The following is a 113,443-nucleotide window of genomic DNA, read 5'->3' as shown; positions in this document are numbered from 1 at the left end:
GAATGAAGGCTTCGTCATAGTGCTTCAATGTCGGGTTGCGCGGCAGCCATTCTGGCGGCACGGCGAAGATATCGATGTCGAACTTGAACGAGTTCGCGGCGATCCAATAGATCGGAAAAAGCGTGAACACCAAAGCGACGAGGATCGCCAGATAGGCGGACAGGCGGATGAGCCATTCTCTGGTGCGGCTGCGTGTGGGGAGGGTCGTCGTCGCCATATCGTCAATCCGCCAGCCGCATGCGTTTCATGAACCAGGTGCTGAGAACGATCGTCACGAACAGGACGAACAGCGATATCGCCGCCGCGTAGCCGGGATCGGCGAAGCGGTAGGCGACCTGGTAGATATAGAGGCTCAGGACCTTGGTGCGATCGGCGGGACCTCCTCCCGTCAGGATGAAGACGAGATCGAAAAGGCGCAGCGCATCCATGACGCGCAGCAAAAGCGCAATGGCGATCACCGGTTTGAGGAACGGCAGTGTCAGATCCCAGAACTGCCGCCAGGACGAGGCGCCGTCGAGCGCGGCCGCCTCGTAGGGCTCGACCGGGAGACTTGCCATCCCCGCCAGCATCAGAAGGAAGATGAAAGGCGTCCATTGCCAGACATCGGCAACGATGATCGAAAACATCGCAAGGTTCACGTCGCCCGCCCAGGCCTGCAGTGGAAGGCCGAGACGGAACATGATTTCGTTCAGCACGCCAAACTGTGGCTCGTAGATGATCTTCCAGGTGATCGCGACGGCGATTGGCGGCAGCATCATCGGGATCATCAGCACGGTCTTCAAGAAGGTGAGCCGTCGAATGAACCGATCAAGAAGCAGCGCCAGGCCGAGACCGAGCACGAACTCCACTGCCACGGAAACGATGGTAAAGACCGCAGTGTTGCGCAGCGCGACGTGAAATTGTGCATCGGTCAAGAGCCGCGCGAAATTGCCTGGACCGACGAATTGCCAGGGCAGATCGGGATTGGGGCTAATCTTGTAGACCGCCGCATAGAACATGTAGAGGCTGGGGAAGATCGTCAGCGCCAGAAGGATGAGCATAGTCGGCGCCAGCATCAGGTAGCGCAGGTGCCGCTCGGTCCAATGTTCGAACGCGCCACCCAGTCGGCGCGACGCCGCCGGTGTGCCTTTGCCGGGCTTCAACATCGATTTCTCCTGCAGGCGCTGTCCATACAGACCTCAAGTGCGACCCCACCGGACCGATGCCGGTGCGGCCGCGAGAGTAGGGTCTGTGGCCCCGCCGATATATGCGTCCGCCTATTATTTAAGGCCGGTGATTTCTTCGACCGCTGCCTGTGAGTTCTTCAGCGCTTCCTCGGGCGTGATCGTGCCCGCGACCACCTTGGAAAGCTCGATGCCGAAGGCATTTTCGATCTCCGGCCACTTCGGATGGCGCGGCCGTGGCGTCGAGGCCTGGATCGCTTCCATCAGCACCGGGTAATGGCGGAATTTCTCCTGCTTGGTCAGTTCCGGGTCGGTGAAGACCGAGGTTCGCACAGGAGGATTGCCGCGCTCGGCGGAGATCTTGATCTGCTCGGGCGAGGTCGCCCACAGCATGAAGTCGAAGGCTTCCTGCTTGTTCTTGGACGCCGACATGATGCCCATGGTCCAATGGCCGATTTCCGAGCTGCCCGGTTTCGTGCCCGCCGGAATCGGGCTGTAGGAGATCTTGCCGACCATTTTCGATTGGCTTGGATCCTCGAAGGTCGCAACCCAGTTCGGCCAGTTGATAGACGAGGCGGCGGTGCCGGCGGCAAGCGCAGTGCCCACTTCGTTGGCGTTGTAGCTCTCGATCCCCTTTGGCGAAACGTCGCGGAGCGCCATGAAGGTCTTCATCGCGGCCGCGCCTTCCGGCGTGTCGATCGTCACCTTTGTGCGATCCTCGTTGAACATATCGGCGCCGTAGGACCAGAAGATCGGCATGAAGTCGGCCACGACCGGGTTACCCTGACCGCCGCGGAAGACATAACCGAAATAGCGGCCGCCGCCGTCCTTGGTCAGCGCCTGGCTCGCCTTCAAGACGTCATCCCAGGTCTTGGGAGCGTCGACGCCGGCTTCCTTGTACTTGGCGGCGTCATAGAAAAACATCTGGGCGTTTCCCACATAGGGCAGACAAACATAGGGGCCGGTATTGTAAGGGTTGCGGCAGATCGCCAGCGACTTCGACAGGAAGTCGGTGTCCGGCCCCTCCAGGCCCGCTTTCTTGAAGTATGGTGTCAAATCCTCGAGATGTCCGTTCTCGGCGAAAAACGGAATCCACGGGTCATCCATCAGGATGATGTCGAATACGCCGGATTTGGTTGCCCCTGCATTGGCGCCCTGTTCGAAGACGTTGGCATAGGGCGCCTGCACGATCTCCACCTTCGTGCCCTTCATCTTCGAGTAGTCGTCAGCAGCAGCCCTAAGGCCATCACCCTCGCTGCTCGATGGCACGAGGACCGTGAAATCGGCCCAAGCGGCTCCGTTGATCGCAAGCGCGGACGCCGCGGCAGCCAAGATGAGAAACACTTTGCGAACCATCATACACCTCCCAATCCGAGTTTCTGGTCAAAGGTCGACTTTGCGGACGGCCTGACCTGGTCCGGCATGGTGGAGACACTGCCTCGACATCCACGAACGACTGAACTGCGAGATGAAACGGAGGCCGACATCTCCTAAGCCGGCTGTTGCTCCCGCGATGAGTTTATCACATCGAAAGCCTTATTCAGAGAGGTTGTATTAGTATTTACTGTTATTTGAGATTGCGTGAGCGCCAATTTGACAAGGCGCTGATACGCCCATCCGTGGTGCCACGCCTGATGCGGTCCAGGAATCGCTGGTATCCGGGATGTTAGATAAGCAGCAGCCGGCCGAGGCCCGACAGGAAATCGACATCCTTCGCATCCAATGTCAGCCTGTTGTGGAGCGTCATGATCCGCCGTGCGAACGGCGGGTCGACGATATCGGTCAAGGCCAGCCGGACGACGTCGACATCGAGATCGCCGCAGTTCCGCTTCGCCCTCCCGTTACCGCAACGCCACCTCACGAACCTATCGCGCCAGGCCGGGCTCGACGACGGCTGTTCAAGGCACAAGCGCTTCCTGGCGCAGGCCGCGCACGAACTGCGTACGGCCGGTTGCCATCCTTGGCGCCCGCATCGCCTCGCTGCCACCGGGACCGGACAAGACGCGCCTCAACGAGGAACGGCAAGGGTGCGGGCCTCGGCCTCAACCTCGTGCAGAGCATCGTCCACCTGCACGGCGGTTACGTCGACGTTGCGCGCTCGGCTTCCGGCGGCGCCTGCATGCGCATCGTGCTGCCGCTAGCCCAAACCGCCCAGGTATAGCGAAAGGACAAGCCCCGGAACCAGGGTTCCGGGGCTCGATCGCAGCTTAGCCGGGAGAAAGAGCTAAGCCGCCTGGACCTTCTTCGACACGCGCGCCCATTCCGGGATCCAGTCGCGATGGGCGACCAGTAAATCGTCGACGAGCGACCAGATCTGGTCGAGGTCGAGTTCGGCCGCCGTGTGCGGATCCATCATAGCGGCGTGGTAAAGATGCTCGCGGTTTTCGCTCATGAGTGCCTGAACCGTCAGTTCCTGGACATTGATGTTGGTGCGGATCAACGCCGTCAGCTGCGGCGGCAGATCACCGATGAAGGTCGGCTGGATGCCCGATGCGTCGACCAGGCAGGGAACTTCCGCGGCGCAGTTTGCCGGCAGCGAGGTGATGCAGCCATTGTTCCTGAGGTTGCCGTAGATCACCGAGGGTTCACCGGTCCAGACCGAGTTCATGATCGAGGAGGCGTACTCGTGGCTTTCGGCCACTTCGATCGTCTCGGCCTCCTTGAAGGCGGCAGCCTGCCCCTTCCAGCGCTCGATCTGTTCGACGCAACGCTTCGGATATTCGTCGAGTGGAATGCCGAACTTCTCGATCAGATCCGGACGGCCGTCCTTGATGAAATAGGGCGTGTATTCGGCAAAGTGCTCCGAGCTTTCGGTGACAAAGTAACCGAGCCGCGTCAGCATCTCATAGCGAACCTTGTTAGGGCAGCGCGGGTTCCAGTGGCTGGGCTTCGGAAACCGTCCCTCGCGGTAGCCACGCACCAGATCCGGGTAGAGATTGCGGAAGCTGCCGTCGGCCTGCTTGTGTTCGAACGTCAAATAGAAGGCCATGTGGTTGATGCCTGCGGCGCGGTAGCGGATCTCCGAAACCGGGATATCGAGATCGCGCGCCAGTTCGAAGGCCGTGCCCTGGACGGAGTGGCAAAGGCCAACCTGGCGGATCGTCGGATACTTCTCAGAGATCGCCCAGGTGTTGATCGCCATCGGGTTGACGTATTGCAGCAGGATCGCGTTGGGGCAGACCTCGAGCATGTCCTCGCAGATTTTCCAGAGATGCGGCACGGTGCGCAAGCCCCGCATGATGCCGCCGACACCGAGCGTGTCGGCGATCGTCTGGCGCAAGCCATATTTCTTCGGCACCTCGAAGTCGGTAACCGTGCAGGGCTCATAGCCGCCGATCTGGAAGGCAACGACAACGAAATCCGCGCCTTCGAGCGCCTTGCGCTGGTTGGAATGGGTTTCGATCTTGGCCTTGACGCCGAGCGTGCGCACCAGCTTGCCGGCGACGATCTCGCTTTCACCAAGGCGCTGCGGGTTGACGTCCATCAGCGCGATCGTTGCGGCGGACAGGGACGGCCGCTGCAGCACGTCGCCGATGATGTTCTTCATGAAGACGGTGGATCCGGCGCCGATGAAGGTGATCTTGGGTTGTCTGGTCATGGATTGCCTCTGTTTTCTCGTGGTCATGCTGCCACATCGAAGGCGGCTCTAACGAGCCTTTCGGTGTAGGCGGTCTTGGGATTGGAAAGGATTTCGCTCACCGGCCCCTCCTCGACTATTCTGCCATGCTGCATCACCACCACCCGGTGGCAGAGCGCGCGCACGACCTTGAGGTCATGGGAGATGAAGAGATAGCTCAATCCCCGCTCGTCCTGCAGCTTGCGCAGGAGCTCGATGATCTGGGCCTGGACGGAGAGATCGAGCGCCGATGTCGGCTCGTCGAGCAGGATGAATTCCGGCTCGAGCGCGATTGCCCGGGCGATCGCGATGCGCTGGCGCTGGCCGCCGGAAAACTCATGCGGGAAGCGCGACAGGATGTTGCCCGGCATGCCGGCGGCAGTGAGCGCGTCCACCACCCGGTCGAGCCGGTCCTTGCGGTTCAGACCGATGCCGTTGACGACCAGGCCCTCCTCGATGATCTGACCGATCGACATGCGCGGATTGAGCGAGGCGAAGGGATCCTGAAACACGATCTGGATGCGCGAACGCAAGGGCCGCATCGCGGTCCGGTCCTTGTCGTGGATCGGGATACCGTCAAAGAAGACCTCGCCGCCATCGGCATTAATGAGACGGATCAGCGCCTGGCCGAAGGTCGTCTTGCCCGAGCCGGATTCGCCGACGAGCCCCAGTGTCTCATGCTTGCGCAGGTTCAGGCTCAGCCTGTCGACGGCGACGAGCTCGGAAAACTGCGGGCGGAACAGGCCGCCCTTCTTCAGCGTGAAAGAGACCTTCACGTCCCGCCCGTCAAGAATGATCGGCGCGTTGTCCGGCAGCGGCTTGGCAGCACCCGAAGGTTCCGAAGAGAGCAGCCGCTTCGTGTAACGATGGGATGGGTTGGCAAAGAGCGCCGCCGTGGTGTTGTGCTCCTTCACCTCGCCATACTGCATGACATAGACGTAGTCGGAGAACTGCCGCACGACCGTCAGGTCGTGGGTGATCAGGATCACCGCCATGCCGAGTTCGCGCTGCAGGTCACGGATCAGGTTGAGGATCTGCGCCTGCACGGTGACGTCGAGCGCCGTCGTCGGCTCGTCGGCGATCAGCACATCAGGATCGTTGGCAAGCGCCATCGCGATCATCACCCGCTGGCGCTGGCCGCCAGAAAGCTGGTGCGGATACTGATTGAGCCGCAGTTCCGGGTCCGGGATCCGCACGTGGCGCAACAGTTCGAGCGCCCGCTCCGTCGCGGCGCGGCGGCTGATCCTACGGTGCGCCCGGATCGCCTCGATGATCTGCGTGCCGACCGTATAGACAGGGTTCAGCGAGCTCATCGGCTCCTGGAAGATCATCGCCAGCCGGTTGCCGCGCAAGCCGCGTCGTTCGCGCGGCGAGAATTTCAGCACGTCCTTGCCGTCATAGTCGATGCGCGACTGCGGAGCGATGGTGGCGCGCTTGGAGAGAAGCCCCATGACGCTGCGCGCCGTCACCGATTTGCCAGAGCCGGATTCGCCGACGATGGCGATGGTTTCGCCGCGGTAGAGCTGGAAGGACACGTCCTTCACCGCCTCCACCATGCCGTGTTCGACCTTGAAACGAACAGCGACATTGCGGGCGTCGATGATCGGCCGGCCGTTTCGTTCGGCAAGGTCCTTGCGCTCAGGCGGAGCAGCTGAGAGGGCGTCGATTGTCTCTGACATGTTGCGTCCTCCTCAATAGGGATCGATGGCATCGCGCAGGCCATCGCCAAGAGCATTAAAGGCGAAGACTGTGACAAGCACGAAGGCGACGGGCGACAGTATCCAGGGATAGGACCCGATGACGGAATAGGTGGAGGTATCCTGCAGCATCAGCCCCCAGGAAATGAGCGGCGGCTTGACCGCAAACCCAAGGAACCCGAGGAAGGATTCGAGCAGCACCACCTGCGGGATCGACAGCGTGACGGCGACGATCACATGGCTCATCACGTTCGGCAGGATATGCTGGAAGATGATACGCCGGTCGCTGGCGCCGACGGCGATGGCCGCCCGCACATAGTCGATGCGGGCAAGCGCCAGCGTCTTGCCGCGCACCTCGCGTGACATCTGCGCCCAGCCGAGCGCCGACATGACGATGATGACGAAGGCGAGGAAGACATTGGTGGGTGCCGTCACCGGGATCAGCGAGGTCAGCGCCAGATAGAGCGGCAATTGCGGGAAGGCGAGCACCAGTTCGACGAAGCGCTGCGTCCAGACATCGAAGCGGCCGCCGAAGTAGCCCGACGCCATGCCGACGGTCGTGCCGACGATGGTGACGATCGAGACGACGATGAGGGCGATCATCAACGAGATGCGCGAGCCGACGAGAATGCGCGACAGCACGTCGCGGCCGAACTTGTCGGTTCCGAGCAGATGCACCGGCGAGCCATCGACCGCGCCAAAGAGATGACGCTCGGCCGGGATCAGGCCGAAGAGCCGGTAGGGCGCGCCCTTGACGAAGAAGCCGAGGATCTGCGGATTGTCGTAATCGGGGCCGATGATCGGCTGAAAGGTGATCGGGTCAAGCTCCGTGCCCTCGCTCAGCGGGTAGCTGCGCGGCGGGAAGACGAAGTTGCCGTCCTTGTCGGCAAAGCTGATCGCCTGCGGCGGCGCGAAGGCGACACCCGTTGCCTTCGGATCAACCGGCGACAGGAAGTCGGCAAAGAGCGCCATGAAGATCAGCAGGCCGACGAGGACCAGCCCGAGCATGCCCGTCCAGGAGCGTTTCAGCCGCCGCCAGACGAGCGCCTGGTAGCTTTCATTGTGCTGCTCGTGCTTGGGTTCGACAACGAGCGGAAGGGTCGTCTCAATCTCGGCGGTCATGCCGGGGCTCCTCCGAGACGCACGCGCGGATCAAGTGCTGCGAGCAGCATGTCGGCGATGATGTTGCCGAGGATGAGCGTTGCCGACAGCACCAGCATGAAGGTGGCGGTGACATAGACGTCGCCCACCCACATGGAGCCGACGATGGCGGGACCGACGGTCGGCAGCGCAAAGATGATCGCGGTCTCGATCTCGCCCGTCAGCATGTAGGGCAGCACCACGCCCTGATACATGATCAGCGGATGCAGTGCGTTCGGAACCGCGTGGCGCATGACCACGGCCCCTTCACTGAGGCCCTTCGCCCGGGCGGTTTCGACATATTGCGCGTTCAGCGTGTCGAGCAGATTGCCGCGCATCACCCGCATATTGTAGGCGAGGCCGCCGAAGGTGGCGATCGCCACGACCGGCCAGACATGTTTGACGAGGTCGACGAATTTATCCCAGGACCACGGCGCCCCGCCGTAGCGGGCCGAGTGGAAGCTGTTGATTTCGCTGACATTGAAGTGGAAGACGAGGATATAGACGATGATCAGCGCCATCAGGAAGCGCGGCACCGTCATGCCGAGGAAGGCGACCGTCGAAAGCAGGCTGTCGATCCAGGAATATTGCCGGGTCGCCGCGATGATGCCGAAGGAAATGCCGATCACCGACGCCAAGATGTGGCAGACGAGCGCCAGCGCCAGCGTGCGCGGCAGGCGCTCGCCGACGACGTCGGCAACCGGCTTGTTGTAATAGAGGCTGTGGCCGAAATCGCCACGCGTCAGGATGCCGGTCATCCAGTTGACGTATTGCACCGCCATCGGCTGATCGAGCCCATGCTCCTTGCGATAGGCCTGGGCCTGGGCTTCCGCTTCCTCGTAGGACGCGCCGCCCTGGTTGATCAGCTGCGAGCGGATGTAATCGCTATAGTCTCCGGGCGGGGCCTGGATGATAGCGAAGGTCGCAACGCTCAGCACCAAAAGCACCGGGATGGCAGAGGCAATGCGGACAAGCAGAAACCTGAACATGCCGTTTCCTTCTGTCGGTTGGGGTGATGGAGCGCTCCTCCGGCCTGCGACCGGAGGAGCAGCGTGGCATCAGTTGCTGAGGCCTTTCTCGCCGGGCTTGCCCGGAAGCTGTTCAGCAAAGAGCTCGAAGTCACCCTGCTTGTCCGCAGGCACGAAGAGGCGTTCGCGCATGATCGTGTCCTCCGCCCAGTTGAACATGAAGATCGGTGCGCCGGTCGGTACGTTGGCGAAGCGCTTGTTGATGATCAGCGCCCCCGGGTATTCGGTAAGCCCGATCGTATCGAGGTTCGTCGTCGCGATCTTCTGATATTGCTTCATCAGTGCGACACGCTCTGCATTGTCGTTGCTGGCGATGAACTTGTTGATGGTATCGACAAGCTCCTGCTCGAACGGCATCAGATCGACCTGTCCACCCTCCGGCGCGCGGTGGTGCCAGCTGGTGCGCGGACCCGTTGCGCCAAGCTGCGGCGTGTTCTGCACAACCGATGCGTATTCCGGCCCGTTTCGGTGAACCATCCAGTCGAAACGGCCGGCATAGTTCGTCGCATCGCGCTGTTTGCCGTCGAGCGAGTTCAGCACGACCCGAAGGCCGAGCTTTTCCATCTGCCCGATGATGCCTTCGGCCAGGTTGCGGTCGGTCGCGTAGCTGTTGTCGATCAGAAGCACGATCTCGACGTCTTGCCCACCGGCCTTGCCGGCCGGGAAGTTGACGAAGCCGTTGCCGTCGGTGTCCTTCAGCCCCGCCTTTTCGAGCAGCGCCCTGGCGCTATCGAGGTCAAAGGGATAATAGACGGTCGACTCCCGGTCATAGAAGCTGGTGCCGGAGGAAAGTCCCCCCGGATAGATCGCCGTGAACGGACCCTTGACCAGGGCTTCGCCCAGTTTCTTGCGATCGACCGCCATGGTCACGGCCTTGCGGAAATCCTCGTTGCGGTTGAGTTCGCGCACGGCCTGAGCCCGCTCGTCCGGCTCGCCCCAGCCATTGGCCGAGAAGTTCATGTGCAGATTGTAGCCGATGAGGCGCGGGCCGAAGGCAAGGCGCGCGGGTGCCGTATCCTGGGCGGCGCGCTTCAGCGACTCGACGAAGTTTTCCGGCTGCTCGAGGTTGGAGAGGTCGGCGGAACCGGCAATCGCCTGCACGTCGCGGTCGGCCCAGGTCGAGAGCTTGTAGTGCAGCTCGTTGATGTAAGGGAGCTGGTTGCCGGCTTCGTCTACCTTCCAGTAGTACGGGTTGCGGCGCAGCACGATGATATCGTCAGCACGGTAGGCGACCGGCACCCAGGCGCCCATGACGGGGATGTTCATGTATTCCGGCGGGAAGGCGTTCTTGTACTGGTCGTAGGTCGTGCCGGCATACTTCGGATGCTTGGCTTTGAGGATATGCGACGGGCCCGGGCAGAAGGTACCATAGGCCATGGCATAGAGGTGCTGGCGCGGGAAGGCCTCCTTGAAGGTCCATTCGACCGTGTACTGGTCGATCTTTTTCAGCGTCGTTCCGGCGCCGAAGGTCTCAGGCGTTGCGCCGTTCAGCGGAGATACATTCGGGTCGAGGACATTGTCGTCCCAGTAGAACATGACGTCGTCGGCGTCGAAGGGGTCGCCGTCCGACCATTTCGCACCCTCGACGAGATGCATTGTCAGCTTGTGGCCGTCGGCAGACCAGTCCCAGCTCCTGGCAAGGTTCGGCAGCGGCTCGACGTCGTTCGCTTCCACCTGGAAGAGCGGTGCGGTGCGGGTCAGGCATTCCGACATGCCGATGTCGATGCCACCCCAGCCCTGGCTCTGGCCGGCCGAGTAGTTCCAGCCTTCCGGCCGGCCGCCGATCACGTGACGCAGCGTGTCGCCATAGACGCCGACGCCATCGGGCATGTTGCCGGTCTTGAAGACCATCGGCTCCTTCGGCAGGCGCTCGGCAACCGGCGGCAGCTTGCCGGCCTTGACGTATTTTTCGGTGACCCAGGCCGGCTCTTTGTATTCCGGCAGTGCCTTGAATTCGGCGATCGAGTCGCGTGGCACATAGGTGATCTTGCCCTGGGCCGGGAATGGCGGCTGCTCGGGCACGACTGATGGATCGGAGGCCGCCGCCTGAAGGGCGAAGGTCGAGATGCCGACGAGCAGCAGGCTCGCCATTTTCGTCAGTCTGTGGCTGGTCATTGGCTCAGATTCTCCCTCATCTGTTCGCCGCCCGCAGGCGACCTCCTCCTCGAAAAGTCCAGGAATGTCCCGCAAGTGCGGGCAGTTGGCGGTAGCAGGCCACGTCTCCTCACGTGGCCGGCTCCGCAATCGGTCAGCCGGCGGCGCGGGCCGCCTGCCGCTCGGCACGCAGTTCGTCGAGCGAGCGCACCTGGCGTCGGGCGGCGCCGTTCCACTCGCGCGTTTTGACGGTGGCGCGGCTCAGGCGCTCCTTCGCGCCGTCGATGGCGTGGGCGTATTGCGGCAGCCACTGACCTTGAGCGACCACCATCTCGTCGACCATCTGCCAGACCTCCTCCGGCGTGCAGATCGCGCCGACGAGCGGATCGTGCAGCATTGCGAGCTTCAGAAGGTCTAGATCGCCGGTCACGGCCGCATGCACCGACATGCGCTGGACGTTGATCGATGCGAGGCAGGTGGCGGCGCAGGCTTCGGGAAGCGTGATGCCCGAGACCATGTTGATGCCGAAGCGATCCACAAAGCCGGGGGATTCGATGATCGCATCAGCCGGCAGGTTGGTAATGACGCCTGAATTCTTGACGTTGAAGTGGCCGCGATAGACACGCCCCGTCTCAAGCGCCTCCAGAATGTGGCTCGCATGCTCGTTCGAGCGTTTGCTGGGATCGAGCGGCTTTCCGGCAGCTTCCAGGAACTGCGGAAACTCGGTCTCGAACCAGTTGCGGGTTTCCGTCGAATATCTGAGGTAGCCGCCGGTTTCGCCGTGGATCCAGTCCGACATGTCGATCCATCGGCTGATCTCTTCCGGGCGCTTGCGGTACCAGGGCAGGTATTCGGAGAGATGGCCGTTGCTCTCGGTCGAATAGACGCCGAAGCGCTTCAAGACGTCGATGCGGAGCTTCTCCTGCTGCGAAAACACCGGATGTGCCTCGAAGGCGGCGATGAGCTCGTCCTTGCCTATTCTGCGGCCCTTGAGCCTGACATCGACGAACCAGGTCTGATGGTTGATGCCGGAGCAGATGTAGTCGAGTTCACCCTCGCCGGCGCCGAGGATCTCGGCAATCTGCTCGCCGCCGTGCTGGACGCCATGGCAGAGGCCGACCGTGTCGACCTTGCCGTATTCGATCGCCGCCCAGGTGTTCATCGCCATCGGGTTAGCATAGTTCAGGAACCTGGCACCCGGTTCTGCGACCGCGCGGATGTCCTTGCAGAAATCGAGAATGACGGGGATGTTGCGCTGGCCGTAGAGGATGCCGCCGGCGCAGATCGTATCGCCGACGCATTGATCGACGCCGTATTTCAGCGGAATGCGGATGTCGTCGGCATAGGCTTCCAGACCGCCGACGCGAACGCAGCTGATGATGTAGCGGGCGCCTTCCAGCGCCTTCAGCCGATCGGTCGTCGCCGTCACCTTCGTCGGCAGGCGGTTGACCTCGACGATCCGGTCAAGGATCGCCTTGATCATCTCCAGATTGCGGGCGCTGAGATCCGTCAGCGCCACCTCGATATCGCGCAGTTCCGGTACGGCGAGAATGTCGGTGAACAGTTTCTTGGTGAAGCCGATGCTGCCGGCGCCGATGATGGCGATCTTGAAACTTGCCATGCCCTTTTCACTCCTCCTGGACTGCGCGCTCTCAAGCGAAGGGTAAAATTAATTCAAAAATCCTGACCCGCCGCCTGTGCAACCTGACCGCGGATCCGTCTTTCCATTCGATTACAAGAGCCGACTGTTGCGCGATTGGCCGTCATTATGTGTATAATCGCCGACCCCGCCAGAGCGGTATTGTGCTTTCATGGGTAATTTTATGCTGCAAGATTTGATCAATAATGGCCCGATCATGCGAACGGTTTCGCTGCCGCGGGGGCGCCAGAGCCTGCACACGATGCCTACCAGCACCGGCTATGAAGTCCGCACCAATGCCACCTATGACTGGGACGGGCGGAAGCGCGGCAATACGCCGTTCACGGTGCTGCAGCACACGATCGCGGGTGCTGGAAACCTGCGCTACGAGAACCGGACCTATCGGGTGCGCGAGCGCGAGACGCTGCTTTTGCTCGTGCCGCACAATCATCGCTACTGGCTGGAAGACGGCGGGCGCTGGGAGTTCTTCTGGATCTCGATGAACGGCGACGAAGCCTTGCGCGTCCATCGCGCGATCCTCGCCGTCACCGGCCCGGTTTTGAAGCTGCAGCCGGAAACGATCGAGCATCTTGCCGATTGCAGCCTGCGGCTGATCCGCGGCGGCGAGACGCCCGGACGCGCTTCGGCGATCGCCTATGAGGCGGCGATGGCGCTTTATGACGACGTCTTCGGCTCGCACCCGGTGTTCAGCCACGAGCACCGAACGATGCACCGCGTCGTCGACTACATCATGAACAACCTGCAGAGCCCGCTCCCGGTGGAGGAACTGGCGCGCGTCTCGGGCTTGAGCCGCGCGCATTTCTCCCGCGTCTTTGCCGCCAGCGAAGGCATGGCGCCGGCCGAATACGTTTTGCAGAAGCGATTGCAGCGCGCCGTGAAGCTCTTGACAAAGACGGCGAGCCTGCCGGTCAAGGAGGTGGCGATCCTCTCAGGCTTCGAAGACCCCAACTACTTCGCCAAGGTCTTCCGCCGGTCCTTCGGCCTGAGCCCGACCGAGTTCCGCACGACGGGCATGTATGCCAGCGTCGCCGCCGGCTCCGTCGAAGAGCCATCCGAGAGCATTTACGATCGGGCGCCATCGAACTGACACCTCCTTGCATACGCGGCGGCACCGGGTTTCAGTGCCGGTACCGCCGCACAGAGAAGCAATCTTACGCCGTCAACACGTCCTCGATGTGGATCGGCAGCGAACGTACGCGCGTCCCCGTCGCATGGAACACCGCATTGGCGATGGCTGGCGCCGTTCCGACCAGGGCGATCTCGCCGAGGCCTTTCACGCCGAGGGCGTTGACGTGCGGGTCGACCTCGTCGACGAAATGCGCCTCGAGCTCGGGGATGTCGAGGTTCACCGGCATGAGGTAGTCGGCCATATGGGCATTGACCGGCCGGCCATCACGGCTATCCAGAACCGTGCGTTCCATCAGGGCCATGCCCATGCCGCCGATCATGCCGCCGGTGCACTGGCTACGGGCGAGCAACGGATTGACGACCCGACCGATGCCATAGGCGCCGACGATGCGGCGCACCCGGATGGTGCCGACATCCGGATCGACAGCGACCTCGGCAAAGACGGCACCGAAGGAATGCATCGAATAGCGTTCGGCAACCTCGGGATTGCGTTGGGCAAAGCCATCCACCTCGATCGGCGCGCCGGCTTTGGCGACGATCTCGCGATAGCTGATGCTCGTCGTTTCGCCGCGGCGCCGCAGCCGCCCTTCGCTCCACTCGAGCTCCCCGGCCACGACATTGTAGAGCGGCGACGCGGCATCGGCCGCCGCGAGACGCGCGACCTGCGCCTGCGCCTCGATGCAAGCCGCCTGAATGGCCGATCCGACCGAAGCCATGGTCCAGGAACCGCCATGCGATGGGGTCGGGGGGTAGCTTGACCGGCCGAGCCGGAAGCGGATGCGTTCCGGTGGCAGCCCAAGCGTCTCGGCGGCAACCTGGGTCATGGACGTATAGGTCCCCGGCCCCATGTCGCTGGCCGCCGCCTCGACCTCGACCGTGCCGTCGGCAAGCAGCCGCACCCGGGCGTTCGCCGCCGCGTGGAACGCCGGGTAGGTGGCGGTGGCCGCGCCCATGCCGATCAGCAGCCGCCCGTCACGCATCGAGCGCGGTTCGGGCGTGCGCCGGGCCCAGCCGAAACGCTCGGCACCGAGCGCGTAACATTGCATCAGCGAGCGGCTCGAGAACGGTTTGTTTTCCGCTTCGTCCTTCTCGGGCTCGTTGCGGCGCCGAAGCTCGATCGGGTCGATGCCGAGCTTGTAGGACAGCTCGTCCATCGCGCTTTCGAGCGCGAAGATGCCGCTCGCCTCTCCCGGCCCGCGCATGTGATTGGGTGTGCCGGTGTCGAGTTCGGTCAACCGGTACTGGGTGCGCACGTTCGGGCAGGAATAGAGGTAATCCGTGACCGCCGTCAGCGCTTCCATGAACTGTTCATAACGGCTCGTTTCCCCCGTGCCTTCGTGAACGACGCCGGTGAGCTTGCCGTCGTTGGTGGCGCCGAGCGCCACGCGCTGAAGCGTGCGCGGCCGGTGGCCGGTGGTGAAGAACATCTGCTTGCGGGTGAGCACCAGCTTCACCGGCCTGCCGACATGGCGCGCGGCCAGCGCCGCCAGCGTCACATGCGGCCATGTCCTGAGGCTCGTTCCAAAGGCACCGCCGATAAAGGGACAGATCACCTCGATGTTTTCGACCGGCATGCCGAAGACTGCGGCGATCTCCGCCTGCTCGTTGACGAGATATTGGCTCTTGCTCCACAGCGTCAGCCGATCGCCGCTCCAGGCGGCGATGGTTGCGTGCGGCTCCATCGGATTGTGGTTTTCCCGCGCCATTTCATAGGTGGCGTCGAGCGTGACAGGGGCTCCTGCCACCGCTTTGTCGGCGTCGCCGCGCGCCCGGTCGGGAGACACGCGCCCGCGTGTATCGGGGACAATGCTCTCCGCCTTCGGATCCGTCGGATCGACGAGCGGCGACCGCGCCTCATAGGTCACGCGGAGTGCTGCGGCGGCGCGCTCGGCGTGATCGAGCGTGTCGGCAACGGCGAGCGCAACCGGCTGGCCATAAAAGCGCACGGTATCGTCCTGCAACACGTGCAGCCGCTCGCCGGTGGCGGGGTCGATGCCGGCCTTGTGCGGGAGATAGGGCAGCTTCTCGGCGTTGCGGTGCGTGATGACGGCGACGACGCCGGGCATGCGCTCGACCTCGGCAGTCTGAAATCCCGTGACGCGGCCAAGGCCGATAGTTGAACTGACGATCACCGCGTAGAGTTGACCCGGCTGGTTGAAATCGGCGGCATAGCGCGCCCGACCCGTAACCTTGGCCCGGCCGTCGACACGGGTCATTGGTTTTCCGATGGTGTTGACGCTCATGCGACTTCTCCTGCCATTTCGAGTGCCCGGACGATCGTCCGCGGCAAGAGTTCGACCTTGAAGTGATTGTGCTGCAACGGCCGCGCGCCCTGTGTTGCCAGCTGTGCCGCCGCCTCGAATGCCTGCCGTTCCGGCCGCTTGCCGATCAATGCGGCCTCGCAATCGCGCAGGCGCCAGGGTCTCGTCCCGACGCCGCCGACGGCAAGGCGAGCCTCGCGGATCACCCCGTCTTCGACCGAAAGTGCAGCGGCAGCCGAAACGAGGGCAAATTCATAGGAGGCGCGGTCACGAACCTTGAGATAGCGCGCACGGCGACTGTACGGCCCTCCGGGCACACGCAGTTCGACGATCAACTCACCGGGCAGCAGCGTGTGCTCGAGATGCGGCGTATCTCCGGGTAGCCGGAAGAGTTCTTCGATCGGAAAGTTGCGTTCGCCCTCAGGTCCTCGCACTCGCATCGTCGCATCGAGCGCCACCAGAGCAACGGCGACGTCAGAGGGATGCGTCGCAACGCAGTGCTCGCTGGTGCCGAGGATCGCGTGACCGGCGTTCAATCCGTCGATGGCGGCGCAGCCGGAGCCGGGCGTGCGCTTGTTGCAGCCGGCGTCCAGCATGCGGAAATAGGGACAGCGCACCCGTTGCAGCATGTTGCCGCCCATCGACGCCATGTTGCGCAGTTGCGGCGAGGCGCCCTCAATCAAGCTTTCGGCGATCAATGGCTGCAGCCGTTGGACGTTGCGATCGGCCGCGACTTCGGACATGCGAGCCAGCGCGCCGATGACGAGGTCGTCGCCTTCGACGCGGATACCGCCAAGCGGTAGCGCGTTGATGTCGACGAGCCATTCCGGGCGCTCGACCTCTTCGCGCATCAGGTCGATGAGCGTGGTGCCGCCGGCAATATAGCGCGCGCCGCCGGCGGCCGCCGCAATCGCCGCTTCGGCACTCTCAGGTTTTTCCATCGTGAAAGGAAGCATGGTCAGCCCCTCCCCGCCGCGTCGGCAACAGCCGCGACGATGCCGGGATAGGCGCCGCAACGACAGATGTTGCCGCTCATCCAGAAGCGGATCTCGTCGGTCGAGCCCGCATGTCCTTCAGCGATACAGCCGACACCCGACATGATCTGCCCCGGCGTGCAGAAGCCGCACTGTAGGCCCTCATGCGCCACGAAGGCTTCCTGGAGCGGATGCAGCACGCCATCTTTCTCGAGCCCTTCGATCGTTTCGATCCGGGCGCCGTCATGCATGCATGCCAGTGTGAGACAGGAGACGATGCGCTTGCCGTCGACAAGCATCGTGCAGGCGCCGCAGGCGCCCTGGTTGCACCCTTTCTTGGTGCCGGTGAGATCGAGCGTCTCGCGCAGGACGTCCAGGATTGATTGCCTTGGGTCGATGGTCAGAACATGCAGTTCGCCGTTCACGGTCATGGTCAGGGTCATGGGGCTTACCTCCTTCGCCGGAGAACCTGTCGCTGCCGCCGACTGAGACGGCAGCGCTGCCAGCGCCACGGTTCCGGCACCTGCCAGAAGCGCTTCCCGGCGCGACAGCACCGGACCTTGCACATAGGATTCTGATCTATTTTCGACCATGTCGGAAAACACTCTCCTGCCTCAACAAACCGTGCAGAAGATAGGCGTCGAACGACGGCGTTACTGTTGCGATCTTTCGATCCTGCTTGAAAGTTGCGGCGGTCGAGGACGCCGGTGCACGGGAGCGCCGGCCCGGTCGCAGCCGAGGTCAAAGCCGACGGCGAAACTCGCTCGGGGTGAGGCCTGTCACTTTGCGAAAGCTCGAAGCGAAGGCCGATTGCGTTTCATAGCCGACGACAAGAGCGATATCGGTGATGCGCAGCGTCCGGTCCGCAAGCAGCGCCTTGGCGTGGGCGATGCGCTGCCGTGTCAGCCAGACATAGGGCGTGTGCCCGGTTGCCACACGAAAAGCGGTACAAAAATGAAAGCGGCTGAGATTCACGAGATCCGCCAGCTCCTGAAGCCGAATATCCTTGGTGAGATTGTCACGCATGTAGGTGGTGACACGCTTGATCTGCCAGGCCGAAAGGCCACGCCGTGGTCCGGGGGCGAGGGGCACGGACATTGCGGCGTGCCCGCGCAGAAGCTGGAGACAGACAAGATCGAGAAGCTGCTCGATGAACAGGTGCGATACCGCGTCACCGATACTGATCTCGTCGTTGATCAAGGACATGATCGTAAACAGTTTGGGATCGCTGAAATTCACGCGGTCGAGAAGCTCGGGCTCACGACCATTCCCAACCTGATCCGCGCAGGCAAGCAGGCGCTGGTGCCCCAGAAAGATATTCGACACTTCGACGGCACCATCCGCGCGCCAAAGTCCTTCGTGCCCCCTGGGCGCAAAAGTGATGGTGCCGGCTAGCGCCGGCGCGGTGATCGTCTGACGACCAACCTTCAACGAAGCAGTCCCGTCGCCTGCATACTTCGCCGCGAGAATATGATCCTTCAGTGGTGGCAGGTGGTACTCGAAGGGCTCGTTGCGCCAACGGCCGACCAAGCGCGTATCGCCGGAGAACACCTCCGGAATGACCGGCGGGGAAAACCCGCGCTGCAAGCGACGGATATGAACCTCCGTATCCGCAAGTCCCATTCCGCCCATTCGATCTTGTCTCTCGTGGATAGCCCGAAACGCGTTATCTCCCGGAGAACTAACATCCTTCGCCGCGCGCGAAAATATCGCCCGCGGGTCAAGTTTTCGACCTGCGGGCTGCAATCACGCCCAGGCTTGCCGGCGGTATTCGGCCACCCCCAGGAAAACGCCACCAAGATCGGCATGCATGGCGCGCGCGATCACGCGGAAATCATGTTCGCTGATGGCGAGATGACCGAAACGAAGTTTCTGATCCCAATTTCGATTGCCCTCGGCAAATTCCAGGCTATCGAGCCACGGACGGACGGGAGCCTCCATACTGTCGGCCCAATCGATATCGCCGCGATGCCGCGCGACTCCGCCCATCGCAAAGAAGTAGGGCGGACGCTCCTTGACCACACCGATGGCCGTAAAACAAGCGAGCCCCGCTCTGCCGCTGAAGGCGGCGTTGGGTGAATAACCGATAAAACCATCGCCCGCCTTCATGCGCGTCAACGGCTGCACGTTGCCGTAGCCGAAGCGCGAGAAGCCGCCTTCCGACGCATGATGCATATCATCACCGGAAACCGTGCCGATCCAGAACTTGCGCTCGCCCGGCCGGCTTTCTGCACCCACTTGAAACACATCCTGCGCCGACATCGGTCATCCCTCGATCTCTGATCATGGGGACACTCTACGCGCGACCCCTGCCAGATTCTGTCAGCATTGAAATCGCGAAACTGCGCGAGGATTGGAGTGAGCGGCCGCCGGTCATTCACAACGGTGCGCCACAAAGCAAAAGCGCCCGCAGGAGATGCAGGCGCTTGGGCAATCTAACAGTCTTGGTAGGTCGCCTTAGCGGGCGAAGGCCGTGCGTGCGACGCGGTCGATGTCGGCGCGTTCGATGCCGAGGTCACGGAGTTCCCGGTTCGACATGCGGCCCAGCTCGGTGACCGTCTGACGATACTTGCGCCAGTTGTTGATGGAGCGTGCGATGTTCATTTGATCCCCCTTTCAATGGGCTTTCGAAGCCTGGCAGCCAGTCCGTGGCGCCTCGTTTCGCTTCGATGAACACCTTATAACTCAGGCCCTTGGTAAGTTGCAGCGCTCAAAAGTCAGCGCTCCCATGTGGGAAATGCATGGGTCGTTTTGCGTGCGCAAGCTCGAGCGCAAGACCCGCGCGTTTGTGATCCTCCCTTGTTCGCGCCCTACCCAAATGCAACAGCTGCATGCATTCGAAATGTCAGCCTCGCACAATCGTTGCCACGGAATCTGTTGATCCCGACGGCAGAGACAAGTATTTCTTTTGTCGACAAAGGAATCCGAGATGACCGATATCGACACCGACAACAGCCCCATCCCCGAACGCAAGCGCGGTTCCGGCGTGAAGATGGTCTATGACCTCCTGCGCGACGAGATCCTCGACCTGGTGCTGCCGCCGGGCAGCCCGATCGACGAAGTGCAGCTTGCCGAGCGACTGAAGATGTCGCGCACGCCGATCCGCGAGGCGCTGGTCCGGCTTGCCGGTGAAGGGCTGATCGACACGCTGCCCAACCGCTCGACGATGGTAGCGAACATCGACTTCCTCAACTTGAACCCGTTCTTCGACGCGCTTGTCTTGATGTACCGCGTCACGACGCGGCTTGCGGCGCAGAACCACCGCCCGGAAGACCTGCCGGTCATTCGCGGCTTCCACGAGGACTATGCGGCTGCCGTCCAGGCGCGCGACGCGCTGACGATGATCGCCACCAATGCCGCTTTCCATGCGGCGATCGCCGAGGCCGGCCGCAATCCCTATTTCACCAGCCTGTTCCGCCGGCTGCTCGACGAGGGACGGCGCATCCTGCGTCTCTACTACCAGTCCTACGAGGAGCAGTTCCCGCAGCGCTTCGTCGACGAGCACGCGGCGATCATCGCTGCAATCGCAGCGCGCGACATCGAGACGGCGGACCATCTTGGCAAGGCGCATGCCGAGCAGATCGTCGAGCAGGTGCAGAAGCTTTTTGCCCGCAACAACAAGCTCGACATCGCCTTGTAGCAGTCTTTGTATTTTTCTTGTCGACAAATAAAATACAAACGGCTATTGTCTAGATCAAAGGCAAGGGCGCGCGTGCGCCGTTGCCTCGAAGACAAAGCCGAGAGGAGTTTCAGATGAAGGCTCAGATTTTCACCGGCGTCATCCCGGCGCTGATGACCCCCTGCAAGGAAGACCGCACCCCCGATTTCGACGCGCTGGTGCGCAAGGGCCAGGAGCTGGTCGCTCAGGGCATGTCGGCCGTCGTCTATTGCGGCTCGATGGGTGACTGGCCGCTCTTGACCGATGCGCAGCGCATGGAAGGCGTCGAGCGCCTGGTCAAGGCCGGCATTCCGGTTATCGTCGGCACCGGCGCCGTCAACACCGCGTCAGCCGTCGCCCATGCGGCGCACGCCGAGAAGGTTGGCGCCCAGGGCCTGATGGTCATCCCGCGCGTGCTGTCGCGTGGTTCGGTCGTCGCCGCCCAGAAGAACCACTTCAAGGCCATTCTTTCGGCCGCCCCGAGCCTGCCGGCCGTTATCTACAACAGCCCCTATTACGGCTTTGCCACCCGCGCCGACCTGTTCTTCGCGTTGCGCGCCGAACATCCGAACCTCGTCGGGTTCAAGGAATTCGGCGGCGCAGCCGACATGCGTTATGCGGCCGAAAACATCACCAGCCGTGACGATGGCGTCTCGCTGATGATCGGCGTCGACACGGCCGTGTTCCACGGCTTCGTCAACTGCGGCGCGACCGGCGCCATCACCGGCATCGGCTGCGTGCTGCCGAAGGAAGTCATCCACATGTGCAACCTGTCGCGTGCCGCCGCCGAAGGCGACGTCGACGCCCGCCAGCGCGCACTGGAACTGGAACAGGCGCTCGCCGTGCTCTCCTCCTTCGACGAAGGCCCGGACCTCGTTCTCTACTTCAAGCACATGATGGTGCTGAAGGGCGACAAGGAATACACGCTGCACTTCAACGAAAGCGACGTGCTTTCGGACAGCCAGCGCGGCTACGTCGAAGCCCAGTTCAAGCTGTTCAACAGCTGGTACGCCGAATGGAGCAAGCTCCCGGGCGCCGTCCAGAAGTGCAAGGCCTGATCACAAATATCGGCCGCAAATAGAAGAGGCCCTCCGCTTGGAGGGCCTTTTTCGTCGACCCTACAGGGTACCTCGGGATCGCAGGCACCGGCCAAGGTTTCCCTCATTCCTGTGCTTGTCACAAGAATCTAGCCAGCCCAAGTCCTTGGGCTGAAAGGTCTTTTGACCCGACGGACGTCGGGTCGCTGGATCCCCGCCACAGGGGCGAGGATGAGGGAGAATGGGGCGGCCCTCTCGTCAATCAAGCACTTTCAGTCCAGCAAAAAGGCCCCGGGGGCCTTTCCGTTTTATATGCTCCGGTTGTGAGCCGAAGAAGCCGCCATAAGGTTAGCCGTCGCTTACGCGACGGCATCCAAACCAAGGGCGAGCAGCCGGTCAAGCTGTTCCGTCTCGGCCTGATTGAGGACGACGCCTTCGGCCTCCGACTTGGCGCGCGCCGCGAAACGGCGCTGCGACGGCAGGCGGGCGCCCTGGCCAACGATTGCCTCGAAAAGCACTTCGGCGCGGGCAAACGGATTGCCGGGCCTTCCGGCCGCGAACTTCTCCGGCGAGAAGGCGACGATCAGTTCGCCATGGAAGGGCGCAAGCGTGGTAGTGCCGAGGTAGTCGAGCACTTCCGGGCTCGTCAGGTCGCCGATCATGATGCCAGCGAGAAGCTCGACCATCGTGCCGATCGCGGAGCCCTTATGGCCGCCGAAAGGCAGCATGGCGCCGGCAAGGGCGGCTTCCGGATCCGTCGTCGGGTTACCCTCGGCATCGATCGCCCAGCCCTCGGGCAGAGGCTTTCCGGCGCGGCGGTGCAGCTCGATCTCGCCGCGCGCGGCAACCGAGGTCGCGAAGTCGAAGACGTAGGGCGGATTGTTTTCGCGCGGCCAGCCGAAGGCGAAGGGGTTGGTGCCGAGCAGCGGCTTGTTGCCGCCGGTGGGCGCAACCGTCGCGTAGCTCGGGCACATGACGAGGCCGGCGAGGCCCTCGCCCGTCAATCCTTCGACCTCGGGCCAAAGGGCAGAGAAATGGGTGCAATCATTGATGACGAGCGCGGCGAGACCGAGCGAGCGGGCGCGTTCGGCGAGAACGGGCAGGCCGAGCTCGAAGGCCGGGTTGGCGAAACCGCCCTTGGCATTGACCTTGACGATGGCCGAGCCTTCCTGCGCGTCGAGCTCGGGCACGGCGTCTGCCTTCACCTTGCCGGCCTTGACCGTGCGCAGCGCCCCTTCAATGCGGTAAACGCCATGCGATTTACAGGCGTCACGCTCGCCGGCGACGATCACGCGGGCGAGTGCGCCTGCCTGAACGCCGTTTAGCCCAGCCTTCAGGAAGATCGCCTCGACGCGCTCGAAAAGTGCTGCGATCGTCAGGGTGTTGGTTTCGCTCATCTCTCTCCCTCTCAATTGCTGCGCCTGATCCGGATGAGACCATCAGGCGATTGATGTTATGCATACATATAGTATACAAAGATCCGACAAGTGCAATTCAGCCATGATCCCCTCTGCCACAAAAGGCAATCCGGGATCGAGAGAAAGGATCGCCAGATGGCCTTCACCCCCAAAGGAAAACACCTTGTCGCCGGCGAATGGCTCGACGGCGCGGGCACCTTCGCATCCGCACCCGCCCATGGTCCGGTCCATCAGTTTGCTACCGGCACCGTGGAGCTGGTCAACCGTGCGGCTGAAGCGGCGGAAGAAGCGTTCCTGAGCTACGGTTATTCGACCCGCGCCGAGCGCGCCGCGTTCCTCCGCGCCATCGCCGACGAGATCGAGGCGCGCGCCGAGGCGATCACCGAGATCGGCAGCCAGGAAACGGGCCTGCCGGAAGCCCGTCTGCAGGGCGAACGCGGCCGCACCACCGGCCAGCTCCGCCTTTTCGCGGACCACATCGAGAAGGGCGAGTATCTCGACCGCCGCTTCGACGCCGCACTGCCCGAGCGCCAGCCGGCGCCGCGTCCGGAGATCCGCCTCATCCAGCGGCCGATCGGCCCGGTCGCCGTTTTCGGCGCTTCGAACTTCCCGCTCGCCTTCTCGACCGCCGGCGGCGACACGGCCGCCGCACTTGCCGCCGGTTGCCCCGTGGTCGTCAAGGGCCACTCGGCCCATCCCGGCACCGGTGAGATCGTCGCTGAGGCTATTGAAGCCGCGATCCGCAAGACCGGCGTGCATCCGGGCGTATTCTCGCTCATCCAGGGCGGCAACCGACAGGTCGGTGAAGCGCTGGTGCAGCATCCGTTGATCAAGGCTGTCGGCTTCACCGGTTCGCTCGCCGGTGGCCGTGCGCTCTTCAATCTTTGCGCCGCGCGCCCCGAGCCGATCCCGTTCTTCGGCGAGCTCGGTTCGGTCAACCCGATGTTCCTGCTGCCGGAAGCGCTGAAGGCACGCGCCGAAACGCTCGGCCAGGGCTGGGCCGGCTCGCTGACCATGGGCGCTGGCCAGTTCTGCACCAATCCCGGGATCGCCGTGGTCGTTGAAGGCGCTGACGCCGATCGCTTCACCGCTGCCGCCGTCGAAGCACTCGGCAAGGTGGTACCCCAGACGATGCTGACCGACGGCATCGCCAAGGCCTATCACGATGGGCAGGCGCGCTTTGAAAGCCGCAACGCCGTGAAGCCGCTGCTCACCACCGAATCCCCCGGCCGCTCGGTCTCGCCGAACCTGTTCGAGACGACCGGCGACCAGTTCCTCGCCGACCATGCGCTCGGCGAAGAGGTCTTCGGTCCGCTCGGCCTCGTCGTCCGCGTCGGTTCGACCGGCGAGATGGAACAGCTCGCCCGTGGATTCCAGGGGCAACTGACCACGACGATCCACATGGATACGGCCGACCTCGAAACCGCCCGTCGTCTGCGCCCGATCCTCGAGCGCAAGGCCGGCCGCGTGCTCGTCAACGGCTTCCCGACCGGCGTCGAGGTGGTGGATTCCATGGTCCATGGCGGCCCCTACCCGGCCTCGACCAACTTCGGCGCGACCAGCGTCGGCACCCTGTCGATCCGCCGCTTCCTGCGGCCGGTCGCCTACCAGAACATGCCGGAGGCCCTGCTGCCCGAGGATTTCCAGGGCTAAAACGGAAGAGGAAAAGTGCGGGCGGCTTGCCGCTCGCAGTGCGCTCTCACGTATGAGACACGACAGATCGCTGCGCAGACATCCCATTTGGCGAAACAAATGGGATGTCTGCGCGCGTTCTGCGTTATCATGATATACTTTTTGTATACTAATTGTATTTTTCTATTGATTTACGCTCTCTAAAACGGAATAGTGCCCCAGCCGTCAAACGGCACTCATTTCAGGGAGAGAGATAATGAAGACTTCGGTGCTTGCGCTCGGCCTCGTTGCGGCCGCTGCTCTGACCAGCCAGGCCCATGCCGACAAGCTGGATGACGTCATCGGCTCGGGAACGCTGCGTTGCGCGGTCGTGCTCGACTTCCCGCCGATGGGTTCTCGCGACGAGAACAACAATCCGATCGGCTTTGACGTCGACTACTGCAACGACCTCGCCAAGGCCCTCGGCGTCACCGCCGAAATCGTCGAGACCCCGTTCCCGGAGCGCATTCCCGCTCTGATGTCGGGCCGTGTCGACGTCGGCGTTGCCTCGACCTCGGACACGCTTGAGCGCGCCAAAACCGTCGGCATGACGATCCCCTACTTCGCCTTCGAAATGGCCGTGACCGCCAATGAAAAGTCGGGCGTCAAGTCCTTCGAAGACATGAAGGGCAAGGTCGTCGGCGCCACCGCCGGTACCTTCGAAGCCATCGCGCTCGAAAAACAGGTCAAGGAATGGGGTGCTGGCGAGTTCCGTCCGTACCAGACCCAGGCCGACGTCTTCCTCGCTCTCAGCCAGGGCCAGATCGACGCCACGGTTTCGACCTCGACTGTTGCGCAGGCCAACGTGAAGACCGGCAAGTTCCCGGGCATCGCCGTTGTCGGCAAGGCGCCGTTCGACACCGACTACGTCGCGCTCTTCACCAACCGCGAAGAATACGGCTTCGTCAACTTCCTCAACCTCTTCATCAACCAGCAGGTCCGCACCGGCCGCTACGCAGAACTCTACGAAAAGTGGGTCGGCGGCGAGCTTCCGGACCTTACGGCAAAGGGCGTTTACCGCTAATCTGGCCGTCCATCTGGCGGCGCGGAGTGTAGCTTCGCGCCGCTATTCGTTTCCGAAGAGGCGAGACGAAACATGTTCAGTTACACCTTCCATTGGAACCAGGCGCTGAAAGCCCTGCCGCAGATGCTCGATGGAGCGCTGGTCACCTTGCAGGTGGCTCTGCTCTCGATGGTCATCGGCCTGGCACTGGCGCTGGCGCTGACGGCCTGCCGCCTGTCCGGCAATCGCATTCTCGGCGGTTTTGCGACCGCCTGGGTCGAAATCGCCCGCAACACGCCGGCACTGTTCCAAATCTACATGGCGCATTTCGGCCTTGGCAATTTCGGCATCCACCTGAGCCCCTATACGGCGCTGCTCGCCGGGATCGCCTTCAACAATGCCGGCTATCTCGCAGAGAATTTCCGCGGCGCGCTCAAGGCCATTCCCGACACCCAGACGCGCGCCGGCCGCTCGCTCGGCATGACGCCAGTGCAGGCCTTCCGCTATATCGTGCTGCCGCAGATGCTGCGCATCGCCTTCCTGCCCGTTACCAACCAGATGGTCTGGGCAATCCTGATGACCTCGCTCGGAGTTACCGTCGGCATGAACACCGACCTTGCCGGCATCACCCAGGAACTGAACGCCCGCTCGTTCCGCACCTTCGAATTCTTCGCGATCGCCGCAGTGATCTACTACCTGATCGCCAAGGCCGTGACGCTGGCAGCCCGTCTGCTCGCCGCGCGCATGTTCCGCTACTGAGAGGTGAGAGATGTTCAATACCGCCCTCACCCTCGCTGATCTCGGCTTCCTGCTGCAAGGCGCCCTGATGACGCTTGCGGTCACCGCCGTCTCGGTCACCGCCGGCACCGTGCTCGGCATCATCTTCGGCGTCGTGCGCAACCAGGTCGGCCCCTACTGGGCCGCACCGCTCACCTTCGTGCTCGACATCTTCCGCTCGGTGCCGCTCCTGATCCAGCTGGTGCTTGCCAATGCCTTCCAGGCAATTGCTAAGTTAGGCTGGGCGCCGTTCACGACGTCCTGCGTGGTGCTGTCGCTCTACACGGCCGCCTACTGCACCGAGATCGTGCGCGGCGGCATCTCCTCCGTACCGCCGACCACCCGTCGCGCTGCCCGCTCGCTCGGCATGACCTGGTGGCAGGACATGCGCTACATCGTGGCGCCGCTTGCGACCCGCGTTTCGTTGCCGTCCTGGATCGGCCTGACGCTCGGTGTCATGAAGGACTCCGCACTCGTTCTCTGGCTTGGCCTGATCGAGCTGCTACGCGCCTCGCAGGTGCTCGTCACCCGTCTGCAGGAGCCGCTGCTGATCCTTCTGATCTGCGGCGCCATCTACTTCCTCATCAGCTTCCCAATCGCCCGGCTCGGCGGTTACCTTGAAAAACGGTGGTCCAATGATTGAGATCCAAAACGTCCGCAAATCCTTCGGCTCGCTGGAGGTTCTCAAAGGCATCGACCTCACCGTCAACAAGGGTGAAGTCGTCACCGTCATCGGCGGCTCCGGCTCGGGCAAGTCGACCCTTCTCACCTGCATCAACGGCCTCGAGCCGATCGATGCCGGCCGCATCCTGGTCGACGGCACCGAGGTCCACGCAAAGTCCACCGACCTCAACAAGCTCCGGGCCAAGGTCGGCATCGTGTTCCAGCAGTGGAACGCCTTCCCGCACCTGACCGTGCTCGAAAACGTCATGCTGGCACCGCGCAAGGTGCTCGGCCTTTCGAAGGAGAAAGCCGAGGAAATCGCCGTCAAGCAGCTCACCCATGTCGGCCTCGGCGAAAAGCTCTCGGTCTACCCGACCCGCATGTCGGGCGGCCAACAGCAGCGCATGGCGATCGCCCGGGCGCTCGCCATGTCGCCGGAATACATGCTGTTTGACGAAGTGACCTCGGCACTCGACCCGCAGCTCGTCGGCGAAGTGCTCGACACGCTGCGCATGCTTGCGTCCGAAGGCATGACTATGATCTGCGTCACCCACGAAATGAAGTTCGCCCGCGAAGTCTCCGACCGCGTCGCTTTCTTCCACAAGGGCGTGATGGCGGAAATCGCAGCACCCGAGGCGCTCTTCGGCGCGCCGAAGGACCCGGAACTCCAGAAGTTCCTGGCAGCGACGCACTGAGACGATCATGAAGGATGCAGCTCAGCCTGACGTCATCGTCATCGGCGCCGGCGTCGTCGGCCTTTCCGCGGCGATCGCCGCCCAGGCACGGGGACTTTCCGTCACCGTGCTCGACCGGGAAGGTCCGGCCGCAGGTGCCTCGGCGGGCAATGCCGGGGCCTTCGCCTTTACCGACATCCTGCCGCTCGCCTCTCCCGGCATCCTCAAAAAGGCGCCGAAGTGGTTGCTCGACCCGCTTGGGCCCTTGAGCGTCCCGCCGGCCTACGCGGTGCAGATCGCGCCGTGGATGTTCCGCTTCTGGCGCGCCTGCTCGCCTAAGAAGGTGGCGCATTCGACGACGGCGCAGACGGCGATCATGGATCTTTCGAAGGCCGAGTTGGAACCGTTCCTGACGGCAACCGGCACGCTGCCGATGCTGCGCAAGGAAGGCAATCTCCAGGTCTATGAAAGCGAAGCCGAACTGAAGGCATCGCTTCCCGGCTGGAAGGCGCGGGCGGAGCACGGCATCGAATTCCGCCATATGGGTGCTGCCGAAATGGCCGAGATCCAGCCCGGTCTCGCGCCGCGCTTTACTCATGGCACCTTCACGCCCGGTTGGTACTCGATCGCCGATCCGAAGCTCTATACCCTCGCGCTCGCAGACCATTTCCGGGCGAAGGGCGGCATCATCGAACGCGCCGAGGTTACGGCATTGCGGCCGGTCGAGGGTGGCGTGGAACTGACGTCCAACGGCAAGACACGGCGTGCAGACCAGGTTGTGCTATCCGCCGGCGCCTTTTCGCATCAGATCGCCCGGACGCTTGGAGAGCGCATCCCTCTGGAAACCGAGCGCGGATACAACACCACGCTGCCGCAGGACGCCTTTGACCTGCGCACCCAGGTCACCTTCGGCGGCCACGGCTTTGTCGTCACGCGGCTTTCGACCGGCATCCGGGTTGGCGGCGCCGTCGAACTCGGCGGCCTGAAGCTGCCGCCGAATTTCCGCCGCTCGGAAGCGATGCTGAAGAAGGCGCAGACCTTCCTGCCCGGCTTCAAAAGCGAATGCGGCGTGCAGTGGATGGGCTTCCGCCCGTCACTGCCCGACAGCCTGCCGGCGATCGGCCGCGCCCGCGCCACGGGGCGCGTGATCTACGCCTTCGGCCACGGCCATCTCGGCCTGACGCAATCGGCCGGCACCGCGCGTCTCGTCGCCGAACTCCTGACCGGCCAACGGCCGGCAATCGACATCCAATCCTTCTCGCCGCAACGTTTCTGATAGGGCTTCGACCATGGCCAACCACACCTTCTCCTGCATCGACGGACACACCTGCGGCAACCCGGTCCGCCTCGTTTCCGGCGGCGGGCCACGGCTCGAAGGGGCCAACATGCTGGAGAAGCGGGCCCACTTTCTGCGCGAGTTCGACTGGATCCGCACCGGCCTGATGTTCGAGCCGCGCGGCCACGACATGATGTCGGGCTCGATCCTCTATCCGCCGACGCGGCCCGACTGTGACGTCGCGGTGCTTTTCATCGAGACCTCCGGCTGTCTGCCGATGTGCGGCCACGGCACGATCGGTACCATCACCATGGCGATCGAGAACGGGCTGATTACCCCGCGCGAGCCGGGCAAGCTCTCGATCGACGCGCCCGCCGGCAAGGTGGATATCACCTACCGTCAGGAGGGCCGCTTCGTCGAGGAAGTCCGCCTTACCAACGTTCCCGGCTTCCTCTATGCTGAAGGACTGACGGCGGAAGTCGAGGGCCTCGGCGAAATCGTGGTCGACGTTGCCTATGGCGGCAATTTCTACGCCATCGTCGAACCGCAGAAGAATTTCCGAGACATGGCCGACCATACCGCTGGCGAACTCGTCGGCTGGAGTCCGAAGTTGCGCGCAGCCCTCAACGCCAAGTACGAGTTCGTCCATCCGGAGCATCCGGAAATCCAGGGTCTGAGCCACATCCAGTGGACCGGCAAGCCGACGCAGGCCGAGGCGCAGGCGCGCAACGCCGTTTTCTACGGCGAAAAGGCGATCGACCGCTCGCCTTGCGGCACCGGCACCTCGGCGCGCATGGCGCAGCTTGCCGCCAAGGGCAAGCTCAAAGTCGGTGACGAGTTCGTACATGAATCGATCATCGGCTCGCTGTTCAAGGGCCGCGTCGAGGCGGCGACCAAGGTTGCCGACCGCGACGCCATCATCCCTTCGATCGCCGGCTGGGCCCGCATGACCGGCATCAACACGATCTTCATCGATGACCGCGACCCCTTCGCCCATGGATTTGTCGTAAAATGACCCAATCGATCTCCGCCCGCAGCATTCTCTCTGGCTCCGCCGATGGCCCCATCATCGCCACCGAGGAGGCGCTGAGCTTCTGGGGTGGGGTCGATCCGGCAACCGGCGTGGTGATCGATGTGCATCACCCGCTGCACGGGATCTGTCTCACCGGCGGCATCCTGATGATGCCGTCGAGCCGCGGTTCCTGTACCGGTTCGGGCGTTCTGCTCGACATGGCGCTGACGGGCCGTGCACCGGCAGCGCTGGTGTTCTCGGAGGCTGAGGACGTGTTGACGCTCGGCGCCCTGATTGCGGCTGAGATGTTTGGCAAATCCTTGCCGGTGCTCAGGCTTTCACGCGACGCCTTCAAGATGCTCTCGCAGGCAAAGTCAGCACGGATCGGCGCTGGCACGATCGAGACCGACGGCCTGACGATCCCGGTCGAGCCGCCGGCGACGGCGGCTCTCGACCTCACCGAAGACGACCGCGCCATGCTCGACGGCCGCGACGGCATCGCCGTGCAGCAAGCGATGCGGATCATTTCCGCGATGGCCGCACAGCAGGGGGCGGAAAAGCTCATCGACGTGGTCCAGGGCCATATCGACGGCTGCATCTATGCGAGCCCCGCCAACCTTACCTTCGCCGAAAAGATGGCGAACATGGGCGCCATGGTTCGCGTGCCGACAACGATGAACGCGATCTCGGTCGACCGCGCCAACTGGCGGGCGCAAGGCGTGCCGGAAAGCTTCGGCGACCCGGCGGCTAAGCTTGCCGATGCCTATGTGCGCATGGGCTGTCGCCCGACCTTCACCTGTTCGCCCTATCTGCTCGACAGCGCACCGAAATCAGGCGAATCCATTGCCTGGGCGGAATCCAATGCCGTGATCTTCGCCAACACCGTGCTTGGCGCTCGCACGGCAAAACACCCGGATTTTCTCGACCTCTGCATCGCGCTGACCGGCCGCGCGCCCCTCTCGGGCGTCTATCTCGATGCGCCGCGCAAGGCAAAACGCGTCATCGACGTGGACCTGCCTGGGAATATCGATGACGCGTTCTGGCCGCTGATCGGTTACCTCGCCGGCCGTGCAGCCCCCGATCGCATCCCGCTGTTGCGTGGACTTGCGTCCGCACGACCCTCGCGCGACGATCTGAAGGCGCTCTGCGCCGCCTTCGGCACCACGTCCGCAGCCCCCATGTTGCATGTGGAAGGTGTAACCCCGGAAGCGGAAGGTGCCACGGCTGAGGATGCCGACCAAACGGCCATCACACGTGCCGACATGGCCGAGGCCTGGGCGCATTTCAACGAGGGACCAGCCGAGGTTGAGCTCGTCGCCATCGGCAGCCCGCACGCCTCGCTCGAGGAATGCCGCGCTCTGGCCGACGCCTTCGACGGTCGCAAGCGGCATGGCGATGTCGCCCTAATCGTGACCGCCGGACGAGACGCGATCGCCGCAGCACGGGAAGAGGGTCTGCTGGCTCGACTGGAGGCAAGTGGTATCCAGGTGCTGCCGGATCTCTGCTGGTGCTCGATCTCGGAGCCGGTGTTCCCGACGAAGACGCAGGCGCTGATGACCAATTCCGGAAAGTACGCCCATTACGGCCCCGGCCTCTCCGGGCGCGCCGTTCGCTTCGGCAGCCTCGCCGATTGCGTTGAGGCGGCGCTCACGGGCCGCGTCCCGGCACGTCTGCCGACCTGGCTGTCGTAGCGACTTCGCCGCGGGCTTAGGCGCCGCGCGGCGGTGCCGTCGAGGCGCGCGGCACCAGGTGACAGGCAAGCTCCACCCGTCGCGGCGGCGCCGGGATACCGGAGAGCGTGTCGCGCAAGAGGTCGAGCGCGACGGAACCGATCTCGCGCATCGGGATGTGCATCGTCGTCAGCGGCGGATTGAGGAAGGCCGCCTGCGGCAGATCATCCATGCCCATGACCGAGACATCGCCTGGAACCGAAAAGCCCTTCTGCTGGATGCCGAGCATGGCCCCGACCGCGAGGCTGTCGCCGGCTGCGAGCACGGCGGTGAAATCCAGCCCCCGCTCCGAAATCCGCTGCGTCAGCGCCTGTATCGCAAGCTCCGGCAGCCAGTCCTCGACGGTGACGAGCAAGTCGTCGGTAGCGGGCAGGCCTTTCGCGAGCAGCCCGTCGCGCCAGCCCTCGTAGCGCCGCTCAATCGTACGGCGCCCCGGCCGCATCAGGAACAGGATGCGCTCGTGGCCCAGCTCGATCAGATGGTCGGTCGCAAGCCGCGCGCTCGATCGGTTGCAGGGCGTGACGCTCGATAGCCGCATATAAGGATCGTCGCTGTTCAAGAGCACAACCGGCTTGTCGAAGCCGCGGGTGGCGGCAATCATGCCCTCATCGTCGATGGTGAGAAACAAGAGACCGGCGACTTGCTCGTCCTCTTCGGCCTCGGCAAGAACGGCCAACTCTTCGTTTCGATCCGCGATTGGCCGGGTGACGATTTCGAGATCCAACGCGTGGGCCCGCTCCTTCAACCCCTCCAGCACATAGTGGGTAAACTGGTTGCGCACATAGTCGATCATGGCTGCACTCGACGCCGCCACGATGACCTTCTGACCGGCGACCGCCGTGGGGATCACGTAGTTGGCGTTCTTGGCCGCTTCCAGCACCTTCTGGCGGATTTCCGCGCGCACGCCCTTTTCGCCAGCAAGGGCGCGGGAGGCGGTGCTCAAGGAGACGCCGCAGGCTTCCGCGATGTCCTCCAGCCGAACGCGTTTGCTCTTCTTGCCGCGTTTGCCCGGCAGCGGTTTTGCGATCATGTGATCCTCCCTTGCCACAATATTGGGAAAAATTTTCATGTTGCGCAAGAAAAAACATCGTGCCTTTATCTTTCTCAAGAAAGCCGAGGGAAGAGCGGCTTAAGGAGGAGGAGTGCCATGGGCCTCAACGCCCACGATATTCGCACGGGTCTCGATCGTCTTGTCGGCGGTATGACCGGTCTCAAGCATGACGGCCGGTTCGATGAACCGAACCTCGACGGGACCGCAGGCGACTACATCAGCTTCGACAGCTGGGAATGGCCGCAGGGTGTTGGCCTCTATGGCCTGATCAAGCTCTGGCTGTTTACCGGCCGCGAGGACATCCGTCAGCTTATCGAAGGCTGGTATGAAGGACGCGTTGCTGCCGGGCTTCCGGAACTCAACGTCAACACGACCGCGCCGATGCTCGGCCTCTCGGTTCTCTGGGCCAAATCCAGGAATCCCCGCTGGAAGCCGCTGCTCGACGACTGGGCAAACCGGGTGATGAGCGAAATGGGCCGGACGCCGGAAGGCGGATTCGAGCACCATGTCTCCGACAAGGTGAATGACAACGAGCTCTGGGACGACACGCTCTATATGGTCGCCCTGTTCCTCGCCTCCTATGGCCAGGCGAGTGGCCGGCGCGAACTGGTCGACGAGGCCTCACGGCAGTTTCTCGTCCATGCCCGCTACCTTGCCGACACCCAGTCGGGCCTCTGGTTCCATGGCTGGACCTTCGACGGCCGGCACAATTTCGCCCGCGCCCGCTGGGCCCGCGGCAATGCCTGGATCACCGCCGGCATGCTCGATTTCTTCGACCTCGCGGAACTCGCCCCACCGGTCAAGGAATACCTGCGCGGCGTGCTCGTCACCCAGGTCGAGGCACTGCTGCCGCTGCAGGCCGCTTCCGGCGCCTGGCGCACGCTGCTCGACGACGCGACCTCCTATGAGGAAATTTCCGCGACGGCCGGCATCGGCTATGGCCTGCTCAAGGGCTATCGGCTCGGCTATGGAACGCCCGCCTGGAGAGCCGCCGGTCTGCGCGCGCTTGAAGTCGTGATGCGCAACATCGATGAAAGCGGCACCGTGCTCAACGTCTCCTACGGCACACGCATGGGCCACGACCTGCAATTCTACAAGGACATCCCAATTCAGCCGACCGGCTATGGCCAGGCACTGGCAATCCTGTGTCTCTCCGAAGCCCTGCAGCATGTCGGCGCGGAAGGACAGGCAGCATGACGATGAAGGTTCTCTACGGGGCCAACCCCGAGGATATCAAAGGCTACGACACCGCGCGGCTGCGCCGCGAGTTCCTGATCAGCGATCTCTTTGCGGAAGACGTGGTGAACTTCACCTATACCCATGTCGACCGCCTGATCCTCGGCGGTGCCATGCCGAAAACAAAGAGCGTCTCCTTCGGCTCCGGCGCCGATATCGGCACGCCTTATCTGCTTTCGGCGCGCGAGATGGGCATCGCCAATCTTGGCGGCACCGGGACGATCACCGTCGACGGTAAGAACTTCGTGCTCGAAAATCGCGACGTTCTCTATGTCGGGCGTGGCGCAAAGGAGATCGTCGTTGCAAGCGAGACCGCCGACCGCCCGGCGCGCTTCTACATGAACTCGGTTCCCGCCGGTGCCGATCTGCCACACCGGCTGATCAAGAGGGCGGAGGCAAAGGCGCTTGAGCTCGGCGACGTCAAGCGCTCGAACAAGCGGCGCCTCGTCATGTACATCCATCCGGAAGTCATGCCCTCCTGCCTGCTTCTGATGGGCATTACCGATCTGGCCGAAGGCAGCGCCTGGAACACCATGCCGCCGCATGTGCACGAGCGGCGCATGGAGGCCTATTGCTACTTCGACATGGCGCCGGAAGACCGCATCGTCCACGTGATGGGCGAGCCGGAGGAGACCCGGCACCTGATCGTCGCAAACGGCGACGCAGTGCTTTCGCCCGCCTGGTCGATCCATATGGGCGCCGGCACCGGCCCCTATGCCTTCGTCTGGGGCATGACCGGCGAGAACCAGGAATACAACGACGTCACCCCCGTAGCCTTGGCTGAGCTGAAATGAGCGATACGATTTTCCATCTGAAGAAGAACCTCGCCGCGGAGCAGGCCATTGGCTACTGGCAGCTCGGCGCAATCGCCGAGGAGCGCTTCGACGTGCCGGACCAGCCGATGAAGGGCGAAATGGACCCCTTCTTCTTTCTGACCAAGCACAAGAACTTCATTCCGCACGAGTACCCCTGCCGGACGATTTTTGCCGAAAAGTTTCGCGGCAAGCGGCCGCAGGTGCGCGGCACATTCGAGGCCAGCCGCTGGTGGCTGCCCTTCGGATCGCCGCGGCTCGACCTCTCCGGCTTCTGGTTCCGGCCGACACGGCTTGCAACCTGGGCCCGCACCTCGATCGAGGCCGACACGGCTGGCACCGCCAAGATTCGCCTGGGCACCTGCGGCGGTGCAGTGCTCTTCCTGAACGGCGCAGAGGTGGGCTGGATGGCGCCCTATAGCCGCAATCTCGAGGCCAAGGCCGAATTCGATCTTGAGCTCAAGGCCGGGCTCAACGAAGTCACGATCTTCTTCGACGACCTCGCCGAGCGCGACGCGCGTTATTTCTTCCAGTTCGACTATCTCTCGGGACCGCCGGCGCGCGTAGCGCTGCCCGTTCCCTGCCCGAGTGCGGCCGCCGCCGATATCGAGACCGCACTCGACGGCATGCATTTCGAACGGACCGCCTATTTCGAGGGCGACATCACCCTTCTCTTCGCCGCCGCCCTGCCGCTCGATGTCAAGGTCAATGTCGCGGTCGAAGGCGACTTCATGTCGACCGAGCGCTTCGACCACGACTTCGTGCTGAAGGCCGGCGACAAGAGGCTAGTTGTCGGACCATCGGAAGAGACACCGGCCGATTTCCGCCATTTCCGCATCACGCTTGATGCCGGCGGCTTCGTTGCGTCGCGCTCTCTTGGTGTCGAGATCTGCCACGCCGGCCGCCAGGGCAAACCGTCGGAGACGCTTGCGCGTCGCATTACCGAGACGCTCGACGAGATCTCGGGCTTTTCCGAACGTGACACGGTCCGCGCCTTCGCCCGGCTTGCCAGCGGTCGCGGCGATACCGACACCGACGCGATGATCGAGGAAATTCTGCCCTCAATCGAGGACTGCCACGACTGCGCCGACTTCTCGCTGGTGCCGTTGATCTGGTCGCGCACCACATGGGGCCAGGATATCGGCGAAAAGACGCGCGATCGCATCGATCAGGCGATCCTTGGCTTCCGCTACTGGATGGATGAACCCGGCAACGACGTGCAGTGGTATTTCTCCGAAAACCACGCGCTTCTGTTCCACACTTCGGCCTATCTCGCCGGCCATCTCTTCCCCGAGGCGACCTTCCGTCGCTCCGGCCGCAAGGGCAGCGAGCAAAGCACCGTCGGTGCTGCCCGCGTTCGCGCCTGGCTCGATCACTTCGAAGCCTGGGAAATGGCGGAGTTCAACTCCGCGCCTTATTTCCCGATCGACCTCAAAGGCCTGACGGCACTGGCGGCACTCTCGCCCGACGCCGACATCGCCGACCGCGCCAAGAAGGGCATCGTGCGCCTCTGCGAGATTATCGCCCGCTCGGCCCATCACGGCATGGTGACGGCAGCCCAGGGGCGCTCCTACGAGCACACGCTCTGCGCCGGCCGCTCGCTCGAACTCTCGGGCGTCGCGCGCCTGCTCTGGGGCAAGGGCTGGTACGGCCGCCGCGTGCATGCACTGCCGCAGCTTGCCGTCTGCCTGCGTGACCACGGCCTGGTGGTGCCGGAGGCGCTTGCCACCGTCGCCTGCCATGAGGACGATGCAGCCCATCAGGAGTGGCGCTTCGCCCAGGGCGAAAACCGCTTTGCGGCGCTCTACCATTACAAAGGCCGCCATTTCGCCATGGGCTCGGCGGCGCATTATCGCTGGAACGAATGGGGCTATCAGGAAACGGTGCTGCACCTGCGCCTTGGCCAACGCCCCGAAGCGGCGATCTGGATCAACCATCCGGGCGAGACCATTCAGTTCGGGTACGGCCGGCCATCCTATTGGGGTGGTTGCGGCACCCTCCCTCGTGCCCACCAGTACAGGGGGCTGGCCGTACTCGACTTTGCGACCGTCAGCGAACAGCCGGACTTCACCCATGCGTGGTTCCCGGTCGCCGAGTTCGACGAGAGCAGGGTCAAGGGCAAGCTGGCACTTGCGCGCAGCGGCCGTGGCGCCGTTGTCCTGATCGGCGCAACCGAACTGTTACCGGTGACCGATGGCCCGTCAGCGAATGCGGAGCTGCGTCAGGCCGGTCACAAGACGCGCTGGATCGTCCGGGTTTGCGAAACCGAAGAGCTTTCCGGGGTGGAAACGAAGTTTGCCGGGCTCTCCGTCGAGGAAACTGCCGACGGTGCTTTCGTCATCAACGATCCGGACTATGGTCGCGTCGTCTTCCGCAACGACGGTTCGACGGAAGCCGAAGGGCGCATTATCGCCGCCAAGGATTTCACCGTGGCAGGCGAGGCAACCATGCTCGCCGCCGGCTAGGCGGACGAAGAATTGCGCCGGCCGGGGAAGCCGGCGCCATCCCAAACGAGCGGGAGGAAGCTCGTGTATGGATAAGTGGAGGAGAAAGACAATGAAGAAGACCGGAACGACGCTCGCGGCGCTCGCCGTCGGGCTCCTGACGTCGACGGCGGCAATGGCCGGCGACGTGCGCATCATGTGGTACTCCGATGGCGTCGAAGGCGAGGTGTTGAAGGACCTGCTCGACCGCTTCATGAAGGAGAACCCCGGGATCAACGTGATCCTCGACAACGTGTCCTACAGCGTCGTCAAGGAGCAGCTGCCGGTGCAGCTCGAAGCCGGCAACGGCCCCGATATCGCCCGCGTCACCAACCTCAAGGCCCAGAGCCAGCACTGGCTCGACCTTAGGCCGCTGGTTGCCGATCCCACCTATTGGGACCAGAATTTCGGCGGGCAGGCAGACTGGATGCGCCCGGACGGATCGAACCAGATCTCCGGTTTCATGACCCAGATCACGATTGCCGGCGGCTTTGCCAACAAGACGCTGTTCGACCAGGCGGGCGTCGCGATCCCCGGCAAGGATGCGACCTGGGACGACTGGGCGAAGGCAGCCAAGCAGGTGGCCGAAAACCAGCAGGTTCCCTTCCCGATGGCGCTCGACCGTTCCGGTCACCGCCTCAGCGGCCCGAACCTTGCCTATGGCGGCAACTACATCGGCGCCGACGGCAAGCCGGCGCCGCTTGATGATGGCTCGAAGAACTTCCTGAAGACCTTCGTCGGCTGGGTTGCCGACGGCACGATGAGCAAGGACGTTTGGGTTTCGGCCGCCGGCTCCACCTATCGCGCCGCCGCCGACGACTTCATCAACGGACAGCTCGTCTACTACTATTCCGGTTCCTGGCAGGTTCCGAACTTCTCGACGAAGATCGGAACCAACTTCGACTGGGTGGCGACCGGCAGTCCCTGCGGCCCGGCGAACTGCACCGGCATGACCGGCGGCGCGGGTCTGGTGGCGGTCAAATACACCAAGAACCCGAAGGAAGTGGCCAAGGTGATGGACTATCTCGCGAGCGAACCGATCGTGAAGGAGTTCTCCGAGCGCACCCTGTTCCTGCCTGCGCATACGGGCGTGCTTGCCAAGGAGCTCGACTTCAAGACCGACGACCCCCAGGCAAAGGCGGCGCTCAACGGCTTCGTCGAGGCGAGCAAGTCGCTCTCCGACGAGGCGCGCAAGCTGCCCGGCTGGCTATGGTCCGACGCCGTCTACGGCGCGCTCGTCACCCGCGTCAGCCAGGCTGCTGCCGGCGAGATGACGGTCGACGAAGCGTTCACGCGCATCGATAGCGATATCGCCACCAAGGTGAAAGATAGCGGCAACTGATCCGGGCGATCGATACCCGGTTTCCGACGGCGTGACGTATCATGCCGTCGGATCAACCGCCGACACACCAGTAAGCATAAGCTTACATAATGCTGACATCCGGCAAGCAGCGCTTGCCCGCCTCTTGCGGGCAGCAGATCACAATCCGGCGACGATCGTTGCGCTACAAAGCGCGACCGGTGGCGAGGTAGCAAACGATGAAGGCAGATGTTCTAAGAGGAGGCGGCTCACGCCTTGGCGAGGCGGTCATGGTGCCCGTGCGCCTGCTGATGGGCGCCGTCGATGCGCCGCTCCGCTTCGTGCAGCGCCGGCTCGGCATCGGCGGCATGGCGACCTTCTTCCTGCTGCCGAACATGCTGATCTTCGGCATATTCGTGCTGCTGCCGTTCTTCATCAACTTCGCCTATTCCATGACCGGCGGAACAGCCCTCTTCCTCCCCGACCGAAGCTTCGTCGGCGGCGACCAATATGCGCGGCTCTTCGACTGCGCCAACTACACCAACCCGAACAGCTGCGCCGAAGACACGTTCTGGACCGCCGTCGGCAACACCGCCTGGTTCGTGGTGCTGCAGGTCACCCTGATGATCCTGTTCTCGCTAGTGACGGCGCTGATCCTCAACCGCGACCTGATGGCGCGCAGCTTCTGGCGGGCGGTGTTCTTCTTCCCCGTGCTGCTCTCGCCCGTCGTCGTCGGCCTGATCTGGAAATGGATTCTGCAGCGTCAGGGCCTGCTCAACTTCGGCCTCTACGGCCTTGGCTTCGATCCCTATACCTGGCTCAACGACCGCAACTGGTCCTTTGCGGCAACCGTCGGCGTTTCGATCTGGGCGCATATGGGTTTCTATACGCTGATCCTGCTTGCCGGCCTGCAGGCGATCCCGAAGGATCTCTATGAAGCGGCCGAGATGGACGGCACCCGTCCGGCGCGCGCCTTCTGGCGCATCACCTTGCCACTGCTGATGCCCAACCTGCTCGTCGTCATCGTGCTCGTCTTGATCCGCGCAGTGCAGATCTTCGACGAGATCTACGTGCTGACCGGCGGGGGTCCAGGCACCAGCACACTCTATATCACGCAATACATCTACGAGACCGGCTTCGCGACGCAGTTGCGCAATCCCGGCCTTGCCGCAGCCGCCTCGATCCTGATGGGCGCCGTGCTGGTTGTCCTCACCCTGGTCCAGCTCGGCCTTGGCCGCAAAGGCGAGAAGAAGGGAGCCCGAAAATGAGCCGCCTTGCCGAATTCATCTTTCGACGTCGCGGCCGCAATGGCTGGCACTGGACCGATATCGTCACCTGGGTCTGGCTCATCGGCGGTCTCTTCATCATGTTCGGTCCGGCCGTCTGGCTCGTCGGCTCCTCCTTCAAGTCTCCGGCGGCCCTTGCCGAATTTCCGCCGACGATCATGCCCTATGTAACGCAGAAGGCGACCGTCGAAGGTTACGACAAGCCGCTCGACCTCTACGAGGTGACGCTGCCGGATGGCAGCAAGAAGGTGCTCGCCGAGGTTCGCCGCATCGGCATCGTCAGCCAGATGGTCGCGCCGGAAAAGCCGACCGAGATCGTCAAGGTCAACATCGCCGAGCGCACGCCGGTGCGTACAATGTCCTTCGCCACGTCGAACTACAGCGAGCCCTTCACCCATTTCGATTTCGTCCGCTATCTCTGGAACTCCGTTTTCGTCACGGTGACGGCGACGGTGATCACGCTCATCGTCAATTCGATGGCCGCCTTTGCGCTCAGCAAATACGAGTTCCGCGGCCGCACCTTCGCGATGCTCTTGATCCTCGCCACCCTGATGGTGCCGCTGTCGGTGATCATGGTGCCGCTCTATTCGATCGTCTCGGCGCTTGGTCTGTTCAACAATCTCTGGGGCGTGATCCTGCCAACGGTCGCGACGCCGACCGGCGTCTTCATCCTGCGCCAATACATGCTGACCATCCCCGACGAGCTGATCGACGCCGCGCGCATGGACAAGGCATCGGAGTGGCAGATTTACTGGCGCATCATCCTGCCGCTGACGGCACCTGCGCTCGCCGTGCTTGCGATCTTCTCCGTCGTCTGGCGCTGGAACGACTTCCTCTGGCCGCTGATCGTGCTCTCCCGCAAGGAACTCTATACGCTGCAGGTCGGCTTAAGCATCTATTCAGGAGAGCTGAACGTGCAGTGGCATTTCATTCTCGCCATGACGGTCGTGACCATGATCCCGGTCGTCCTGGTCTTCATCTTCCTGCAACGCTTCATCACCACCGGCATTGCCGGCACCGGACTGAAATAAGGGGGCACCCATGGGCCACATCAAGCTTACCAATGTGACCAAGTCGTTCGGCGCCGTCGACGTGCTTCATGGCATCAACCTGGATATCAAGGACGGCGAGCTCGTCGTCTTCGTCGGCCCCTCCGGCTGCGGCAAGTCCACGCTTCTGCGCATGATCGCCGGGCTGGAAAAGCCGACAGGCGGAGAACTCGCGATCGATGGCAAGGTGGTCAACGACGTGCCGGCCGCCGACCGCGGCCTCGCCATGGTCTTCCAGTCCTACGCACTCTATCCGCATATGAGCGTGCGCCAGAACCTCGCCTTCGGCCTCGAAAACACCCGGATGCCGAAGACGGAGATCGCCGAGCGTATTGGGGAAGCGGCGCGCATGCTCGAGATCGAGCCCTATCTCGAGCGCCGCCCCGGGCAACTTTCGGGTGGCCAGCGCCAGCGCGTCGCGATCGGCCGCGCGATCGTGCGCCGCCCCGTTGCCTTCCTGCTCGACGAGCCGCTGTCGAACCTCGACGCTGAACTGCGCGGCTCCACCCGCGCCGAGCTTGCGGCCCTCCACGCCCGGCTGTCGGCAACGATGATCTATGTGACACACGACCAGGTAGAGGCGATGACGCTCGCCGACCGCATCGTCGTCCTGCGCGCCGGCCGCATCGAGCAGATCGGCACGCCGCTCGAACTCTATAACAAGCCGGCCAACCGCTTCGTCGCCGGTTTCATCGGCTCGCCGCACATGAATTTCCTTGAAGGTACGCTGGAAGCGGCCGGCGCCGGCACGGCGGTCGCGACGCTGAAGGGCGGGCATCGGCTGCAGGTTCCAATCACAGACAACGCGGCGGCAAGCGGTTCACCCATCACGCTTGGCGTCCGGCCGCAGCACATCACGCTTGATGCCGGTGAAAGCGGCATTCCCGCCAAGATCCGCCTCGTCGAGGCGCTCGGTTCCGAAACCGTGCTGCATGCCGATGTCGCCGGCCAGAAGATCCTGGTCGTCGCCCCCGGTCAGCATGACCTGGCACCGGGATCCGACATCAGGCTGTCGCTCGCGGCTGCCCCCATACACCTCTTCAACGACAAGGGGCTTCGCCTTGAACGCGCTGTTTGACCTCACAGGCAAGACCGCCCTCGTCACCGGCGCCCGCACCGGCCTCGGCCAGGGCATGGCCCTGGCACTCGCGCGGGCCGGCGCCGATATCGCCGCCCTCGGTTCGACGCCCATGCCGGAGACGGCAGCGCTGGTACGAGAGGCGGGTGTTCGCTTTCACGAACTGACCGTCGATCTCTCCAGGCCTTTCGACGCGGCGTCGGCGATCGGCGACGTCGTGGCCGCCCTCGGCGGCATCGACATCCTCGTCAACAATGCCGGCATCATTCGCCGCGCCGACCTGCTCGACTATTCCGAGGAAGACTGGGACAGTGTGCTCGACGTCAACTTGAAGGCGGCCTTTCTGCTGTCGCAGGCCGCAGCCAGACACATGGTCTCGACCGGACGCGCCGGCCGCATCGTCAATGTCGCCTCGATGCTGACCTTCCAGGGCGGCGTCCGCGTGCCGGCGTATGCCGCCTCGAAGCACGGCATCGCCGGCCTCACCAAGGCAATGGCCAACGAGCTGGCACCGCGCGGGATTACCGTCAATGCGATCGCGCCGGGCTACATGGCGACCGACAACACCGAGGCGCTGCGCAACGACCCCGATCGCAACGCCCAGATCTCCGCCCGCATTCCGATGGGGCGCTGGGGCACGCCCGACGATCTCGCGACCGCCGTGCTCTTCTTCGCAGCACCCGCCTCCGGCTATGTCACCGGAACGGTGCTGCCGGTCGATGGCGGCTGGCTCGTTCGCTAGGCGCCACCAATGTCCTTCTCCGCCGAGCGCCTGCGCACGCTTCTCGGTCTCGCTGATACGGAACTGTTCCTGGATGTCTGCGTGATGGAGGATCGTGGTTCTTACATCGTCGAGAGGCTGCGCTTTCGCACACCTCGCAACGGCGCTGAAATCCGCGGCTTTCTGACACGACCACCCGTCAACGACGGGCCTCGACCAGCGATCCTCTACGCCCACGCCCATGGCGGACGCTACGAGATCGGCGCGAACGAACTGCTTGGTGGCCGGCCGGCACTGCTCAGCCCGCCTGGGCCCGTTCTCGCGGAGCACGGCTTCGTTACCCTGTGCATCGACATGCCGACGTTCGGAGAGCGCTCGATCGTAAGAGAGAGCGCCGCGACGAAGGCTGCCCTCTGGTATGGCGGAACCGTTTTCGGCCAGATGCTTTCCGAACAGCAGGCAGCGCTCACTTGGCTTTCAATGCGTGACGACGTCGACCCCGCGCGCATCGGCATGACCGGGATCTCCATGGGCGCCACCCTTTCCTACTTCCTGGCTGCGCTCGACCCGCGGATCGCGGCAATCGCCCACCTCTGCTGCTATGCGGATTTCGCCACGCTCGTCGCAACCGGCGCTCACGATCTGCACGGCCATTATCTCACGATCCCCGGTCTGCTCATGGAGACCTCGACTGGCGAAATCGCCGGGCTCGTTGCACCGCGGCCACAATTGATCTGTGTGGGGCTCGACGATCCGCTGACGCCGCCGCAGGCGGTGGAGCAGGCCCATGCCGCAACGCGCGCCGCCTATCGGGCGGCTGGCGCCGAGCGCAACTTATCCTTGGTTGCAGAGCCCGGCATCGGCCACGTCGAAACTCCGACCATGCGGGAGGCGGTTCTGGCCTTCCTCTCCCACCACCTCGGCGCGCCAGTCAGCGACTGAGGAAACCAACTCGTCGTGCGCGGGCGGCCAGCATGGCTTTCAGGCTTCCCGAAGGTCGATCGTGCCGACCTTCTTGCCCCGTCACCACCGGTCCGATCAGGATTTCGTGATGTCGCAGTCACGATTTTTCATTCATCGAAACAACCCCTTCGAGAATCACCAGAAAGCGAGTACTCTGAGGGAACATTGCGCATGGGACGCCGTTTATTCGAATGAGCGAGCCGATAAGCAGCGATCCCCGTCTCAGCCAGCGGCCGCGGGAGAGCATGATGCAAAAGAGCGAATGCGACGTTTTTGATCTCTTCTCGGAGATCTATACCAGTGCAGCGCAAGAAGAAATCAGCCTTCAAGAATACCTCCTCGCATGTCGCGACGACAAAAGCATGTATGCCACCGCGCAAGAGCGGATGGTCACTGCCATCGGTAATCCAACCCTGATCGATACCAGCGCGGACGAACGCCTCGGCCGCATCTTTTCAAACCGTACCGTCAAGATCTATCCATCCTTCGCCGATTTCTACGGCATGGAAGACACGATCGAGCGGATCGTCGGTTACTTCCGCTACGCCGCCCAGGGGCTCGAGGAGCGCAAACAGATCCTCTACCTGCTCGGACCGGTCGGCGGCGGCAAATCGTCACTCGCCGAGCGGCTGAAGAAACTGATGGAGCAGCAGCCGATCTACACGCTGGCAGTCGGCGGCAAGGTCAGCCCCGTCTTCGAATCCCCCCTCGGCCTCTTTCACCCCGACCGCATGGCCGACTTGCTCGAAGACAAATACGGGATCGGCAGGCGCCGTCTGACCGGTCTGATTTCGCCCTGGGCGACGAAGCGGCTTGACGAAGTCGACGGCGATATCTCCAAGTTCAGTGTGGTCAAGCTGATGCCATCGCGGCTGCGCCAGGTGGCGATCGCGAAGACGGAACCCGGCGACGAGAACAACCAGGACGTTTCCTCGCTGGTCGGCAAGGTGGACATCCGCCAGCTTGAAAACTACAGCCAGGCTGACCCCGACGCCTATTCCTACAGCGGCGGCCTCAACCGGACGACGCAGGGCCTGCTCGAGTTTGTCGAAATGTTCAAGGCGCCGATCAAGGTCCTGCATCCCTTGCTGACGGCGACCCAGGAAGGCAATTACAACGGCACTGAAAGCTTCGGAGGGTTCCCCTATCAGGGCATCGTCGTTGCGCACTCCAATGAGTCCGAATGGCTGCAGTTCAAGAACAACAAGAACAACGAGGCCTTCCTCGACCGCATCCTGGTCGTCAAGGTTCCCTACTGCCTGCGCGTTACCGAGGAGCGGCAGATCTACGAGAAGCTGCTGCGCGAAAGCGAGCTCACCAAGAGCCCCTGCGCGCCGGAAGTGCTGGAAAGCCTCAGCCGCTTTACCGTCTCGACCCGGCTTGCCCGCCACGAGAACTCGCCGCTCTATACCAAGATGCGGGTCTATGACGGCGAGAACCTGAAGGACACCGATCCCAAGGCGAAGTCCGTTCAGGAATATCGCGACGCCGCCGGCGTCGACGAGGGCATGACCGGCATCAGCACACGCTTTGCCTTCAAGGTGTTGTCCGAGACCTTCAACTACGACACCAAGGAGGTCGCGGCCGATCCCGTGCACCTCATGTATATCCTGGAACAGGCGATCCGCCGCGAACAGTTCCCGAAGGAGACCGAGGCGAGCTATCTCGATTTCATCAAGTCCGAGCTTGCCTCGCGCTACGCCGAATTCATCGGCCACGAAATCCAGAAGGCCTATCTCGAATCCTACAGCGAATACGGTCAGAACCTCTTCGACCGTTACATCGCCTATGCCGACGCCTGGCTGGAAGACCAGGACTTCAAGGATCCCGACACGGGGCAGATCCTCAACCGGGAGATCCTCGACAGCGAGCTGTCGCAGATCGAAAAGCCGGCCGGCATTGCGAACCCCAAGGACTTCCGCAACGAGGTCGTAAAGTTCACCCTGCGCGCCCGCGCCAAGAACCATGGGCGCAACCCCTCCTGGACGAGCTACGAGAAGCTTCGCGACGTGATCGAGAAGCGCATGTTCGGCCAGGTCGAAGACCTGCTGCCGGTCATCAGCTTCGGCTCGAAGAAGGACAGCGCCTCCGAGAAGCAGCATGCCGAATTCGTCCAGCGCATGACCGAGCGCGGCTATACCGAGCGTCAGGTCCGACGGCTGGTCGATTGGTACATGCGGGTCAACAAGGCGGGCTGACGATGCCGAAGCAGGGGATTGGTATATGCCGAATTTCATCGACCGGCGGCTCAATCCGAAGGATAAGAGCCTCGGCAACCGACAGCGTTTTCTGAAACGGGCCCGCGAGGAACTCAAGCGGGTCATCAAGGAACAGGTCAAATCCGACAGGATCATCGACGTCGATGCCGCGCACGGCGTACCGATGCCGACCGACGGTGCCAGTGAGCCGACATTCCAGCCGGCCCGCGGCAGCGGCGAACGCAATTATGTGCTTCCCGGCAACAAGCAGTTTTCGGCCGGCGACCGCCTGCCGAAGCCGGAAGCGGGTGGGGGTGGAGGCGGCAAGGGCCGCCCCGGGACCGGAGAAAGCGAAGACGACTTCCAGTTCATCCTGTCGCGCGAAGAGGTGCTGGATCTCTTCTTTGAGGATCTGGAATTGCCCGACATGGTCAAGCTCAGCCTCAAGGAAACGGTGACGTTCAAACCGCGTCGCGCAGGCTTTGCCACCGCCGGCACGCCGACCAACATCAATGTCGGGCGGACGATGCGCAACAGCTTCGGCCGGCGCATGGCGCTGCATCGGCCCAAGGAAAAGGAACTGACCGTCCTTTCCGAGGAGATCGCGCGGCTGGAGGCGGCGCCGGAGATTTCGCCGAAGGACCGCCAGAGGCTCAGCGAGCTTCGCAGCGAACTGGAGAGGATCGAGCGCAAGCGGCGGCGCATTCCCTATGTCGACCCGGTCGACATCCGCTTCAACCGCTTCGAACAGCAGCCGCTGCCGAACGCTAATGCGGTGATGTTCTGCCTGATGGATGTCTCGGCCTCCATGGGCGAACGCGAAAAGGATCTCGCCAAGCGCTTCTTCGTGCTTCTGCACCTGTTCCTGAAACGGCGCTACGAACGGATCGACATCGTCTTCATCCGTCACACGGACGAGGCCCGCGAGGTCGACGAGGAGACGTTCTTCTACAGCACCCAGAGCGGCGGCACGATCGTCTCGACCGCGCTCGAGGAGATGATCAGGATCATCGAGGACCGCTACCCCTCGCAGATCTGGAATATCTATGCCGCGCAGGCCTCCGACGGCGACAACATCATCGGCGACAGCGAGCATTGCGCAGCGCTCCTCCGGGAGAAACTGACGAAGCTCTGCCAGTACTACGCCTATGTCGAGATCATCGACGAGCGAGAGACGGAGATCTTCGGATCGACGGACAACGGCACTGCGCTCTGGCGTGCCTATCGCACGGTGGATGGCGAGAAGTCGAATTTCCAGATGACGCGCATCGCCAAGCCCGCCGATATCTACCCGGTCTTCCGCAGGCTCTTTGCCCGGCAGCCGGCCACACGCACCCGGAAATGAGGGGACGACCGGATGGCTCGACGTGCGACTTCAGGCCTCCTGTTCCAGGGCTCGGACTGGAACTTCACGACCCTTTCGCGTGCCTATGACGCGATCGAGCAAGTCGCGCTTGAGGAAATGGGCCTCAGCGTCTACCCGAACCAGCTGGAGATCATCACCTCCGAGCAGATGCTCGACGCCTATTCCTCGGTCGGCATGCCGCTCATGTACCAGCACTGGTCCTTCGGCAAGCGCTTCGCCTATGAGGAGCACCACTATCGCAAGGGGCACCGCGGCCTCGCCTATGAGCTGGTGATCAATTCCAACCCCTGCATCACCTATCTCATGGAAGAAAACACGATGGCGATGCAGGCGCTGGTCACGGCGCATGCCGCGTTCGGCCACAATCATTTTTTCAAGAACAACTACCTCTTCCGCCAGTGGACCGATGCCGGTGCGATCCTGAGCTACATGGATTTCGCCAAGAAATACGTGACCAAATGCGAGGAGCGGCACGGCACCGCCGCCGTCGAGGCGATCCTCGATTCGGCCCATGCGCTGATGGACCAGGGCGTCTTCCGCTATCGCCGGCCGCCGCGGCTCTCCTCCGAAAAAGTTCGGGAACGGGCGCGGGAACGGCTGGAATATGAGGAACAGACCTATAGCGATCTCTGGCGAACGCTGCCGCAGACGGCCGAGAGCCATGACCCGGCCGAGGCCGAGCGGGACGCTTCCGAGCGCAAGAAGGTGCTGAACCTGCCGGAAGAGAACCTGCTCTATTTTCTCGAGAAACACAGCCTGATCCTGGAGCCGTGGCAGCGGGAATTGCTCCGGATCGTTCGGGTCATCGCGCAATATTTCTACCCGCAGCGGCAGACGAAGGTGATGAACGAGGGCTGCGCGACCTTCGTCCACTACACCATCATCAACCGGCTCTACGACCAGGGCCGGATTGGCGAGGGCCACATGCTGGAACTCTTGCAGAGCCACTCCAACGTCGTCTTCCAGCCGGATTTCGACGACCGGCGCTATCCCGGCATCAACCCCTATGCGCTCGGCTTTGCAATGATGCAGGACATCCAGCGGATCGCCACCGAGCCGACGGCCGAGGACCGCGACTGGTTTCCGTCCTTTGCCGGCAACGGCGACTGGATGGAGACGCTGCGCGATGCCTGGGCCAACCACCGCGACGAATCCTTCATCCTGCAGTATCTGAGCCCGGCCGTGATGCGCAAATTCCGGCTGTTCCATCTCGCGGACCGCGCTTCCGAGCGTTTTGTCGAGGTCGCGTCGATCCACAACGAACGCGGCTATTCGGCGGTTCGCTCGGCGCTTTCCAACAGCTACGACGTCGCCGCCAACCAGCCTGATATTCAGGTGATGGACGTCGATCTGCTGGGGGACCGGCACCTTCGATTGCAGCACAACATCAAGAGCGGCATCGTGCTCGAAGAGGGCAGCCGTAACGCGACGTTGCGTCATGTGCGCCACCTCTGGGGCTACGAGGTCAGCCTCGCCGGCGTCGACCCGCAAACCGGCCGCACAGTGTATGAGTATTCGACGGCAAAGGATGGCTGAGCAAGACGCGAGCGGGCTGCCTCTCCCCGTTAATGCCGACAAGGGCGGCGCCCTGGGTGGGCACAAACGGGCATCACAAGAATTCAGGGCAGACATTAGAATTATTTGGTCTTATGGCAGCCTCAAGCACGTGCGCGCTGCGCCGCGAGGCGCAACCCGGGTCTACGCCTCCAAGGAAAAGATTTTCCGTCTCAGCCGGCGAGCGCGTCTTGTGCCAGAGGTGGCGACAAGGCCGCTGCCTGCTGTGCTGCCGCAGCAGCCAGCCATTCGCTGAACGCCTGCATCGCCGGCGTGACCGGACGTGATTTCAGCCGCGTCAGCCAGTAGCTACCCATCGAGGTGTGGACGTCGAAAGGCTGTCGGATCGTGCCGTTCGACAGCAACCGCGAGAACATCAGTGGGGGCGCGAGTGCCACGCCAATCCCCTGGGCTGCAGCCTCCATCATCGCCAGCGAACTATCGAAGACGATGCCCTTCAGCAGCGGCGCCGGATAGGCAATGCCGGCCGCTTCGAACCAATTCACCCATTCGTCGGCCCGGTAGGACCTGAGCAGCGTTTCGTTCAGGAGATCGGCGGGCGTCTTCAGTCGATCGGCGATCTCGGGAATGCAGAGCACGGAAAGCGGCGCCTCGAAGAGCCGCGTCGCCTCGATATTATGCCAGGAGCCGCCGCCGAAGCGGATGGCGAAATCCAAACCTTCCGCGGCCATGTCGACCCGGTTGTTGTTGGTCGAAAGGCGGACATCGATGAACGGGTATTTGGCCTGGAAGTCGGCAAGCCGCGGCAACAGCCAGCCGACGGCAAAGGTGCCGACGGCGCCGATCATCAGCACTTCGCGAATGTGCCCGGCCTCGAAGCGCTCGAGCATGTCGGCCATCCGATCGAAGGAATCCCGCAGCACCGGCAGCAATGCCTCCCCCTCCGCCGTGATCATCAGTCCGCGCGGCAATCGCTTGAACAGGGTGACGTTCAGCCGGCTTTCGAGCAGCTTCACCTGGTGGCTCACCGCAGCCTGCGTCACGCAGAGTTCGATCGCCGCGCGGGTGAAGCTCAAATGCCGCGCCGATGCCTCGAAGGCGCGCAGCGCATTGAGCGGAAGATATGGCCTGACCATGTATGCCCTAACTCATCTAATGGGTCTCGCAAATAAACGTGGTTTGTTGCTCGGGCACAATCCCTTTACGGTGAACTCCATCGGCTGACGCGGCTGTAGCTCGGCAGCATCAGCTCAGGAAGGTGCCGCCGATTGCGCCGCTTACGGGGATCGATCCCATGCGCCGTTTCGCCTGGCCATAGCGCCCAAACGCATCGTCTCCGCAGCCGACATCACGCATGCCGGCGAAGCCAAATGCCGTTCCAAGACAGGCCGCGAGCCGCACGGACATCCGTGCCGGCCAGCCCGTCTATTGCCCCAAAGGTCCGTTCCGCCCTTATGAAGTTCATCGCAAACCTGCTTGGTACATCCCTCAATCTCGTAACCGTCGTCGCACTCGCGGCGGCCACGGTCGTCGCAGCGTTGACGCGACACCTGCCCGATCACCGCACGCTCGCGCACTGGGAACCGGCAGTCACCACCCGCCTCTATGCCGGCGACGGCACGATGGTCGGAGAACTCGCGCGTGAACGCCGGCTGTTTCTGCCGATCGGCGCGATCCCCGTTCGCATCCGCCAGGCATTCCTTTCGGCCGAGGACAAGAATTTCTACGCCCATCCCGGAATTGATGTTGCGAGCATCGGCACGGCGCTTCTGTCCAATCTCGCCAACTACGGTTCCGGCCGTCGCATGATCGGCGGCTCGACGATCACGCAGCAAATCGCCAAGAATTTCCTCCTGTCTTCCGACCGGACGGTGGAGCGGAAGCTGCGCGAAGCGATCCTTTCGCTGCGGATCGACCAGACCTATTCCAAGGACCGTATTCTCGAACTCTATCTCAACGACATCTATCTCGGGCGCGGCGCCTATGGCGTGGCACAGGCGGCGCTCACCTATTTCGGCAAGCCGGTGAGCGAGCTCTCGGTTTCTGAGGCCGCCTTCCTCGCCGCCCTGCCGAAGGCGCCCAACAATTACGATCCCGATCGCCAGGCGGAGCGCGCAATGGGCCGCCGCAACTGGGTCATCGACCAGATGCGCCGGAATGGCTTTATCGACGCAGCGACGGCTGCCCAGGCGGCGGCAGCTCCTCTCGGCGTCGATCGGCGCACGCCGTCGCCCGCGGTCGCCGCTGCCGACTACTTCACCGAAGAGGTCCGCCGCCAGCTCAACACCCAGTATGGCGAGGCTGAACTCTACACCGCCGGCTTTTCGGTGCGCACCACGCTCGATCCGTCGCTGCAGGAGGCGGCGATGAAAGCGTTGCGCAAGGGCCTCGTCGCCTATGACCAGGCGAAAGGCTACCGCGGCCCGGTCGCCAGACTATCCTCGATCAAGGACTGGCCTTCCGCGCTCGCCAAGCTCCGGCCACTTTCCGACGTGCCGGAATGGCGGCTGAGCGTGGTGCTCGCCGCCGGGAAGGCCGACGCGGAAATCGGCCTCCGCCCTCAGGGCACGCCACCGGACGGCGCGCCGGGCGAAACCGTACGCCTTGACCGCAAGGCCATCAGCTGGGCGCTTTGCCGTTCGATCAAGGGAAAGCGCAGCTGCGCCAAGGATGTCGACGGCGTTCTGACGCCCGGCGACGTCGTCTATGTGGAGAAGCAGGAGGACGGCTATGTCCTGCGGCAGCCGCCGCTCGTTCAGGGCGCGCTCGTTTCCATGGATCCAAACACCGGTCGCGTGCTCGCAGTCGCCGGCGGCTTTTCCTATGTACAGTCGGAATTCAACCGCGCGACGCAGGCCTATCGCCAGCCCGGCTCATCCTTCAAGCCCTTCGTCTATGCCGCCGCTCTCGACAACGGCTATGCGCCGACGACGCTGGTGATGGACGCGCCGATTGCCCTTGCCGACGGTGCCGGCAGGACATGGAAGCCGAAGAACTACGACGGGCGCTTCAGCGGTCCTTCCACCTTGCGCGTCGGGCTGGAAAACAGTCGCAACCTGATGACCGTGCGTCTTGCCCGACATCTCGGCATGGATCTCGTGGCAGATTACGGCAAGCGCTTCGGCATCTATGACGAGCTCAAACCCTATCTGCCGATGTCGCTCGGCGCCGGCGAGACGACGCTGTTGCGGCTGGTTTCGGCCTATGCGGTCATCGCCAATGGCGGCAAGGCGGTCACGCCCTCGATGGTCGACCGCATCCAGGACCGCTACGGCCGCACGATCTTTCATCACGACCAGCGCCGTTGCGACGATTGCAACGCCGCCGACTGGACCGGCCAGGAAGAACCTGTGCCGGTCGACGATCGCGACTATGTGCTCGATCCGATGACGGCCTATCAAGTCACCTCGATGCTGCGCGGCGTCGTCGAGCGCGGCACTGCCAGGAATGTCGGCTCGCTCGGTGTGCCGATCGCCGGCAAGACCGGAACCACCAACGACGAGAAGGACGTCTGGTTCGTCGGCTTCACCCCGAACATCGTCACCGGCGTTTTCCTTGGCTACGATACGCCGAAGCCGATGGGCTATGGTGAAACCGGCGGCGGTCTCGCTGCACCCATCTTCATCGACTTCATGAAGATAGCCCTTCAAGGGCGTCCGGCGGCCGATTTCCACGCGCCACCAGGCATGATGCTGGAGGCGATCGACAGGAAGAGCGGCCAACCTGTGCCCGAGGGCACCCCCGGGGCCATTGTCGAATCCTTCAAGCCAGGGACGGCCCCCTGCATGAGCGGGTGCGCCGTCATCGACGGTTTCGAAACGGCGAGCACGTCGGCCACCGCCGACCCAGACCTCTCCCCGGAACTGCGTGAAAAGCTGCTCACCAACGGCAACGGGCTCTATTGATATGGTACGTCAGGTTCAGTCCCGCCCGGATCATCGCGGCCGGCTCCTGTTTGTCATCGGTGCTTTCGCGCTCGTCTTCGGCCTCATGCTCGCGCGCCTCGTCCAGCTTGGCGTCGCGGACTATGAGCGGACCGGCTACATACCGCCTCCGCCGAGCCTCGGCCGTCCATCGATCCTCGACCGAAACGGCAATCTTCTGGCGATCGACGTGCCGAGTTCCGGGCTTTATGCCGAACCACGGCTGATCGTCGATGTCGACGAGGCCGTCGAGAAGCTGACCGCGATCTTTCCTGACATCGACGGGCGCGATCTCTACCGACGGCTGAAGAGCGGCGCAGCCTTTGCCTGGATCAAGCGTCAGGTAACGCCGGCGGAGGAACAGGCCATCTGGAACGCCGGCATTCCCGCTATCGGCTTCCAGCGCGAGAAGCAGCGCTTTTATCCCAACGGATCGCTCGCCGCCCATGTGCTCGGCACCGTCGACATCGACAATATCGGCATTGCCGGTATCGAGAGATGGATCGAGGGACAGGGGCTGGAGGTCCTGCGCCAAAACGGCATGGATCTCTCCCACCGCAATCTCGAGCCGGTCAGCGTAACGCTCGATATCCGCATCCAGCATGCGCTCGAGACCGAGCTTCGCAAGGCGATCACCAAGTTCAGCGCCAAGGCGGGCGCCGGGCTGGTGCTTGATGTCACCAATGGCGAGATCCTGGCGCTCGTTTCCTATCCCGATTTCGACCCGAATCTGCCTGTCGATGCGCTAAAGCCCGATCGCATCAACCGCATCGCCGCCGCCACCTTCGAGATGGGCTCGACCTTCAAGGCGCTGACGACGGCGATGGCGCTCGACTCGGGCCAGTTCACCCTTCGCTCCGTCATCGACGCGAGCAGGCCGCTCGCCTTCGGCCGTTTCCGCATCAACGACTATCGCGGCCAGTATCGGCCGCTGACGCTGCCCGAAGCCTTCATCTACTCCTCCAATATTTCGATGGCGAAGATGGCGATTGCCGTTGGTCCGGAAAATCTGCGGACGTTCCTGACGCGGTTCGGGCAGATGTCGCGGCTGACGATCGAACTGCCGGAAAGCGCCTATCCGCAATTGCCGCGGCATTGGGGCGAGATCGATACGGCAACCGCCTCCTACGGTCACGGTATCGCCGTCACGCCGCTGCAGGCGAGCATCGCGGTTGCGGCGCTCGTCAATGGCGGCCGTCTCATAAGGCCGACGCTCATCAAGGGCGCGCCGCTCGAAGATCGTCTGCTGGCCCGCGACCTGATCAAGCCGGAGACCGGCGAGGCGCTGCGTTACCTGCTGCGGCTCAACGCCAAGACCGGCTCGGCGAAACGGGCGGGGGTTAAAGGCTATTTCATCGGCGGCAAGACCGGCACGGCCGAGAAGGTCGTGGGCGGACGCTATTCGAAGGAACTCAACATCACGTCCTTCATGGGCATCGTCCCGGTGGATAACCCGCGTTATCTCCTGCTCACCTTGCTCGATGAGCCGAAGGGCCTGCCGGAAACCTATGGTTTCCGCACCTCGGGCTGGAACGCAACACCGCTCGGAGGTGCGGTCTTCGAGCGCATCCTGCCGATGCTTGCGCTGATGCCCGATTTCGAGATCGCCGATGTCAGCTTTCCAGACATCAGTAGCCAGGGGACCTTTGGCTCACAGCTCTTTCCGTCTTCGGCGAGCAAGGGCGAACGCAACAGCCGTCCCATCGACGGCGCGCTCTGACGCGCGCCTTGCCTGAACCTAGCAACGCCCCCGTGGCTTCCACGAGGGCGTGTGCATGCGCGAACAAAGGTTAGCTAATGCTTACCTTTCGATCATGCGGTTCCAGCGCTTGTTCCATTCCTGCCGGTTCTGGTTAATTGCATCCCAATCGAGAACCTTGGCGGTCTCCATGTTGCTCTTGAAGGTCGCAAGCTTCGCGTTCGCCGCATCCGTACCAGCCTTGGCATTGATGTTCGACGGGATGATGTTGCCGTTGTCGAGCGCCAGGCTCTGCGCCTCGGCCGAAAGCAGGTAGTGGGCGAGCTTCTGGCTGAGTTCCGGCTCGCTGTTGTTGGCGATCACGCACTCGGTGACGGCGAGCACGACCGAGCCTTCCTTGGGCTGGGCATATTCAACCGGAATACCCTTATCCTTCAGGTTGTTGACGGCCGTCGGCGTCAGCGGGAAGATCGCCGCCTCGCCGGTCTGCACCATCTCCGAGATCTTGGCCGAGCTCGGGATGAACTCGATGACGTTCTTGCCGATCGTATCGGAGAACTTCTCGAAACCGGGCTCGACATTGGTCTCGCTGCCGCCCTGGATGCGGTTGAACATCAGGAAGGCGTGCAGGCCGAAGCTCGATGCCGAAGCGGACTGGAACACGACGGCGTTTTCGAACTTCGGATCGGCCATGTCCATCCACGAGGTCGGCGCCGGCCAACCCTTCTCGTCGAAGAGCTTCTTATTGTAGGCAAGCCCGGTCATGCCCATGTCGACGCCGATCGCCATGTCGTCCTTGAGGCGCGCGGACGGCTGGATCTGGTCGAGCACCGGATCGGCGGCGATTTTCTGGCAGAGGCCGCCGCCGATCGCGCGCACCATCACGCCGTCGTCGAGCAGCATGACATGCATCTGCGGATTGTCCTTGGCGGCCGTCGCCTTGGCGAGGATATCGGCGGAGGTGCCGGGCACGACGACGACCTTGACGTCGTTCGCCTTCTCGAAGGGCGGCAGCACGTGTTCGGTATAGGCACGCTCGAAGTTGCCGCCGTTCATGCCTATATAGAGCGTCTTGGTTTCCGCCGACGCAGCGTTCTGCTGCAGGACAAAGGCCAGCAATGCGAGGGCCGTGGTTTTGGTAAGCCGTTGGTCGATCATGGTATTCCCCTTTCTGTTTACAACAAGGCTGCAGTTTCGACCGCCACCTTGCGGAAGCGGCCAATGGAAAAGGCGTCGATGGGCGTGGTGCTGCGGCCCTCGGTGACGAGCTCTGCGAGCACCTCGCCGACGGCGGGTGCTGTCTGGAAGCCCGCGCCGCAGAAGCCGAAGGCGTGGAAGAGGCCTGATGTCGTTTCGCTCGGGCCGATCACCGGGTTGCCGTCGGGCATCTCGGCCTCGGTTCCGGACCAGAAACGGATGACCTGGGCGTGCGCCAGATGCGGAAAGAGCGCGATCGCGCGCTGCATGACCGAGGAAGCAGCAGTCACCGACGGGCGCGAATAGTCCGGATCGCCAAGCGGCAGACCACGACCGCCGCCCATGACGTAGTTGCCACGGGCCACCTGCCGGCCATAGAAGCTGCCGCCCTGCTCGCCCATGCTGACAGGCAGACACAACGGCAGCGGCTCGGTGACGACCATCGAGGGGTAGATGCGTGTGAGTGGTACTGGCTCGCCGAAATGGGCGGCAAAGCGATCGGACCAGGCGCCCGCGCTGTTGACCAGTTGCCGGCAGCGGATCTCGATGCCGTCACCGGCAAGGATGACAAAGCCGTTGCCCGTCGTTGTGACCTCGCGCACCGGTGTCTGCTCAAGCACGGTGACACCGGCACGTTCGGCCGCCCCTGCAAAGGCGGGTGCCACCAGCCGCGGATTGGCATGGCCGTCATCGGGGCAGAGCGACGCGCCGACCGCCTTCGCCGAAAGCCAGGGAAACCGCTCAGTCAGCGCTGCTCCGGCGACGAGCTCAAGCCCGAGACCGTAATCCCTTGTTGTCTCGGCATAGGCCTCGAGCTTGGCGAAATCCTTCTCCGTGCGGGCAAGCTTCAGATGGCCGGAGCGGACATATTCGGCATCGATACCGATCATCGCCTTAAGCTGCGGCCAGATGCGGTGCGACCGCTGCGAAAGCGGCAATTGCTCCGGAGGGCGGCCCTGCCGGCGTACGCCGCCATAGTTCACCCCGCTCGCCTGGGCGCCGCAATGGCCTTTGTCGAGCAGCGTAACGGAGAGCCCGGCCTTGCGAATGGCAAGCGCTGCGGAGCTGCCGACCAGCCCGCCGCCGATGATCGCGACGTCGACGGAGATGCGCCGGCTCATGAGCGGGTCTCCGTTTCGACACCAGCGCCGAAACCGAGCGGGATCGGCTTGACCGGCGCCTGGGCACGTAGACGGCCGACCGCGCCGGCGGACGTACCGCACGCACCGCTCAGGAGTTCGGTCGCAGCAGCAGAGCACATCCGCCCCTGGCAACGGCCCATGCCAACGCGGCTCAACGCCTTCAGGCGGTTGATCTCGGTGACGGACCCATTCGCAATAGAGCGGCGCCCTTCGGCGATGGTGATCTCCTCGCAACGGCAGAGCATCGTCTCATCCGGTACGGTCTCGAACCAATCGTCCGGGAAGGGAAAGGCGCGTTCGAGGATGTCGCGCTGGCGCAGGATCGCGTCACGCGCGGCCACCAGGCGGGTCGTATCCGCCGACCTTTGACCCATGTCCTGAAGCAGGGCGGCAGCCGCGAGCTCGCCAGAGATTTCCGCTGCATCCGCACCGGCAATGCCGCTGCCGTCGCCGGCGACATAGACGTCCGGCCGGCTCGTGCGCCCCATGGTGTCGCGCTCCGGCAGCCAGACGCGGTCGCGCTCGTTGAAGCGGAAGCGGCAGCCGGCAAGATCGGCAAGCTGGGTTTCCGGCCGGAGCGCGAAGCCGTAGGCGAGCGCGTCGCAGGCAATCGTCTCGACGACATCGCCCTTGAGCGTCCGCCGGCGGAAACGCAGACCCTCGACTTGGCCCTTGCCGAGAACCGCCTCGGGCCGCACGCCACAACGGATCCTCACGCCGGCAAGCTGGAGCTGCAGCCCGTAGAAGAGACCGAGCGCGACGATGCGTGGCGCGTGCACGGCAAGCGACAGCAGGTGCCGCTTCGATGTGACGGGTGCGGTATCGAGAACGGCTTCGACGCGCGCGCCGGCCTTCATGTATTGCCAGGCAACGAGATAGAGCAGCGGCCCGGACCCCATGAAGACGACGCGGTCGCCGATCGTGCACCCTTGCGCTTTCAGCGCTGTCTGCGAGGCACCGAGCGTATAGACGCCGGGCGTCGTCCATCCCGGGAACGGCAACACGCGATCGGTCGCACCGGTGCAGAGGATCAGCTGCGAAAAGCCGACCTGCCTATGAACGCCTGATGAAAGAATATCGAGCTGATTGCCGCGCTTGGGGGCGGAGATATTCCAGACGAGCGTTTCGGGCTGGTAGTCAATTTCGGGCAGCAGCGCCTCGAAGGTCTCATGCAGCCTTTGTGCTTTGCCGGCTTCCGAACCATAGCGGCTCCGGTAGGATCGTCCGTCCTCGATCAGCGGGCGGCGATAGATCTGCCCGCCGGCGCGCTGGCCTTCGTCGAGCACGATCGGCCTGAGGCCGGCGCGGACGAGGCGCTCGGCAGCACGAATGCCAGCGGGGCCTGCACCGACGATAACCGGCTGCAACGGCTCACTCATGAGCGGCCCCCGCCATGGCGTCGAGATCGGTGATGAAGGCCATGCCCGGCAGCAGCGCCGTGCTGCAGGCCCTGACGCGGCTGCCATTCGCCAACATCACGTAGCAATCCTGGCAGGCGCCGATCAGACAGAAGCCGGCCCGGTCCTCGCCGGTGAATTCGCTCTGCCGCAGACGGCCGCTGACGGAGAGGATCGCCGTCAGCACCGTGTCGCCGCGCCGCCCGGTTTCGGGCACGCCGTTCAGCGTGAAGGGCACAGGTGTCTCGTCCAGGCGGTAGCGCCGCCGGAATTGTGCATGCATCGACATCGGATCTCAGCCCTTGCCCACCAGCAACCGGTCGAGACCGAACAGCCGATCGAGAATGATCATGGTGACGGTTGCGAGCGCGATCATCAGCGTCGAAACGGCCGCCATCATCGGGTCGATGGATTCGCTGGCATACATGTACATGCGCACCGGCAGCGTCACGGTCGACGGCGAGGTCACGAAGATCGACATGGTCAGCTCGTCGAAGCTGTTGATGAAGGCGAGCAGCCAGCCACCGCTGATGCCCGGCAGCATGAGCGGCATGGTGATCCGGCGAAACACCGTCCATTCGGCGGCACCCAGCGTGCGCGCCGCATTCTCGGCATTGCGGTCCATGCTGGTCAGCGACGCGAGGATCAGCCGCAGCGTATAGGGCGTGACGACGATCGCATGGGTAGCGACCAGCCAGGCGAAGGAGCCGCCCATGCCCATCAGCGAAAAGAGACGCAGGAAGGCAACGCCGAGAACCAGGTGCGGGATGATCAGCGGCGACAGGAACAGCGCATTCAACGCTTCGCGGCCGCGGAACTCGTAGCGGGTGATTGCCAGCGCCGCCGGCACCGCAAACACGGTGGAGATGGTCGCCGAAAGCAGTGCCAGCCGGACGCTGTTTCCGAAGGATGACATGAAGTCGGCGTGATGGAACACCGCCTCGAACCAGCGCAGCGAGAGGCCGTTCCAGGGCATCGTCAGCGTGTTCTCCGGCGTAAAGGCGACCAGGCAGACGACCACCATCGGCGCCAACATGAAGACGACGACGAGACTATGGAAGGCGAGAGCAATGGGACCGTTTCTCTGCATGGCTTCAACCCAGCTTGCGCTTCGCCTGCCGCTCGATGAGGCGGTTATAGGCAAGCATGATCACGAGATTGGCGACGAGGACGATGATCGCGATGGTCGCGCCGAGCGGCCAGTTGAGCTCGATCAGGAACTCGTCGTAGACGAGCGTCGCTGCCATTTTCAGCCGCCGGCCGCCAAGGAGGCCCGGAATGGCGAAGGAGCTGGCCGACAGCGCAAAGACGATCAGACTTCCGGAGAGGATGCCGAGGGCCGCCTGCGGGAAGACGATGCGGCGAAGGGCCGTGAAGCGCGAGGCGCCGAGGGTGAGCGCTGCCGCCTCGACCGTCGGATCGAGTTTCTGCAGAACCGTCCAGACCGGGATCACCATGAACGGCAGCATGATGTGCACGAGGCCGATGACGATCGCCGTCTCGGTGTAGAGAAGCTGGACCGGGTCGACGCCAACAATGGCAAGTGCGCTGTTCACGAAGCCGTTCTTGCCGAGCAGCATGCTCCAGCCGAAGGTGCGCACCACCACGGAAACGAGCAGCGGACCAATGATCACCAGGAGGAAGATCGACCGCCAGGGCTTGCGCATGTTCGAGAGAATATAGGCCTCCGGCACGCCGATCAGCACGGTGATGACCGTCGTTAGCAGCGCCAGACGCAGCGTGCGCCAGAAGGTCGAAAGATAGTATTCGTCTTGCAGCACCGTCAGGTAATTGGCGAAGGTGAAGTCGCTCTGGATGCCGGCCGTATAGTCGTAGCTGTTGAAGGAAAGAATGACCGTCAAGAGCAGCGGCAAGAGGACGAGGCCGACGAAGAACAGGGTCGTCGGCCCTGAGAGTGCCAGCGGCGCGAGCAGGCGCGGCTTGATGGCGGAAGGGGCGGCGCTCATCAGTTCGCCGCTCCGGCCAGCACACGACAATCGGCGTTCTGCCAGGCGAGCCCGACGGTTTCACCTTCCATCGGCGGCGGCGCGCCGAGATTGGGAACCGCAACGGCAAGAACGCCTGCGGGGGTCTCGGCGCTGACCAGCCATTGGCTGCCCATGAAATAGCGCGTCGTCACCTTGCCCTGGATCTGGCCTTCAGTCGGTTCCGTCAGCCGCAGCTTTTCCGGACGGATGAAGACCGAGACCTTGCCATCCGGCTCGCGACGATCGGTGTTGAAGCGGATCGGCGTGTTGTCGATGCTGATCGACGCGCCCTTGCCATTGAAAGCCGCGGTCGCGCGCAGAAAATTGGACTTGCCGACGAAGGACGAGATGAAGTCGTTGCGCGGATGCTCGTAGAGCTCATAGGGCGTATCGACCTGGGTGATGCGCCCCTTTTCCATGACCACAACGCGGTCGCTGATCGACAACGCTTCCGCCTGGTCATGGGTCACCATGATCGTGGTGATGCCGACGGTCTGCTGGATGCGGCGCAGCTCGAACTGCATCTCTTCGCGAAGCTGCGCATCGAGGTTCGACAGCGGCTCGTCGAGCAAGAGCACCGGCGGATTGATGACGAGCGCACGGGCGATCGCGACGCGCTGGCGCTGGCCGCCGGACATCTCGCGCGGATAGCGATCGGCAAGGGCCGAGAGGTGAACGAGCGCAAGGATCTCCTTGATGCGTTTGTCGCGGTCCGCCTTCGCGACCTTGCGCATCTCCAAACCGAAGGAGACGTTCTGGGCGACGGTCATATGCGGGAAAAGCGCGTAGCTCTGGAAAACGACGCCGAGTTCACGCTGCGGCGGTGGCAGGTGGGTGATGTCGCGCCCACCCATGGTGATCGCGCCGGCCGAGGGGCGCACGAGCCCGGTGATCATCTGCAGGGTCGTCGTCTTGCCGCAGCCGGAAGGGCCGAGCAGCGAGATGAACTCGCCCTTTTCGACCGCCAGATCGAAATCGTGAACGGCCGCAACCGATCCATAGAACTTGGAGACCTTCTCGAGGTTCAGGAAACTCATGCTCACTCTCCCGTGGGTCGCTGCCCCCAGGGATCGCCTGCCCCGTTTTTCTTGTCGGCGATCCCGGCGGCGACGACACGTCGTCAACCATCAAACCTCATCTCAGGCGATGCGATTTCCGCCGGACGCAACCGCGACGACAAAGGCGCGATTTCGCGATCGGGATAGCCTCCCGGCTATCCACGTTGTGGCGCATCCATCCCTCAAGAAAGGCTTGTGAATTAACTCCAGGAAATTGACGAAAAACACAAATGCAATTTTCTATTTTGGAATTTTTTGTTAGATAAATCCGATATACGGAATCTTGCCATGTGAATATTGAAAGATTTGCGCGTATGTCGGAATCAGAGAATGCAGGAAGCTCCAGCCTTTCCAAGGCGATCCACATCCTGAAAGATCTCGCGGAGAACGCGACGGAGGGTGTGCGGGTGATCGATCTCGCGCGCAGGCTGAATCTCACCCAGCCGTCGGCGCACCGGCTGCTGAAGAGCCTGATCGCCGAAGGGCTCGTCGAGCAGATGCCGGAAGGAAAATCCTATCGTCTGTCGTTGGAGTTCTTCTCGATCGCGTCGCAGGCGCGCAGGCGCGAAGGCATTCTCGACATCGCCCGCCCATCGCTTCTCAGGCTCTCGGCCACCTTCAACGACACCGTCTTCCTGCTGGTGCGCAGCAATTTCGACGCGATCTGCCTCGACCGGGTCGAGGGGCCCTTCCCGATCCGCTCCTTTACCGGCGACATCGGCGGCAAGGTGCCGCTCGGCATCGGCCAGGGCAGTATCGCCATTCTCGCCCACCTGCCGGAGGAGGAGCGGGAAGCGATCATCAAGTTCAACATGCCGCGCATCATGGACCGGGCTGCGATCGACGAGGTGGATCTGCGCATCAAGATCGAAGAGGTCAGGCGGATCGGTGCCGCGCAGATGAACTTTGAAATGATCGAGGGCATGGCCGGCCTCGGCGTGCCGGTGCTCGACCGCAACGGCATTGCAGTCGCCTCTTTAAGTATCGGCACGCTGGCATCGCGCCTGACGGAAACGCGAAGCGGCACCATCACCGATCTCCTGAAGGCCGAGGCGCAGGCAATCAGCAGCAAGCTCAACCCCTTCGACCCGACACTGCGCTATCCGGCCTCCGCCTTGCGTGCCGCGCAGAAGAGCTGAGAGACGCACACGTCGCAGCGCAGCGACAGCTCACGCCTCCAGGAAGGCGCGGGCGAAGCCCGGCTCGGTCACCTCGATCGAGCCATCCGGAAGCTTCAGGAAGCGCTCGATCGCGGTGCCGTAGGTTCGCATCCAGCCATCGAGCATCGCCGCGGCGCCATCGAGATCGCCAGCCTCGTAACGTTGCAGCGCCTTGTACATCACCTTGGCGACGCTCACGCGCAGTTGCAGCAGCATCAAGGCTGCTGCTTCCGGATCGGGCGCATCGAGCGTCCCCTCCTCATGCCCGCGCCGCAGCATCTCGGCGACCAGGGGTATGCTCACCGCCAGCAGGGCCTCGTCGATGCGGTGATAGAGAGCAACGTTTTCGGGCTTGAAAAGCGCGTTGAAGGTGTTCTTCAGCTGCGGCGCCATGTCGAGTTTCAGCCGCCTCGAGCCGGCGAAAAGTGCGTTCAGCTGCCCGACCGCATCAAGCGACGGGTCGTCGAAAAGCGGCTGCAACTCCTTCAGGTTCCGCTGCGCCAGGCGAGTGGCAACCGCCTCCAGCAACGCCTCCTTCGAAACGAAATAGTGGTAGAAGGCGCCCTTGGAGACATTGGCCTCACGGATGACGTCGTTGACCGTCGTATTCTCGTAGCCGTGTTGGAAGAACAGCCGCTCGGCACAATCGATCAGCTCGTTCGATCGGACTTCCGGCGATTTTTTCGTTCTGACCATAAGCACTCCAGAACAGCGGCTTAGCACGGGTTCACAGCGCGGTCCACGACGCTCCTGATGGCAAGGGTAACACGCATCCTTGAAACAAACCGACCGTCGGTCTATTTATACAGAACAGACTGGAAGCATTCAAGGAGCGTCTCGTGCAGCTGGCTCGTTTTGCAATCGGAGGGGCGGTTATCGTCGCCATCGGCGCGGCGGTTTCCTGGTATCTGTTTCGCCCGGTTCCCGTGTCCATCATTGCGCCAAAGCGCGGCGACGCGGCGGAGATCATCTATGCGGATGGCGTCGTGGAGCCGCGCACCTGGGCGAAAGTCACACCTACGGTCGCCGAACGGATCGTCGAACAATGCAATTGCGAAGGTGAACGTGTCGCCAAAGGCGATGTGCTCGCCCGCCTCGACGACACCGAGGCACGGGCAGCACTCGGCGAACTCCAGGCACGGCTGACGCTGGCGCAGGAGGAGTATCGGCGCAAATTGGCGCTCTCCGAACGCAGCACGATCAGCGAACAGGAAGTCGACCGGGCACGCAGCGAACTCGGCCAGCTCGAAGCCCTTGTCGCCGGCCGTCAGGCGCGGCTTGCGACCTATGTGCTGCGCGCGCCGAGCACGGGCCAGGTGCTCAGGCAGGACGGCGAGATCGGCGAAGTCGCGGATCTCGGCACGGTACTCTTCTGGGTCGGGGAACCGAAACCGCTGATCGTCACGGCCGACGTCAACGAAGAGGATATTCCGCGCGTCGAAGTCAGTCAGCGCGCGTTGTTGCGATCGGATGCCTTCCCCAACCAGAAACTCGAGGCGACGGTCGACAGCATCACCCCCAAGGGCGACCCGGTGACGAAGACCTATCGCGTCCGCTTCCGCCTGCCCGACGACACGCCGCTTCGGATCGGCATGTCGACCGACGTCAACATCGTCGTGCGGATATCGCATGGTGCCTTGATCCTCCCGACCGTAGCGCTGGAGGGGACAAAGGCTGCGGTGATCGACGGCAATCATACCAGGATACGGGAATTGAAAACGGGCATACGCGGCGCCGACGGCGTCGAGATTCTCTCCGGTCTGGAAGATGGCGCGCGCGTCGTCTCCCCCTTCCCGACCGGCCTTGCCGATGGCACGCGCGTCAAGGTCACGCCCGTCCCGGGAACATGAGCTCGCCATGCGCCTCATCCTCGACCTCGCACTGACCCACATCTCCGGCCGCGGCCGGCAGACGATCGTCGCGATGCTGGGCGTTGCGGTCGGCGTCGGGTTCTCCATCGCCATGGCAGCTCTGATGCAGGGCGGCCAGGACGATTTCGTCCGCCAGCTCGTCGACACGATGCCGCATGTCCAGGTGACCGACGAGCAGCGGACGGCGCGACGGCAACCGGCAGAAGACCTGTTCGATGCAGCGGCCATTTCCGGCCTCAGGCCACGCGACGATCGGCGCGGCATCATCAACCCCACCGCGGCACTCTCCTGGCTCGATGGCTGGATCCCGGGCCGCTTTGCCGCCACCCTCAAGGCGCAAGGCGTCATCCGCTATTCCGGCCAGGAGGTCGGTGCTGCCGTCATCGGCATCGATCCGCAGGCGGAACCCGGCGTCTCGCCGATTATCGGAGACTTCAAGGCCGGCAGCTTCGCCGCACTTGCCGCCGGCGGCAATAATGTGGTGGTCGGCGATACGATGGCCTCCCGGCTCGGCGCCAAGCTCGGCGATACGCTCACCGCCGTCTCTTCGGAAGGGCTCAGCCGCCGCTTCAAGATCGTCGGTCTCTTCCACACCGGCACGACGGCGCGCGACGAGGGCGAAGCCTATGTGTTGCAGAAGAACGCGCAGATCCTCTCGGCCCGGCCAAACGCGATCAACGAGATCAACATCAAGCTCGACGATCCGAACGCGGCGCCCACGGTGGCGCGGCGCATCGAGGCGGAACTCGGCTACAAGGCGGTTGCCTGGCAGGATGCGAACGAGTCGATCCTCGAGGCGCTCGTCGTGCGCAACGTCATCATGTACACGGTCGTTGCGGCGATCATGCTGGTCGCAGGCTTCGGTATCTTCAACATCATCTCGACGATCACGCACGAGAAGGCGCGCGACATCGCCATCATGAAGTCGCTCGGCTTCACCGAGGCCGACATGCGCATCCTGTTCGTGCTCGAAGGTGTGGCGATCGCGACAGCCGGCACGCTGCTCGGTTGGTCGCTCGGCTTCGCCATGGTCTATGCGCTCTCGCTCGTGCGCTTCGAGATATCCGCGACCGGCCAGGAAATGACCCGGCTACCGATCGCCTGGAGCATGCTGCACTATCTGATCGCCGCCGCCTTCGCGCTCGGATCGGCGGCCGTCGCCGGCTATTTGCCGGCAAGGCGGGCGGCCCGCGCCAATCCCGTCGACATCATCAGGGGCGCGACATGAGCACGCTGATCGAAACAAGGGATCTGACGCGCATCCTCAGGGAGACGGTGCCGGTTACCCTGGTGAAAGACATCTCTCTTGTTATCGGCGAGCAGGAGTTCGTCGCAGTCACCGGCCCGTCAGGCTCGGGCAAGTCGTCGCTCCTCTATCTGCTCGGCCTGCTCGACCGGCCGACCGGCGGCACGCTCGTGATCCGCGGCCGCAACACGGCCCGGATGGACGAGGACGAAAGGGCCGCCACGCGGCTTGCCAATATCGGCTTCGTCTTCCAGTTCCATTTCCTGCTGCCGGAATTCACTGCCCGCGAGAATGTCGAGATCCCCATGCGCAAGCTCGGTCGCCTTGGCCGGAACGAGATGCGCCAAAGGGCGAGCGATCTGCTTGCAGCACTCGGCCTTGCCGATCATTTCGACAAACGGCCAGACCAGCTTTCGGGCGGCCAGCGCCAGCGCGTGGCCGTGGCCCGCGCACTGGCCAACGATCCGCCGCTGATCCTTGCGGACGAGCCGACCGGCAGCCTCGACAGCCAGAGCTCCGAACAGGTCTTCAAGATCCTGGAAACGCTGGTGCGCGAGCGGGGAAAGACGGTGGTCGCAGTCACCCACGACCTCGACATGGCCTCGCGCATGGACCGGCGCCTTCATTTGATCGATGGGCGCCTGACCACGGAGGCGGACAGGGCCTCAGGCGAAGGCGTGTTGCCGGACACCTGACGCCCGGCGAAACCTCAGCCGAGGCCGAAGACGACATCGCTTTCCGTCAGAACCGAAAGCGAAACGTCCTCGATCAGAATGCCCTCGGCATCTGAACCGTTGAAGGCGACGAACACGCCGTCGGCCGTATCGTGCGCAGCAGCGAGAAAATCGGCATAGCTGTGAATGCCCGTGGCGTCCTGGGCGTCCTCGGAAAAGGCGATCCGATCGCCCAGCCTGCCGTTGAAATCAAGGATGCGATCGAGACCGGCTTCGCCGGAGGTTTCCGACGACCAGAGAAACGTGTCGGCGCCGCTGCCGCCCGTCAGCCGATCGGCGCCATTGCCGCCGCTCAAGAGGTCATTTTGCGAACCGCCGTCGAGGATATCCGCACCGTCACCGCCGAAGAGCTGGTCGTTTTCCGAGGCGCCGCTCAGCGTGTCGTTTCCGCCGCGCCCGTCGAGGATGTCGTTGCCGCTCGACGAATAGAAGGTGTCGTTGTCTTCGGCGCCGCGCAACACGTCGTCGTAGCGCCCGGACGTGACGTTGAAATATTCGACATTGGCGAAAGTCAGTCCGGTATGCGTTACGCCGCGTGCCGCATCGAAATCCGTCGCTTCAGGCAAGCCGCCATAGTTGAGGTTCAACAGATCCCGCCCTTCACCGCCATCGGCCTCCCCGAGGTAACGGGCATTGATCGTGTCGTTGCCCGCACCGCCGCGCAGGATCGACGCGACGCCAAGCGAACCGCTGCCGGGAAAGGTGTCCTGCAGCCAATCATCGCCAGCGCCGCCGTCGAGCACGTCGCTGCCACCGTCATTGGCGAGCGTATCCCGGCCATCCCCGCCAAAAGCGACGTCGTCGCCAGTGCCCGTCTCGATCATGTCGTCTCCGGCGCCCGCATCGATATAGTCGTCGCCCTCCTCGCCATCGAACCGGTCACGCCCGGCACCGCCTTCTATGTGATCGTCCCCGGCGCCGGCATCGACTATGAGATAGGTAAGATCACCCGCGCTGACCCGGTCGTTGCCGCTGCCGAGCGCGAGGCTCACTTCTTCAAATCCGCGCAGCACGGTACCGGTCGAAACCTTGCCAGCGGCGAAATCGATGGTGAGATCGCTCGTGCGCTGCATCTCGCTGATATAGAGCCAGTCCTGGCCCGCACCGCCGTCGATCTCGGCGGAGTAGAATGTGGAGATGATCTGGTCACTGCCGTCGCCGCCAAATAGACGGTTGGCACCGAGCCCGTCCGTGATCCTGTCGTCGCCCGCGCCAGCATCGACGACATCGTTGCCGCCGGCCGTCTCAATAACGTCGCCAAGCGCGCTTCCCGTAACACGGTCGCTCCCGCGTCCGGTCATCAGCACAACCCGCTCGACATCCTGATGCTGGACGAAGAGGTGCCGCTCCGTCTGCGTCCCGTCTCCGATAATGCCGTGACCATTCGCCAGGTTGAACACGACCGGAGCAGTCGATCCCGAAAGATCGACGACCAGGGTATCGTCTCCGGCACCACCAAAAACGGTGCTGCCCGTCCCGACGAGAACAAAGCGATCGTTTCCATCGCCGCCATCGAGACGATCGTGTCCGCCTGTATTGGTGATGATGTCGTTTCCCGCGCCCGCATTGACGACGTCGATGCCGGCTCCGGTCGAGATCCGGTCGCTCCCGGCGGTCCCCGTGATCCGGTCGTCGCCGCTGCCGGCAAGAAGGCGCAGCCACTCGATATCGTGGAAGAAGACATGCTGGCTGACAGCGCTCGGATCGCCAACATAGCCATGGCCGCCGGCACCGTTGAAGACCATCCGGTCGGCGCTTTGCGAGAAGTCGACGACGAGACCGTCGAAACCCCTGCCTCCGGTAATGGCCCCGCCGGTCCCGGTGAGAACGATCTGGTCACTGCCGTCGCCGCCGTCGATCCGGTCGTAGCCGCTCGAGCTCGTCAACATGTCGTCATGCGCCCCGCCGTCGACAAAATCGTCGCCGCCGCCGCCATCGATCGTGTCGAAGCCGACGAGGCCCCAGATGCGGTCGCTTTCCTCGGTGCCCTTCAAAACGTCGCCCGCAGACGAGCCTACGATCTTCGCCATATCGCTATCCTCTTCGATCGACTTAAGAATATGCTCAAAGACTCGAATATACATCCCGATTATTGAATGTATTACAGGGATAACACAAAGCAATATCGAATAAACTTTCCGAATATAGGCAATTTAATTTGAAATATATATTAGATATCCCGAGACATTCGCCGAGTTTGCCGAGATCCGGAAAAAGAGGCGGTCGGCAATTGTGCTGAGGGGCTTTTAAACTATACCCGGAAGACGAAGCCGGGCAAACGGATGCACCCGGACGTCATCGCGTGCAGGAGGGATTTGAGGTTCAGGGAACCGGCGGCCTAGTCGACCTCCCCGCACCAGCGTCTGACGCTTTCGACCGAACCGTCAAACCGGGCCTCGAAGCTTGCTGCCGCAAGGATGGCTTGAAGCTGGAGCGTCTCGCTACCGATATTGGTGAAGCCATGGCGGCGGAGCGGCGGCACGATAAGAGACTGGCCGGGCAAGACGATGATGCGTTCCTCTTCGATCCACATCTCGGCCTTGCCGGCGAGCACCGTCAGGATCTCCTCAACGGGATGATGATGCGTCGGAGCGCCCGCGCCGGGCGCCACCCTTTGCTCGAACAGGCACAATTGCGAGGCGCCGTTCACCGCGGAGATCACCATCCGCGTTTCGACGCCGGGGCGCCATAGCTCAACGGGCCAGTTCTCATGCACGATCACTGCCAAGCCGGGCTCCCCTCGTCGATCATGGCGTTTGTCGCTGCGAGTTTAGCAGCACTGCTGCATCGGTACGATGGTGCGGTGTTGCGGATCATAGATCCATCCGCTTTCAGTGAAGCGAGCGCGGCTGCGACGAAGCCGGCGAAAACAGCAAAAGGGGCGGCGCTTGAACGCCGCCGCTTAAGGCGAGACTATTGAGCCCCGCGTCAGTTGATGACCCGGACCACCGTTCTCGACTGCGGTTCCACGATCACCCGCTGGTCGTTGACGACCGCATAGGCGTAACGCGGGTTTTGCGGAATCGGCGTCAGGACGATAGCCGACGGGATGGGCTTACCGACCACGATCCGTTCCTGAATGACGACAGACGGTGGAGCCGGCTGCTGCTCGACATAGGTGACCACTTCCGGCGGCGGAGGCGTCAGCGCTGCACCGAGCGCGCCACCCACAACGGCGCCGACGCCGGCACCGATCGGGCCGCCGACGACAGCACCCGCTGCCGCACCACCGGCCATGCCTGCAGCCGTACCGGCTTGCTTGTTGGCGTCCTGAGCAAAGGCGGAGCCTGCCAGTAGACCAGCAACAGCCGCCGTGATTACAAGCTTCTTCATGATCTCATCCTTTCGTTCGATCACAAACTCAACGAAAAGGGATAATAAATTGTTCCAACATTACCTTCTTGCTTTCGGATCACGCTTGATAACTTCCGTTAACAGTCGCCTACACAATCAAAACAAGCACGGGCGATGCCTTACATATTCCGACAAAGAGCGATTAGATACTTTATATTCGCGACCATATTCTAGAGAAATGCCCGGTTCGCATGGTTCCATTTTGAAAGCGCCGACTGACCCGCGAGCAGCGGGTTTCTGCCACGCGGCACACGATCTGCCCCGCTAGTCGCGGGGCAACTTGCCAAGGAGCAGTTTGTTCCCCTCCCTGTTTCCGCAGCGCGAGCATTTGAGTGTTCGGCCGATGGAATTGAGGTGGATGCCCCATCCGTAGGTGCTGGCTATCACCCGACGGTCAATTCGCCCTTGATGCCGGCACTTCCCGCACTTCGCCACGAGCACATACCATTCCGGTAGCAGCTCCAGGGTCGAGCCGTAGTCGGCAGCATTTTCGCGCGACATCAGGTCGATGCTTCGACGATGCCTCATGGTCAGTCCTCTCGAAGCTTCGTCTCGATCCGCCCATCACCGCAGGCGGGCATCGGCGGCTTTCGGGCGGATTGCCCCCGTTGGAGCTGCGCCAGGCGCCCTGGTATCGGCCCACCGGTCCCGCGTAGTCGTTATTTCTATTACCGTGCCGAACCATCGAGCCGCAGCGAAAGCTGCACGCCGCCGCGCTTCAGCCGCGGCAGGGGCGGCGTCATGTCGATGCGTCCGAAGGTCCGCTTCCGCCACTCGGCTTCGCGTTCCCGCTTCTTCCGGGCGGCTGCAACGGCAGCCATGGCGCGTTCGATCACTTCTTCCGTATGGGTCATGGTTTCTGTCCGGCTCATGGGAAACCTCCATTTGTTCACGTTATGTTCTTATTTTAGCACTCCAATGTCAACTCCCTTCGCGAGGTCGGGCGAATCGCATGCAAAGGGATCGATGAATCACCCTCTCGTCAGCGGGCGGCAGACGGTCAAATCCGCCATCGCCAAGGCAATAATGGCCAAAAGATTGGTTTGTTACGACGACCAATTTACCTTGTTTTTCAGTGCCGGAAGGCCCGCCGCGGGACCCGCCTCATTAACCTTCGCACTGCTGAATTAACCATTTGTTAACCATTTTCTCGATACACCGAGGCAACGGAAAATTTACCAAGATGAACGATGTGTTAACCGAATCCCGGCCGATCCGCCTCAAGGGGCGCTCCTTCCTTGCGCTAGCGCTGACCCCCGAGCTGCCCCTCGAGGATTGGCTCACCCGGCTCGACGATCTGGCTTCCCGCTCCGCCGGTTTCTTCCTCCGGCGGCCCGTCGTGCTCGACGTCGATGGCCTCGAAATCGATCGCTCGCAACTGCGCGAGCTCGTCGATCAGCTCGGCAAACGCAATGTCCGAATCATGGGCATCGAAGGCGCGCGACAGTCGCTGCTCGGCGCCGATCTGCCGCCTGCGATGAACGACGGGCGCCCGGCAGCCGACTACGAAGCGAAGATGGCGGAGCAGGCAGAAAAGGCCGAGGTGCCAGGAGCAGAAACGGAAGCCGTCATCACGGCCGAGCCGCTTGCCGCCAAGGCAACACCCTCGATCGTCGTGACCCAGCCGGTGCGCTCCGGACAGTCGCTGTTCTTCCCGGAAGGCGACGTGACGATCATCGGCTCGGTCGCTTCTGGCGCCGAGGTCGTCGCCGGCGGATCGATCCACATCTACGGCGCGCTGCGCGGCCGGGCGATGGCCGGCACCACCGGCAATGTTTCGGCACGGATTTTCTGCCGCAAGCTCGAAGCGGAACTGATTGCGATCGACGGCTTTTACAAGACCGCCGACGACATGGAGCAGCATCTGCGCGGCAAGTCCGTTCAGATCTGGCTCGACGGCGAAGCGCTCAAGGCGGGAACGCTCGGCTAGAGCGGGATGGGATGGCCGGGCGGACACCGCCCGCATCTCGCTTGTGGTTCTGGGTCGATCCAGAACCATCGTGACGTAAGGCGAAGGCGTAGTTTAAATACTTGGAGAGATGAATGGGCAAGGTAGTCGTAGTTACATCGGGCAAAGGCGGCGTCGGCAAGACGACGTCCAGCGCCGCATTGGGTGCTGCGCTTGCGCAGAACGGCGACAAGGTCGTGGTCGTCGACTTCGATGTCGGTCTGCGCAATCTCGATCTCGTCATGGGCGCAGAACGGCGTGTCGTTTATGACCTGGTCAATGTGATCCAGGGCGAGGCCAAGCTGTCGCAGGCGCTGATCCGCGACAAGCGGGTCGAAACGCTTTACCTCCTGCCGGCCTCACAGACCCGCGACAAGGACAATCTGACGCCGGAAGGGGTCGAGAAGGTCATCGCCGCCCTGCAGAACGCCTTCGACTGGGTGATCTGCGACAGCCCTGCCGGCATCGAACGCGGCGCGACGCTCGCCATGCGCCACGCCGATATCGCCATCGTCGTGACCAATCCGGAAGTCTCCTCGGTGCGCGATTCCGACCGCATCATCGGCCTGCTCGATTCCAAGACGTTGAAGGCCGAAAACGGCGAGCGCATGGAAAAGCACCTGCTGCTCACCCGCTACGACCCGCTTCGCGCCGAGCGCGGCGACATGCTGAAGGTCGACGACGTGCTCGAAATCCTGTCGATCCCGCTGATGGGCATCATCCCGGAGAGCGCAGACGTGCTTCGTGCATCCAATGTCGGCTCGCCGGTCACGCTGGCAGACAACCGCTCAGCGCCGGCGCTGGCCTATTTCGACGCAGCGCGCCGGCTGAAGGGCGAAACCCTGCCAATCACCATTCCCGGTGAAAAGCGCAGCTTCCTCGGCAAGATTTTCGGAAGGAAGGCGGCATGAATCTGTTCGGTTTCTTCTCCCGCTCCCAGTCAGCACCGGCCGCCCGCGAACGGCTGCAGGTCCTGCTGGCGCATGAGCGCGCATCCGCAGGCGATTCGGATCTCGTCACCAAGCTGCGCGACGAAATTCTGAAGGCGATCTCCAAGCACATGCAGATCGACGACGAAAAGGTCAAGGTGACGATGGAACGCGGCGCGCAGGTTTCGACGCTCGCCGTCGATATCGAGATCCCCTTTGACGCGAAGAAGGCGGCCTGACGGTCGCCCATTCGTTCCAGATGACGTCAAAGCGTCTCCGGATACCTTTAGCCGGACAATATCGACAGATGTTGTCCGGCTTTTTCGTGGAAGGTCAGAAGTCCGGCGCCACGCCGAAAACGAACTCCGCCTTGTCTCCCGACATGTTGTAGTACTGGTGATCGAAGCCCGCCGGAATGTAGAAGCCGTCGCGCGGATTGAGCTCGAACCAGACCAGGCCTTCCGCTTCCGGCACATGGATGTTCAATGTGCCCGAGACGACGTAGAGGCATCTGATAGCACTGGCAAAGCCGGACCTCGTCGCTTTCGGCAGCGCCCGTTCGATCGCGCTCGCCTGTTCCGTTTCGCCAACGACGGTCGCTCGCTTTGCGACCGTCCTCGGCTTCAACGACTTCCGCGACCTGAAGATGTTCTTTCAAAAGCACCTGCGAAATACGCGGGTGGCATAGACCTCACAATGGAGTGCCGGCGCTCAGGCCGCCTGCTGCGGCAGCGGCCCGACATAGAGCGAACGCGGCCGGATAAGGCGGCCTTCCAACGCCTGTTCGCGTGCGTGGGCGATCCAGCCGACGGTTCGGCCGATCGCGAACACGCCGGTGAAGGCTTCTCGCGGGAACTTCAAAGCGTCGAGCAGAAGCGCCGTGTAGAACTCCACATTGACATCGAGCGGACGGTCCGGTTTGCGCACCTTCAGGATGGCAAGCGCCGATTGCTCGACCGCTTCGGCCAGTTGAATCCGATCGCGGTTTGCCGGGTCGGCGGCGCTCAGCTGCTTCAGTGCGCCTTTCAGCGCGTCGGCGCGGGGATCGCGGACGCGATAGACGCGATGGCCAAAACCCATCAGCCGTTCGCCGTGGTCGAGCGCCTCCGAGAGCCAGACTCGCGCGTTCTCCGGCGTCCCGATCGCATCCAGCATGTCGAGCACCGGTCCCGGCGCACCGCCATGAAGCGGCCCCTTGAGCGCGCTGATCGCAGCAAGAACCGAAGATGTGAGGCCGGCTTTGGTGGACGCGACCACACGCGACGCGAAGGTCGAAGCGTTGAGACCGTGATCCGAAATCGTCACCAGATAGGCATCGAGCGCCGCCTCTTCTTCCTTGCTCGGCACGCTTGCACCGAGCATTGCCAGAATATCGGCAGAATGGGAAAGCGCCGGTGTCGGCGCGACCGGGGTTTCACCCTTCTTCAGGCGCAGTGCCGCAGGCAGGAAGACGGCCGGGGCGGCCAGCAAGCGCAGTGCCGTATCGATATCGTCTCCATCCGGAAGCCGGGCGATCAGCGCACGCATGATGTCGACCGGCGGCAGTTCCAGCAACGCATCGTCGATAGCGGGGACGTGAGCGAAGACCTCCACCCGCTTTTGCCCGAGGCGCTTCGCAAGCTCGGCCCGATCCGGCGTGGGCCCCAGCAGTCCGCCGAACAACAGGGCGACGACATCTTCATAGCGCGCGTGGCCGACCAGGTGATCGAGCGAGACGCCGCGGATGATCAATTCGCCGGCCTCACCGTTGACATGGGAGAGCTGCGTTTCGGCGGCGACGACGTCTTCAAGTCCGTTCTTCATCATCAAGTTTCTCCTTTACGCAGAGAATGATCCGACCTAGATCTATTGACGTCAATCTTGATGCAATCGATCAACATGAAGACACTCTGGATCACCGCCGAAGAGGCGCTCGCCCGGCTCGGCAGCAAGCGGCAGACGCTCTATGCCAATGTCAGTCGTGGACGCATTCGCGCCAAGCCCGACCCAGCCGACCCGCGCCGCAGCCTGTATCAGTCCGACGATGTGCATCGGCTGGCCGAACGCCATGCCGGGCGACGGCAGGCGGCGGTCGTGGCGGCCGAAGCGATCCGCTGGGGTGAGCCGGTTCTGAAGACGACGATCTCCAGTATCGCCGGCGGGCGGCTATTCTATCGCGGCCGCGATGCGGTCGAACTCTCCAGCGACGCGACGCTGGAGCAGGTCGCGGCGCTGCTTTGGCAATCATCCGAGCCAGTGACCGTTCCCGCCGGCGAACACGGCGGCAGCCAATCGCGCCTGGCCGCAACGTTCGCGCGCCTGGCTGCACGGATCGAAAGCGACCTGCCGGCGCTCGGCCGCCGCCCGGCGATATTGAAGGCTGAAGCCGCCGACGTGCTTGCAAGCGTCGCGACGGAGATGGCGCCATCGCCAGAGCAAATGCCGCTGCACCGGCGGCTGGCGCTGGGCTGGGGACGGCCGGAGGCGGCGGAGCCGATCCGCAAATGCCTGGTGCTGACCGCCGAGCACGAGCTCAACGTTTCGGCCTTCGCGGCCCGGGTCACAGCTTCGTCCGGCGCGGCGCTTTCCGCCGCCACGCTTTCAGGACTTGCCACGCTGACCGGACCTAGACATGGCGGCGCCTGGCTCAGCGTCACGCGGCTGGCCGAACAGGCGGCGGCGTGCGGCGTGCGCGAAGCGATTCGGGGAATGCTCTCCTCCGAGGGCGTGGTCAGAGCCTTTGGCCACCGGCTCTATCCCGATGGCGATCCGCGCGCCAAGGCGATCATGGCAAGCTTCGAGGTGCCGGCACTCTACACCACCTTGGCCGAAGCCGGCGAGGAGTTGCTCGGCGAACCCGCCAATCTCGACTTTTCACTGGCCGCCCTCGCAGCGGCCTATACTCTCCCTGACGATGCGCCGCTCGTCATTTTCGCGCTTGCGCGCACCGTCGGCTGGCTCGCTCATGCGATGGAGCAGGTCGAGAGCGGCGAGTTGATCCGCCCTCGCGCACATTACGCAGGCACCTAGCTATTTCTTCGACGCTCACTCAAACACAGGCCCCGCGCACCCCTTTGCGAGGCATGGGCGAGAAGAATAGTTTCCAGGAGAAAACGAGAACAGCGTTTATTACATAAAATTAATTATTTGAACCTCCAAGAAAAGACAAATAAATATTACATTATATTAACATGACTAACGCGCATCAAAGTATTACCTTCGAACCGAGGCTGAATATTGCCGGCGACCGCTTCGGCCGCGACGCGACAATAGGAGACGGCCTCGCAGGGAAGCTCCTCCCGCTTCCCGCGTTGAAGGAGATGCAGATATGCGCTCGCCCCTCAAGACCACCACCATCGCAACCCTCGCCCTCGTCGTTTTCGCCGGCGGTGCCTTTGCGGCCGATCACCACGACTTCGGTCGCGACAGTGACAAGGGCGCCTATACGGGCGATTACTACCAGGGCATTTTCACCCAGGACGACATGACGGCCCCGGCGATGCAGGTCTACCGCGCACCGGTTCACATGGCATCGTCGCGCCTAGACCGCGTCCTGCATGAACTGAGGGTCGACAACCACCGGATCAATGCCGACCGCGAACAGGGCAAGCTGACTGCGGCAAACTACAGGAAGCTTGAACGCGAGGACGGTGCAGTGCGCGCCCAGGCGGTCAAGACCGCCGCCGCCCACAACGGCATGCTGCCCACGCAATCCTATGCGCGGTTGCAGAACGAAGTTCGCCACCTCGACCGGGATATCGCCCGGATGGCGTGATCGACAGGCAGATGCGGCCCACCCGCCTTCCGGGTGGGCGCCACCGACGGCGCCGGGCTCGCTCCCTGAGCCCGATCCCTCGGCAACCAACACAAGCCCTTACACGAAGCCGACCGAAACAATGAGCCGTGTTCGCCTCCGACCGGGGCGCACGCCTGAGATCTCTCGGCGACCTGGCAGCGAAAGGAACAAGATCATGTCAAACATTCTCATGAGGCACCGTGCTGCCGCGCTCCTCGGCGCAGCCGTCATCGTCGCGCCTTTGTCCATGGCAGTCTTTGCTGGCCATGACGCGGCTGCGGCCGCCGGAACCGGCCCAGCCGTTGCGGTGCCGCTTGCGTCCGGCGCCTCCTTCGCTCCGATCGTGTCGGCGGACAAGCCGGCGATCGTCACGATTACCACCGTAATCAAGGCCGACAACGCTGGTAACGACGAAACCTCGCAACTCAGCGAAAACTCGCCCTTCGACGAGCAGTTCCGCCAGTTCTTCCGCGACCGGGGCATTCCGCTGCCGGACCGGGCCCCGCAACAGCGCCCCGCGCAACGGGCCGAAGCGCTCGGCTCCGGCTTCGTCGTGGCCGCGGATGGCTACATCGTCACCAACAACCACGTCATCGACAAGGCGTCGAGCATCACGGTGACCCTTGACGACGGCACGCAAGTGCCCGCCAAGCTTGTCGGTGCCGACCCGAAGAACGATCTCGCCGTACTGAAGATCAAGCCCGCAAAGCCGCTTGCCACCGTTGCCTGGGGCGATTCCGACACCTTGCGGGTCGGCGACCAGGTGCTTGCGATCGGCAACCCGTTCGGCATCGGCACGACCGTGACCGCCGGCATCGTCTCGGCACGTGGACGCGATCTGCACAGCGGTCCCTATGACGACTTCATCCAGATCGACGCGCCGATCAATCGCGGCAATTCCGGCGGACCGCTGGTCGATGCTGCGGGTCGGGTGGTCGGCATCAACACCGCCATCTATTCGCCGAACGGCGGCAGTGTCGGCGTCGCTTTCGCCATTCCCTCGGATCAGGCGCAGAAAGTCGTCGTCGAGTTGATGAAGGACGGCTCGATCCAGCACGGCTTCATCGGCGTCGAAATTCAACCGGTGACCGCTGACATCGCCGATGCGATCGGCCTCCGTCAGGCAGAAGGCGCGCTCATCGCCGGCGTCAATGATGGAACACCCGCCGCCAGGGCAGGCCTCAAGGCTGGCGACATAGTCACCGCCCTCGGCGGCAGCCCGATCAAGTCGCCACGCGATCTCTCGCGCATGGTCGCCGACCTCTCGCCCGGCACCTCGAAGAGCTTGAGCGTCTGGCGGACCGGCAAGACCAGGGATCTCTCGATCACCGTCGGCCGCAACACGGGGGATCAACAGTAGCTATCGGCCGCCGCGAGGCGTACCTGTCCGGCCGCACGGCGGCCGGGCACAATTGTCAGCGATAGCCTCTGGCGTTGATCGCCCCGCCCTCTTGGCCAGGCTTTTCTTCCCGGTTTTGCTCCCTCCAGGATCCGGGACTGAACGATGTTACCCGCCGGAATTCGCGATTGAAATTCGACTTCGTCTGAAAACCGGATTCGAACATCGCCGAGGTCACCGACATGTCGGTCTCACGCAGCAGACGGCAGGCTTCGGCAATTCGAAAATCGTTTATGTACTGCGAGACGTTCTTGCCGGCCAGCCGATTGACGGCGGTCGATATCTGCCGGGCTGGAAGGCCCGCGCGCCGTGCCAGGCGCGACAGCGTCAAGTTTTCGTCGCGGGCCAGTTTCTGGCTGACCAGTAGTTGATCGACCCGGTCCAGGATCTCCCGGTCCTGCGGCACTGAAACTGGATCTTCATCGATGACCGTGCTGGCTACCGGAAGCGCGCGCGCACGGTCCGCGACCATGGCGGTCAGCCCGATGAAGAGCAATCCCAGCATATTCCCGTTGCTGACGATGAGGCCGATATTCGCCCCCTTTGTCCATTCAAAGTCCAGAATGATCGCAAGATCGAAGAGGGCCGACACACAGAGCGAGACCGCGGCAATGACCAAAGCGCGGTGCGCTGCAACGGCGCCTTCAAAACGTGCTTCGTCCAATGCATCCGTGCCGGTGCGGGCAAGGTTCAAAAGCGCCAGCGCATATCCGACATATTCGACGATCAGGGCGAAGTCGATGTATCTCGGCGCGAGCAGCACGAGCATGAGGACGCCGATGGTCGGCGTCGCGTGAATCCACCCGGCGCCGGGAACGCTTCGCTCCTCGCTGCGGATCAGGCTGTGGAAACTCGCGAGCACCAGTGGCGGTACGCCGCTTGCGAGCACCGGCAGAGCAAATCGCAATGCCGCGACGTCGTAACCCCACCGCAGGCCGACGACCACCGACTGGAGGGCACAGAGCGCCACCAAGACGAGAAACGCCCGATTGCGCTTCGCGGGCTCGTCGCCGCGTAGCATGACAACCAGCAGGATCAGCAACAGCAAGGCGACGACGAACGGCAACGGCAGGAAGATCAAGAGCGAGTCCTTTGGCGGGCAGATAACCTGGGAAGTCATGGCTCAGATCGCGATTCGGGACGACCTGAATCGCGATCAAGGACGCGGCGAGGCGCAACGCCGGCGACGATCGTGCGTCTTTTTCAACCCAGCGAGATGCCCATGCCCCTCTTCCAGTTCTTGCCCGCCGCCGTCTTCATCCTGGCCGTTGCCACCCCCTCGCATGCCCATGATGTCGGCGTGCGCGAGATCAGCGTTTCGGCTCCCGAACGGGGACGAGATCTCTCTGTCACCATCTGGTATCCCGCCGCGACCGGCGGCGAAACCGCCCTTGTCGGCGACAACCAGATCTTTAAGGGAACAGAGGCCGCAAGGGACGCCCCCTTCCTCCTGGGGCCGTTCCCCCTGGTCGTCGTTTCGCACGGCTCCGGAGGCCGCGTTCAAGCGATGAGCTGGCTGGCGACCGCACTCGCAGAGGCCGGTTTCATAGTCGCCGGCCCCAACCATCCCGGCACGACCAGCGGCGATTCGACGCCCGTCAACACGCCGAAGCTCTGGGAGCGCACGGCCGATCTTTCCACCGTCATCGACAAGCTCACCGGCACCGGCGAATGGAACAAGGTAATCGACGCCGACCGGATCGCCGTCCTCGGCTTTTCTCTCGGAGGCTCGACTGCCATGGAGATGTCCGGCGCTGAGGCAAGCCTCGATGCCTATGCCCGCTATTGCGACAGCTACAGGAAGTGGGATTGCGCCTGGTTTGCCGGCGGCAAAGGCTACGTCAACGACATGCCGGTCGAGGTCGGCAAGCTCGATCTTCGCACGATCGACAAAGCCCGCTTCGAACAATCGAACCTTGACCGGCGCATCAAAGCGGCAGTGCTGGTCGATCCGGGTCTCGCCCAGGCCTATAGGGAAGAAAGCCTGAAGAAGATCGAGATCCCGATGCATTTCATCAATCTCGGCAGCGCAGAGACCATCCCCCTGGCCGTCGCCTCCAAGCCTTTGGCGGCACTGACGCCAAAGGGCTCCTATGCCGCAATCGCCGGGGCCGACCACTTCAGTTTCCTGCCGGAATGCAAGGACGGCGCCGCCGAAGCGCTGAAATCCTTCGGCGAAGTCGACCCCATCTGCGAGCCGACGGAGCGTCCCCGCGCCGACATCCATGCCGATATCATCAGCCTGGCGCGCGAAGCCTTGCAGCAGAGCCTTGGCGAATAGCGATTGGCGAGAGCGCGAGGCTGGCGGCGATGCGCACCCAGGATCGCCGCCCAGCCAGGCAGGACCGCGCTTTGCCGTCCCTTCTTCGAGAAACGATACCTCGACACCGCAAGTGGATTCATCGGTACCAACCGCGAAATACATTGGCTTACAAAAAGCGCGCCCGGCCGACACACCGCCAATACACACCTCCGTTGAAATCAGGATGCTTCCAACGACGCCCACTCGATCAACGCTATGACGGAGAACCCCATGAAAACGACCCGCCTCATTGCCGCCGCCCTGCTGATCGCCGGCAGCGTGACGACGCTTCGCATGGCTGAGGCTCAGCAGATGCAGGGCATTCAGCGCACGGACCTGATCAAGAACGAGATCAGCGTGCCCGGACACGAGGCTGTGCAGGTCCGCGTCGATATCGACCCGGGCACCGCCTCGATCAAGCATTCCCATCCGGGCGAAGAAATCGCCTATGTGCTTGAGGGTTCGCTGGAATACCAACTCGAGGGCCGGGCACCGGTGACGCTTCAGGCAGGCCAGGCGCTGTTCATTCCGGCTGGCGTTGCCCATGTGGCCAAGAACGTCGGCACCGCCAAGGCGTCGGAACTCGCGACCTACATCGTCACCAAGGACGCGCCGCTCGTGGTTCCAGTCGAGGCACGTTGATGGGCTGCGCGGTTCTGCTAGTGAATCCGCCTTCAAGCGTGAAGGAATTCGAGCAGCGCCGCGTTGAATGCCGGCGCGGACTCGATGTTGACGATATGCCGGCCGGGCAATGACAGATGCCGCCCCTGCTGCACGCGGGCGGCGATGTTTTCGAGGTCGGATGGCGGACAAACCGGATCCCCGTCGCCGGAAATGGCGAGCACGGGATTGGCGATCTTGACGATTTCTTCTCGCAAATCCGCACCCGCCAGCGCTGTGCAGCCGCCGATATAGCCATCGGTCGCGGTGGTGCCGAAGCTCTCGAGGACGCGACCGACGGCTTCACGATGGCTGGCTGCGAATTCCGGGCTGAACCAGCGTTCGGCTGTGGAAGCGGTCAAAGCCGCAAGGCCGCCCGCCCTGACGCTGTCGATGCGCGCGGCCCAGCCCTCGGGCGTGCCGATGCGCGCCGCCGTCGCGCAGAGCACGATCCTGTCCAGGCGCTTGCCGGCGTGCACGCCGAGCCATTGCCCGGTCAGGCCGCCGATCGACAGGCCGCAGAAATGCGTCCGTTCGATCTCCAGCGCATCCAGAAGAGCCAGCACGTCATGGCCGAGATCAGCGAGCGTATAGGGCGGTGGCGGCGCCGAGGAACGACCATGGCCCTTGCGATCGTAGCGCAGCACGCGGAAATGCGGCGAAAGCTCCCCGATCTGGGCATCCCACATGGTGAGATCGGTGCCGAGAGAATTGCAGAAGAGCAGCCAGGGTGCGTTGCCGCTTAGGTCGCCGTCGATGCGGTAATGAAGCCGATGGCTGGGTAGGTCGAGATAGGCCATGAAACGGGCACTCCAATCAGGGAAGCCGCCAGCGAAGGCGGCTTCATGGTTGTTGGCGCGACGCTGCGCCTCATAGGCATGCGCGCTGCGGCACGAGTCTCGCACGCGCAAAGGGATGGCGGCCGGATGCCTTCATGGTCCGGCCGCCATCGCCGTTCGTTAAGCCGTCGCCAGTTGCACGACCTCGTCGCGGCGGGCGTTGCTGATCGCAAAGACCAGCATGGCGAGCGCCGAGATCGCAGCCGGGATGGCGAAGATCGCGAAGTTCTGCTGCAGCGGAAACTCCTGCGCCAGGAGCACGCCGCCAAGCGTCGGCCCGACGATGGCGCCGATGCGACCGACGCCCGAGGCCCAGCCCAATCCGGTAGAGCGGACCGAGAGGTTATAGAGCTGCGCCACGCTGGCATAGAGCAGGATCTGCGTGCCGATCGTGGTGGCGCCGGCGACGAACACCATGAGGAACAGGAGGGCCGCCGGCGGATTGAAGCCGATCAGCGCGATCGACAGGGCTGCCGCGACGAAGAATCCGACCACCACCTTCGGCAGGCCGAACCGGTCGCCGAGCCAGCCGCCGGCAATGGCGCCGACCATACCACCGAAATTCAGCGAGAAGAGGCTGAGCAGGCTTGCCTTCTCCGCATAGCCGGCTTCCTGCAGCACCTTCGGCAGCCAGGACGACAGCAGGTAGACGAGCAGCAGGCAGCAGAAGAACGCGACCCACAGCATGATCGTGCGCAAGGTGCGCTGATGGCGGAAGAGTTCCAGGACCGACGCCGAGGCGCCCTTCGTTTCGGCGAAGACCAGCCTGTCGGCCGCACCGATACGCACGCCGGGATCGATCTTCTGATAGATCCGCTTCGCTTCGTCCTGCTTGCCCTGACGGATGAGGAAACCGAGCGATTCCGGCAGCTTCCAGAGGATCACCGGCAACAGAAGCAACGGCACCGCGGCGATAAAGAACATCGGCTTCCAGCCATAGGATGGGATGAGGCCGATGCCGAGGCCGGCCGCCACCATGCCGCCGACCGAATAGCCGGAGAACATCAGCGCCACCAGGGTGCCGCGCAGACGCTTCGGCGCGTATTCGTTCATCAGTGCCACGGCATTCGGCATCAAGCCGCCGCAGCCGAGACCGGCGAAAAACCGGAAGATCTTGAACTGTTCGGGCGAACCGGCAAGCCCCGTCAGCAAGGTCGAGACCGTGAACAGCACGAAGCTGATGGCGATGCCCTTCTTACGGCCGATCCGGTCGGCGAGCGGGCCGAAGATCAGCGCCCCGAACATCATGCCGAACAGTGCCCAGGCCTGCAGCGCGCCGGCCTGCGGCTTGCTCAGTCCCCATTCGGCGATCAGCGTCGGCAGCACGGTGCCGGCGACGAAGACGTCATAACCGTCGACAATCAGCAGCAGCGCTGAGAGCGCAACCACCATCCACTGGAAGCCCCCAAGGGGGCTCCCGTCTATTGCCTCATTCACATCGATAGAGCGCATCATCTCCTCCCCAGGTCGTTGCGCGTTTCAGATAGAGAGCCGTCAGCCGAGATCGCCGCCGGCGACCGGCAGCACGCTGCCGGTGATGTAGGAGGCCTCGTCGGAGGCCAGGAACAGAATGGGTGCCGCCTGCTCTTCGATGCTGCCGTAGCGCTTCATGAAGCTCGACTGCTTTACCTGGGCGACGACGTCGCCCATCCAGGCCTTCTCGGCGTCGCTGTCGCCCGCGGCATTGCGCGGGACACGGCGTGGCGGCGCCTCCGTCCCACCCGGCGCGGTCGCGACGACGCGGATGTTGCGCTCGGCAAGTTCCATAGCCAGCGATTGGGTGATGGCGTTGACGCCGCCCTTCGCCGCCGAATAGGGCACGCGATGAATTCCGCGCGTGGCATTCGAGGAAATGTTGACTATCGTGCCGCCACCGCGGGCAAACAGATGCGGCAGCACCGCATGACAACAGTAGAGCGTCGGCATCAGCGAGCGGCGCATCTCCGCATCGATCTGCAACGGTTCGAACTCGGCGAAGGGCCGCATGCGGATCGCCCCGCCGACATTGTTGATCAGGATGTCGATGCCGCCGAAGCGTTCGGCGGCAAAGCGCATCGCCGCAGCGGCGCCCTCGTGGGTCTCGAGATCGGTGTTGTAGGCTGCCGCCCGATCGCCCCCGGCCTCCGCCGCCACCTCTGTGACGAAGTCGGCGCGGTCGACGAACACCACCTTGCCGCCTTCAGCCGCAGCACGCAGCGCCACAGCGCGGCCGATGCCCTGAGCCGCACCTGTGACCACGAGCACCTTGCCGGCAAAGCGCCCTTCAAAACGGGCCGCGCTCATGCCGCCTCCTTCGCCAAGACGTTCGGCGTGAACTTCTCGTAGTGGAAACTGTTGGGCACGATACCGGTGTCGTCGAGGTGCTTGCGCACCGCATCGACCATCGGCGGCGGGCCGCAGAGATAGACGTCGACATCGCCGCCGTTGAAGAGCTCTTCCGGCATGTGCTGGGTGACCCAGCCCTTGCGCGGATGGCTGGAGGCAGCGTCTGCCACGACTGTGCTGTAGGTGAAATTGGCAAGCCGGTTGGTGTAGGGCTCGATCTCATCGACAAGCACGAGATCCAGGTCTCGGGTGACGCCGTAGATCAGGTGGATCTTCTGCTGCGCGTTGGCCTGGGCCAGCACTTCGAGCATTGACAGGAATGGCGCAAGACCGGTGCCGCCGGCTAGCAGCAGCAGGGGGCGTTGGACTTCTCTCAGATAGAAGCTGCCGAGCGGCCCTGTCAGTTCGAGTTTCGTGCCGACTTCGGCACGCTCCAGCCAGCTGCTCATCAGACCGCCGGGGATCTTCTTGATCAGGAAGCCGATGCGCGCTTCGCCCGGCGCCGAAGAGAAGGAGTAGGAGCGGCTCTGGCAGCTGCCCGGCACATCGATATTGACGTACTGGCCGGGCAGAAACACGGGTGCTGCAGTAGGGTCCACGTCCAGTTCGAGCACGATCGCCGCATCATTGTGCGGGGTGACCCGCGCAACCGTTGCCGCGAACTTCTGCTGCCCGGTCTTGCAGGCGGCCGAGGTCGTCGGCACCGCGATGACGCAATCGCTCGACGGCTTCATTTGACAGGTCAGCACCAGCCCGCCTGCGGCCTCGTCCGCCGTCAGCGCATCGTCGATGAAGTCGTCGCCGAGGTCATAGGCACCGCTTTCGGCGCGGCACTTGCAGGTACCGCAGACGCCGTCGGAACAGTCCATCGGCAGGTTGATCTTGTTGCGGAAGGCGGCGTCGAGCACCTTCTCGTCGTCCCTGCATTCGACGAAGCGGGTGACGCCATCCTCGAAATTCAAAGCGATCCTGTAGCTGGCCATGGTTGCTCCTCCCAATCCCTTGTCGTCAGGCGGCGGTCATCAGATGTGGTAGACGTCGATGACCTGGCGGATGTAGTCGTTCTTCAGCACGATCTTCTTTTGTGAAATCACGAGCTCTTCGCCGCTTTTGCGCAGCGTCACAAACATGGTGCCGAAGAAGTGGTCGGTGACCTTGTAGCGGTGGTTGAGCGTGTGGAAGTTGTAGCGGACATCCACTTCCTCGCCACGGTCGGCCAGCAACTCGACATTGGTGACGTTGTGGCTGGTGCGCGGCTCTGGCGTGGAGGCGCCCGAGCGTTCGGTCTTGATGCGGAAGACGCGATCCTCCAGGCCGTCGCGGCTCGGATAGAAGATCAGCGAGATCTCAGACTGCGGATCTTCGGTCAGCTGATCGTCATCGTCCCAGGCCGGCATCCAGTAGGTGACGTCGGGCGCATAGCAGGTCAGCCATTCGTCCCATTCGCGGTCGTCGAGCAGGCGCGCTTCGCGGTAGAGGAAGGCGCAGGCGGTGTCGTAGGAGATGCTCATGCGACCGCTCCCTTCGTCTCGGAGGCAAATGCTGCGCGCATCACCTTCGCCCAATATTCGTGCTGGCGGACGAACAGGCCTTCGTCTTCGCTGCGCTCGCCCGAGAGCAACGGTTCGAGGCCCATGCGCTTGGCATTTTCGTCCGGACCGTCAATCCAGAGCGGCGCCCCGCGTGACAGGTCGTTCCAGAGCGCGGTGATGCCGGCATAGCCCTGCTGGCAGGCGCGGAATTCTTCTAGATCGTCGGCCGTGCCCATGCCCGAGACGTTGAAGAAATCCTCGTATTGGCGGATGCGCAGAGTCCGGTCTTCAGCACTTTCGCCCTTCGGCGCGAAGCAGAAAATGCTGATCTCGGTCTTGTCGACGCTGATCGGGCGAGTGACGCGGATCTGCGTGCTGAACTGGTCCATCAGGAACACGTTCGGGTAAAGGCAGAGGTTACGCGTCTGGTTGACGATGAAATCCGCCTTCACTTCGCCGACGCGCGCCTTGATCTCCTCACGGGCGTGGAAGACCGGCCGGACCTCGGGGTTCATGGTGTTGGTCCAGAGCAGAATATGGCCGTTGTCGAAGCCGTAGACGCCGGCAATCGAGCGGCTCCAGCTGCTGGCGTCGACCGCCTTGGTGCCCTCCTCGTGGCGGCGGCCCATGGTCGCGGCATAGTTCCAGTGCACGGAGCTGACGTGATAGCCGTCGCAACCGTTTTCCATCTGCAGCTTCCAGTTCCCATCGTAGATGTAGGAGGAATTGCCGCGCAGCACTTCGAGCCCGTCGGGCGCCTGGTCGACAATCTGGTCGATGATGACCTTGGTCTCGCCGAGATAATCCTCGAGCGACGAGACATCAGGATTCAGGCTGCCGAAGAGGAAGCCGCGATAGCTCTCGAAACGAGCGACGCGCTTCAGGTCGTGCGAGCCATCTTTCGCAAATTGCGGCGGATATTGCGTGGTCTTCTCGTCCTTCACCTTCAGGAGTTTGCCGGTGTTGGAGAAGGTCCAGCCATGGAAGGGACAGGTGAAGCTGCCCTTGTTGCCGTGCTTGCGTCGGCAGAGCATCGCGCCGCGGTGGGCGCAGGCATTGACGACCGCGTGCAGTTCGCCGGTCTTGTCGCGGGTGACGACGACAGGCTGGCGGCCGATATAGGTCGTATAGTAGTCGTTGTTCTCCGGGATCTGGCTTTCGTGCGCGAGGTAGACCCAGTTGCTCTCGAAGATATGCTTCATCTCCAGCTCGAAGAGATCTTCGTTGGTGAAGATGTCGCGACGGCACCTGAACATGCCGGTCTCATGATCGTCCTCGACTGCCGTGGCGAGCAGATCGTCGAGGGCCTGGGTTTTGTCGATAACTGCAGACATGGTTCTTCTCCCGCAAACGGCTGATCCGTGCTCGGTTCGGCTATTGCAACAATGTCGGTGTGGGGGCGGCGGCTCAGTCGGCCGCCGCAACAATGATCAGGCGGCGGCGCGCCTGCGCTGCTCGTTGATCTGGTTGTCGACGCCATTCACCAATGAGGTGAGATGAATGTCGAATTCGATCTCGGCGAAGGGGCCGGAGAGACCGTTCGCCTTGATGCTTGCCTCGTCGGTCCGCTCGGTAACATCGGGCACCAGGCCGTCGCGGGTCGCATAGGCGAAGTCGTCGTTGACCAGCGGATCGCCGGCAATGTTGATCTGGGTCGTCAGCTTGCGATGACCGTCAGCGCTGATGAAGAAGTGAATATGCGCCGGGCGCTGGCCGTGACGCCCGAGAGCCGAAAGCAGCTGTTCGGTCGGGCTGCCCGGGGGCACGCCGTAGCCGTGCGGCACAATGCTCTGAAACTTGTAACGGCCCTTGGCGTCGGTCACGATCGTGCGACGCATATTGAACGGTGCCTGCACCCCGGTCGGGTCGAAGTGCGAATAGAAGCCGCGGGTATCACAGTGCCAGACTTCGACCGTCGCACCTTTCAGCGGTTGGCCGGCGGAATCATAGACGGTGCCGTGCATGATCAGCGGGTGACCGTTGGTGTCGCGGCCGTCATCGAGACGGGCGAAGCCTTCCGATGCCGGTGCGCCGGCGACATAAAGCGGCCCTTCGATGGTGCGCGGTGTCGGATTCTTGATGCCGAGCTCCTCGTCGATAGCGTCGAGACGTTCGTCGAGGAAGTGGTCGAGGCCGAGGCCGGGCGAGATCAGGCCGGCCTGGCCGGCAGCACCGATTTCGTTTAGCCAGGCAATGCCGGTCCAGTATTCGTCCGGGGTGATGTCGAGATCGTCGATCGCCTTGAACAGGTCCGACATCAGCCGGTGCACGATCTCTTTGACGCGCGGGCTGCCGCCGTCCTTGTCGAGGCCGCTCAGAACCTTCAGGAAATCTTGCGTCTCCGGCTTGTCGAAAATCTTCACGCTCATGATAAATCCTCCACTTGGATAGTTTGAAAGCGGGTGCCGCCTGCCAACCTCCCGGCGGCGGCCGAACGAAATCTCAGGTGTCATCCTCCCGGACCGACGACGGATGCCGAAGCAGCGGCGTCACCTCGATGTCCATGAATTTGAACAGCGGCAGACCCGAGAGGATCTCGTGCAGCTCGGCATTGTCTGTGACGTCAAAGACGCTGTAGTTGGCGTACTGGCCGGCGATCCGCCAGATATGCCGCCACTTGCCGCTCTGCTGCAGCGCCTGTGAATAGGCCTTCTCTCGCGCGAGAATCTGGGCCGCCTCTTCAGCGGGCAGGTCATGGGGAATGCGAACATCCATTCTGACGTGAAACAGCATCAGCCGATCCTCACTTCGCAACACTAATGGTCTTGCGCAGCCCTTCGCGCGCAAAGAACTTCAGGCGGTCTTCGTCGAGCTCGATCCCAAGCCCCGGTCCATCCGGCACCGTCAACTCGAAGTCGCTGTAGTCGAGCGGCGTCGCCAGAATTTCCTCGGTCAGCAGCAGCGGCCCGAAAAGTTCCGTACCCCACTGCAGATTGGCGAAGGTGGAAAACACATGGGCTGACGCCACCGTGCCGACGCCACCTTCCAGCATCGTGCCGCCATAGAGCTCGATGCCGGCGGCATCGGCGATCGCCGCCACGTGCTGCGCGTTGAAGAGCCCACCGCTCTGCTCGATCTTGACCGCAAAGACGTCTGCGCCCTTGGTCTTGGCAATCTCGAAGGCCGATTCAGGCCCGGTAAGGGACTCGTCCGCCATCAGCGCCACCGGAAAACGACGGACCAGTCGGTTGAGCGCTGCCGTCGACGCGACAGGCTGTTCTACCAGTTCGCAACCGGCATCGGCGAGCGCCGCCATGCCGTAGGACGCCTCGAATTCGCTCCAGGCCATGTTGACGTCGACGCGCACCGCACCGCGGTCGCCCAGCGCCTGCTTGATCGCCGCCACATGGGCGATATCGTCCTTCAACGGCTTCGCGCCGATCTTCAGCTTGAAGATCCGGTGACGGCGAAGGTCGAGCATCTTTTCGGCCTCGGCAATGTCCATGGCGGTGTCACCGGAAGCGAGCGTCCAGGCGACCGGCAGCCGCTTGCGTAGCGCTCCGCCCAGGAGTTCGCCGACCGACAGGCCGAGACGCTTGCCGTGGGCGTCGAGCAGCGCCGTTTCGACCGCGCTCTTGGCGAAACGGTTTTCCTTCACCGCTTTGCCGATGCGCGCCATTAGCGCCTTCACGCGGGTCACGTCCTCGCCGATCATGACAGGCGCGAAATAGGTATCGATCGCCAGCTTCATGCTTTCGGGGCTCTCGCCACCATAGGCGAGACCGCCGATCGTCGTGCCTTCGCCGATCCCGACGGTGCCGTCGCTGCAATGGACCTTCACCAGCATCAGCGTTTGGCCGGTCATGGTCGCGACTGAGAGCTTGTGCGGCCGGATCGTCGGCAGATCGACCAGTATCGTTTCGACCCGTTCGACGACGGAGACGAAGGCTGCAGTCGGAGAGATGGGTGCAGGGGTCGTGTTCATGGCGTGACTGTGCGCCGCGCACTGGGTGGCGTCCAACACCAAATAGGTTCTCTATGATACCTTCATGGTATAGTGTGATAGAGATTTCGCAGATTCATGCGGTTACCGCACTGCAACATACCGCAATGGTAGGAAAATGAGGGCCTGAATATGGATCTGCGCCAGCTTCGCTACTTCGTCGCCGTCGCCCGTGAGCGCAACTTCACCCGCGCCGCCGAGCAGCTGCATATCGCCCAGCCGCCCTTGAGCCGGCAGATCCAGCTTCTGGAGGAAGAGCTGGGCGTGCCGCTGATCATCCGCGCGAGCCGTCCGGTCCGGCTGACGGAGGCGGGCCGGTTGTTCTACGAGCAGTCGCTGCAGATTTTGGGGAGAGTCGAGCAGATGGTTGAGGCCACGCGCCGCGTCGGTCTCAACCAGAACCGCGTCCTGTCCATCGGCTTCGTCGCCTCCACGCTCTATGGCGGGCTGCCGACACTCGTGCGCAAGCTGAGGCAGAATGCGCCGGAACTCGATATCCGGCTATTGGAGATGGTGTCGGTGCAGCAGATCGCCGCGCTCAAAGAGGGCCGAATCGATGTCGGCTTCGGCCGGCTTCACCACAGCGATCCCAATGTCGTCGGCATCCTCATGCGCGAAGAGCGCCTCGCCGTGGCGATACCCCAGGGCACGCCGCTAGCCGAAGACACGTCGCCCTTGCCCTTGAATGCGCTCGCCGACCAGAAGCTGATCGTCTATCCGAAGGAGCCGCGGCCGAGCTATGCCGACCATGTGCTGAGCCTGCTTCATGCCCACGATGTGCGCCCTGCCGAGGTGCATGAAGTGCGGGAGATCCAGAGTGCCCTTGGCCTCGTCGCCTCGGAAGCCGGTCTGTGCATCGTCCCCTCCTCGGCGCGTCAGGTGCGGTCAGACGTCCACTACCGCATGATCGAGGGGGAACGCGCGACCTCTCCTGTCATCCTCAATCACCGGGTCGGCGACAATTCACGCCACATTGAGCTGATCAAGCAGTTGATCGAAGAGATGTATGCGGAAAACCCGCCTTGGCTTGGCCTCGAGCACAATCTGCCATTCCGGCCCTCCTTCGTTAAATGACGGGGTCCGGCACGCACGCGCCATGCGTTCGGTTGCCCGAAGGGTCTGCGCTCTCAGCCCACACATCCAGAACCAACTGCCGAAGCAAAAGCGCCTCCGCCCACCGGTCCGTCGTGTCGTGGCCGTCCCTGTCGGTGATCGCATAGGGTCTGGGGCCGAGCTCGCAGGTCATGACCAACGCGGCATCGTCGGCGGCACGGGATCGCCAGTGGCGAAAGCCGTAGCCCCACCACTCGCGGAAGAGATCGACCCAGGGGCGATGCTGCGGAAAGGACATCTCGATCTGGATCTGCTGGCACGAGCCGACGCGGCCGTGGAAGGCCTGGGCGTTGTGGAGGATGCGCCGGACCTGGGCGTGGCTTTCCTCTTCGACCGGAAAGGCAAACTCGCGGCCGACCAGATAGTGCGAGAGATCGGCGAGCAGCGGCAAATCGGGGCGCCGGTCCAGCAGGTCCAGCGTGAACAAGAGGTCGCTGGTGATCCGGTGGCGATGGGTTTCGACATAGACGGGGACACCCGCCCTTTCCGCGAGCCGCATCCATCCGTCCAGAAGCGGCAGGCAATCTTCCACCCGGCGCGGGCGGACGTCCGCCTGCAGGTCGATGTGGCTGACAGGAAATTCGCTCGCCAGTTCCAGGGTCGGGCGCAGGTCCTCGACGCTCCGGGGAAAACAGACTCCCTCGATCTTCAATCCGGTGCCGCGGATCACTTCGTTGAGGCGGACGACGTCATCACGGTTGGTGTAATGCGCGCTGATGCCGTCGAACCCGGCCTCGACGATAACAGCGATGTTTTCCTCGAGACCGCGTTCGCAGCCGTCCGCATGCCGGCGCTCCATCGCCCAGAGCGACTGAAAGACAAGCAACTTCTGCATCAGGCCGCCCGCGCGTTCTTCAGAAGCGCCTTCAGGTTCACGCCGGGATCAGCAAGCGCTGCGGGGTCTGGATTGATACCGGCGGCAATCAGCATCTCGGCGAGCTTGATGTCCCTGGCGACGCTATTGCAGGAACCGAGGCCCGCCGCGGCAAGGAGGCGCCCATCGTCCAGGTAGAACTCCAGCTCGCCGCCGTCGAGTTGGCGGATCACGCTCTGATGCTCCGGCTGCGGCAGGCCCGCGACCTGCAGACCGAGATCGTACTGGTCGGTCCAGAACCAGGGGATTGCGCCAAAAGCTTCCTTTCCGCCGACCATGTTGCGGGCCGCGGTCTCCGCCTGGCTGCGCGCATTGCGCCAGCTCTCGAAGCGAATGTACCCGCCGCCCGGCTGCGCCACCGCGGCGCAGTCACCGGCCGCAAAGATGTTCGGGTCACTGGTGCGAAGATAATCGTCCGTCAGGACGCCGTTTCCGGTGGCAAGGCCCGCCGCCTCGGCGAGCGCCACATCTGGCAGAACGCCGATCGCCGCGACGACGATATCGGCAGGCACCGCGCTGCCATCGGCGAGGAGAACGGCATCGTCGGTGATCGCGGCCATCCCCTGACCGAGATGAAACGCAACGCCTTCATCCTGATGCCGCGCATGGAGCTTGGCGGCAAAGCGCGGTGGAACCGCGCGTCCGAGCGGCTTAGCCGCCATCTCGATAACGCTGACGGTTATGCCTTTGCCGCGCAGAACGGCCGCGAGCTCCATGCCGATCAGACCACCACCGATGATGGCGATACTTTTTCCCGGGTCGGCGCTGGAGAAGATTGTCGCCGCATCCGCATAGGTGCGAAAGTCGAGCGCGCGCTCAGCCCCAGGGCATGTCAACCGCCTCGGGCGAGCACCGGTCGCAAGCAGCAGCTTGTCATAGGCGAGCACTCGTCCGCCGCTCAAGGCGACAGACCGGGCATCCGGATCGAAGCTCAGGGCCGATACGCCCTGAAGATAGTCGATACCGGCGGCCTGAAGCGCCTCGGCGCCACAGATCGGCTTCATCTGCACCGCGCCGTTGAGCGGCTTCGACAGCGGCGGGCGCTCATATGGCAGATGCGGTTCCGTGCCGGTGAGCGTGACGCTGCCGGTAAAGCCCGATTCACGCAGCGCAAAGGCCGCGCGGGTGCCGGATTCCCCGGCGCCGATGATGACGATGCCATTCATGGCTTGCTCCAAAGATCATAAGTTGGAGCGGGATGCGGGCGGAAAACCGCACGCACTGTTCCTCATCCCGCTCAGGAAAGGTGGCCGGCGCAGGCAGGAGAAATGCGCCGGCCGGGAGGATCAGTTGCCAGTCGCGTAGTCGGCCATGTGACGAGCTCGAAGCGAACCATCACTTCGCGTTCGACGGCCTTGCCGCGCGCCAGCGCGACGGCAGCATCGAGCTCGCCGACTGACCCTTGGCATTCTGGAACACCGTCGCATCGAGATCGCCCGCGGCCATAGCGGCGAGACCATCCTGCGTCGCATCGATGCCGACGTCGATCGGGCGCCCGGCCGTGATCCAGTTGGTCGTGAGGTCCATCGCGTTGGTGCGCGTCCAGGCCGCGGACTGTTCGTCGGCGATGGTCGCGCCCTTGCGGCCGCCGGCAGCCAGCGTCTCCTTGAACGACGAGGTGCGGTCCCGCGAGGCCTGGTGGGCGAGATCGCCCATCAGGATATAGACCTGCGCGTCACCGGCCTTGCCCTTTTCCTTGAGCAGCGAACAGGCGGCCTCGGCGCCCAGCTTGCCGGAGTCCGTCTCCCGGCTTCCGACATAGGCCTGCTTTACCGGCAACTGGGCGACATTGTCCGGCTGGAGGTTGAGATAGACGAGCGGAATGCCCGCCTTCTCCGCCGCTTCGCTGATGCCGGGGGCTGCCGAGGTATCGGCGAGCGTCGTGATGATCGCGTCGACGCCCGACGCGATGAAGTTGTTCACCTGATTGAGCTGCTTGGAGATGTCGGTCTGGGCGTCCTCAATCTGGACATTGACGCCTCCGGTTTCCGATGCTCTGGCGCTGATGCCTTCACGCAGCAGCGTCTGGAAGTTGTTGTCGAAGCTCTGCATCGAGACACCGATCGTCTCTGCCGAGGCAGCGCTTCCCATCAAGGCGGCCAGGGCAGCCGCCAGGTACATGGATTTCATGGTATCCTCCCAATAGGTGCCGGATCACCCGAGCGCATTCCTGAGACCCCGCGGCCTGATCAATGCTGCGTGGGTGCTCTAGCCGAGCGCCACGCGAACCTCGCCGTCAACGATTTCGGCGAGGTAGGTCTTCAGGTTTTCACAGGCCGGAAGCCGAATGGCTTCGCCGGTGCGATAGTCGAAGGCGCCGGAATGCTTGGGACATTCCACCTCGTAGTCCATGACCAGCCCATCGGCGAGATGGATGGCCTCGTGGGTGCAGAGGCCGGCGGTGCAATAGACGCTGTCATCCGGGCCGCGATAGATCGCATAGGTGCGGCCGGCGTGGTCGAAGCGGATTGCCCCTTCCTGTTCGATATCGTCCAGCTTGCAAGCGGGTACCCAGGTGATCACGTTGCTCATTCTGCAGCCTCCCCGATCGTGTTGCGCGCCTTGCGGGCTGCGAGTTTTTCCTTGCGCTTGCGGTAGCGTTCCTGCATCCGCGCCTCACCTTCCTTGGAGCCGTCGTGCCAGGTGCCGAACCAGCGATCGAGCGGGATCAGGGCGTCGCCGTAATTCACCTCGAAATACTTGTGGTGTAGGTAATGAGCATAGGCGTGGCTATCGATGACGGTATCCTCTCCGACCTCGACCTTGTCGAAGCCGACATGGCCGGGAATGGCGCCGAAGCCCGCATAGTGAAGCTGGTAGAGCATCAGGATCGGGTTCGACGGCAGGATCAGGTGGTAGAAGGCCGTTCCGAAATAAAGCAGATGCTCGACCGGATGCATCGACAGCGACGACCATGGCGACGGGTTCACCGAATTGTGGTGGACCGAATGCACCCACTTGTAGAGCAGCGGCATGTGGATGAGCCGGTGGATGCAGAAGAAATGGAACTCGTGGATCACAGGCACGATGAGCGCGACGAAAGCGAGCGTCCAGGGATTTTCCGCGAAGCTTAGCCACGGCGCATAGCCATTGGCATAGGCCCAGAGCATGGCGACCTCGACGGCGGTCCAGATCGTCACGCCTGAGAGAAAGGTGCGCAGGATGTTGTCGAGGTTCTGGCTCTCGAACCAGAAGGCCTTGCTCTTCTGCTCGGCCGGGAATTTGCCATTGTACTTGAAGCGGTTTTCCTGCCGTTTCAGCACGTAGAGGTGCAGTTCGAAGGCGCCATAGAAGAGGAAGACGCAGACCGCGTTCACCACGTAGAGCCATGCGATCCAGCCGATGCCCAAAGTCTGCATCGTCTCGATCGGCGGGATTGCCCAGGCCCAGTAGGCGACGGCCGAAGCGGCGAAGATCGCATTCCACGGAAAGAAATAGTGCGGCAGCCACTTCAGGAGCGCCAGCAGTTTGGGCGGAAAGGCAAACAGCGGCGCCGTTTCGATCGGCTCATTCGGCGCCCAGTCGCCGCGCTTGTTGCGCGTTCCATACTTCAAGTCGTCCATAACGCTCTCCTCCCGGCGGATCGCGGGCGTTCCGCACAAATTCCGGTGAAGGAGAGCGCCTTCCGGTTCACTCGGGACCGCGCTCTCCTTCTTGATAAAAATCTAGCAGGAGGCGTTCTGAACGGCGAAGGCTTGTTTGATCAAATTAGATCAAATGCTCTCGGCCGTGACGGTGATGAACCGAATAGGCGCCTTGTCCGGTTCCAGCTCTGAAAGACCGATCCGGCGCAGCACAAGGTCAAGGGCGCGGCGGGCCTGCGCCTCGGGCGCCTGGTCGAGCACGACGTCCATGATGCCGTCGCTAAGCGCCTTGCGCGTATAATCGGTCAACTCATGGCCGACGAAGAAAATCTCCCTGCCGCGCGGATGCCGGCGAAGAACATCGATCAAGGCGGCGTTCGCGCCACCGGCATTGTAGAGCCCGGCCATATCCGGATATATCTCGAGCGCCGATCGCAGCGCTTCGGCGCCGTAGTGCTCCTCGTCGCGGGTGAAGCCCAGCCAGTCGAACCGGCGCTCGCCCGGATGCTCCTGGAAATAGTCCGAAAAGCCGCTGAGGCGATCGCGATGGACCTGATAGATCGGGTGGCAGAGGGCAACGACAGGGCCGATTTCGCGCGCCATGCGGGCGATGAAGAGTGCTGCCGTTCGTCCGGCCGCGTAGTTGTCGATGCCGACGAATTCGCCCTGCTTCTCGGACGCCCGGGTGACGACATGGATCACCGGCACCCCGCGCGCAACGACCGTCTCGACCGCGGCGCTGATCAGCGGACTATTGGGCACGGCAAGGATCAGGCCAGCACGCGGAATCTCGGTCGCAAGAATCCGCCTGGCAATCTCGTCCGGCTTCATCTCCTCGGTGAAGCTGCGTTGCACCACGACAAGCGGATCGAGCGTCTCCGCGATCCTTTCGAAAGCTTTGGAGAGCCGGCGATAGAAGGTCGTTTCGGGGCGGACCATCAGCACGTCGATGCGCAAAAGACCGCGATGGGTGTCGGGCAGCGTGCGCGGATAATTTAGCGTGCGCGCGGCAACGACCACCTTCTCGACCAGGTCCGGGCGCACGCCGCCACGTCCGTTGAGAACACGTTCGACCGTCGCGGTTCCGACGCCTGCAAGTTCGGCAATGTCGCGATAATTCGGTTTGCTCACCTAGGCTTTCCCCTGGCACCAGCCCCCGTTGCTTCTCCACACCGCCATAGCATGCGTCGCGGCCTGTTCGACAGAGCGCGCCTTGCAATTGCTGCCTTGCCCTCGCCCTAAACCGCCGATGGCCTATATCAACCGGGTATCCGAGATCGGCAGAGGGCTTCCATGACCTATGAGTTGTACTACTGGGACGGCATTCAGGGCCGCGGCGAATTCGTGCGTCTTGCGCTTGAGGATGCCGGTGCCGACTATATCGACGTCACCCGCGAACCGGGCCGCGGCACCGGCGAGATGATCAAGCTGATGGAGAGCGCCACCGAAGCACACATCCCCTTCGCGCCGCCGTTCCTGAGGGATGGCGACCAGATCATTTCGCATGTGGCCAACATCCTTTTTTACCTCGGCCCGAGGCTCGGGCTCGCACCCAAGGAGGAGGCACTGCGCTGGTTCGTTAACGGCCTGCAACTCACCGTCACCGACTTCATTGCTGAGGTGCACGACACCCACCACCCGATCGCAACCTCGAAATACTACGAGGAGCAGAAGGCGGAGGCGAAGGGCCGGGCTTTCGAATTCGTCACCAACCGCATCCCGAAGTTTCTCGGCTATTTCGAGCGGGTGCTTGAACAAAACCCCGATGGCAGCGGCCACGCCTCCGGCGACGTCGCCACCTATATCGATCTCTCGCTCTTCCAGGTGATCGAAGGGCTTCGCTATGCCTTCCCGAAGGCGATGCGCCATTACGAGCGGCAATACTCCGAGCTTTTGAAGCTGCACGCTTCGGTGAAAGCCAGGCCGAACATCGCGGCCTATCTCGCGTCGCCGCGACGCTTGGCTTTCAACGAGAACGGTATCTTCCGTCGCTACCCGGAGCTCGATATCGAGCCCTGAAGGACAAACCCGCGTGCTCCTTACGCGGCGGCAGACTGTTGCTCGTGAAGAAACCCGGACAGGCGCTGCAGACCCTCGCGAAGAATACTTTCGCTGTTGGCGTAGCCGATCCTGAGATAGCCCTCCATATCCATCGCGCTGCCAGGCGTCAGCATCACGCCGGTGCGCTCTAACAATCCGAGGCAAAATGCTTCGGAGGTCATCGGCAGATCGTATTTCAGTAGTGCCGTGGTGCCCGACTTGGGCTTGACCCAGGAGATCCGCGGTTCGCTGTCGACCCAGTCCGACAGCACCGCGAGGTTGGTGCGGGTAATGCTCCGGCTGCGCGCCAAGATCTTGTCGCGGTTTTCCAGCGCCATTGCCGCGAAGTGATCATCCAGCATTCCGACGCTGATCGTGTTGTAATCGCGGTGAATCGAAACGGCATGGATCAGTTCGGGGGGCGCGACGATCCAGCCGAGCCGCAGGCCGGCGAGCGAAAACGTCTTCGACATGCTGCCGGTGCTGACGCCCTTTTCGTAGAGGTCTGCGATCGATGCCGTCAAACCGTCGCCCTCTTGATCCGTGCCGCGATAAACCTCGTCGCAGAGGATCCATGCGCCGCAGCCGCGCGCGATACCGACGATCTTTTCGAGGTAGCCGCAATCCATCAGCGCGCCGGTCGGGTTGTTCGGATTGTTGATGGCGATCAGCTTCGTGCCGGGGATAGCGAGCCGCTGCAACTGCTCGAGATCAGGCAGGAAACCGGTCTCCTCCGTCAGTTTCAGGATCTGCGTATCGGCGCCATAGCTTTCCGGGATCGAATAGTGCTGCTGGTAGGTCGGCAGCACCGAAATCACCCGGTCGCCCGGTTCGACGAGAGTCTCATGCACCAGTGCATTGGCACCGATCGCACCATGCGTGGTGACGACGTTTTCGATCGCCTGTTTCGCATAGAGGCTTGCGATCTGCCCGCGCAGCCGTTCGGAACCCTCGATGGCGCCATAGGTCAGCTTCAACGGCAGCAGTTCGGCAAGGATCGTGTCCGTCTTGCCCGCCATTTCCAGCAATTCCGCCACGGTCAGCGATTCAACGCAGGTCTCGGCGAGATTCCATTCGCAATGGTTCTCGTAGCGGTTCATCCAGATTTCGACGCCGAAGTCGCGGATTTTCATGTCAGTGACCTTTCGAATGTTGGGCTATGGCTGCGAGTAAGCCGGACCTGTCGGCGACGTTGAGAATTGTCGCTTGCTGTGACATGAAGCCCTTCCTGTTGGCACAGCTGCGCATGTGGCCTCCGTCGCGGTCGGAGGCACCAGAAATGGCTGGCCGTTGATGGTCGATCCGTATAGAAGAACGATATGAGCAATATATTGCACAGTCAAGATCGATCCGACGTGCTGACCCATGTCGCGGACAATCTCCGGCGCATCCGCATGGCGGCGGGACTGAGCCAGACGACACTGGCCAAAGCCTCCGGCATCAGCCGCCGCATGATCGTCGCGGTCGAAGGCGGCGACGCCAACATCAGCCTCTCCAGCCTCGACAAGCTGGCGGCTGCCATGAACGTCGGCTTCGTCGATCTCGTCAGGGACCCGTCTCGCCAATCCCGCGACAACATCGACGCTGTGACCTGGCGCGGCCAACAGGCAGAGAGCGAAGCGCGGCTGCTCGCTTCTGCCCCTGCTACGTCCGAAGCCCAGATGTGGCTCTGGTCGCTCGCCCCAGGCGAGCGCTATGACGCCGAGCCCGACCCGCAAGGGTGGCACGAAATGCTGTTCGTCACGGAAGGAACCTTGACGCTTGAGGTCGCTGGCGTGCGCAAGCGATACGCCAGCGGTACCTTCGCGGTCTATAGCTCCGCCCAGGCCTATGCCTACATCAATGAAGGTGGCGAAGTCGTGCGGTTCGTCCGCAACGTCATTTCCTAACTCACCGGTAGCCGCCTAAAAGACACAGCCCGGCGGGCAAGAGCCGGAGGGGACGCCGCTCCACACGACAACGTGAAGGCACCGGCTCACCAATCGCGGAAGCTCGGTCCGGCGCGATTGATTCGAGCAGACCCGAATGGAAGGATGCCCGGCACTCGGCGCGTGAGGGACGGGGATCTGCATGCTTCTGAAAATCGAGCCATCGGATGGCTGGATGCGCCAGGACGGCCATGCCGAGCGTGAGGCCGAACGCTTCGCCTCGAATGCGCGGCTCGCCTTCTCGCTGGCGATCGCCGCCTTGATGCTGGCGCTCTCGATCATCGTCGGGCGCTGGAGTCGGCCAGCGGCTGCAGGCCGAATCCCGCCACCTCGGCGCATCGATCGTCGTTTCGGCGGAAGCCTTCGCGGCAGGAAAGATCGACGAAGCCGGATCAGACAGGTGGGTGCGCCACAACGGCGTGCGTCTGCGCGGGCGCAGAGAAACCATCGACGCCTACGCCTACAAGTGATCCGGCTTCGAAACCCTCGCTATTCGACGTAGTTCCAGGGGATGAAGCGATAGAGCGTCTCGTCCCGGGCCACGTGGCCGATACCGGGGAACGGCAGGTGAGCGCCGGCGACGAGGTAGCGGCCATCGGCTGCATCTGCCAGTGCCACCGCACGGGTCGCGGCCGCCGCCGTTCCATCGACGTCGAAGCTGACGAAGACGTCGGGAGCGTCGAACTGGACGTGGTCGCCATGGATCACGTCACCCCAGAAGACCAGACGCTGGCCGTCATCGGCTTGGAGCACGATCGAGGAATGTCCGGGCGTATGCCCGGCTCGCAGGATCGATCCGAGGTTCGGCAACACGTCCGCATTGTCGGCGAAACGCTTTACTTTTCCGGCGGCGATATAGGGAGCCAGAGCGTCCTCGGCGCGCTGGAAGTCGGTCTTCTGCGCCTCCGTCATCGTCGTCACGCCCTCGCGCTCGATCCAGTAACGATACTCGCGGTCGGCGAGATGGATTTCGGCATTCGGAAACTGGGGCTTGCCGTCGACGGTAAGGCCGCCGGAGTGATCGGCATGCACGTGGGTCAAAACAACGGCGTCAACCTGGTCGGGCCGGTAGCCGGAGGCCGTGAGATGGCGGATGAGCTTGCCGGCGGCGGCGCCGAGCAAGGCGCCGGACCCCGCATCGATCAGCAATAGGCGCTTGCCGTCGTTTACCAGATAGGCGTTAATCGACAAATGCGGCTCCTTGCCGAGGAAGGCCTCGTCGAGCCTGCGCTGCAGTTCGCCCTCGGGCTCTTTCTGATAGATCTTCGCCATGGGCAGTGCCAGCGTGCCGTCCGAAAGCGCCGTAACCTCAAACTTTCCGAAGCGGAAGTGGTAGTAACCGGCATTGGCGACGGTCGAGAACGGCGCAGCGGAAAAGGCAAACCGCGGTGCGAGCGGCAACAGGGCCGTGGCGGCGAGAAGGCCCAAAGCTTGTCTGCGAGTGGTCATGATCGGCTCCTTCGATTGGATGCGACGAAGCTATCAATTCAACTCTCCGTCGATTATCCTGCGATCATGGAAGTGATTGTTCCGGAAACGCATGAAATCCCCCCAGTCTCCCGATCTCAATAACCTCAGGATCTTCCTCGAGGTCGCCCGCACCGAGAGTTTCTCAGCCGCAGCACTTCGCCTGCACCTTCCGCCAAGCACGGTTAGCCGGCGCTTGGCTGAGCTTGAAACCGCGCTTGGCGTCGCGCTGCTGCTGCGCTCCACGCGCCGGGTCTCCCTGACCGAGGCGGGCAAGCACCTGCTCGAGTCGATCGGCGGGGCCGTAGAGCTCATCGATCGCGGCATTGCGGGTTTCCGGCCCGCCGATGGCGCCGCCCGCGGGCGACTGCGGGTCGCCACATCCGTCGCCTTTGCCCGCACCTTCCTACCGCCGATCCTGAAGCGCTATGCGGAGCTTTGCCCGGCGGTTCAGGTCGATCTGCAGACGGCACACAACAATGTCGATCTGATCGGAGAAAGCGTCGATGTGGCGCTGAGAATGGGCGAGCCGGTCGACAGCGAGATGATCTACCGAAAGATCGGAACGATCGAACAGCGGCTCTACGCCGCGCCGGCCTACTGCGACGGGTTATCGCTCTCGTCACCCGAGGACCTGATGCATGTCGCGCTTGTGGCGCACCGGACCCGGATGCGGCGGGAACTGGCCCACTGGGTGCTCTCCGACGGCAACCGGCATTTCACGCTTGAGCGCCCACCCTCGATCGTCGTCGACGATCCGGCGATCGGAGAGCGCCTGATCGCCGAGGGTCTCGGCATCGGTATGCTGAGCGACGCGCTCGCCGCCGATGGTGTCACCACCGGGCGGCTCGTTCCGGTCCTTGCCGAATGGTCCGGACCAGCCACACACCTCTACTATCTCTACCATCAGCAGCTGGGTGATCTGCCGAAAGTGGCAGAATTCCTGAGGGCGGTGCGCGAAACGTTCCGGGTCCGGAGCGAGTGACCTCGCGGCCAAAGCCTGTCGCGCAAAAGTGCGCTGCGATTTTGCGACAACGACATGCGAAATATCAAGAACTTAAAGCGCAAGGAGCGAATCTGAAAGATCGCGACGCGCTTTAGGGCCGGATCTCTTCAATCGAATCCACCCTGTCCGGATAGAATGCCAACCGATCTTTGATGGCGGCCACCGCCGCATGCGGGCTTTCATAGGTCCAGACTGCGTTCCTCGACCGCTCTCCGCCGGATGGGATGCTGAAAATCCCCGCCTGAAGACCTGCCGTCGGCTGGATGAAAAGCGCACTGCTCATGGCGACGATGACGATGAGATTGGCCGAACCGAAAAACGAGGCCGAGTTGATCGTGTGACCGAGGATGGCGGCATCGCCGATGAAATTGGTATCCCGTGTCAGGACCTCGCGCATCCAGGCCCGCCTGATACGCACCATGTCGAGCATCAGGCTGTCTGTCCGGCGCGGCCAGCCAAGCGCCATCATCGGCTCCAATCCCACCCAGGTTACGAGGAACAGGATAATCGCAATCCAATCCAGTATCTGCACGGCCAGCCTCCCACCATACCCGCTGCTAATTGAAACAGGTAGGACGGGCACGTCAACGCGCTCGCGAGCGGTGGCGCGATCGAACCATCCGCCACGCCGTTCATGGAAGGTGCCAAGGGTCGAAAGCGCCAGATATTCGGCAATCTGTGGGACTGCGGAATAGGTCGGAACCTCGACGCGATAGAGCGGCACGACTTCGACTACGGTCGGCACTCCGCCAATGTCCACGGTCACGATTTCAGGCTCGACCGGCGTCGCGTCCTCCGAAGGTGGCGCAACGCCGGGGCCAGGCGCAACTTCGTGATGCATCGCCTCTCCTTTGGCTGAATAACGCTCCAGTGGAACGTCAGTGGCCGCCTTCTATCCGCAGACGGGAGCCGCAAACCGACAACCGTCAAATTTTGGGGTCAGGTCGAAACATGAGCCGGCAAACGGTCACCTCGTCTTGCGATCGCTTTGACGGCTAGGACCCGGCCGGCGGCCAGTCGGGCGTGCGGGAGAGCGGGAGAGCGGAAGTACTTGCACAAAGCGGAACTCGCGCAGGCCGCCGATTGACATCTTCTGTATCCTGGATACAATTTACCTCGATCTTGGGAGGGATCGATGAACCAATCCTTCGAATGGCGAAGCCAATCGCGCCTTCTTGACGAAGTAGCTCAGGCACTTCGCGAACGCATCTATGCCGGCGTCTATGCGCCGGGCGCGACGCTGCGCCAGGAGCGGATCGCCGCCGAATTCGGAATCAGCCGTACGCCGCTGCGCGAAGCGTTGCGGGTGCTCGAGCGCGACGGGCTGGTGGTCAACAAGCCGGGCAGCGGTGTCAGGGTCGCAACCGCCGACCTGCCGAAGCTTCTCGACGCCTACGCGGTGCGCGAAGCGATGGACGGCGTGGCTGCCCGCAACGCCGCCGAGCGTGCCACCACCGCCGAGATCAAGGATCTGGCAAAGCAGGTGGAGCGCCAGCGCAAGACTGTCGAGAACTGGGATCCCGCCGCCTACACCCAGTCCAACGTGATCTTTCACGAGGCGATCGTCGCCGCCTCGCGCAACACATCGCTCGCACCGCTCGGACCGCTTCTGCGTATGACCTCGCAGGTCTTTGCGCCCGCCTTTTCGCTGTCCAGCGAACGCGCGAGCACCGCGGTCGCCGAGCACGGGCTGATCGTCGAGGCGATCGCGGCACGAAACCTCGACGAGGCCGAGAAGCTGGCACGCGCCCATATCAACGCGACGGCAACGAGATTGAAAGCGCTCCTTGAGGCGCGCGAGACTGACAAAGAGGCATGACGTGAAGACCTACGGCAATTTCATCGCGAACAACTGGCAGGACGCAGCGGGCGGCGAATTCATCACTGTCCGGGATCCCTCAAACGGCCAGGAGTTCGCGCGCATCGCCCGGGGGACCCGGGACGACATCGACCTCGCAGTGCGCTCCGCGCGCGCGGCTCTCTCCGGTGACTGGGGTCGGATGACGCCGACCGAGCGCGGCCGGGTATTGACCCGGATATCGGCTGCAGTGCTGCGCAACATCGATCTTCTGACCGAGCTCGAGGCGCGCGATGTCGGCAAACCCGTGACGCAGGCGCGCGCCGACGTCGTGGCGCTTGCCCGTTACCTTGAATTCTACGGCGGCGCCGCCGACAAGGTGCACGGCGATACCATCCCGTATCAGAACGGTTTCACCGTTCTGACGGTCTATGAGCCGCATGGGGTGACGGGCCACATCATTCCCTGGAACTACCCGATGCAGATCCTCGGCCGCAGCCTCGGTGCAGCACTTGCCATGGGCAACGCGGCCGTGGTCAAGCCGGCCGAAGAGGCGTGCCTGACGATCCTCGAATTTGCCCGCATCGCCGAAGAAGAAGGCTTGCCATCGGGCGCGCTCAACATCGTCACCGGTTTCGGCTCGGAGGCAGGCGCCGCGCTTTCCGAACATCCTGACGTCAACCACATCTCCTTTACCGGTTCGGTCCGGACAGGCGAAATGGTGCAGGCGGCAGCCGCGAAGAACGCGGTGCCGGTGACGCTGGAACTCGGCGGCAAGTCGGCCCAGATCGTCTTCGCCGATGCGGACCTCGATCGCGCCGTTCCCTTCCTGGTGAACGCCGGCATCCAGAATGCCGGCCAGACCTGCTCGGCCTCCTCGCGCATCCTCGTGGAACGAGCCGTCTACGAGGAGGTTGTCGCGCGCATGAGCGAACGGTACCGCGCGCTGAAGGTCGGCCCGGCGGGCGCCGATCTCTCCGTCGGCCCGGTCGTCTCGCAGCGGCAAAAGGCCATCATCGAAGGCTTCCTCGCCGATGCCGCAAAGGATGGCCTGAAAGTGGCGGCGCGCGGCGAGATCGTTGCCGATGCGCCCACCGAGGGCGCGTATGTCGCGCCGACGCTTTTGCGCGACGTGCCGCACGACCATCGCACGGTACAGGAAGAAATCTTCGGCCCGGTGCAGGTGATCATGCCGTTCGACGGCGAGGACGAAGCCATCCGGCTCGCCAACGGCACCGCCTATGGCCTCGTCTGCGGCGTCTGGACCAATGACGGCGGTAGGCAGTTGCGGATGGCGCGTGCCGTTCACGCCGGCCAGGTCTTCATCAACAATTACGGCGCCGGTGGTGGCGTCGAGCTGCCTTTCGGCGGCGTCAAGAAATCCGGCCATGGCCGCGAGAAGGGCTTTGAGGCCCTCTACGGCTTTGCCAGCATGAAAACCATTTCTGTCTACCACGGCTAGAGCCGGATGAGGAAAGTGTGCGCGGTTTTCCGCCCGCATCCCGCTCTAACCCTTGATCTAAGTCCCCTCGGGAGGAACAACAAAATGTCACTGGAAGGTAAAGTCGCTCTTATCACCGGCGCGGGCTCCGGCTTCGGTGAGGGCATTGCGAAGCGCTTCATCGAAGGCGGCGCCAAGGTCATCGTCGTCGATCGCGATGCCAAGGGCGCCGAGCGCGTGGCGAACGAACTCGGCGGCAATGCCTTTGCCGTGGTCGCTGATATTGCCAAACAAGCGGATGTCGAGGCAGCCGTTGCTGCAGGCCTCGAGAAATTCGGACGCGTCGATATCCTGATCAACAATGCCGGCATCGGCCACAAGCCGCAGAACGCCGAACTGGTCGAGCCGGATGAGTTCGACCGGATCCTCGGCGTCAACGTGCGCGGCGTCTACCTGATGACGCGGGCGCTGCTGCCGCACATGAAGGAAAACAAGTCGGGCGTGATCGTCAACATCGCGTCGACCGGCGCCAACCGGCCGCGGCCGAACCTTGCCTGGTACAATGCGACCAAGGGCTGGGTGGTCTCCGCCACCAAGGCGCTGGCGATCGAGCTCGCGCCGTTCAACATCCGCGTCGTCGCGCTCAATCCGGTCGCCGGCGAAACGCCGCTGCTTTCGACCTTCATGGGCGAGGACACCGAGGAAGTCCGCAAGAAGTTCCGCGACTCCATTCCGCTCGGGCGCCTGTTGAAGCCCGAGGATCTCGCCGAAGCCGCCGCCTTCGTCGCCTCGCCACAGGCATCGATGATCACTGGCGTCGCGCTCGACGTCGACGGCGGCCGATCGATCTGATTGCTTCGATCTGACTACTGGGACCATAAACAACGAAACCGCAAAGCGGGGGAACCATGCTGAATTTGACGAAATGGGCACTTGCCTCATGCTTCATCGCCGCGTCGCTGACGACGGCGATGGCCAAGGATACGATCACCGTCGGCCAGGTGCTGGAGCCGCCGGGCCTCGACCCGACCGCCGGTGCCGCCGCACCGATCCGCTACATCACCTACGGCAACCTTTTCGAAGGTCTCGTGCGTGTTGTCGAGGATGGCAGCGTCAAGCCGCTGCTCGCCGAGAGCTGGACGGTCTCCGACGACCAGAAGACCTACAGCTTCAAGCTTCGCCAGGGCGTCAAGTTCCACGACGGCACGCCGTTCGACTGCTCGGTCGTCAAGTTCTCCTATGAACGCGCGGTCGGGGCCGATTCGACCAACGCGCAGAAAGGCCTGTTCGAGCCGATCGAAAAGACCGAATGCCCGGACCCGGCGACGGCGGTCGTGACGCTGAAGCGCCCGGCCTCCAATTTCCTCTTCAACATGGCCTGGGGCGATGCGGTCATGATCGCGCCGTCGGCGGCGGCGGACAACAAGACCAAGCCTGTCGGCACCGGCCCGTTCAAATTCAAGGAGTGGGCGAAGGGCGACAAGGTGGTGCTCGAAAAGAACGCCGACTATTGGGGTGAGCCGGCCAAGCTCAGCGAAGTGACCTTCAAGTTCATCAGCGATCCCTCGGCTGCCGCTGCCGCCGTTCTCGCCGGCAATGTCGATGCCTTCCCGATGTTCCAGGCCGCAGAACTCGTCAGCCAGTTCCAGAGCGATCCGAACCTGCAGGTCGAGGTCGGCAGCACCTCGGGCAAGGTGGTGCTCGCGCTCAACAATGCCCGCAAGCCGTTCGACGACGTGCGGGTTCGCCAGGCGCTCGCCTATGCGATCGACCGCAAGGCGCTAGTCGAAGGCACCTATTCCGGCTTCGGAACGACGATCGGCTCGCATTATTCGCCGGTCGAGCCCGGCTATGTCGACCTGAACGAGACCTACCCCTATGATCCGGGCAAGGCGCAGCAGCTGTTGCAAGAAGCGGGAGTCCAAGGCCTTGAGATCACCATCATGCTGCCGCCGCCGGCCTATGCCCGGCGTGGCGGCGAGATCATCGCGGCGATGCTCAGCGAAGTCGGCGTCAAGGTGAACCTCGTGCCGATCGAATTCGCGCAATGGCTCGACCAGGTGTTCAAGAATTCGGATTTCGACGCGACGATCATCGCCCATGCCGAGGCCCGCGACCTCGATATCTATGCCCGCGACAAGTACTACTTCAACTACCAGAACTCCGACTACAAGGCGCTCTACAAGTCCTTCACGCTCGCTTCGACCGAAGCCGAGCAGCTGGACCTCGCAGGCCAGCTCCAGCGCAAGCTGGCGGCCGACGAGCCGAACGTCTTCCTCTACGCGTTGCCGAAGATCGGCGTCTGGAACAAGAAGGTGAAGGGTCTCTGGAAGAACATGCCGGTTCCGGCCGACGACCAGACCCAGACCTATTGGGAAAACTGAGGATTGGCATCCGCCCCTTTGACGAGGGGCGGAGGCAGATCACGCGTTGACCGGCACACCCGGCGCCGGTCAACGCTCGCTCTTTCCGGGAGGTTGATGTGATTTCCTTTATCGGCGGTCGCCTCGTGTCGCTCATTCTGACGACGCTTGCCGCTTCAGTCATCGTCTTTCTGCTGATGCAGGTGCTGCCCGGCGACCCCGCCGTGCTGATGCTCGGCATGAATGCCGACGCCGACGCGATCGCGGCGCTGCACCGGCAGCTCGGCCTCGATCAGCCGATCTGGATCCGCTACCTCCACTGGATCGGCGGCTTCGTCGTCGGCGATTTCGGCACGAGCCTCACCTATTCGGTGCCGATCCGCGAACTGCTCGGGCCCCGCATCCTCGTGACGCTGCCGCTGGCCCTGCTCTCCATGGCGATCTCCGTCGTCGTCGCCATCGCCATCGGCGTCTATGCCGCCGCCAATCGCGGCAAGACCGGCGACACCGTCGTCATGGGCATCGCCCAGGTCGGCGTCGCGATCCCGAACTTCTGGCTGGCGCTGCTCTTCATCCTGCTCTTCGCGCTGAAGCTCGCCTGGTTCCCGGCTTCAGGTTTTGCCGGCTGGGAAGGCGGTTTCTGGAACGGCCTGCATTCACTGATCCTTCCGGCCTTCGCGCTCGGCCTGCCGCTTGCCGCCATTCTCGCACGCGTGACCCGCTCCGCGGTCATCGAAACGCTCGGCGAGGATTTCATCCGCACGGCGCGCGCCAAGGGGCTGAGCCGTTCGGGCGCCCTATGGAAACACGCGGTGCCAAACGCGCTGATCCCGGTCGTCACCATCATCGGCCTGCAGTTTTCCTTTCTGCTCGCCGGCACGATCATCATCGAAAACGTCTTCAACCTGCCGGGCGTCGGCCGCCTCGTCTTCCAGGCGATCGCCCAGCGCGATCTCGTGACGGTGCAGACGCTGGTGACGCTGCTTGCGGCCTCCGTCATCAGCATCAATTTCCTTGTCGATCTGGTCTACGGCTACCTGGATCCGCGGCTTTCGCGGGGAGGTCACTGATGTCGAACTCTACAGTCGCCGCGGAGCCCGGCGTGATCTCCAAGCTCATCGGCAGCCGCAGCCTGACGATCGGTGCCACCGTCACCCTGATCCTCGTGGCCATGGCGCTCGTCTCCTTTGCCTGGACGCCCTATTCGCCGACCGCGATGAACTTCCGCGACAAGCTACAGGGACCGAGCCTTGCCCATTGGTTCGGCACCGACAATTTCGGTCGCGACATCCTGTCGATGATCATGGTCGGCGCCCGCAATTCGATCTCAGTTTCGATCGTCGCCGTCTTGGTCGGCGCCGGCATCGGTGTGCCACTCGGCGCCTGGGCTGCCGCACGTGGCGGCTGGGTCGATGGTCTGGTCATGCGCATGAGCGACCTTGCTTTCGCCTTCCCCGCGCTTCTGACTGCCGTGATCATCACCGCCATCTTTGGGCCTGGCGCAACCAACGCGATGATCGCGATCGGCATCTTCAACATCCCCGTCTTTGCCCGCGTCACCCGCGGTGCCTCGATGGGCCTGTGGAAGCGCGAATATGTGCAGGCGGCGCGCTGCGCCGGCCGCGGCGACGTGGCGATCACGCTTTTGCACATTCTGCCCAACATCAACCACGTGCTGCTGGTGCAGGTGACGATCCAGTTCGCACTGGCGATCGTCGCCGAGGCCGGGCTTTCCTATGTCGGCCTCGGCACGCAACCGCCGATGCCGAGCTGGGGCAAGATGCTGAACGACGCCCAGACCTTCATCTACCAGGCGCCGTGGCTTGCGATCTTCCCGGGCCTGGCGATCACTTTCGCGGTGCTCGGCCTCAACCTGCTTGGCGACGGTCTGCGCGACATTCTCGACCCGCGCGTGAGGCGGCAACGATGACGAAACCCTTGCTTCACATGGCCGGCATGTCGGTCGAACTCTCGGCGGGCAAGAGCCAGGTCGATATCGTCTGCGACATCGATCTCGAGCTCAACCGCGGCGAGCGCCTCGGCATCGTCGGCGAATCCGGCAGCGGCAAGTCGATGACCGCACTCGCCGTGATGGGCCTGTTGCCGCAGCGCATGCGGGTGCGCGGCGAGCTTTTGTTCGACGGCCGCAATCTCGCTGGCTTGGCCGAGGCCGAGTACTGCGGCTATCGCGGTCGACGCGTCGCGATGATTTTTCAGGAGCCGATGACGGCGCTGAACCCGGTGAAGTCGATCGGCGCACAAATCGCAGAGGGACGGCGGCTGCATCTCGGCGAAACCAAAGCCGATGCCGAAACGAAGGCGCGCGCGCTTCTCGACCGTGTCGGCCTGCCGGCGCCGCGCTTCGATCTGGATCTCTACCCGCACCAGCTCTCGGGCGGCCAGAGGCAGCGCGTGATGATCGCCATGGCGATTGCCTGCGAGCCGGACCTTTTGATTGCCGACGAGCCGACGACCGCGCTCGACGTGACGGTGCAGGCGCAGATCCTCGACCTGCTTGACGAACTCATCGAAGACACCGGCACGGCGCTGATGCTGATCACCCACGATCTCGGCGTCGTCTCCGAAATGACCGACCGCATCGCCGTCATGTATGCAGGCCGCATCATCGAGACCGGGCGCACGGACGATGTCTTCGCCCGCATGGCGCATCCCTATGCGCGCGGCCTCTTTGCCGCCTCGCCGCATGGCGCAGCCCTCGCGCCACGTCGCGCGGGCGAAGGGCGGCCGCGGCTGAACGCCATCCCCGGCATCGTGCCTGATCCCTTTGGCCGGCCAGCCTACTGTTCCTTCGCCGAGCGCTGTTCCTTCGCGCAGCCGGATTGCCGCCGCGCGATCCCGACGCTGGACCTGATCAATACCGATGGAAATGTGCAGCATCGCGCGGCCTGCTTTCATCCCCGCGAAAGGATGGTGGCACCGTGAGCGAGACCATTCTCAAGACCACCGATCTGGTGCGCGAATACGATCTGCCACGCCCGTCGATCTTCTCGAAACACAGCCGCCTGCGCGTGCTCCATGGCGTCAGCATCGAACTCGCCGCCGGCCAGAGCCTTGGCATCGTCGGCGAAAGCGGCTCCGGCAAATCGACGCTGGCGCGCGCGGTGATGGGACTGGAGCGACCGCAATCGGGCGAGGTCAATATCGCCGGCACGAACATCTACGCGCTCGACCGGGCGGGCTTGCGCGAGGCACGCAAGGGATTCCAGGCGATCTTCCAGGATCCCTACGGCTCGCTCGATCCGCGCCATACGGTCCGCACGATCATTTCCGAGCCGATCGTCTCGCTGGAAGGCGGGACCGGCACCGCCGAGCGCAACCGGCGCATCGCCGAGGTGCTGGAGGCGGTTGGGCTGCCGCTCGCATCGGCCGACAAATACCCGCACGAATTCTCCGGCGGCCAGCGCCAGCGCATCGCCATTGCCCGCGCGCTGATCACGCGGCCGGCGTTGATCGTCGCCGACGAGCCGGTTTCGGCGCTTGACGTGTCGATCCAGGCGCAGGTGCTGAACCTGATGATGGACCTGCAGGAAAAGCTCGGCCTTTCCTACCTGTTCATCAGCCATGATCTCGGCGTGGTCCGCGCCATCACCGACCGGGTCGCCGTCATGCATCTCGGCCGGATCGTCGAGGAAGGGCCGACGAACGAAGTCTTCGACAACCCGCGACATCCCTACACCCAGGCGCTAGTCGCAGCCGTGCCGAAGCCCTTTTCCGGGCGCCGCAAGCGGTTACGTTCCGACGGCCCCCCGCAGACGCCCGTCCATACCGCAACGACCGCAGCCGGCTGCGCCTATGCCGCCGTCTGTCCGGTGAGGCAGGAGATCTGTCTGACCCGTACGCCTGAGGCCAAGCCGGTGAAGCCGGCCTGGTCCGCCCGCTGTCATTTTGCCTAGAGCCCCAAGCTCTGCAGTTCCCCGGAATTGCTCATACCTGCAGGAATTACGCCATGTCCGAACTCGCCGATTTCTCCGCCGTCGACCTTGTCGAGGCATACCGCTCGAAAAAGCTCTCTCCCGTCGAGGTCACCGACGCGGTCATCGCGCGGATCGACGCCTCGGAGCCGAAACTCAACGCGCTCTGGGCCTATGACCCGGACGCGGCGCGCGAAAGCGCCAAGGCATCGGAAGCGCGCTGGGTGAAGGGCGAACCGCTCGGCGCGATCGATGGCGTGCCCGTGACGATCAAGGAGAATATCGCGACCAAGGGCACCGCCGTGCCGCTCGGCTGCGCCGCCGTGTCGCTCACACCAGCCGCCGCCGACGCGCCGCCGGCAGCCCGCACCCGCGAGGCGGGCGGCATTCTTCTCGCCAAGACCACCATGCCTGATTACGGCATGCTTTCCTCCGGCCTTTCCAGTTTCCACAAGCTCGCCCGCAATCCGTGGGACCTCTCGGCCAATCCCGGCGGCTCCAGCGCCGGTGCAGGCGCTGCAGCCGCCGCCGGCTATGGTCCCCTTCACATCGGCACGGATATCGGTGGCTCGGTCCGCCTGCCGGCCGGCTGGTGCGGCGTTGTTGGTCTCAAACCATCTGCCGGCCGTGTCCCGATCAATCCGCCCTTTATCGGCCGCGTCGCAGGGCCGATGACCCGGACGGTTGCCGATACCGCGCTTTACATGTCGGTGCTGTCGAAGCCGGATGCTCGCGACACGATGGCCCTGCCCTATGCCGACATCCCCTGGCTCGATCTTGACCGCAATGTCAGGGGCTTGAAAATCGGCCTCTGGCTCGATGCCGGCTTCGGCCAGGCGGTCACGCAAGAAACGGAACACGCGGTCAAACGGGCTGCCAGGCTTTTCACCGATGCCGGCGCGATCATCGAACCGGTCGGCCCATTCCTCACGCGCGAAATGATCGATGGTCTCGACCGCTTCTGGCGTGCTCGCGGCTGGGAAGACGTGTCGCGTCTGGCACCGGAACGGCAGGCGCAGATCCTGCCCTACATCTTCGACTGGATCAAAACGGCAGAGAATTTCTCGGGCCGCGAGGTCTATACCGGCTTCGCCCAGATCGAGGCAATGCGCAATGCGCTGCACACCGCACTCACCGGCTTCGATTTCATCCTGTCGCCGACCGCGCCCACAGCATCCTATCCAGCCGAATGGGCCTCGCCGGTCAACGACCCACAGAAGCCATTCGAACACATCGCCTTCACCGTCGCCGTCAACATGGGCGGACAGCCGGCGATCTCGATCAACTGTGGCTTTACCGCTGGCGGCCTGCCGATCGGGCTGCAGATCATCGGCCAGTCCTTTGACGATATCGGCGTCCTGCGCCTCGCAAGCGCATTCGAGACGATGCGTCCTGAGCAGCGGCCCTGGCCGAAGGTGGCAGCATGACCGACACCATGCGTTACACCGTCGAAAGCGGCGATCTGGAAAACATCGTCTCCCGGCTGCTTGATATCGTTCGCCGGCTCGGCGTCAGCGTTTCGAAGCTTGCAGTCGAGGTGGACGGCGGCAGGGCCAACCTCGAGATCGCCGTTGCCCCGGTCTCGCACGCCATCGCCAACACGCTGCGCGAGCGCATCGGGCAGATCGAAGGCGCGCGGCCAGTGCCGGAAATCGGGCGACGCGCGGCGTCATAGTGCCGATCCGCATTATCACCAACGCGGCAAGGCCGCTTTGAATTCAAACTGAAACAGGAGTGCCGAAAATGGCCCGCAAACTTTTCATCCTCCCCGGCGACGGCATCGGCCCGGAAGCCATGGCGGAAGTCCGCAAAATCATCGCCTACATGAATGCCGAGCTTTCAGCCGGCTTCGTGACCGACGAGGGCCTGGTCGGCGGTTCGGCCTATGACGCCCATGGCCAGGCGATCTCGGAAGCGGACATGAAGAAGGCGCTGGCCGCCGATGCGGTGCTGTTTGGCGCCGTCGGTGGCCCGAAGTGGGATGCGGTGCCCTACGAGGTGCGTCCGGAAGCCGGCCTGCTGCGCCTGCGCAAGGATCTCGAACTGTTCGCCAACCTGCGCCCGGCGATCTGCTACCCGGCGCTGGCTGCCGCCTCGTCGCTGAAACCGGAACTCGTCGAAGGCCTCGACATCCTGATCGTGCGCGAACTGACCGGTGGCGTCTATTTCGGTGAACCGAAGGAAATCATCGATCTCGGCAACGGCCAGAAGCGTGGCATCGACACCCAGGTCTACGACACCTACGAGATCGAACGCATCGCCGGCGTCGCCTTCGAACTGGCGCGCACGCGGCAGAACCGCGTCTGCTCGATGGAAAAGCGCAACGTCATGAAGTCGGGCGTCTTGTGGAACCAGGTGGTGACCGAGACCCACAAGGCGAAATATTCTGACGTGCAGCTCGAGCACATGCTGGCCGATGCCGGCGGCATGCAGCTGGTGCGCCAGCCCAAGCAGTTCGACGTCATCGTCACCGACAACCTGTTCGGCGACATGCTGTCGGACGTCGCCGCCATGCTGACCGGCTCGCTCGGCATGCTGCCGTCGGCCTCGCTCGGTGCCCCGGATGCGGTGACCGGCAAGCGCAAGGCGCTCTACGAGCCGGTGCATGGCTCGGCCCCCGACATTGCCGGCAAGGGCATTGCCAACCCGATCGCGATGATCGCCTCCTTTGCCATGTGCCTGCGTTATTCCTTCAACCTGGTGACGGAAGCCGACAATCTGGAAAAGGCGATCGCCGC

Annotated in this window: 104 protein-coding genes and 3 pseudogenes (1 of these 107 cut by a window edge); 54 read left to right on the top strand and 53 right to left on the bottom strand. The window is 63.2% G+C overall.

Going from position 1 to position 113,443, the window contains the following annotated elements:
• From ACTJKM_RS09400 to ACTJKM_RS09385, 4 genes are all read right to left on the bottom strand, one after another.
• Positions 1–217, bottom strand: partial view of a carbohydrate ABC transporter permease gene (locus tag ACTJKM_RS09400; protein WP_057251899.1) — the 5' portion only. The gene continues 650 nt to the left of window position 1, outside the view; only the first 217 of its 867 coding nucleotides appear in the window; it begins with the start codon at positions 215–217; its stop codon lies off the left edge, out of view.
• A gap of 4 nt (positions 218–221) precedes the next feature.
• Positions 222–1,145, bottom strand: a complete 924-nt coding sequence (locus ACTJKM_RS09395) for a carbohydrate ABC transporter permease (protein ID WP_440660230.1) — start codon at positions 1,143–1,145, stop codon at positions 222–224.
• A gap of 114 nt (positions 1,146–1,259) precedes the next feature.
• Complete coding sequence (locus tag ACTJKM_RS09390) at positions 1,260–2,519, bottom strand: ABC transporter substrate-binding protein (RefSeq protein WP_058322819.1); 1,260 nt, start codon at positions 2,517–2,519, stop codon at positions 1,260–1,262.
• A 310-nt stretch (positions 2,520–2,829) separates the two neighbouring features.
• A complete protein-coding gene (locus ACTJKM_RS09385) occupies positions 2,830–3,024 on the bottom strand; it encodes a hypothetical protein (RefSeq protein ID WP_440660228.1) in 195 nt (64 codons plus the stop codon).
• Between the two features lie 189 nt (positions 3,025–3,213).
• On the opposite strand from ACTJKM_RS09385, the gene ACTJKM_RS09380 reads away from it, so the two are divergent.
• Positions 3,214–3,324 (top strand): hypothetical protein, encoded by a 111-nt coding sequence (locus tag ACTJKM_RS09380; RefSeq protein ID WP_306341294.1) that lies wholly within the window; start codon positions 3,214–3,216, stop codon positions 3,322–3,324.
• Between the two features lie 63 nt (positions 3,325–3,387).
• On the opposite strand, the gene ACTJKM_RS09375 is transcribed toward ACTJKM_RS09380, so the two are convergent.
• From ACTJKM_RS09375 to ACTJKM_RS09350, 6 genes are all read right to left on the bottom strand, one after another.
• Positions 3,388–4,761, bottom strand: coding sequence for an alpha-glucosidase/alpha-galactosidase (locus ACTJKM_RS09375; RefSeq protein ID WP_058329710.1), 1,374 nt, complete (start codon positions 4,759–4,761; stop codon positions 3,388–3,390).
• Positions 4,762–4,784: 23 nt separating this feature from the next.
• Positions 4,785–6,458, bottom strand: a complete 1,674-nt coding sequence (locus ACTJKM_RS09370) for an ABC transporter ATP-binding protein (protein ID WP_440660227.1) — start codon at positions 6,456–6,458, stop codon at positions 4,785–4,787.
• Positions 6,459–6,470: 12 nt separating this feature from the next.
• Positions 6,471–7,598: an ABC transporter permease gene (locus tag ACTJKM_RS09365; protein WP_058329708.1), complete on the bottom strand. Its 1,128-nt coding sequence runs from the start codon at positions 7,596–7,598 to the stop codon at positions 6,471–6,473.
• Positions 7,595–8,605, bottom strand: coding sequence for an ABC transporter permease (locus ACTJKM_RS09360; RefSeq protein WP_058329707.1), 1,011 nt, complete (start codon positions 8,603–8,605; stop codon positions 7,595–7,597). Before ACTJKM_RS09360 ends, ACTJKM_RS09365 begins: the two co-directional genes overlap by 4 nt.
• Before the next feature lie 69 nt (positions 8,606–8,674).
• Positions 8,675–10,759: an ABC transporter substrate-binding protein gene (locus tag ACTJKM_RS09355; protein ID WP_440660225.1), complete on the bottom strand. Its 2,085-nt coding sequence runs from the start codon at positions 10,757–10,759 to the stop codon at positions 8,675–8,677.
• Positions 10,760–10,892: 133 nt separating this feature from the next.
• Positions 10,893–12,359, bottom strand: a complete 1,467-nt coding sequence (locus ACTJKM_RS09350) for an alpha-glucosidase/alpha-galactosidase (protein ID WP_440635568.1) — start codon at positions 12,357–12,359, stop codon at positions 10,893–10,895.
• A 190-nt stretch (positions 12,360–12,549) separates the two neighbouring features.
• On the opposite strand from ACTJKM_RS09350, the gene ACTJKM_RS09345 reads away from it, so the two are divergent.
• On the top strand, positions 12,550–13,485 hold the full coding sequence (locus ACTJKM_RS09345; RefSeq protein ID WP_440635566.1) for a helix-turn-helix domain-containing protein: 936 nt from the start codon (positions 12,550–12,552) through the stop codon (positions 13,483–13,485).
• A gap of 64 nt (positions 13,486–13,549) precedes the next feature.
• Here ACTJKM_RS09345 and ACTJKM_RS09340 read toward each other — a convergent pair whose 3' ends face one another.
• From ACTJKM_RS09340 to ACTJKM_RS09315, 6 genes are all read right to left on the bottom strand, one after another.
• Positions 13,550–15,769 carry a xanthine dehydrogenase family protein molybdopterin-binding subunit gene (locus tag ACTJKM_RS09340; RefSeq protein WP_440635564.1) on the bottom strand — a complete coding sequence of 740 codons (2,220 nt, stop codon included), beginning with the start codon at positions 15,767–15,769 and terminating at the stop codon, positions 13,550–13,552.
• Positions 15,766–16,743, bottom strand: coding sequence for an FAD binding domain-containing protein (locus tag ACTJKM_RS09335; RefSeq protein WP_058329703.1), 978 nt, complete (start codon positions 16,741–16,743; stop codon positions 15,766–15,768). Before ACTJKM_RS09335 ends, ACTJKM_RS09340 begins: the two co-directional genes overlap by 4 nt.
• A 2-nt stretch (positions 16,744–16,745) precedes the next feature.
• Entirely contained in the window at positions 16,746–17,354 is a 609-nt protein-coding gene (locus tag ACTJKM_RS09330; protein ID WP_113511429.1) for a 2Fe-2S iron-sulfur cluster-binding protein, read from the bottom strand.
• 148 nt (positions 17,355–17,502) lie between these two features.
• The gene (locus ACTJKM_RS09325) at positions 17,503–18,384 is read right to left on the bottom strand and encodes a helix-turn-helix transcriptional regulator (protein ID WP_245296282.1); all 882 of its coding nucleotides are present in this window, start codon (positions 18,382–18,384) and stop codon (positions 17,503–17,505) included.
• Between the two features lie 123 nt (positions 18,385–18,507).
• Positions 18,508–19,023 carry an EVE domain-containing protein gene (locus ACTJKM_RS09320; protein WP_058329700.1) on the bottom strand — a complete coding sequence of 172 codons (516 nt, stop codon included), beginning with the start codon at positions 19,021–19,023 and terminating at the stop codon, positions 18,508–18,510.
• A 195-nt stretch (positions 19,024–19,218) separates the two neighbouring features.
• Positions 19,219–19,365: a DUF1127 domain-containing protein gene (locus ACTJKM_RS09315; RefSeq protein WP_064817045.1), complete on the bottom strand. Its 147-nt coding sequence runs from the start codon at positions 19,363–19,365 to the stop codon at positions 19,219–19,221.
• 325 nt (positions 19,366–19,690) lie between these two features.
• Here ACTJKM_RS09315 and ACTJKM_RS09310 point away from each other — a divergent pair, with 325 nt between their 5' ends.
• A complete protein-coding gene (locus tag ACTJKM_RS09310) occupies positions 19,691–20,401 on the top strand; it encodes a GntR family transcriptional regulator (RefSeq protein WP_058329841.1) in 711 nt (236 codons plus the stop codon).
• 113 nt (positions 20,402–20,514) lie between these two features.
• Positions 20,515–21,477: a dihydrodipicolinate synthase family protein gene (locus ACTJKM_RS09305; protein ID WP_058329699.1), complete on the top strand. Its 963-nt coding sequence runs from the start codon at positions 20,515–20,517 to the stop codon at positions 21,475–21,477.
• A 338-nt stretch (positions 21,478–21,815) separates the two neighbouring features.
• On the opposite strand, the gene ACTJKM_RS09300 is transcribed toward ACTJKM_RS09305, so the two are convergent.
• Entirely contained in the window at positions 21,816–22,853 is a 1,038-nt protein-coding gene (locus tag ACTJKM_RS09300) for an Ldh family oxidoreductase (protein ID WP_058329698.1), read from the bottom strand.
• A 156-nt stretch (positions 22,854–23,009) separates the two neighbouring features.
• Between ACTJKM_RS09300 and ACTJKM_RS09295 the strand changes: the two genes are divergently transcribed.
• The 8 genes from ACTJKM_RS09295 (at position 23,010) to lhpI (ending at position 31,641) form a co-directional block, all read left to right on the top strand.
• Complete coding sequence (locus ACTJKM_RS09295; RefSeq protein ID WP_058329697.1) at positions 23,010–24,527, top strand: aldehyde dehydrogenase (NADP(+)); 1,518 nt, start codon at positions 23,010–23,012, stop codon at positions 24,525–24,527.
• Positions 24,528–24,762: 235 nt separating this feature from the next.
• A complete protein-coding gene (locus ACTJKM_RS09290) occupies positions 24,763–25,569 on the top strand; it encodes an ABC transporter substrate-binding protein (protein ID WP_057251920.1) in 807 nt (268 codons plus the stop codon).
• A gap of 72 nt (positions 25,570–25,641) precedes the next feature.
• Positions 25,642–26,307, top strand: coding sequence for an amino acid ABC transporter permease (locus tag ACTJKM_RS09285; RefSeq protein ID WP_057251921.1), 666 nt, complete (start codon positions 25,642–25,644; stop codon positions 26,305–26,307).
• A gap of 10 nt (positions 26,308–26,317) precedes the next feature.
• Complete coding sequence (locus ACTJKM_RS09280; RefSeq protein ID WP_034798414.1) at positions 26,318–26,968, top strand: amino acid ABC transporter permease; 651 nt, start codon at positions 26,318–26,320, stop codon at positions 26,966–26,968.
• The gene (locus ACTJKM_RS09275; RefSeq protein WP_275025645.1) at positions 26,961–27,683 is read left to right on the top strand and encodes an amino acid ABC transporter ATP-binding protein; all 723 of its coding nucleotides are present in this window, start codon (positions 26,961–26,963) and stop codon (positions 27,681–27,683) included. The genes ACTJKM_RS09280 and ACTJKM_RS09275 overlap by 8 nt, the downstream gene beginning before the upstream one ends.
• Before the next feature lie 7 nt (positions 27,684–27,690).
• On the top strand, positions 27,691–28,938 hold the full coding sequence (locus ACTJKM_RS09270) for an NAD(P)/FAD-dependent oxidoreductase (protein WP_113511421.1): 1,248 nt from the start codon (positions 27,691–27,693) through the stop codon (positions 28,936–28,938).
• A gap of 13 nt (positions 28,939–28,951) precedes the next feature.
• Positions 28,952–29,953, top strand: coding sequence for a 4-hydroxyproline epimerase (locus ACTJKM_RS09265; RefSeq protein WP_058329694.1), 1,002 nt, complete (start codon positions 28,952–28,954; stop codon positions 29,951–29,953).
• Entirely contained in the window at positions 29,950–31,641 is a 1,692-nt protein-coding gene (gene lhpI, locus ACTJKM_RS09260) for a cis-3-hydroxy-L-proline dehydratase (protein ID WP_440660222.1), read from the top strand. Before ACTJKM_RS09265 ends, lhpI begins: the two co-directional genes overlap by 4 nt.
• 16 nt (positions 31,642–31,657) lie before the next feature.
• Here the strand turns inward: lhpI and ACTJKM_RS09255 are convergent, their stop codons facing one another.
• The gene (locus tag ACTJKM_RS09255; RefSeq protein ID WP_058329692.1) at positions 31,658–32,710 is read right to left on the bottom strand and encodes a LacI family DNA-binding transcriptional regulator; all 1,053 of its coding nucleotides are present in this window, start codon (positions 32,708–32,710) and stop codon (positions 31,658–31,660) included.
• A 117-nt stretch (positions 32,711–32,827) separates the two neighbouring features.
• On the opposite strand from ACTJKM_RS09255, the gene bglB reads away from it, so the two are divergent.
• From bglB to ACTJKM_RS09195, 12 genes are all read left to right on the top strand, one after another.
• Positions 32,828–33,928, top strand: coding sequence for a beta-galactosidase BglB (gene bglB, locus ACTJKM_RS09250; RefSeq protein ID WP_058329691.1), 1,101 nt, complete (start codon positions 32,828–32,830; stop codon positions 33,926–33,928).
• Complete coding sequence (gene kduI, locus ACTJKM_RS09245; protein ID WP_058329690.1) at positions 33,925–34,761, top strand: 5-dehydro-4-deoxy-D-glucuronate isomerase; 837 nt, start codon at positions 33,925–33,927, stop codon at positions 34,759–34,761. Before bglB ends, kduI begins: the two co-directional genes overlap by 4 nt.
• Positions 34,758–37,244, top strand: a complete 2,487-nt coding sequence (locus tag ACTJKM_RS09240) for a hypothetical protein (protein ID WP_440660220.1) — start codon at positions 34,758–34,760, stop codon at positions 37,242–37,244. The genes kduI and ACTJKM_RS09240 overlap by 4 nt, the downstream gene beginning before the upstream one ends.
• Positions 37,245–37,335: 91 nt before the next feature.
• Entirely contained in the window at positions 37,336–38,604 is a 1,269-nt protein-coding gene (locus ACTJKM_RS09235; RefSeq protein ID WP_058329688.1) for an ABC transporter substrate-binding protein, read from the top strand.
• A gap of 197 nt (positions 38,605–38,801) precedes the next feature.
• Positions 38,802–39,830 (top strand): carbohydrate ABC transporter permease, encoded by a 1,029-nt coding sequence (locus ACTJKM_RS09230; protein WP_440660218.1) that lies wholly within the window; start codon positions 38,802–38,804, stop codon positions 39,828–39,830.
• Positions 39,827–40,879: a carbohydrate ABC transporter permease gene (locus ACTJKM_RS09225; RefSeq protein ID WP_057251931.1), complete on the top strand. Its 1,053-nt coding sequence runs from the start codon at positions 39,827–39,829 to the stop codon at positions 40,877–40,879. Before ACTJKM_RS09230 ends, ACTJKM_RS09225 begins: the two co-directional genes overlap by 4 nt.
• A 10-nt stretch (positions 40,880–40,889) precedes the next feature.
• Positions 40,890–41,975, top strand: coding sequence for a sn-glycerol-3-phosphate ABC transporter ATP-binding protein UgpC (locus tag ACTJKM_RS09220; protein ID WP_110880476.1), 1,086 nt, complete (start codon positions 40,890–40,892; stop codon positions 41,973–41,975).
• Positions 41,959–42,717 carry a 2-dehydro-3-deoxy-D-gluconate 5-dehydrogenase KduD gene (gene kduD, locus ACTJKM_RS09215; protein ID WP_058322791.1) on the top strand — a complete coding sequence of 253 codons (759 nt, stop codon included), beginning with the start codon at positions 41,959–41,961 and terminating at the stop codon, positions 42,715–42,717. The genes ACTJKM_RS09220 and kduD overlap by 17 nt, the downstream gene beginning before the upstream one ends.
• Positions 42,718–42,726: 9 nt before the next feature.
• A complete protein-coding gene (locus ACTJKM_RS09210) occupies positions 42,727–43,638 on the top strand; it encodes an alpha/beta hydrolase family protein (RefSeq protein WP_058329686.1) in 912 nt (303 codons plus the stop codon).
• A 269-nt stretch (positions 43,639–43,907) separates the two neighbouring features.
• Complete coding sequence (locus ACTJKM_RS09205; RefSeq protein WP_058329685.1) at positions 43,908–45,857, top strand: PrkA family serine protein kinase; 1,950 nt, start codon at positions 43,908–43,910, stop codon at positions 45,855–45,857.
• Positions 45,858–45,882: 25 nt separating this feature from the next.
• A complete protein-coding gene (locus tag ACTJKM_RS09200; protein ID WP_057251935.1) occupies positions 45,883–47,202 on the top strand; it encodes a YeaH/YhbH family protein in 1,320 nt (439 codons plus the stop codon).
• 12 nt (positions 47,203–47,214) lie between these two features.
• Positions 47,215–48,759 (top strand): SpoVR family protein, encoded by a 1,545-nt coding sequence (locus ACTJKM_RS09195; RefSeq protein ID WP_057251936.1) that lies wholly within the window; start codon positions 47,215–47,217, stop codon positions 48,757–48,759.
• Between the two features lie 191 nt (positions 48,760–48,950).
• Here ACTJKM_RS09195 and ACTJKM_RS09190 read toward each other — a convergent pair whose 3' ends face one another.
• Both ACTJKM_RS09190 and ACTJKM_RS09185 read right to left on the bottom strand, forming a co-directional pair.
• Positions 48,951–49,874 (bottom strand): LysR family transcriptional regulator, encoded by a 924-nt coding sequence (locus tag ACTJKM_RS09190; RefSeq protein WP_093233324.1) that lies wholly within the window; start codon positions 49,872–49,874, stop codon positions 48,951–48,953.
• Between the two features lie 109 nt (positions 49,875–49,983).
• A complete protein-coding gene (locus ACTJKM_RS09185) occupies positions 49,984–50,145 on the bottom strand; it encodes a hypothetical protein (protein ID WP_156437155.1) in 162 nt (53 codons plus the stop codon).
• A 47-nt stretch (positions 50,146–50,192) separates the two neighbouring features.
• Between ACTJKM_RS09185 and ACTJKM_RS09180 the strand changes: the two genes are divergently transcribed.
• Both ACTJKM_RS09180 and ACTJKM_RS09175 read left to right on the top strand, forming a co-directional pair.
• Entirely contained in the window at positions 50,193–52,643 is a 2,451-nt protein-coding gene (locus ACTJKM_RS09180) for a penicillin-binding protein 1A (protein ID WP_440660215.1), read from the top strand.
• Position 52,644: 1 nt separating this feature from the next.
• Positions 52,645–54,381 (top strand): peptidoglycan D,D-transpeptidase FtsI family protein, encoded by a 1,737-nt coding sequence (locus ACTJKM_RS09175; RefSeq protein ID WP_058329681.1) that lies wholly within the window; start codon positions 52,645–52,647, stop codon positions 54,379–54,381.
• An 81-nt stretch (positions 54,382–54,462) separates the two neighbouring features.
• Here the strand turns inward: ACTJKM_RS09175 and ACTJKM_RS09170 are convergent, their stop codons facing one another.
• From ACTJKM_RS09170 to ACTJKM_RS09140, 7 genes are read right to left on the bottom strand one after another with little or no spacing between them, the layout of a single operon-like run.
• Positions 54,463–55,518 carry an ABC transporter substrate-binding protein gene (locus ACTJKM_RS09170; RefSeq protein ID WP_058329680.1) on the bottom strand — a complete coding sequence of 352 codons (1,056 nt, stop codon included), beginning with the start codon at positions 55,516–55,518 and terminating at the stop codon, positions 54,463–54,465.
• A 17-nt stretch (positions 55,519–55,535) separates the two neighbouring features.
• Positions 55,536–56,678: an NAD(P)/FAD-dependent oxidoreductase gene (locus tag ACTJKM_RS09165; protein WP_058329679.1), complete on the bottom strand. Its 1,143-nt coding sequence runs from the start codon at positions 56,676–56,678 to the stop codon at positions 55,536–55,538.
• The gene (locus ACTJKM_RS09160; RefSeq protein WP_058329678.1) at positions 56,675–58,078 is read right to left on the bottom strand and encodes an NAD(P)/FAD-dependent oxidoreductase; all 1,404 of its coding nucleotides are present in this window, start codon (positions 58,076–58,078) and stop codon (positions 56,675–56,677) included. The genes ACTJKM_RS09165 and ACTJKM_RS09160 overlap by 4 nt, the downstream gene beginning before the upstream one ends.
• Positions 58,071–58,385 carry a (2Fe-2S)-binding protein gene (locus ACTJKM_RS09155; protein ID WP_058322783.1) on the bottom strand — a complete coding sequence of 105 codons (315 nt, stop codon included), beginning with the start codon at positions 58,383–58,385 and terminating at the stop codon, positions 58,071–58,073. The genes ACTJKM_RS09160 and ACTJKM_RS09155 overlap by 8 nt, the downstream gene beginning before the upstream one ends.
• A 6-nt stretch (positions 58,386–58,391) precedes the next feature.
• Complete coding sequence (locus ACTJKM_RS09150; RefSeq protein WP_058322782.1) at positions 58,392–59,186, bottom strand: ABC transporter permease; 795 nt, start codon at positions 59,184–59,186, stop codon at positions 58,392–58,394.
• A 4-nt stretch (positions 59,187–59,190) separates the two neighbouring features.
• Positions 59,191–60,063, bottom strand: a complete 873-nt coding sequence (locus ACTJKM_RS09145) for an ABC transporter permease (protein WP_058329677.1) — start codon at positions 60,061–60,063, stop codon at positions 59,191–59,193.
• On the bottom strand, positions 60,063–61,121 hold the full coding sequence (locus ACTJKM_RS09140) for an ABC transporter ATP-binding protein (RefSeq protein WP_058329676.1): 1,059 nt from the start codon (positions 61,119–61,121) through the stop codon (positions 60,063–60,065). Before ACTJKM_RS09140 ends, ACTJKM_RS09145 begins: the two co-directional genes overlap by 1 nt.
• A 335-nt stretch (positions 61,122–61,456) precedes the next feature.
• Here ACTJKM_RS09140 and ACTJKM_RS09135 point away from each other — a divergent pair, with 335 nt between their 5' ends.
• Positions 61,457–62,281 (top strand): IclR family transcriptional regulator, encoded by an 825-nt coding sequence (locus ACTJKM_RS09135; protein WP_058322779.1) that lies wholly within the window; start codon positions 61,457–61,459, stop codon positions 62,279–62,281.
• 30 nt (positions 62,282–62,311) lie between these two features.
• On the opposite strand, the gene ACTJKM_RS09130 is transcribed toward ACTJKM_RS09135, so the two are convergent.
• The gene (locus ACTJKM_RS09130) at positions 62,312–62,998 is read right to left on the bottom strand and encodes a TetR/AcrR family transcriptional regulator (protein ID WP_058322778.1); all 687 of its coding nucleotides are present in this window, start codon (positions 62,996–62,998) and stop codon (positions 62,312–62,314) included.
• Between the two features lie 143 nt (positions 62,999–63,141).
• Between ACTJKM_RS09130 and ACTJKM_RS09125 the strand changes: the two genes are divergently transcribed.
• From ACTJKM_RS09125 to ACTJKM_RS09115, 3 genes are read left to right on the top strand one after another with little or no spacing between them, the layout of a single operon-like run.
• Positions 63,142–64,152, top strand: a complete 1,011-nt coding sequence (locus tag ACTJKM_RS09125; RefSeq protein ID WP_113511400.1) for an efflux RND transporter periplasmic adaptor subunit — start codon at positions 63,142–63,144, stop codon at positions 64,150–64,152.
• A gap of 7 nt (positions 64,153–64,159) precedes the next feature.
• Positions 64,160–65,401 (top strand): ABC transporter permease, encoded by a 1,242-nt coding sequence (locus tag ACTJKM_RS09120; RefSeq protein ID WP_058322776.1) that lies wholly within the window; start codon positions 64,160–64,162, stop codon positions 65,399–65,401.
• Positions 65,398–66,114: an ABC transporter ATP-binding protein gene (locus ACTJKM_RS09115; RefSeq protein WP_058322775.1), complete on the top strand. Its 717-nt coding sequence runs from the start codon at positions 65,398–65,400 to the stop codon at positions 66,112–66,114. Before ACTJKM_RS09120 ends, ACTJKM_RS09115 begins: the two co-directional genes overlap by 4 nt.
• 14 nt (positions 66,115–66,128) lie before the next feature.
• On the opposite strand, the gene ACTJKM_RS09110 is transcribed toward ACTJKM_RS09115, so the two are convergent.
• The 4 genes from ACTJKM_RS09110 to ACTJKM_RS09095 form a co-directional block, all read right to left on the bottom strand.
• Positions 66,129–68,183 (bottom strand): calcium-binding protein, encoded by a 2,055-nt coding sequence (locus ACTJKM_RS09110; RefSeq protein ID WP_113511397.1) that lies wholly within the window; start codon positions 68,181–68,183, stop codon positions 66,129–66,131.
• A gap of 308 nt (positions 68,184–68,491) precedes the next feature.
• Positions 68,492–68,875: a cupin domain-containing protein gene (locus ACTJKM_RS09105; protein WP_280938127.1), complete on the bottom strand. Its 384-nt coding sequence runs from the start codon at positions 68,873–68,875 to the stop codon at positions 68,492–68,494.
• A gap of 206 nt (positions 68,876–69,081) precedes the next feature.
• Complete coding sequence (locus ACTJKM_RS09100) at positions 69,082–69,486, bottom strand: DUF1236 domain-containing protein (RefSeq protein ID WP_440660213.1); 405 nt, start codon at positions 69,484–69,486, stop codon at positions 69,082–69,084.
• A gap of 689 nt (positions 69,487–70,175) precedes the next feature.
• Positions 70,176–70,361 carry a hypothetical protein gene (locus ACTJKM_RS09095; RefSeq protein WP_057252114.1) on the bottom strand — a complete coding sequence of 62 codons (186 nt, stop codon included), beginning with the start codon at positions 70,359–70,361 and terminating at the stop codon, positions 70,176–70,178.
• Positions 70,362–70,690: 329 nt separating this feature from the next.
• On the opposite strand from ACTJKM_RS09095, the gene minC reads away from it, so the two are divergent.
• From minC to ACTJKM_RS09075, 4 genes are all read left to right on the top strand, one after another.
• Entirely contained in the window at positions 70,691–71,437 is a 747-nt protein-coding gene (gene minC, locus ACTJKM_RS09090; RefSeq protein ID WP_058322773.1) for a septum site-determining protein MinC, read from the top strand.
• A 113-nt stretch (positions 71,438–71,550) separates the two neighbouring features.
• Positions 71,551–72,366, top strand: a complete 816-nt coding sequence (gene minD / locus ACTJKM_RS09085; protein ID WP_057251955.1) for a septum site-determining protein MinD — start codon at positions 71,551–71,553, stop codon at positions 72,364–72,366.
• Positions 72,363–72,623, top strand: a complete 261-nt coding sequence (minE, locus tag ACTJKM_RS09080) for a cell division topological specificity factor MinE (RefSeq protein ID WP_057251956.1) — start codon at positions 72,363–72,365, stop codon at positions 72,621–72,623. The genes minD and minE overlap by 4 nt, the downstream gene beginning before the upstream one ends.
• Positions 72,624–72,895: 272 nt before the next feature.
• On the top strand, positions 72,896–73,072 hold the full coding sequence (locus ACTJKM_RS09075) for a hypothetical protein (RefSeq protein WP_082640872.1): 177 nt from the start codon (positions 72,896–72,898) through the stop codon (positions 73,070–73,072).
• 23 nt (positions 73,073–73,095) lie between these two features.
• Here the strand turns inward: ACTJKM_RS09075 and ACTJKM_RS09070 are convergent, their stop codons facing one another.
• Positions 73,096–74,187 carry a citrate synthase/methylcitrate synthase gene (locus tag ACTJKM_RS09070; protein ID WP_058329838.1) on the bottom strand — a complete coding sequence of 364 codons (1,092 nt, stop codon included), beginning with the start codon at positions 74,185–74,187 and terminating at the stop codon, positions 73,096–73,098.
• A gap of 75 nt (positions 74,188–74,262) precedes the next feature.
• Here ACTJKM_RS09070 and ACTJKM_RS09065 point away from each other — a divergent pair, with 75 nt between their 5' ends.
• The 3 genes and pseudogenes from ACTJKM_RS09065 to ACTJKM_RS09055 all read left to right on the top strand — a co-directional run.
• Positions 74,263–75,393: a citrate synthase gene (locus tag ACTJKM_RS09065; RefSeq protein ID WP_058329837.1), complete on the top strand. Its 1,131-nt coding sequence runs from the start codon at positions 74,263–74,265 to the stop codon at positions 75,391–75,393.
• A gap of 298 nt (positions 75,394–75,691) precedes the next feature.
• Entirely contained in the window at positions 75,692–76,138 is a 447-nt protein-coding gene (locus tag ACTJKM_RS09060) for a hypothetical protein (protein WP_058322771.1), read from the top strand.
• A gap of 196 nt (positions 76,139–76,334) precedes the next feature.
• Positions 76,335–77,516, top strand: a pseudogene (locus ACTJKM_RS09055) (Do family serine endopeptidase); the annotation flags it as partial.
• Positions 77,517–77,574: 58 nt separating this feature from the next.
• On the opposite strand, the gene ACTJKM_RS09050 reads toward ACTJKM_RS09055, so the two are convergent.
• Positions 77,575–78,639, bottom strand: coding sequence for a helix-turn-helix domain-containing protein (locus ACTJKM_RS09050; protein WP_058322968.1), 1,065 nt, complete (start codon positions 78,637–78,639; stop codon positions 77,575–77,577).
• 141 nt (positions 78,640–78,780) lie between these two features.
• On the opposite strand from ACTJKM_RS09050, the gene ACTJKM_RS09045 reads away from it, so the two are divergent.
• Positions 78,781–79,839 (top strand): alpha/beta hydrolase family protein, encoded by a 1,059-nt coding sequence (locus ACTJKM_RS09045; protein ID WP_058329670.1) that lies wholly within the window; start codon positions 78,781–78,783, stop codon positions 79,837–79,839.
• A 252-nt stretch (positions 79,840–80,091) separates the two neighbouring features.
• The gene (locus tag ACTJKM_RS09040) at positions 80,092–80,502 is read left to right on the top strand and encodes a cupin domain-containing protein (RefSeq protein ID WP_058329669.1); all 411 of its coding nucleotides are present in this window, start codon (positions 80,092–80,094) and stop codon (positions 80,500–80,502) included.
• A gap of 32 nt (positions 80,503–80,534) precedes the next feature.
• Here ACTJKM_RS09040 and pcaD read toward each other — a convergent pair whose 3' ends face one another.
• The 9 genes from pcaD to ACTJKM_RS08995 form a co-directional block, all read right to left on the bottom strand.
• Positions 80,535–81,320: a 3-oxoadipate enol-lactonase gene (gene pcaD / locus ACTJKM_RS09035; RefSeq protein ID WP_440660211.1), complete on the bottom strand. Its 786-nt coding sequence runs from the start codon at positions 81,318–81,320 to the stop codon at positions 80,535–80,537.
• A gap of 159 nt (positions 81,321–81,479) precedes the next feature.
• Positions 81,480–82,814, bottom strand: a complete 1,335-nt coding sequence (locus ACTJKM_RS09030) for an MFS transporter (protein ID WP_082640855.1) — start codon at positions 82,812–82,814, stop codon at positions 81,480–81,482.
• Positions 82,815–82,853: 39 nt separating this feature from the next.
• Positions 82,854–83,642 carry a 1,6-dihydroxycyclohexa-2,4-diene-1-carboxylate dehydrogenase gene (locus tag ACTJKM_RS09025; protein ID WP_058322767.1) on the bottom strand — a complete coding sequence of 263 codons (789 nt, stop codon included), beginning with the start codon at positions 83,640–83,642 and terminating at the stop codon, positions 82,854–82,856.
• Positions 83,639–84,667, bottom strand: coding sequence for a benzoate 1,2-dioxygenase electron transfer component BenC (gene benC, locus ACTJKM_RS09020; protein WP_058329668.1), 1,029 nt, complete (start codon positions 84,665–84,667; stop codon positions 83,639–83,641). The genes ACTJKM_RS09025 and benC overlap by 4 nt, the downstream gene beginning before the upstream one ends.
• 39 nt (positions 84,668–84,706) lie before the next feature.
• A complete protein-coding gene (gene benB, locus ACTJKM_RS09015; RefSeq protein ID WP_058322765.1) occupies positions 84,707–85,195 on the bottom strand; it encodes a benzoate 1,2-dioxygenase small subunit in 489 nt (162 codons plus the stop codon).
• On the bottom strand, positions 85,192–86,550 hold the full coding sequence (locus ACTJKM_RS09010; protein WP_058329667.1) for a Rieske 2Fe-2S domain-containing protein: 1,359 nt from the start codon (positions 86,548–86,550) through the stop codon (positions 85,192–85,194). Before ACTJKM_RS09010 ends, benB begins: the two co-directional genes overlap by 4 nt.
• Positions 86,551–86,646: 96 nt before the next feature.
• Positions 86,647–87,585, bottom strand: coding sequence for a catechol 1,2-dioxygenase (catA, locus tag ACTJKM_RS09005; RefSeq protein ID WP_058322763.1), 939 nt, complete (start codon positions 87,583–87,585; stop codon positions 86,647–86,649).
• A gap of 73 nt (positions 87,586–87,658) precedes the next feature.
• Positions 87,659–87,949, bottom strand: coding sequence for a muconolactone Delta-isomerase (catC, locus tag ACTJKM_RS09000; protein WP_057251968.1), 291 nt, complete (start codon positions 87,947–87,949; stop codon positions 87,659–87,661).
• A 10-nt stretch (positions 87,950–87,959) separates the two neighbouring features.
• Positions 87,960–89,141: a muconate/chloromuconate family cycloisomerase gene (locus tag ACTJKM_RS08995; protein ID WP_058329666.1), complete on the bottom strand. Its 1,182-nt coding sequence runs from the start codon at positions 89,139–89,141 to the stop codon at positions 87,960–87,962.
• A 150-nt stretch (positions 89,142–89,291) separates the two neighbouring features.
• On the opposite strand from ACTJKM_RS08995, the gene ACTJKM_RS08990 reads away from it, so the two are divergent.
• Positions 89,292–90,233, top strand: a complete 942-nt coding sequence (locus ACTJKM_RS08990; RefSeq protein WP_058329665.1) for a LysR family transcriptional regulator — start codon at positions 89,292–89,294, stop codon at positions 90,231–90,233.
• Here ACTJKM_RS08990 and ACTJKM_RS08985 read toward each other — a convergent pair.
• The 6 genes and pseudogenes from ACTJKM_RS08985 to ACTJKM_RS08960 form a co-directional block, all read right to left on the bottom strand.
• A complete protein-coding gene (locus tag ACTJKM_RS08985; RefSeq protein ID WP_156437153.1) occupies positions 90,226–91,107 on the bottom strand; it encodes a sugar phosphate isomerase/epimerase in 882 nt (293 codons plus the stop codon). The two genes, ACTJKM_RS08990 and ACTJKM_RS08985, sit on opposite strands and share 8 nt — an antisense overlap.
• On the bottom strand, positions 91,107–92,312 hold the full coding sequence (locus tag ACTJKM_RS08980) for an NAD(P)/FAD-dependent oxidoreductase (protein WP_440635524.1): 1,206 nt from the start codon (positions 92,310–92,312) through the stop codon (positions 91,107–91,109). Before ACTJKM_RS08980 ends, ACTJKM_RS08985 begins: the two co-directional genes overlap by 1 nt.
• 71 nt (positions 92,313–92,383) lie before the next feature.
• Positions 92,384–93,276: pseudogene (locus tag ACTJKM_RS08975) on the bottom strand (substrate-binding domain-containing protein).
• A 78-nt stretch (positions 93,277–93,354) separates the two neighbouring features.
• The gene (locus tag ACTJKM_RS08970; protein WP_058329836.1) at positions 93,355–93,666 is read right to left on the bottom strand and encodes a MocE family 2Fe-2S type ferredoxin; all 312 of its coding nucleotides are present in this window, start codon (positions 93,664–93,666) and stop codon (positions 93,355–93,357) included.
• Positions 93,667–93,674: 8 nt separating this feature from the next.
• Positions 93,675–94,709, bottom strand: a complete 1,035-nt coding sequence (locus ACTJKM_RS08965; protein WP_058329661.1) for a sterol desaturase family protein — start codon at positions 94,707–94,709, stop codon at positions 93,675–93,677.
• A 150-nt stretch (positions 94,710–94,859) separates the two neighbouring features.
• On the bottom strand, positions 94,860–95,861 hold the full coding sequence (locus ACTJKM_RS08960) for a LacI family DNA-binding transcriptional regulator (protein ID WP_058329660.1): 1,002 nt from the start codon (positions 95,859–95,861) through the stop codon (positions 94,860–94,862).
• Positions 95,862–96,023: 162 nt separating this feature from the next.
• Here ACTJKM_RS08960 and ACTJKM_RS08955 point away from each other — a divergent pair, with 162 nt between their 5' ends.
• Positions 96,024–96,749, top strand: coding sequence for a glutathione S-transferase (locus tag ACTJKM_RS08955; protein WP_058322755.1), 726 nt, complete (start codon positions 96,024–96,026; stop codon positions 96,747–96,749).
• A gap of 20 nt (positions 96,750–96,769) precedes the next feature.
• Here ACTJKM_RS08955 and ACTJKM_RS08950 read toward each other — a convergent pair whose 3' ends face one another.
• Positions 96,770–97,903 (bottom strand): aminotransferase, encoded by a 1,134-nt coding sequence (locus ACTJKM_RS08950; protein ID WP_058329659.1) that lies wholly within the window; start codon positions 97,901–97,903, stop codon positions 96,770–96,772.
• Between the two features lie 186 nt (positions 97,904–98,089).
• On the opposite strand from ACTJKM_RS08950, the gene ACTJKM_RS08945 reads away from it, so the two are divergent.
• Positions 98,090–98,659: a helix-turn-helix domain-containing protein gene (locus ACTJKM_RS08945; RefSeq protein ID WP_058329658.1), complete on the top strand. Its 570-nt coding sequence runs from the start codon at positions 98,090–98,092 to the stop codon at positions 98,657–98,659.
• A gap of 528 nt (positions 98,660–99,187) precedes the next feature.
• Here the strand turns inward: ACTJKM_RS08945 and ACTJKM_RS08940 are convergent.
• Positions 99,188–100,147 carry an MBL fold metallo-hydrolase gene (locus tag ACTJKM_RS08940; RefSeq protein WP_058329656.1) on the bottom strand — a complete coding sequence of 320 codons (960 nt, stop codon included), beginning with the start codon at positions 100,145–100,147 and terminating at the stop codon, positions 99,188–99,190.
• Between the two features lie 91 nt (positions 100,148–100,238).
• On the opposite strand from ACTJKM_RS08940, the gene ACTJKM_RS08935 reads away from it, so the two are divergent.
• Complete coding sequence (locus ACTJKM_RS08935; protein ID WP_058329655.1) at positions 100,239–101,150, top strand: LysR family transcriptional regulator; 912 nt, start codon at positions 100,239–100,241, stop codon at positions 101,148–101,150.
• 112 nt (positions 101,151–101,262) lie between these two features.
• Here ACTJKM_RS08935 and ACTJKM_RS08930 read toward each other — a convergent pair whose 3' ends face one another.
• Positions 101,263–101,640 (bottom strand): DUF599 family protein, encoded by a 378-nt coding sequence (locus tag ACTJKM_RS08930; RefSeq protein WP_440660301.1) that lies wholly within the window; start codon positions 101,638–101,640, stop codon positions 101,263–101,265.
• A gap of 153 nt (positions 101,641–101,793) precedes the next feature.
• Positions 101,794–101,994 (bottom strand): annotated as a pseudogene (locus ACTJKM_RS08925) (hypothetical protein); the annotation flags it as partial.
• A gap of 312 nt (positions 101,995–102,306) precedes the next feature.
• Here ACTJKM_RS08925 and ACTJKM_RS08920 point away from each other — a divergent pair.
• The 11 genes from ACTJKM_RS08920 to leuB form a co-directional block, all read left to right on the top strand.
• Complete coding sequence (locus tag ACTJKM_RS08920; RefSeq protein WP_057251983.1) at positions 102,307–102,990, top strand: GntR family transcriptional regulator; 684 nt, start codon at positions 102,307–102,309, stop codon at positions 102,988–102,990.
• Between the two features lies 1 nt (position 102,991).
• A complete protein-coding gene (locus tag ACTJKM_RS08915) occupies positions 102,992–104,431 on the top strand; it encodes an aldehyde dehydrogenase family protein (RefSeq protein WP_113399382.1) in 1,440 nt (479 codons plus the stop codon).
• A gap of 84 nt (positions 104,432–104,515) precedes the next feature.
• A complete protein-coding gene (locus ACTJKM_RS08910) occupies positions 104,516–105,262 on the top strand; it encodes an SDR family oxidoreductase (protein ID WP_058329653.1) in 747 nt (248 codons plus the stop codon).
• Between the two features lie 56 nt (positions 105,263–105,318).
• Positions 105,319–106,794, top strand: coding sequence for an ABC transporter substrate-binding protein (locus ACTJKM_RS08905; RefSeq protein WP_058322745.1), 1,476 nt, complete (start codon positions 105,319–105,321; stop codon positions 106,792–106,794).
• Between the two features lie 98 nt (positions 106,795–106,892).
• Complete coding sequence (locus ACTJKM_RS08900) at positions 106,893–107,843, top strand: ABC transporter permease (protein WP_058329651.1); 951 nt, start codon at positions 106,893–106,895, stop codon at positions 107,841–107,843.
• Complete coding sequence (locus tag ACTJKM_RS08895; protein WP_058329650.1) at positions 107,843–108,703, top strand: ABC transporter permease; 861 nt, start codon at positions 107,843–107,845, stop codon at positions 108,701–108,703. Before ACTJKM_RS08900 ends, ACTJKM_RS08895 begins: the two co-directional genes overlap by 1 nt.
• Entirely contained in the window at positions 108,700–109,716 is a 1,017-nt protein-coding gene (locus ACTJKM_RS08890) for an ABC transporter ATP-binding protein (RefSeq protein ID WP_058329649.1), read from the top strand. The genes ACTJKM_RS08895 and ACTJKM_RS08890 overlap by 4 nt, the downstream gene beginning before the upstream one ends.
• On the top strand, positions 109,713–110,687 hold the full coding sequence (locus ACTJKM_RS08885; RefSeq protein ID WP_082663748.1) for an ABC transporter ATP-binding protein: 975 nt from the start codon (positions 109,713–109,715) through the stop codon (positions 110,685–110,687). The genes ACTJKM_RS08890 and ACTJKM_RS08885 overlap by 4 nt, the downstream gene beginning before the upstream one ends.
• A 53-nt stretch (positions 110,688–110,740) precedes the next feature.
• Positions 110,741–112,132, top strand: a complete 1,392-nt coding sequence (locus ACTJKM_RS08880) for an amidase (RefSeq protein WP_440660208.1) — start codon at positions 110,741–110,743, stop codon at positions 112,130–112,132.
• Positions 112,129–112,380: a hypothetical protein gene (locus ACTJKM_RS08875; protein WP_058322742.1), complete on the top strand. Its 252-nt coding sequence runs from the start codon at positions 112,129–112,131 to the stop codon at positions 112,378–112,380. The genes ACTJKM_RS08880 and ACTJKM_RS08875 overlap by 4 nt, the downstream gene beginning before the upstream one ends.
• A gap of 68 nt (positions 112,381–112,448) precedes the next feature.
• Positions 112,449–113,443: 3-isopropylmalate dehydrogenase (gene leuB, locus ACTJKM_RS08870; RefSeq protein ID WP_440660206.1), on the top strand; the 995-nt coding region annotated here is incomplete at its 3' end.

The sequence above is a fragment of the Ensifer sp. 22460 genome (assembly GCF_052044935.1).
In the GTDB taxonomy this organism is placed as follows: Bacteria; Pseudomonadota; Alphaproteobacteria; order Rhizobiales; family Rhizobiaceae; genus Ensifer.
Note: the sequence above shows the minus strand (reverse complement) of the source record. Positions and strands in the feature narration are given on the sequence as shown.

What these genes read in the sequence shown, in the direction of transcription:
- ACTJKM_RS09395 (WP_440660230.1), bottom strand. Translation starts at nt 1,145, where the DNA reads ATGTTGAAGCCCGGCAAAGGCACACCGGCGGCGTCGCGCCGACTGGGT.
- ACTJKM_RS09390 (WP_058322819.1), bottom strand. Translation starts at nt 2,519, where the DNA reads ATGGTTCGCAAAGTGTTTCTCATCTTGGCTGCCGCGGCGTCCGCGCTT.
- ACTJKM_RS09375 (WP_058329710.1), bottom strand. Translation starts at nt 4,761, where the DNA reads ATGACCAGACAACCCAAGATCACCTTCATCGGCGCCGGATCCACCGTC.
- ACTJKM_RS09370 (WP_440660227.1), bottom strand. Translation starts at nt 6,458, where the DNA reads ATGTCAGAGACAATCGACGCCCTCTCAGCTGCTCCGCCTGAGCGCAAG.
- ACTJKM_RS09365 (WP_058329708.1), bottom strand. Translation starts at nt 7,598, where the DNA reads ATGACCGCCGAGATTGAGACGACCCTTCCGCTCGTTGTCGAACCCAAG.
- ACTJKM_RS09360 (WP_058329707.1), bottom strand. Translation starts at nt 8,605, where the DNA reads ATGTTCAGGTTTCTGCTTGTCCGCATTGCCTCTGCCATCCCGGTGCTT.
- ACTJKM_RS09355 (WP_440660225.1), bottom strand. Translation starts at nt 10,759, where the DNA reads ATGACCAGCCACAGACTGACGAAAATGGCGAGCCTGCTGCTCGTCGGC.
- ACTJKM_RS09350 (WP_440635568.1), bottom strand. Translation starts at nt 12,359, where the DNA reads ATGGCAAGTTTCAAGATCGCCATCATCGGCGCCGGCAGCATCGGCTTC.
- ACTJKM_RS09345 (WP_440635566.1), top strand. Translation starts at nt 12,550, where the DNA reads ATGGGTAATTTTATGCTGCAAGATTTGATCAATAATGGCCCGATCATG.
- ACTJKM_RS09340 (WP_440635564.1), bottom strand. Translation starts at nt 15,769, where the DNA reads ATGAGCGTCAACACCATCGGAAAACCAATGACCCGTGTCGACGGCCGG.
- ACTJKM_RS09335 (WP_058329703.1), bottom strand. Translation starts at nt 16,743, where the DNA reads ATGCTTCCTTTCACGATGGAAAAACCTGAGAGTGCCGAAGCGGCGATT.
- ACTJKM_RS09330 (WP_113511429.1), bottom strand. Translation starts at nt 17,354, where the DNA reads ATGGTCGAAAATAGATCAGAATCCTATGTGCAAGGTCCGGTGCTGTCG.
- ACTJKM_RS09325 (WP_245296282.1), bottom strand. Translation starts at nt 18,384, where the DNA reads ATGGGACTTGCGGATACGGAGGTTCATATCCGTCGCTTGCAGCGCGGG.
- ACTJKM_RS09320 (WP_058329700.1), bottom strand. Translation starts at nt 19,023, where the DNA reads ATGTCGGCGCAGGATGTGTTTCAAGTGGGTGCAGAAAGCCGGCCGGGC.
- ACTJKM_RS09315 (WP_064817045.1), bottom strand. Translation starts at nt 19,365, where the DNA reads ATGAACATCGCACGCTCCATCAACAACTGGCGCAAGTATCGTCAGACG.
- ACTJKM_RS09310 (WP_058329841.1), top strand. Translation starts at nt 19,691, where the DNA reads ATGACCGATATCGACACCGACAACAGCCCCATCCCCGAACGCAAGCGC.
- ACTJKM_RS09305 (WP_058329699.1), top strand. Translation starts at nt 20,515, where the DNA reads ATGAAGGCTCAGATTTTCACCGGCGTCATCCCGGCGCTGATGACCCCC.
- ACTJKM_RS09300 (WP_058329698.1), bottom strand. Translation starts at nt 22,853, where the DNA reads ATGAGCGAAACCAACACCCTGACGATCGCAGCACTTTTCGAGCGCGTC.
- ACTJKM_RS09295 (WP_058329697.1), top strand. Translation starts at nt 23,010, where the DNA reads ATGGCCTTCACCCCCAAAGGAAAACACCTTGTCGCCGGCGAATGGCTC.
- ACTJKM_RS09290 (WP_057251920.1), top strand. Translation starts at nt 24,763, where the DNA reads ATGAAGACTTCGGTGCTTGCGCTCGGCCTCGTTGCGGCCGCTGCTCTG.
- ACTJKM_RS09285 (WP_057251921.1), top strand. Translation starts at nt 25,642, where the DNA reads ATGTTCAGTTACACCTTCCATTGGAACCAGGCGCTGAAAGCCCTGCCG.
- ACTJKM_RS09280 (WP_034798414.1), top strand. Translation starts at nt 26,318, where the DNA reads ATGTTCAATACCGCCCTCACCCTCGCTGATCTCGGCTTCCTGCTGCAA.
- ACTJKM_RS09275 (WP_275025645.1), top strand. Translation starts at nt 26,961, where the DNA reads ATGATTGAGATCCAAAACGTCCGCAAATCCTTCGGCTCGCTGGAGGTT.
- ACTJKM_RS09270 (WP_113511421.1), top strand. Translation starts at nt 27,691, where the DNA reads ATGAAGGATGCAGCTCAGCCTGACGTCATCGTCATCGGCGCCGGCGTC.
- ACTJKM_RS09265 (WP_058329694.1), top strand. Translation starts at nt 28,952, where the DNA reads ATGGCCAACCACACCTTCTCCTGCATCGACGGACACACCTGCGGCAAC.
- lhpI (WP_440660222.1), top strand. Translation starts at nt 29,950, where the DNA reads ATGACCCAATCGATCTCCGCCCGCAGCATTCTCTCTGGCTCCGCCGAT.
- ACTJKM_RS09255 (WP_058329692.1), bottom strand. Translation starts at nt 32,710, where the DNA reads ATGATCGCAAAACCGCTGCCGGGCAAACGCGGCAAGAAGAGCAAACGC.
- bglB (WP_058329691.1), top strand. Translation starts at nt 32,828, where the DNA reads ATGGGCCTCAACGCCCACGATATTCGCACGGGTCTCGATCGTCTTGTC.
- kduI (WP_058329690.1), top strand. Translation starts at nt 33,925, where the DNA reads ATGACGATGAAGGTTCTCTACGGGGCCAACCCCGAGGATATCAAAGGC.
- ACTJKM_RS09240 (WP_440660220.1), top strand. Translation starts at nt 34,758, where the DNA reads ATGAGCGATACGATTTTCCATCTGAAGAAGAACCTCGCCGCGGAGCAG.
- ACTJKM_RS09235 (WP_058329688.1), top strand. Translation starts at nt 37,336, where the DNA reads ATGAAGAAGACCGGAACGACGCTCGCGGCGCTCGCCGTCGGGCTCCTG.
- ACTJKM_RS09230 (WP_440660218.1), top strand. Translation starts at nt 38,802, where the DNA reads ATGAAGGCAGATGTTCTAAGAGGAGGCGGCTCACGCCTTGGCGAGGCG.
- ACTJKM_RS09225 (WP_057251931.1), top strand. Translation starts at nt 39,827, where the DNA reads ATGAGCCGCCTTGCCGAATTCATCTTTCGACGTCGCGGCCGCAATGGC.
- ACTJKM_RS09220 (WP_110880476.1), top strand. Translation starts at nt 40,890, where the DNA reads ATGGGCCACATCAAGCTTACCAATGTGACCAAGTCGTTCGGCGCCGTC.
- ACTJKM_RS09210 (WP_058329686.1), top strand. Translation starts at nt 42,727, where the DNA reads ATGTCCTTCTCCGCCGAGCGCCTGCGCACGCTTCTCGGTCTCGCTGAT.
- ACTJKM_RS09205 (WP_058329685.1), top strand. Translation starts at nt 43,908, where the DNA reads ATGCAAAAGAGCGAATGCGACGTTTTTGATCTCTTCTCGGAGATCTAT.
- ACTJKM_RS09200 (WP_057251935.1), top strand. Translation starts at nt 45,883, where the DNA reads ATGCCGAATTTCATCGACCGGCGGCTCAATCCGAAGGATAAGAGCCTC.
- ACTJKM_RS09195 (WP_057251936.1), top strand. Translation starts at nt 47,215, where the DNA reads ATGGCTCGACGTGCGACTTCAGGCCTCCTGTTCCAGGGCTCGGACTGG.
- ACTJKM_RS09190 (WP_093233324.1), bottom strand. Translation starts at nt 49,874, where the DNA reads ATGGTCAGGCCATATCTTCCGCTCAATGCGCTGCGCGCCTTCGAGGCA.
- ACTJKM_RS09185 (WP_156437155.1), bottom strand. Translation starts at nt 50,145, where the DNA reads ATGTCCGTGCGGCTCGCGGCCTGTCTTGGAACGGCATTTGGCTTCGCC.
- ACTJKM_RS09180 (WP_440660215.1), top strand. Translation starts at nt 50,193, where the DNA reads ATGAAGTTCATCGCAAACCTGCTTGGTACATCCCTCAATCTCGTAACC.
- ACTJKM_RS09175 (WP_058329681.1), top strand. Translation starts at nt 52,645, where the DNA reads ATGGTACGTCAGGTTCAGTCCCGCCCGGATCATCGCGGCCGGCTCCTG.
- ACTJKM_RS09170 (WP_058329680.1), bottom strand. Translation starts at nt 55,518, where the DNA reads ATGATCGACCAACGGCTTACCAAAACCACGGCCCTCGCATTGCTGGCC.
- ACTJKM_RS09165 (WP_058329679.1), bottom strand. Translation starts at nt 56,678, where the DNA reads ATGAGCCGGCGCATCTCCGTCGACGTCGCGATCATCGGCGGCGGGCTG.
- ACTJKM_RS09160 (WP_058329678.1), bottom strand. Translation starts at nt 58,078, where the DNA reads ATGAGTGAGCCGTTGCAGCCGGTTATCGTCGGTGCAGGCCCCGCTGGC.
- ACTJKM_RS09155 (WP_058322783.1), bottom strand. Translation starts at nt 58,385, where the DNA reads ATGTCGATGCATGCACAATTCCGGCGGCGCTACCGCCTGGACGAGACA.
- ACTJKM_RS09150 (WP_058322782.1), bottom strand. Translation starts at nt 59,186, where the DNA reads ATGCAGAGAAACGGTCCCATTGCTCTCGCCTTCCATAGTCTCGTCGTC.
- ACTJKM_RS09145 (WP_058329677.1), bottom strand. Translation starts at nt 60,063, where the DNA reads ATGAGCGCCGCCCCTTCCGCCATCAAGCCGCGCCTGCTCGCGCCGCTG.
- ACTJKM_RS09140 (WP_058329676.1), bottom strand. Translation starts at nt 61,121, where the DNA reads ATGAGTTTCCTGAACCTCGAGAAGGTCTCCAAGTTCTATGGATCGGTT.
- ACTJKM_RS09135 (WP_058322779.1), top strand. Translation starts at nt 61,457, where the DNA reads ATGTCGGAATCAGAGAATGCAGGAAGCTCCAGCCTTTCCAAGGCGATC.
- ACTJKM_RS09130 (WP_058322778.1), bottom strand. Translation starts at nt 62,998, where the DNA reads ATGGTCAGAACGAAAAAATCGCCGGAAGTCCGATCGAACGAGCTGATC.
- ACTJKM_RS09120 (WP_058322776.1), top strand. Translation starts at nt 64,160, where the DNA reads ATGCGCCTCATCCTCGACCTCGCACTGACCCACATCTCCGGCCGCGGC.
- ACTJKM_RS09115 (WP_058322775.1), top strand. Translation starts at nt 65,398, where the DNA reads ATGAGCACGCTGATCGAAACAAGGGATCTGACGCGCATCCTCAGGGAG.
- ACTJKM_RS09110 (WP_113511397.1), bottom strand. Translation starts at nt 68,183, where the DNA reads ATGGCGAAGATCGTAGGCTCGTCTGCGGGCGACGTTTTGAAGGGCACC.
- ACTJKM_RS09100 (WP_440660213.1), bottom strand. Translation starts at nt 69,486, where the DNA reads ATGAAGAAGCTTGTAATCACGGCGGCTGTTGCTGGTCTACTGGCAGGC.
- ACTJKM_RS09095 (WP_057252114.1), bottom strand. Translation starts at nt 70,361, where the DNA reads ATGACCCATACGGAAGAAGTGATCGAACGCGCCATGGCTGCCGTTGCA.
- minC (WP_058322773.1), top strand. Translation starts at nt 70,691, where the DNA reads ATGAACGATGTGTTAACCGAATCCCGGCCGATCCGCCTCAAGGGGCGC.
- minD (WP_057251955.1), top strand. Translation starts at nt 71,551, where the DNA reads ATGGGCAAGGTAGTCGTAGTTACATCGGGCAAAGGCGGCGTCGGCAAG.
- minE (WP_057251956.1), top strand. Translation starts at nt 72,363, where the DNA reads ATGAATCTGTTCGGTTTCTTCTCCCGCTCCCAGTCAGCACCGGCCGCC.
- ACTJKM_RS09070 (WP_058329838.1), bottom strand. Translation starts at nt 74,187, where the DNA reads ATGAAGAACGGACTTGAAGACGTCGTCGCCGCCGAAACGCAGCTCTCC.
- ACTJKM_RS09065 (WP_058329837.1), top strand. Translation starts at nt 74,263, where the DNA reads ATGAAGACACTCTGGATCACCGCCGAAGAGGCGCTCGCCCGGCTCGGC.
- ACTJKM_RS09060 (WP_058322771.1), top strand. Translation starts at nt 75,692, where the DNA reads ATGCGCTCGCCCCTCAAGACCACCACCATCGCAACCCTCGCCCTCGTC.
- ACTJKM_RS09045 (WP_058329670.1), top strand. Translation starts at nt 78,781, where the DNA reads ATGCCCCTCTTCCAGTTCTTGCCCGCCGCCGTCTTCATCCTGGCCGTT.
- ACTJKM_RS09040 (WP_058329669.1), top strand. Translation starts at nt 80,092, where the DNA reads ATGAAAACGACCCGCCTCATTGCCGCCGCCCTGCTGATCGCCGGCAGC.
- pcaD (WP_440660211.1), bottom strand. Translation starts at nt 81,320, where the DNA reads ATGGCCTATCTCGACCTACCCAGCCATCGGCTTCATTACCGCATCGAC.
- ACTJKM_RS09030 (WP_082640855.1), bottom strand. Translation starts at nt 82,814, where the DNA reads ATGATGCGCTCTATCGATGTGAATGAGGCAATAGACGGGAGCCCCCTT.
- ACTJKM_RS09025 (WP_058322767.1), bottom strand. Translation starts at nt 83,642, where the DNA reads ATGAGCGCGGCCCGTTTTGAAGGGCGCTTTGCCGGCAAGGTGCTCGTG.
- benC (WP_058329668.1), bottom strand. Translation starts at nt 84,667, where the DNA reads ATGGCCAGCTACAGGATCGCTTTGAATTTCGAGGATGGCGTCACCCGC.
- benB (WP_058322765.1), bottom strand. Translation starts at nt 85,195, where the DNA reads ATGAGCATCTCCTACGACACCGCCTGCGCCTTCCTCTACCGCGAAGCG.
- ACTJKM_RS09010 (WP_058329667.1), bottom strand. Translation starts at nt 86,550, where the DNA reads ATGTCTGCAGTTATCGACAAAACCCAGGCCCTCGACGATCTGCTCGCC.
- catA (WP_058322763.1), bottom strand. Translation starts at nt 87,585, where the DNA reads ATGAGCGTGAAGATTTTCGACAAGCCGGAGACGCAAGATTTCCTGAAG.
- catC (WP_057251968.1), bottom strand. Translation starts at nt 87,949, where the DNA reads ATGCTGTTTCACGTCAGAATGGATGTTCGCATTCCCCATGACCTGCCC.
- ACTJKM_RS08995 (WP_058329666.1), bottom strand. Translation starts at nt 89,141, where the DNA reads ATGAACACGACCCCTGCACCCATCTCTCCGACTGCAGCCTTCGTCTCC.
- ACTJKM_RS08990 (WP_058329665.1), top strand. Translation starts at nt 89,292, where the DNA reads ATGGATCTGCGCCAGCTTCGCTACTTCGTCGCCGTCGCCCGTGAGCGC.
- ACTJKM_RS08985 (WP_156437153.1), bottom strand. Translation starts at nt 91,107, where the DNA reads ATGCAGAAGTTGCTTGTCTTTCAGTCGCTCTGGGCGATGGAGCGCCGG.
- ACTJKM_RS08980 (WP_440635524.1), bottom strand. Translation starts at nt 92,312, where the DNA reads ATGAATGGCATCGTCATCATCGGCGCCGGGGAATCCGGCACCCGCGCG.
- ACTJKM_RS08965 (WP_058329661.1), bottom strand. Translation starts at nt 94,709, where the DNA reads ATGGACGACTTGAAGTATGGAACGCGCAACAAGCGCGGCGACTGGGCG.
- ACTJKM_RS08955 (WP_058322755.1), top strand. Translation starts at nt 96,024, where the DNA reads ATGACCTATGAGTTGTACTACTGGGACGGCATTCAGGGCCGCGGCGAA.
- ACTJKM_RS08950 (WP_058329659.1), bottom strand. Translation starts at nt 97,903, where the DNA reads ATGAAAATCCGCGACTTCGGCGTCGAAATCTGGATGAACCGCTACGAG.
- ACTJKM_RS08945 (WP_058329658.1), top strand. Translation starts at nt 98,090, where the DNA reads ATGAGCAATATATTGCACAGTCAAGATCGATCCGACGTGCTGACCCAT.
- ACTJKM_RS08940 (WP_058329656.1), bottom strand. Translation starts at nt 100,147, where the DNA reads ATGACCACTCGCAGACAAGCTTTGGGCCTTCTCGCCGCCACGGCCCTG.
- ACTJKM_RS08935 (WP_058329655.1), top strand. Translation starts at nt 100,239, where the DNA reads ATGAAATCCCCCCAGTCTCCCGATCTCAATAACCTCAGGATCTTCCTC.
- ACTJKM_RS08930 (WP_440660301.1), bottom strand. Translation starts at nt 101,640, where the DNA reads ATGATGGCGCTTGGCTGGCCGCGCCGGACAGACAGCCTGATGCTCGAC.
- ACTJKM_RS08920 (WP_057251983.1), top strand. Translation starts at nt 102,307, where the DNA reads ATGAACCAATCCTTCGAATGGCGAAGCCAATCGCGCCTTCTTGACGAA.
- ACTJKM_RS08910 (WP_058329653.1), top strand. Translation starts at nt 104,516, where the DNA reads ATGTCACTGGAAGGTAAAGTCGCTCTTATCACCGGCGCGGGCTCCGGC.
- ACTJKM_RS08905 (WP_058322745.1), top strand. Translation starts at nt 105,319, where the DNA reads ATGCTGAATTTGACGAAATGGGCACTTGCCTCATGCTTCATCGCCGCG.
- ACTJKM_RS08895 (WP_058329650.1), top strand. Translation starts at nt 107,843, where the DNA reads ATGTCGAACTCTACAGTCGCCGCGGAGCCCGGCGTGATCTCCAAGCTC.
- ACTJKM_RS08890 (WP_058329649.1), top strand. Translation starts at nt 108,700, where the DNA reads ATGACGAAACCCTTGCTTCACATGGCCGGCATGTCGGTCGAACTCTCG.
- ACTJKM_RS08880 (WP_440660208.1), top strand. Translation starts at nt 110,741, where the DNA reads ATGTCCGAACTCGCCGATTTCTCCGCCGTCGACCTTGTCGAGGCATAC.
- ACTJKM_RS08875 (WP_058322742.1), top strand. Translation starts at nt 112,129, where the DNA reads ATGACCGACACCATGCGTTACACCGTCGAAAGCGGCGATCTGGAAAAC.